Consider the following 112,228-nt stretch of genomic DNA (forward strand, 5'->3'; position numbering starts at 1 on the left):
CCACCTCCCGGGCCTGCTGCATACCGACGGATACGCCCGCGCGGTGTTCGGCGCCGTACTGCCCGAGCTGTCCCGTCTGGAGATCGAGCTGCGAGTCGCGCACCGCATGGAACGGCAACAGGTACTCGAACGCGAGAGTCCCACCGACTACGTGGGCTACGTGCACGAGGCCGCCCTGCGCATGCAGTTCGGCGGCCGGGACGTTACGCGTGAGCAGTTGCTTCACCTGTGCGAGATGTCGGAGCGCGAGCACATCGACGTACGGGTCATCCCGGTGAATCGCGGCGCGTTTCCCGGAGCCGGGCACGCGCTTCTCTATGCCCACGGAGTCGTGCCACCACTCGACACCGTGCAACTCGACTCGGCTCATGGCCCCGAGTTCATGCACGCTGAGGCACAGCTCACCAAATACCGCGCGCACTTGGACTGGATGGCCGAGGCATCGCTGTCCTCCTCCGATTCCAGAGACTTCGTGCGCGCCATCTCCCATCAACTCTAAGGATGTTCAGCATGCACGAGATCAATTGGGAAGAGCCGTACTGCGGCGAGGGGAACAACTGCTTCCGCCTCGGCACCGACGCCGAAGGCAACGCATTCATCGCGGTCCGAGGGGCGGAGGACCACTACCTCACCGACACCCGCGAAGCGCTCCGGCAACTGATCCTCGGCATCAAGGCCGGCAAGGCCGACCACCTCCTGTAGACGGAACACCGCGACGGCCCCGGGGCAGCCCCGCCCCGTCAATGCTGGAGCAGCCAGAGCACGCGGTCGTAGGCGGCCAGGTGATAGAGCACCAGGACGGCGAGGAACCAGTGGGCGGCCCGGCGCATGCCGGAGTGGCGCAGGGCCGCCCACGCCCCGCCGAACACGGCCAGCTCCAGCAGCAGGCGCAGCGGGCCGGGGGTGTCGAAGGTCGTTTCGCCCGAGCGGGCCGCGTCGCCCGCCGTGGCGAAGTCGCCCCAGGCGAACGCCACGGCCAGGGGTATCGCGATCACCGCGAGGTACCGCAGCCGACCGGGCGCCTTGCGCCAGCCCCACAGCCCGAAACAGGCCAGTGCGGAGACTTCGAGCAGGAAGCGCAGCCCCAGAAAGACTGGGTTGTAGGCCAGGGCCAGGTTCATCGTGCCCACGGTCCGTCCCTCCGTAGTCCTCGGTGCGCGGGTCGCTCCTGGGGAGCCGCGGGCGTCGGCCGGAGCGACCACGGAGAACTCCGCCCGCCCCGCCCCGCCGTCAGCGCGTGAACGCGGCCGCCCCCACCCGCCATGCCTCGTCCAGATCCGCGCCGCCCGGGAACCGCCCGTCCAGCTCCAGCGCGACCATCCCGTGCGCGAAGGCCCACACCGCACGTCCCGTGTGCTCGTCCAGCCCGAGTTCGCGGAAGAGCGGCGCGGCGGCCCGGTCCTCCAGGCCCGGCGGCAGCGACTCACGGGGCAGCGGCTTCTGCGTGGCCAGGCGGTAGAGGCCGGGGTGGTCGAGGGCGTAGCGGCGGTACGCCTCGAAGAGCGCCCCCAGCGAACCGGGCGCCGCCGCTTCCGCCGCCTCCAGCACGGCAGCGAGTTCGGCAAGCATCAGCGCCATGAGCTGCGCTTCCACCGCCGCCTTGTCCGGGAAGTGCTTGTAGAGGGAGGGGGCCTTGATCCCGACGCTGTCCGCGATGCGGCGCATTGTCAGCGCCTCCGCCCCCTCACTCTCCAGCAGGTCGCGGGCGGCGGCGACGATCTGCTGGGCACGGGGGCCGAGCCGCCCGATGGCCGGGTCAGTCACGCTGGAGTCCTTCCTTCGTCCGCAGACCGTAGCCGAGGGCGCGGTCCAGCGAGATATGGGCCGTCCAGCCGCACAGGCCCGCGAAGAGCGGCGCCCAGGAATGCGGAGTGACGACGCACACCACCATCAGTACGACCGGGACGAGGGCCCGGTGGGCGGCGTTGTAGTACGGCACCGCACGCGCGGGCAGCTGACCGGGCCGGGCGGCGTGCGCGTCGCGGACGGCGACGAGGAACGTCAGGTCCGGGGCGATGAAGAACGCCACGGCGAAGAGCCCTGCGGCCACGCCGTGGTTGACCGCCTCCAGCACCGCGAAGGCACCCCAGAAGACGGCACTCGCGGCCCACCCGAGACGGACGGCGCGCCTGATGCCCTTGCGGGCAACGGGGCGGGTACCGGCATCCATGACCGTCATCTCGTCCTCCTCGATCGCGCCTGGCTAACAGTGTTCGCCAAACGTACGGCTAACACTGTTAGCCGTCAAGGGCCTGAAACGCGGCGATGCCCACCTCCGCGTGGGAGGTGGGCATCGCTCGGGTTTCTCGGTAGCGCTCGGACTTCTCAGGAAGAGGTGCCGCGCGGGAAGGAGACCTCCACGCGCCGGTTCTTCTTCCGGCCTTCCTCGGTGCTGTTGTCGGCGATCGGGTACTGCTCGCCGTAACCGCGGATCTCGAAGCTGATGCCCGGCAGATCCTTGGCCAGTACCGCGTGCACGGCGTTGGCGCGCTGCTTGGACAGCACGTCGCCGTGGGCCGACGAACCGAGGTTGTCGGTGAAGCCGAAGACGCGCACCTTGGTGGCGTTCTGCTTCTTGACCTCGGCAGCGATGGCCGCGATACGGGAGTTGGCCGCGGAGCTCAGCTTGGCGCTGTCCTTGCCGAAGAGGACTTCGGCCTGGAGCGCGAACTTGACGTTCGCGTTGCTGTCCTCGCGACGCTCCTCGCCGCCCATGTCCTCGACGACCTGGACGATGTCGAGGACCCGCGCGGGGGCCAGCGTGGCACCGTCGACCATCTTGAGGTCGGGATCCTTGCCGTCCACCGGAACGGGCGGCGTCTCGGACGCCTCGGTGCCCGGCGGCACACTCGGACCGTCGTCCGCCAAGGCGGACGACGCCCCCATGATGGATGTCCCGGCCATCAGCACGACAGCCGCGACCGCCATGCCTGTCAGCTGAATCGGACCGCGTCGCTTACGGGTGTTTGTCATCACGACGTCACCCGGAGATCTTCAGCGACGTCGTGGCGAACGTCGGCAGGTTGAAGTCGACCTCCGTCGTCGCGGCCGGCGGTGCCGGGAACTGCATGAATACGGGTACGGACGCACCGGGTTGGACGGCGGACATGCCGGTCGTGCACAGGCAACGACCGTCGGTGTCCCGCAGGATGTAGTAGCGCTTCTTGCCGACCTTGTCGACGAGTGTCGCACCACCGACGGAGTTGAGGTTCTTGCTGGTGATGACCGGCTCGCTGCCGGCCCAGGCAGAAGGGTTGACCGGGGCCTGGCCCTGGTTCTTCAACTCCGCCTGGACCGTCACGAAACCACCCGCGTCCCTCTTCACCTGGTTCACGACGAGGAGCATGCCCTTGTCGCCCCTGGCCTCTGCGAGTTTCACATTCGGGTCCACGTTCTCCCCGGCCGCAGTGTCCTCCTGCTTCTCCCCCTTGTCCCCTTCGGAGGGCTTGGGAGACGCGTCGGAGGACGGCGCTGCGGGGTCCTTCGCCCCTCCGCCGTCATCAGCACCACAGCCGGTGACGACCAGGGCCAGGGCCGCCACCAATGAGGCGGCGGCCACTGCCCTTCGGGACTTGATGGAGCACCGAATGCTCATCGCTTCTGTTTCCTTTACTCGTCGTTCACTGTCGGCGGTCGACCAGATGCACGTCAAAGAGGATCTTGCTCACCCTCGGCCAGTCCAAGGGCCCCTCAGTGGCGATCGTGAGCATCTCGCCACCTCGGCACGTGAAGAAATACATGTCCTGGATGCCGTCGTCGGTGTAGTCGACAGACCTCCAACTGGGGCAGCGCCACTCAAGGACCGCAGTGGCGTGGCCGTCGGAGAATGTGCGGTTCATGCCGGGAACCACGGACGCGCCCACGGGCTTGAGGGTCTTGACGTCGACGGTGATCTCGTCCCGCCCGCCTCCGGACGAGATCTGGCAACCACCGATGACCTTCGCCTCATTGGCCGCGGCGAACGAGTGGGCGGCAGCGCATCCGAGAACCGGGTGATTCTGGGAGAACACGTCCACCGTGTCGACGGGCAGCGAAGCGCGGAAGGCGGCTTCGAGCATCTCGCGGGACTGCTGGGCTGCGGCCAGCGCGGCGGAGTCCGCCGCGCCCTGGGCGCCATTGCGCAAGGCGGAGGCCTTGCCGACGGTAAAGAAGGCAAACGCGAGGAAGAGCAGGCCCGCCACCATCACTACATAGATGGGGAAAGCCTGCCCTGCCTCGCCGCGAAGCTTCGCGGTCATTAGCCGGCCTTGATCTGCGAAACCAGGTCGGAGATCTTGCTCGAGATCGAGCCACCGATGCCCGAGGCCGCGATCGCACCGATGATCGCCACGACCACCAGGATGATGCCCAGGTACTCGAACGCCGTCTGACCGCGGTCCTTGTTCTCGAAGCGCTTCTGGATGGCGCTGACCGTGGTGTTGGCCCAGCCGTTGACGCGGACGGCGGTCTTCAGGGTGATGTTCGACATGGTGTTCCCCTCCGGGTTCGGCCGACCGGTAGCCGGCCGACTCGCAAGTTTCTTGGGTGTCGCCTGCGGTACCGGCTTCCTCCTGGCCGGTGCCGCTGGCGACATGAGAAACATACGGCGACGAGCCCCGCCCACCTGAGGGTCCCAGGACCCATTCCCGGGCCCAAAGCGTCAGTTGGGTCCGCGGCACCGCTCCGCGCCGCCAGGGCCCACGCCCGGCCGCCGACCCGTTCCCACTCCCGCGCCGCCGCTGCTCAGCCACGACGACCACCGGTCCCGTGTGCCCCGTTGCCCGTGATGGGCGCCGTGCCGAGCCAGCGGGCGATCGCCTCGCTGCGGCTGGTGCTGTGCAGCTTGGTGAAGATGCGGTTGATGTGGTTCTTGACCGTCTTCTCGCTGATGAAGCAGGTGGCGGCGATCTGCTGATTGCTCATGCCGGACGCGATCAACTCCATGACCTCCACCTCCCGTGAACTCAGCCCGTACTGCTGCCTGTTGGCCGAGGCATCCGTTTTCCCGGCCAGGGAAGACTGTGCCACAACTGGTTGCATCTGCGAAAGACCTTGCGGTGTACGGGCCGGTCGCGGCGCAGGTGGCACCGGTTCGGACCGGGGCGTGTGCGCCGGCGCGGAATGTTGCTGAACGGAACTCGGGGCATGGCCGTCGTAGCCCGGTATCTGGTACGGAACACCCGTGGTCAGCGCCGTTCCGAGCCCTTCGGGCAGGGGTCCCGAACCCACCCCGGGGCCTTGGCGCATATGGGCGAGGAGGGCGTTGGCGGCGGTGGCGGTGAAGTGGGCCCGGCCGTCCCTGGTGTCGCGTACGGCCTGTACCAGCTGGTCGGCGGTGAACTCGCCGTGGACGAGGTAGCCGCTCGCGCCGAGCCGGAGCGCCTCATGGACGATCTCGTTCTCACGGCTGTAGGTCAGCATCATCACGGGTGCAACCTGCACCAGGTGCGGAAGTGCCGATATGCCGTCGACGCCCGGCATGCGGACGTCGAGCAGCACGACGTCCGGACGGTGCCGGACGGCCATGTCGTAGGCCTGCCGGCCGTCCGCGGCCTCCGCGACGACCTCGATGTCCTCGCGGCCGGAGAGCAGAACGCCGAGACCGGCCCGGACCACGGGGTTGTCGTCCGCGACGACGACCCGCAGGGCGCTCGGGCCCGCCGGGGGCGTGGCCGCGGGGAAGGGAGGCAGGGACTGGGATGCCGCGGACTGCTGGGGAACGGGGAAGGACGGGGAGCTGGGCTCCGACGTGGGTGGTGTGACGTGCGAGGACGTGTGCTGGGACGCGTGGTGCGGTGCGGTCCAGTTCTGGCCCGAGGCGCGGGAGACGTCGTCCGGCATCTGCGACCTCCTCTCAGGGGTCTGTGGGTCTATGGGGGGTGAGTGCGGAATACGGACGGTTCACTGGGGTGGCTCCGCTCCGGAGGGCGCGAGCAGAGCGGCGATCGGGAGTTCCAGGCGGACCTCGGTGCCCTTGGCCGCCTGGCCCTTGCCGATACGGATGCGGGCGCCGATGGAGGCGGCGCGCTCGACCATGCCGACGAGGCCGAAGTGCCCGGCGTGCCGGAGGTCGTCGAGGGTCGTGCCCGGGGGCAGGCCGCGCCCGTCGTCGTAGACGCTGACGCGCAGCACGTCGCCCTTCACGCCGACGAGTGCGACGAGGTAGGTGGGGTGGGCGTGGCGGTGGGCGTTCTCCATGGCCTCGGAGGCGATGGTGAGCAGTTGACGGGCGACGACCTGGGGTACGGGCGGGATCGGTACGTCGTTGAGGAGGCGGAAGGTGGCGGCGAGCTCGTGGCGCTTGGTGAAGTCCTTCACCCGGGCGCGGAGTTCGCCGACGACGTCGACGCCGCCGTCCAGGCCGGACTCGCGGCGCAGGTCGGAGAGGAGTTCGCGGGACTCCGCCGCGGCACGGCGGGCGGAGCGGGCGACCAGTTCCGCCTGGTTCCTGACGGTGAGCGGGTCCATCCGGTCGGAGGAGGCCGCCAGTCCGTCGGCGGCCAGGGCCAGACCGTGCAGCGTCTTGGCCACCGAGTCGTGCATCTCCCGTGCCAGCCGGGCCCGTTCGCCCTCCACGGCCTCGCTGACGGCGAGGCGTGCCTTCGTCTCGGTGAGCGCCTGGCTGGCGGATCCGAAGCGGAGGAGGAGGTTGCGCAGGGTGACGCCGACCGCTCCGGCGATCACGCAGAATCCGGGGAGGAGGTACGCCGTCGCGTTTCCGGCCTCCAGTTTCGGGTCGGTCCCGTACACGCCGAGGACGATCGCGGTCTGGAGCGCCGCGAAGACAGCGGCGCCCCGCCAGCCGTATACCAGGCCGGCCAGCAGCGGCGTACAGACCGTGACATACGCGAGGGTGGACTCGGGACCGGCTGTAACCAGCAACAGCGCACCGAAGAAGGCGTCTATGCCGAGCAGCCAGGGGTGGCGGAGCAGGACGGGACCGAAGCGTTCCCAGTCGCGGAAGAGGACGTAGCTGCCCATGAACGTGACGAGCACGGCGGCGCCGATCAGCCAGGTGGCAAGGCCCGAGGCCGTGTGGTTGATCGCGAACGGCGTCGCCATGGCGATCATGGCGAGCCGGAAGCCGAAGACCTGGCGGCACATCGCCTGGAGCGCGTTCAGCTGGATCGCGAACGCCGGGCGCGCGCCGGGGTCGGCGATCGCCTGGCGCACCTGCGCGTTCAGTCCGGCGTGGATGCCGCCGAGCTGGAAAGACATGAGCCTGTCACCTCCCTCCGGTGGTTCTGCCACCGCCCGCCACGTTCACGTCATCCGCCGATAAGGGTGCTGAAGTCGACGTTGACCCCGTAGACGAAGCCGACCGTCAGCATCACGAGCGTGCCGGGGAGCAGGAACGTGGTGACGGCGAAGGTCGCCTTGGGGACCGCTCTGGCCGCCTTCCGGCGGGCGTTCTGGGCATCGGTGCGCCGCATGTCGTTGGCGATCTGGATCAGCGTCTCGACGATCGGTGCACCGAGCTCCTCGCCCTGCTGGAGCGTGGTGACGAACATCGCGACCTGCTCCGAGTCGTTGCGCTTGCGCAGCTGGTCGAAGGCCTCACGCCGGCTGACGCCCATGTCCATCTGGCGCAGGGTGATGCGCAGCTCGTCGGCCCAGGGGCCTTCGTACTTCTCGGCGACCCGGGCCAGCGCCTGGCGGAAGCCGAGCCCGGCGGAAACGACGACGGCGAGCACGTCGAGGAAGTCCGGAAGCGTCCGGTCGATGTGGTCACGGCGGATACGGACCGCGGACCAGAGCCCGGCCTCGACCCAGAACAGTCCGAAAGCGATCAGTACCAGAGCGAGGATGACCTGGCCGCGCATGAGCATCGTGAGTGCGCCGAGCGCGCCGAGCCCGCCGTAGACGGCGCGGCGGGCGGCGTAGCGGTCGATGGTCAGACCGCCCGGGTTACCGGCCATGTCGATCTGGCGGCGCTTCTTGTTGACGGCCTTGGGGCCCATCATCCGAAGCACCGACGGGGCCCAGCGCATACCGAGCCGGTCGATGCCGGAGCCCACCGCGCTGGTGCGGGTGGAGCCGACTTCCAGCGCGATCGCGAGGTCGCCGGGAAGCTTCGCATCGGCCCGGTACATGCGGATTCCCGCGATGGCGCCGAAGACCGCGAGGCCAATGACACCTGCCAACAACAGATTCATGTGCGCGTCGCCCTTCAGACGTCGATCTTGGAGAGGCGGCGGATCACGATGAATCCGATCGCGTACAGGCCCAGGGAGACGATCACCGCGATCTGGCCAATGAGCGCACCGGTCATGCGGTCGAGCGCGCCGGGCATGACCCCGTTCATCAGGAGCATGGCGCCGAGGCCGAAGGCCGGAACGGCGTAGGCGGTGACGGTGACCTGGGAGAGCTGGGTCTTGACCTCGCGCCGGGTCTCCTTGCGCTCCTCCAGCGTCTCGGTGAGGTTGCGCAGCGAGCTGACGACCGTACCGCCGGCCCGGTTGGACAGGACCAGGGTGGTGACGAGTACGACGAGTTCGCGGGAGGGAAGCCGGTCGGTCAGCTCGCTCATCGCGTCCTCCAGCGGCTCACCGACGGCGAGGCGCCGGGAGACCCGGGCCAGTTCCTCGCCGGCCGGGTTCTCCATCTCGTCGGCCGCCATGCCGATGGAGGTGCGCAGCGCCAGGCCCGCCTGGGTGGCGTTGGCGAGGATGCGGGCGAGTTCGGGGAGTTGGTTGATGAAGTGCTCGGTGCGCTTGGTCCGTTGCCAGTTCAGGAAGGCGTTGGTGCCCCAGAGGCCGATCAGCGCGGCGACCGGGCCGAAGAAGCTGGCGAGCATGGACGACGCGATCATCCACAGGCCCGCCATGGCGACGACGGAGTAGACGAAGAACTCGCCGGGGGTGATCTCCAGACCGGTGGCGGCCAGTTTCAGTTCGAGCTTCCGGCCCAGGCCGGTCTTGCGCAGTCTGCGGTCCAACGCCCGGAACCGGCGCCGGCGGCCGGTCTCCGGTATGTGCCCGGTGTGCGAGAGGCGGTCCACCAGGGCGTCGCGGTCGGCCTTGCCGCCGCTGTAGGCGTGCAGGCCCGCGACGCCGGTGACACCGGCGAGCAGCGTCACACCGATGGTGAGGAGGGGGAGATTGGTCATGGCTCGGTACCTAGTTGGCCTCTCGGGTGGCGAGCTGTTCGGCGGAATCGGCGACCCCGAAGGCCTGCGGGACGGGCTGGCTGGCCATGTAGAGGCGCTCGGCGATCTTGCGTGGGAGCGGGAGGTACGAGAACTCGCCGTTGATCCGTCCCTCGGCGTCCATCGGCCGGGCGTTGAACTTCGCGACGGTCACGATGCGGTAGGGGTCGCGCCCGTGCGAGTCGAGGACGGCGATCTCGGTGATCTTTCGGGAGCCGTCGGCGTGCCGGGTGAGCTGGACGATCACGTCGACGGCGCTGTTGATCTGGTCGTGCAGGGCTTCGAAGGGGATCTCGATCTCGGACATCGAGGCGAGGGTCTGCAGACGCATCAGCGCGTCCTCGGCGTTGTTGGCGTGGACGGTGGCGAGCGATCCGTCGTGACCGGTGGACATCGCCTGGAGCATGTCGAGCGACTCGCCGCCACGGACCTCACCGACGACGATGCGGTCGGGGCGCATACGCAGGGAGTTGCGGACCAGGTCACGGATGGTGATCTGGCCCTTGCCCTCGACGTTCGCCGGGCGGGACTCCAGCCGGATGACGTGGCTCTGCTGGAGCTGGAGCTCGGCGGAGTCCTCGATGGTGACGATGCGCTCGCTGTTGGGGATGAGGCCCGAGAGCGCGTTGAGGAGCGTGGTCTTCCCGGTGCCGGTGGCGCCGGAAACAATGATGTTGAGCTTGGCCTGGACGAGCCCGGACAGCAGGATCAGCATCTGGTCGTCGAGCGAGCCGACGTTGATCATTTCCTGGAGCGTGAAGGCCCGGGGGAACCGTCGGATGGTGAGCGTCGCGCCGGTCAGGGAGAGCGGCGGAATGATCACGTTGACACGTTCACCACTGGGTAGACGCGCGTCGACCATCGGGTTCGACTCGTCGACGCGGCGGTTGACCGTCGACACGATGCGCTCGATGGTCTGCATCAGCTGCTCGTGCGAGCTGAACCGCATCGGCAACTGCTCGACCCGTCCGCTGCGCTCCACGAAGATCTGGTCGGGCCCGTTCACCATGATCTCGGTGATGGACGCGTCCTCCAGGAGCGGTTCCAGGATGCCGAGCCCGAGGGCCTCGTCGACGACCCGGCGGATCAGCTGGGTGCGTTCGACGGTGGAGAGGACGGGCCCCTCGCGGCTGATGATGTGGCTGAGTACGCGCTCCAGCCTCGCCCGCCGGTCTGCGGCGGCGAGCGAGGACATCTCGGCCAGGTCGATCTCTTCGAGCAGCTTGGCGCGGTAGACGGCCACCATGTGGCTGTCCTCCCGCGCCCCGCCGTTCTTCTCGGGGGCGGTCATGCGTGCCCGCAGACTCATTGCGTAACTCCTCGTTCAGAAAGGCGGTGGTGCCCGGATCGTGCGGTGCGGGCGCCGGTCAGCCTCTCGGCATGGTGGAACTGCGCTCGGCCCAGCCCCAGTCGTCGATCCCGGGCACGACGGAGGGAATCCTCACGCGGGTGGTGTACGTGACTTCGCCGTACCCGCCGCTGCTCCTGAACCTCGAGTTCTTGTAGCTGCCCAGCCAGTCGCTCATCGCGTTGCGGCCGGCCCGCTCGGAGTCCCCGCGCGGTACGTCCTGCGTGGCGGTCCGGGCCGCCGCGCGGGCACCGGTGCCCGCCTGGTTGGCGGCGTACGCCGCGACCCCCAGCTGAATCGCGAAGAGGCCCACCAGAAGCAGCAGCGGGATGAAGCCCATGTACTCGATGGCGACCTGGCCGCGGTCGCGGCGGGACGCGGCGGCCCTGCCGCCCGGTGTGTGCGCACGGTATTTCATCGGCTGGCCTCCACCGGCGATGCGGCGTTCCCCTCGATGGTCATCGGCCAGTTGAGCACCCCGGGCACCAGGACCGGCACCTTGAGCCTCACCGTGGCCTTGTACAGCGCCCCGGAGCTTTCGCACGAGGTCCGCTTCATCGACTTCCGCCAGACCGGCGGCAGGTCCTCCTCGGCCGCGTCCCGGCACGCCTGCCCGCGGTACCAGCCCTGGGTGATCGCGCCCTTGTGCGCCGCCTGGTCCGCCGAGTTCCCCGCGAGGGAGAACGTGTAGCCGATCAGGGCGCACTGCCAGAGCGCCACCAGCAGCAGGATGATCAGCGGTGTGACGCCCAGGAACTCGATCGCGGTCTGGCCGCGGTCCCGGTCCCGGGCGCGGGTGAGGAGGTGGAGGCGGAGGCGTGTCCCGGAGCGGGCCGGGACGGGGTCACCGTGCCGTCCGCCGGGTATCTCCGTGTCTCTTGTCTGGGTGAGTGTCATTGGTCAACTTGCCCCCTGGGTCGTCGCCCGGTTCCGGGCGCCGTCGCGGTCGCGTCGGCGTCCGATCGAGCCTCGGTCGTTCTTGAACTTCGCGGTGCTCTTCGCGCTGTTCTTCTCGGCCTTCTCAGGAACCTTGACGATGCCCAGCTCGCCCGCAAGGGCCCAGAGGGCCTGTTTGACCGTGCTCTTGGAATCGAGCTCGTGCAGTCGACCCGCGTCGACCACGCTCTGTAGTTCCTTGAAGTTGGCGGGGATGGCCGTGTCGGCCGTGGTGGTGCCGGTGATCTTCTCGATGAGCTGCGGCTGGATCTCAGTGTTGCGGATGAAGCGGTTGACGACGGTGACCGTCTCCTCCGCCTTGCGGATCTGGAGCCGGTCCCACATCCGTACCACCCGCTTGGCACCGCGAACCGCGATCACGTCGGGCGTGGTGACCAGGAGCGCGCTGTCGGCCATCTCGATGGCCGCGGCGTTGGCGCCGTTGAGCTGGCTGCCGCAGTCGATGACCACGACCTCGTGGCGCGAGCGCAGGGCGCTGACGATCTGCCGGGCCGAGCGGTCGCTGACCTCCTCGGCGCTCTCGCCCTCACCGGGGGCCAGCAGCAGCGCCAGGCCGGTGCCGTGGCTGAACACGGCGTCGGCCAGCACCCGGGGCGAGATGTCGGTGATCGTCGACAGGTCGACGATCGAGCGGCGGAACTGCACGTCGAGGTACGAGCCGATGTCGCCGGACTGGAGGTCCATGTCGACCAGGGCGACGGTGCGCCCGGACGCCTGGGCCGCCAGGGCCAGTTGCACGGCGGTGACGGTGGCGCCGACCCCGCCCTTGGCGCCGCTGACGGTGATGACCGTACCGCCGGGACCGGTGAAGACCTCGGTCCCGGTGGTCAGGTGGCGGCGGACCCCGAGGGACCACTGGGCCGCGGATTGAACCCTGTTGGCCAGTTCTTCGTAACTGAGGGGGAGGGTGACGACACCGCGCGCACCCGACTCCATCGCGGACGAGAACAGACCGGGGGTGACATCGGCGGTGATCAGGACGACCCCGATGGCGGGGAAGCGGAGGGAGACCTCCCGGATCAGTTCCAGCGCCGGCACCGGCCCGATGCGCTCGTGGACCAGCACCACCTCGGGCAGGTCGTCGAGCGATTCGCCGGCGAGCCGGGCGAGGGTGTCGATGAGCTGCGTCGAATCACTGACCGGTGCGGCCGGCTCCGCTTCCGGGAGCTGGCTGAGCAGGGTGGTGACGGATCTGGCCGCGTCGACATCACCGACGGCCGGGAGGATCCTCGTGGACATTAGACCCTCACTTGTCCTTGTCGAGCGTGTAGGTGCGGTCGCCCGGACGGATGGTGCTGTCGCTGCCGGAGGCCAGCAGCGCGAGGCGCACGTGCTCCGCGAAGGACTCGGCGTAGGCGATGCGCTGGGTGTCGAGCGTGTTGAGCGCGAAGGTGATCGGGACGGCCTCGGTGCCCATGTTGGACTTGCCGTCCTGGCGGGGCTCCAGGGCGGTCAGCTTGCCGACGTCCAGGACCTTGGCGTTGGAGACGATGACCTTCGACTGGGACGCCTCGCCGTCGCGCTCGCCGGCGAAGGTGGCGTAGATGTTGACGGTGGCACCGGGGGTGATCTTGCCCGCGACACCGGTCGCGGCGTCGATCATGATCGCGATCTCCTGCTCGCCAGGCTGGAGCTCGGGGCGGCGCTGCATCATGTCGGACTGGAGCAGGGAGCCCTTGCGCAGCTGGGTGACGGCGATCTTGCCGTTCACCTCGGAGAGGTCCGTGACGGCGTTGCGGGAGAGCCAGCGCTTGGGCATCGAGACCTTCTCGAACTGCCCGGCGGACAGGGCGGTGTAGGGCGCCACGTCGGACTTGAGCTGGTAGGCCCCGACCTCGGGGCCGACCTTGGAATTGACGTCACTGATCACCGAGAGCACGCCGGCGAAGGCGCCGAAGGCGCACAGAACCGACAAAAGCAGGAGTATCACGCCACGGCGCTGACGGGAGTTCATGGGCCGGACAACCTCGTTCGATTCGGATGCATGGGGCAGCGGACGGAAGGGCGTCTACGGAGGAAAGCGGAAGCGCTAGGAGTGCGGAGGAACGAGCGCTTCATGGCTGAGGACACCGGCGGAGTTGTTTCGGTTCTCGGTCGCGGGAAGCGGGGAGGAGCAGAACCCGCAAAGATCACCGATGAGTTCCATTCCGCACCAGTGGCAGTTCTCCCGACGTACGGAGGCCACCAATTGGTACAGGACGGAGAGGTCTGGCAGATAGGCGGCGAATTCCACCAATTTCCCGGTTCCCCACCATGCCGGGGACTGGGACGGGAGGGCGGACTCCTGAATGGCCTGGACCTGCCACGCGGGTGCGAGGGTTTCCTTCACCCACTCGGACTGCGACTGGCCTTTGGCGGTCACGAGGTGGGTGCCGAATTCGGGTCCGGCCGGCGGGCCGTCCTTCGGGCCGATCTTGACCAGCCGGGGATCGGGGCTCGCGACGGCGACGAACTGGGAACCGGGCACCCAGGACTTGGCATGGGTTTTGAGGTCGACCGGGATGCGGTCGAACCTGGTGACCGAGTGGAGCAGGGCGCCCGCGTGGATGTAGTGCGTCAGCAGCCGGGCGGCGGAGGCGACCACCCCGGGGCTGAAGTCACAGATCGACAGCTGGCGCAACTGCCTGACGAGGACGGCGACGCCCAGCGGCGGGAGGTCCACCTTGACCAGGGCGATGCGGTCGCTCTCCAGGACCGAGCGCACGGAGTAGAGCCGGCGCTCGTGGGCGGGCGCGATGCTGGACGGGTAGACCGCGACGACGTAGCCGTGCTGCTCCAGCAGTACGTGCATGTCACCGATGGCCATGTCCAGCGCCTGGGCGTCCGGAGCCTGCAAGAGGGCAGCTGTCGGTGTCTGCTGATCGGTAGGAGGAAGTACCAGATCAGCACTGGTCACTGCTATTGCGGTCGGCACGCTGTTCCCCGTTTCGGCTCCGGCCGGACGCCGGTCATGGCGTCGGCCGCAATCGCTCCTGCTCCGCGGTCTGGTTCAGCACTTTATCCACGTCCTACCTGGCAGAGAACACTTTTCGAGGGGCATTCCGACAACAGCCGAGGGGCGCCCGCGTAACACCCCTGTGCTAAATCGGAGCAAATCGAAAATCGTCAAATTCTGTACGACTGCGGAGGGTTACCGCCCCGCCTTCCCGTCATCCGGTCCGGACCTTCATCGGTGCACGTCAGCGCGGATCCGGAACCGGCGGGCCGTCCCGCACGGCCTCCACCGAAGGGCCGGACGCTCACTGTCCGAGCACCCCCGCAGGATCACCCGGACACGGTTCCAGGAGGTCAACAAAACGTCAATGTACGGCTACGGGAACGTGACTTCGGGCCCGCGCCACGGGCATCGCGGGCCCTAAACGGAGCGGGCGCGGGGCGACCGCGGGGTGGCGGCGGGAGCCGTTCGCGACGGGCCACGGGAGAGGCTTCCGCCGCCAGAGGTCTTGACAACTCTATTGGTCTGGACCAGTTTTGTCGGCCAGCGGTGGCCACCGTCCCCTCGACTCCACATCCCCGTCTTCCCCCCGTCACCTGTCGTCCGTCCCGGGCGGCGCCGGTCCACCCCGCCGGCCCGCCCGGCCGCCCCGGCAGGCACCACCGACTCCCCACGGAGGCAGCAAGTGGAACGTTCTCCCCTCGGCGCCCACAGAATCCGCAGACGCCGGATCCGGCGCGGCGCCGTCACGGCCGTCCTCGCGGCCGCCACGCTGACCGCCACGGGCCTGGTCTCCAGCGCCCAGGCCGCCGACATCAACGTCGCCAAGAACGCGGGCTTCGAGTCCGGGCTCGCCAACTGGACCTGCACCAACGGCAGCGGCGCCACCGTCTCCTCCCCCGTGCACGGCGGCTCCGCAGCCCTCAAGGCGACCCCGGCCGGCCAGGACACCGCGCGCTGCTCCCAGACCGTGGCCGTGAAGCCCAACTCGACCTACGCGCTCAGCTCCTGGGTGCAGGGCGGGTACGCGTACCTCGGCGCGAGCGGCACCGGCACCACCGACGTCTCGACCTGGTCGCCCGGCTCCTCCGCCTGGACCCAGCTCAACACCAGCTTCAAGACCGGCCCCAGCACCACCTCCGTGGAGATCTACACGCACGGCTGGTACGGGCAGGCCGCCTATCTCGTCGACGACGTCTCGGTGAACGGCCCCGACGGCGGCGGCGGTTCCGACCCCGACCCGACCGTCCCGGCCGCCCCCGCCGGACTCTCGGTCGGCGCGACCACCACCAGCTCCGTCCAGCTCTCCTGGAACGCGGTCACCGGCGCGACCGGCTACACCGTCTACCGGGACGGCCAGAAGGCCACCACGGCCACCGGCAGCTCCGCGACCGTCACCGGGCTCACCGCCGACACGGCGTACCAGTTCGCGGTGACGGCGACCAACGCGGCCGGCGAGTCCGTCAAGTCCGCAGCGGTCAGCGCCCGTACGGCCAAGGAGGGCGGCGGCAACCCGAACCCCGGCACCTCCGTGCCGAAGCACGCGGTCACCGGCTACTGGCAGAACTTCAACAACGGCGCGACCGTCCAGAAGCTCAGCGACGTGCCCGCGAACTACGACATCATCGCGGTCTCCTTCGCCGACGCCACCAGCACTCCGGGCGCGGTCACCTTCAACCTGGACTCCGCCGGGCTGAACGGCTACACCGTCGACCAGTTCAAGGCCGACATCAAGGCGAAGCAGGCAGCCGGGAAGAACGTCATCATCTCGGTCGGCGGCGAGAAGGGCACCGTCTCCGTCAACAGCGACACCTCGGCGGCCAACTTCGCCAACTCCCTCTACTCGCTCATCCAGGAGTACGGCTTCAACGGCGTCGACATCGACCTGGAGAACGGCCTCAACTCCACGTACATGACGAAGGCGCTGCGCTCGCTGTCGCAGAAGGCGGGCTCCGGCCTCGTCATCACGATGGCCCCGCAGACCATCGACATGCAGTCGACCGGGGGCGAGTACTTCAAGACGGCGCTCAACATCAAGGACATCCTGACCGTCGTCAACATGCAGTACTACAACAGCGGCGCCATGCTCGGCTGCGACGGCAAGGTCTACTCCCAGGGCTCGGTGGACTTCCTCACCGCGCTCGCCTGCATCCAGCTGGAGGGCGGCCTCGCCCCGTCGCAGGTCGGACTCGGGGTGCCCGCCTCCACCAGCGCGGCGGGCGGCGGCTACGTCTCCCCCTCGGTCGTGAACGCGGCCCTGGACTGCCTGGCCTCCGGCACCAACTGCGGTTCCTTCAAGCCCTCGAAGACGTACCCCGACATCCGGGGTGCGATGACCTGGTCGACCGCCTGGGACGCCAAGTCGGGCAACGCCTGGTCCAACGCGGTGGCTCCGCACGTGCACGGCCTGCCGTAACCCACGGCCGGCAACCCCGACCAGCAGCGCCGCCGCTCCCCCGGCGGCGCTGCCGCATACGCAGGACATGTCCCGGACAGGCAACAGAGTGCCCGGACGGCCCGCCCTCCATGGCCGTCCGGGCGTGCTCGTGGCACCGTTGTGGGGCTCGACGGTGGTGTGACAGGGGGGCGGGGACATGGCCGGGGCGCGGATTCAGAGGCTGAGCGAGGACGATCCCGCGACGCTCGGGCCGTACCGTCTGATCGGACGGCTGGCGTCCGGCGGCATGGGGCGGATCTACCTGGCGCGGGCCGGTGCCCGGGGCGGCGGGCAGGGACTCGTCGCGGTGAAGACCCTGCTGGCCGAGGGAGAGGTCGGCGCGGTCGACCGGCGGCGGTTCGCCCGTGAGGTGGCGCTGGCGCAGCGGGTCGACAGCGCGTACACGGCGCGGGTGCGGGACGCCGACGCGGACGCCGAGCGGCCCTGGATGGCCATCGACTACATCGCCGCCCCCTCGCTCGCCGAACTGGCCCGGGGCTGCGGGGTGCTGCCCGCCTCGGCCGTACGGTGGATCGCCGCCGGGACCGCGCAGGCCCTGGTCACCCTGCACGGGGTGGGCATCGTGCACCGCGACGTGAAGCCGCAGAACGTGCTGCTCCCGCTGGACGGCCCCCGGGTCATCGACTTCGGCATCTCGCACGCCAGCGACCTCACCCTGACCGGGCTCACCCTCGGCACCATCGCCTTCACCTCGCCCGAGCAGGCGCGCGGCGAGGCGTCCACGGCCGCCTCCGACGTCTACTCGCTCGGCGCGACGCTCTTCCTGCTCGCCACCGGCCGTCCGCCCTACGCCGACGACGGCAACACGCTGCGGCTGCTGGCCCGCGTCCAGCGCGGCGAACTCGACCTCACCGGACTGCCCAAGGAGCTCGTCGGGACGGTCCGGCCCTGTCTGGACATCGACCCGGGCCGACGCCCCGAACCCGCCGAACTCCTCGCCCGGTTCCGCCGGGCCCAGGCCGGGATGCCCGCGACGCGGAGCGGCGCGCGCTGGCTGCCGCCCCGGTGGACGACGCTGATCGGGCAGTACGCGGACCAGGGCCGGGAGCTGGCGGACGGGCGGCGGTCCGGGCCGGCGGCCCCGACCGCCGGGCGGGACGCCTCGGAGCAGCGCACCCGGGTGGTGGAGCCGCCCCGGCCGACGCTGATCTACTCGCCGGAGCGGCAGGCCCGCGCGGACCGCGACCGGGCCCGCCGCCGCGACCGTACCCGGCGGGAGATGGCGGCCCTCCTGGAGCTGGCGGAGCGGCAGCGGGCGGAGCAGGCCGAGCGGGAGCGCGAGGAGCTCGAACGGGCCGAACACGCCGAACGGGAAAGGGCCGAGCGGGCCGAACGGGCGGAACGGGAACGGGCGGAGCGGGCCGAACGGGCCGAGCGCGAGCGGACGGAACGGGAGCGGGCCAAGCGCGAGCAGGCCGAGCGGCAGCGGGCGGAACGGGCCCGCCGCATCCAGCGCGAGCGCGTGGAACGGGAACGCAAGGAACGGGAACGGGCCGACCGGGCGCGGACAGCCGCCTCTCCCTCCACCACCCCTTCCTCCTCGTCGAGTTCCTCCTCGTCGAACTGGGGCTGGCTGGTCGCGCTGATCGTCGTCGGTCTGCTGATCTGGCAGCCCTGGGACGCCTCGAAGCCGTCCGGCGGCTCGGGCTCCTCCGGCGTCTCGGCCGGTGCCGGTTCCGTCGCGGGCACCGGTCTCGGCTCCCGTACGCACGACACCGCGACCGACGACTCCGGCGACGACGAGCCCACGCCGACTCCGACTCCCACACCGACGCCGACGCCCACGCCCACGCCCACCCCGGACTCGACCGATCTGGCCTTCGCCGCGGTGCGTGCCGGTGACTGCCTGGACGTGTACAACGACGGGCACGGCACCATGAGCGCCACCCGCCCGGTCCGGGTGGGCTGCCGGGCGGCCAACGCGTACATGCACGTCAGCCGGGTGAGCACCGCCGCCGGGGCGTCCGCTTCCTGCGACAGCGGGGCGGGCTACACCTGGTGGCGGAAGACCGGCGCGGACGGGGTGGTGCGCACGCTCTGCCTGGACCGGGTGTACCAGGTGGGCCAGTGCTTCCCGGCGAAGGTCCAGGGGACCACCAACGCCGATCTGACGGTGGTGTGGAACTGCGGCGCGTCGACCGTGCCGGTGGCCGGGCAGTCGATCCTGCGGATCACCGGCTACTACCGGGCGCCCGCGCCCGGCGCCAGCTGGACCTGCCCGTCCGGACAGGGCGAGCGGTTCTGGTACTGGCCGGTGGACCACGGCAGGAGCGTCATCTGCGCCTCGGCGGCCTGACCACGGCGCCGTGCGCGACCCGGCGTCACCCGATGTTCCGGGGCGCCCGCCCCGTACCGGAGCCGGGGTGGTCCGGCCGGACCACCCCGCCGCTGGTTCAGCCGAGGACCGCGAGGGCGTCGATCTCGATCAGCAGGCCCTTGGGGAGGCCGACGTAGACCGTCGTGCGGGCGGCCGGGGGCGCGGTGAGGTTCTGCTCGGCGAAGTAGGCGTTGTAGATCTCGTTCATCTCGGCGAAGTGGTCCACGTCCGTGAGGTAGACGCGCATCATCATCACGTCGTCCCAGCTCGCGCCGCCCTCCTCCAGGATCGCCTTGACGTTGGCGAAGGTCTGGAGGGTCTGCTCGCGCAGGGTCGGTCCGGCCGGGGTCGGGGGCTGGCCGGCCACGGCGGGCAGGAAGCCGACCTGTCCGGCGACCTGGAGGATGTTCCCCTTCCGCACCCCGTGCGAGAACTTCGCGGGGGGCGTGGTGTGGGTGCTCGGGGTGAGGGCGGTCTTCTCGGTCATCGCAGTTCAGGCCTTCTTGGGTCGGGGGGTGCCGGAGTACTCCCGGCTGATGGACTCGGCGGTGCGGCGCACCAGCGGGAGCAGGGTGAGGAGTTCCTCCGCCGTGACGACGACGTTGGGCGCCGAGACCGACATCGCGGCGACGACCCGTCCGTCGGCGCCGCGGATGGGGGCGCCGACACAGTTGATGGACTCCTCGTGGCCACCGAGGTCGGTGGCCCAGCCCTGTTCGCGGACGACGGCGAGCTCCTTGAGGAACGCACCGGCGTTCGGGGTCGAACGGGGCGTGTACATGGGGTAGTCGAGCCGCTCGGCGATGGTGCGCCGCTCGGGCTCGGGGAGGTCGGCGAGGAGCAGTTTCGCGACGGCGGCGACGGTGATCGCGACGGGCTTGCCGATCCGCGAGTACATCCTGACCGGGTAGCGGCTCTCCACCTTGTCGATGTAGAGGACCTCCTGCTCCTCGTGGACCGCGAGATGCACGGTGTGGCCGCAGCTCTCGTTGAGTTCGACGAGGTAGGGGTGGGCGATCTCCCGTACGTCGAGGTTCTCGACGGCCTCCTGGGCGAGGACGAAGAGGCGGGCGCCCAGGCGGTAGCGCTGGTCCTGCTGGCGGTGGACGAGCCCGTGCTCGTGGAGCGTACGGAGCAGGCGCAGCGCGGTGGACTTGTGGACGCCGAGCCGCTCGGCGACCTGCCCGAGGTCGGCGGGTCCCTGGGCCAGCAGGGGCAGGATGCTCAGCGCCCGGTCGACGGTCTGGCTCATGTCGTACGTACCTCCTGGTCGTCCCCCGTCCAGCCGGGGCCGAGACGAAGTCTCCCCCAGGCGGCGTCGTCCAGTGCGGCAAGGGCGTCGGCGTGCGCGCGGGCGGGGGGTTCGGTGAGGTCGCCGGGGACGGTGAGGACGGCGGCGGCCATCAGGTGGCCGTGGCGGGCGCGGTCGCGGACGGGGAGGCCGCGCAGGGTGGCGGAGAGGAACCCGGCGGCGAAGGCGTCGCCCGCGCCGACGGGGGCGACGACGTCGACGCGGAGGGCGGGGACGGCGGTGGCGGTGCCGGGGCCGGTCCCGGTGCCCGAGAAGACCGTCACGCCGTCCGCGCCGTGCTTCACGACCAGGACGGACGGCTCCGGCAGCGCGGCCCGGACCGCCTCCGCGCCGTTCACCCCCCAGGCCTCACGCGCCTCGTCCTCGCCGACGAAGACCAGGTCGGCGCGGCGGGCCAGGTCGAGGAGGACCCGGGGGGAGGCGTCGGTGCCGCGCCACAGGCCGGGGCGGTGGTTGACGTCGAAGGAGACCGCCGGGCGGCCGGGCCGGTCCTCGGTCAGGTGGTGGAGCAGGGCCAGGCAGCCGGCGGAGAGCGCGGCGGTGATCCCGGACAGGTGGAGCATCCGGGCGGTGGGCAGCGTCGTGCGGGGGACGGTGTCGGGGGACATGGCGGAGGCGGCGGAACCGGCCCGGTAGTAGGCGACCTCGTGCGTGTCGGTGGCCCGGTCGGTGGCGGTGCGGAAGTAGACGCCGGTGGGCCGGGAGGGGTCGCGGCGCACCCCGGAGGTGTCGACCCCGTACCCCGTGATCGTCTCGACGAGGTGGTCGCCGAAGCCGTCCGCCCCGACCCGGCTGACCCAGGCCGCCCGGTGCCCGGCGGCGGCCAGGGCGCAGGCCACGTTGGACTCGGCGCCGCCGATGCCGCGGTCGAAGGAGGGGACGTCGGCGAGGCGTCCGGGACGCGACGGCAGGAACGTCACCATGGACTCGCCGAGGCACACGACGTCGGTGGCGGCGGCCGTGTCGGCGGCGGTCCTGGCCGGGGTTCCGGACACGCGGGGCTCCTCGCAGGTCTGGCGGACGGGCGTCCGGGATACGGAACGGGCGCACGCGACGGACCACGGGCGTCGGCTCGGATGGTAGACAGGGACAAGCGATATACGCAATGATCGTTGCATACTATGCAACGCATGAGTGATCGAGGAGGATCCTCTTGGCCGCCCAGCACTCCCCCGGGAACGTCGACCGGTCAGCGACGGCCCTCGCCGGTGAACGCGCCGGCGGACTCGCCGCCGAAGTGGTCGACCACCGGTTCAAGGCGCTGCCGCCCGACGCGCAGGGCCTGACCGTCGGGGCCCTCGCCGCCCAGCGGCGCAACCTCCACACCGGCGGCTTCACCACCCCGGTGCTCGCCCTGTCCGCCGAGGCGGTCGAGCACAACCTCGCCCTGCTGCGCACGTACGCCGAGCGCCACGGGCTGGCCTTCGCCCCGCACGGCAAGACGTCCATGTCCCCGCAGCTCTTCGCCCGTCAGCTGGAGCACGGCGCCTGGGGCATCACCGCGGCCGTGCCGCACCAGGCGCGGGTCTACCGGGCGTTCGGCATCCGGCGGATCTTCCTCGCCAACCAGCTGGTGGACGCGGCGGCGCTGCGCTGGCTCGCCGGGGAACTGGACGCCGACCCGGAGTTCCGCTTCGTCTGCTACGTCGACTCGGTGCGCGGCGTCGAGCTGATGGACGCGGCCCTGCGGGAGGCGGGCGCCTCCCGGGCCGTGGACGTCGTCGTGGAGCTGGGCGCGGGCGAGGGCGCCCGCACCGGGGCCCGTACGGAGGCGGAGTGCGCGGCGGTGGCCGACGCGGTCGCGGCGACCGGGACGCTGCGGTTGGTGGGCGTGGCCGGTTACGAGGGCGAGGTGCCGGACGCGACCGGTGAGCGGGTGCGCGACTGGCTGCACCGGCTCGTGGCGCTCGCCGCCGACCTGGACCGCGCGGGCCGCTTCGCGCCCGGCGAGCCGATCGTGGTCAGCGCGGGCGGCAGCGCCTGGTTCGACGCGGTGGCGGACGTGTTCGCGCGGATCCCGGAGCTCTCCGCGCCGGTGCTGAAGCTGCTGCGCTCGGGGGCGTACGTCTCGCACGACGACATCCACTACCACCGCCTCACCCCGTTCAACCGGGTGCCCGAGGAGGGCTCGCTGCGGCCCGCGTTCCGGCTGTGGGCGCAGGTCGTCTCCCGCCCCACGGACGAGCAGGCCTTCCTCAACGCGGGCAAGCGGGACGCCGCGTACGACCTCGACCTCCCCGAGGCCCAGGTGGTGCGCTCCGGCCGGGACGGCGAGGTCCGCCCCGCGACGGACATCACGGTCGACCGCCTCTCCGACCAGCACATCTGGCTGCGCACCGGGCCGGACGCGCGGCTGGAGGTGGGCGACTGGGTGGGGCTCGGCCTCTCCCACCCGTGCACCGTCTTCGACAAGTGGCAGCTGATCCCGCTGGTCACCGAGGACGGCACGGTCACGGACTACGTCCGCACCTTCTTCTGATCCACCCGGCCCGTTCCCCCGAAAGGCACCACCCCATGGACCTGGTCATCCGCAACGCGTACGTCGTCGACGGCACCGGCGCCCCGGGCCGCCGCGCCGACGTGGGCGTCCGGGACGGCCGGATCGCCGAGATCCGGCCGGAGGGCGCGGCGGGCCCCCGCCCCTCCGGCCGCCGGATCCTGGACGCCGACGGGCTGGCCCTCACGCCCGGCTTCGTCGACATGCACGCGCACAGCGACCTCGCGCTGCTCCGCGACCCCGACCACAGCGCCAAGGCCGCGCAGGGCGTCACCCTCGAAGTGCTCGGCCAGGACGGCCTGTCGTACGCCCCGGTCGACGACCGGACCCTCGCCGAGGTGCGCCGCTCCATCTCCGGCTGGAACGGCGGCGCGCCCGAGGAGACGGACGTCGACTTCGACTGGCGCACCGTGGGCGAGTACCTGGACCGGCTGGACCGCGGCTTCGGCGGGCGGGGCATCGCCGTCAACGCCGCCTACCTGATCCCGCAGGGCACCGTCCGGATGTACGCGATGGGCTGGGAGGACCGCCCCGCCTCCCCCGCCGAGCTGGACCGGATGAAGGAGCTGGTCGCGCAGGGCATGAGAGAGGGCGCGGTCGGCATGTCCTCCGGCCTCACCTACACCCCCGGCATGTACGCGGACGACGCCGAACTCACCGAGCTGTGCCGGGTGGTGGCCGCGCACGGCGGCTACTACTGCCCGCACCACCGCTCGTACGGGGCGGGCGCGCTCGACGCGTACGCGGAGATGGTGCGGCTCACCCGGGCCGCGGACTGCCCCCTCCATCTCGCCCACGCCACCATGAACTTCGGCGTCAACGAGGGCCGGGCGCCCGAGCTGCTCGCCCTGCTCGACGAGGCGCTCGACGCGGGCGCCGACATCTCCCTCGACACGTACCCGTACACCCCCGGCTGCACCACCCTCTTCGCGATGCTGCCGAGCTGGGCGTGCGAGGGCGGCCCCGGGGCGGTGCTGGACCGGCTCGCCGACGACGCCGCGGCCGAGCGGATCCGCCACCATCTGGAGGAGCTGGGCTCGGACGGCTGCCACGGGGTGCCGATCGAGTGGGACACCATCGAGATCTCCGGGGTGGGCACGCCCGCCCTCGCCGACCACGTCGGCCGCACCGTGGCCGAGTCGGCCCGGCTGCGCGGCGAGACGCCCTGGACGACCGCGCGCCGGCTGCTGGTCGAGGACCGGCTCGGCCCCACGATCCTCCAGCACGTGGGCCACGAGGAGAACGTGCGCCGCATCATGCGCCACCGGGTGCACACCGGCGGCAGCGACGGCATCCTCCAGGGCGACAAGCCGCATCCCCGCGCCTACGGCACCTTCCCGCACTATCTCGGCCGGTACGTCAGGGAGTTGGGCGTCCTCTCGCTGGAGGAGTGCGTCGCCCACCTCACCTCGCGCCCGGCGAGGCGGCTGCGCCTGCCCGACCGGGGGTACGTCCGCGAGGGCTACCGCGCCGACCTCGTCCTCCTCGACCCGCTCACGGTGGCCGCGGGCGCCACCTTCGAGGCGCCGCGCACCCTTCCGACGGGCATCCCGCACGTCCTGATCGACGGCCGCTTCGTCATCGAGGACGGCCGCCGCACCCAGACCCTCGCGGGCCGGTCCGTCCGCGGCCCGGGAACGCGCGGGAGGAGCCTCTAGAACCCGCCCTGCTCCTTCGCCCAGGCCAGGTCCTCCTCGGTCGGGGCGTCGTCCTGGGTGAGGCTGCGCCGCCAGTACCCGGCGAACTCCACGGCCTTCCGGTCCATCCCGCGCTCCTCGACCAGGTGGCGGCGCAGCGCCCGTACGGTGCCCGCCTCGCCCGCCAGCCACGCGGCCCCGGCCCCCTCGGGCAGCCGGGCCGCCCGCACCGCGTCCAGCAGCGAGCCGCCCCGGTCCCGGTGCACCCACTCCACGGCCACCTCCGCCGCCGAGGGCAGCGGGCGCTCCTCCGCCGCGTCGGCGACCTCGGCCCGGACGAGCGCCCGCGCCCCGGCGGGCAGGGACTCCAGCAGGGTGCCGATCGCGGGGAGCGCCGTCTCGTCCCCGGCGAGCAGCAGCCAGTCGGCGGCGGGCAGCGGACGGGCGTACAGCGACGAGGGCCCGATCATGCCGAGCACGTCGCCCACGCGCGCCTCCCGGCCGAAGCGGGCGGCGGGCCCGTCGTCGCCGTGCAGCACGAAGTCGACCGTCATCACCCCGGCCGCCCGGTCGTGGCCGCGCACGGTGAAGCTCCGCAGCAGCGGCCGCCCGGCCTCCGGGATCGCCAGGTACGCCTCGTACCACCGCATGCCGTACGTGTCGTCGGCGGCCGGCTCCGGCAGCCGGGGCAGCGCCTGGCCGGGCCGCGGGAAGCAGAGCTTCATCTGCTGGTCGGGCCGGTCCTCCAGCAGCCCGGCCAGCGCGTCCCCGGTGAAGGCGATCCGCGCCGTGCGCGGCGTGATCCGCTCCACAACGACGACCCGTACGTACGACACGGCCAGTGCCTGTCCCATCGCGGCCCCACCTCCCCGCCGGGGACGGACCCCCGACTGATACTTTACGGCGTAAGGAATTGCTCGGGAGAAGTTACTTTACGGCGTAAGGAGTCGCAAGTGGTGGTCTTTGCCGGACAGGGCGACGCCCGGCGCTCGATGTCCCTGCTGTGGCGCGGCACGCGGTCCGGGGCGCCGGAGCGGCGCCCCGGACCCGGCCCGAGGCCCGCGCTGAGCGTCGACGCGATCGTGGCGGCCGCGATCGGACTGGCGGACGCCGAGGGGATGGCCGCGCTGTCGATGCGCGCGGTGGGCGAGCGGCTCGGCCGTACGGCGATGGCGCTCTACACGTACGTCCCCGGCAAGAGCGAACTGCTGGACCTGATGTACGACCAGGTCCACGCCGAACTGCCCGCCGGCTACCCGGACGACGGCGACTGGCGGGCCGGGCTCACCGCCTGGGCGCACGACGGCCTGGAGTTCCACCTCCGCCACCCCTGGGTGCTCCAGGTCTCCCAGGCCCGCCCGGTGCTCGGTCCGCACGAGTACGCGGGGCTGGACACCCTGGTGCGACTGCTGACCGCGACGGGGCTCGACGCGCCCCTGCTGCGGCGGCTGATCGGCACCCTGTCCCACTTCGTGCGCGGCTGCGCCGGGACGGTCGCCGAGGCGCGGCAGGCCGCGGCGGCGACGGGCGAGCCGGACGAGCGGTGGTGGTTCGCGCGCTCGGCGCTGCTGGCCGAGGTGGCGCCCGATTTCGCGGCGCGGTATCCGGATCTGGCCGCGCTGGAGGGGGCGAGCGCGCCCCGTCAGGCCGCGCCGGGCGAGGAGTCGGTGCCGTTCCTGGAGCGGGAGGCGCGGGCGACCTTCGAGGCCGGGCTCGGCGTGCTGCTCGACGGGATCACCGCGGCGGTCGACCGTACGGCGCGGGGCTGACGGACGACGCGCCGCCGCCGCGGCACCCGGGGACGGCCGGGCGCTGCGGCGGCGGACGGGGTCACCCGGTCACGGCTTGGGCAGGACGCACCCGGCACGGTTCAGGTCGAACTGGTTGCCGGGGCCGATGCACGGCACGATGCCGTACGTCTCCTGGGCGTAGTTGATGCCCTGGCGCACCGTCACGTTGCCGCTCTCGTCGACCTCGCACGGGTTGTTGTCCGTGCAGCGCTGGCCGTCCTCGTTGCCGGTGTTGTTGACGGCGACGACCTTGCCGGTCGCGTTGTCGATCACCGGGGAACCGGACGTGCCGCCGATGGTCTGGCAGGCGGAGGTGTAGCGGACCGAGTCCTTCCAGGTCCACGAGCCTTCCTTGAGCCGGTAGACGAAGCCGTCGACGTTGCAGGCGTACGTCCGCTTCCAGTAGCCGGACACGACCGTGATGGCGGTGCCCTGGACCGGGTGCGCGGTGTTGAGCTCCAGCGCCTTGATGCCGTAGGTGCTCTCGATCTGGGCGTAGGTGCTGGTGAGCTGGTAGACCGAGATGTCGGTGTCGGTCATCGTCCCGTACGCGATCTTGCTGGCGCGCAGGGTGCCGACGCCGGTGCCCGAGGCGTTCAGCAGGGTGAAGCTGCGGGTGGACGGCTGGTCGCGGACGACCTCGCCGGGCCCGGGGAACCCGGTCTCCATGCAGTGCCCGTTGGAGAGCACCAGCGCGGGGTCGCCCGGCTGGGAGTCGGGGGTGCGGACGACGGAGCCGGAACAGTTGCTCAGCGCCACGGTCCCGGCGAAGTTGACCGCCTTCGCCCTGGGCTTGGCCTTCACCGTGGCGGCGGGCGCCGTCGTGTCGCCGGCCGGAGCGGTCGCGGCGGTCGCGGGCGCGACACCCGCCCCGAGGAGCGCGACGGCGAACACCGCACCGACGAGAGGCTTCTTCATGTGGGGGTCCTCTCAAGTGACCCGGGCAGGAGCCCGACGGCCCCACCCGCGAAGTCCTGTCCAAATTGACATGCGCATGTTGGCGTACAAGAGGACCCCCCACAAGGGGCGGTTTCCAGCCGCCGGGCCCCGGAACAGCCCGGCCCCGGGACGTCCACCCGGAGGACCGGCCCGCCTCCGTCCCGGGCCGTGGGCTCCACCGGCGGGCCGCTGGAGCCGGTCCCCCTGGTCACGGGCGCCGAGGCATCCGACAGCCGGGCCGCCACCGGCTCGTGACCATCCCTCACGGGGGCCCGCCGGAGCGGTGGGAGCTCCAGACGCGCACCGCCGACGGCGACGAGGCCCTGCCGGCGCCGGCCGCCGAGTTCGGCATTCACCCGCCGTCGGACGCCCCGCCGCCCGGCCGCCCGGGTGACGGACGGGACGGGCCGTGGCGCATCTCACCCGCCCGGGCCCGTCCCGCCCGCCCTCCGGTGCATTCGAAGCCGCGACGGCGCTCCCGCCCGGCGTTCCCACGGCGCGGGGCGGCGGGCGCATGGCGATGGAAGTCGGGGCCGGACGGGGCGGGCGGGGCGGCGGGGGCGATTGCGGACGAATGCCCCGGCGCCGGGCGCGGACGGCCGTAAGCTCCCGGGCATGCAGGTCATCCAGTCCACGAAGCTCGCCAACGTCTGCTACGAGATCCGGGGTCCGGTGCTGGAGGAGGCGATGCGGCTGGAAGCGGCCGGTCACCGCATCCTCAAACTGAACACCGGCAACCCCGCCGCGTTCGGTTTCGAGTGCCCGCCCGAGATCCTGGAGGACATCCTGCGCAATGTCTCCGGGGCGCACGGCTACGGCGACGCGAAGGGGCTGCCGTCCGCGCGGCGGGCGGTGGTGCAGCACTACGAGACCAAGGGCATCGATCTCGACGTCGAGGACGTCTACCTGGGCAACGGCGTCTCCGAGCTGATCCAGATGTCGATGCAGGCGCTGCTCGACGACGGCGACGAGGTGCTCGTACCGGCCCCGGACTATCCGCTGTGGACGGCCTCGGTGTCGCTGGCCGGCGGCCGGGCGGTGCACTACCGGTGCGACGAACAGGCCGACTGGATGCCGGACCTCGCCGACATCGAGCGGCGGATCACCGACCGCACCAAGGCCCTGGTGATCATCAACCCGAACAACCCGACCGGCGCGGTGTACGACGAGGAGATGCTGCGCGGGCTCACCGAGATCGCCCGCCGCCACAACCTGGTGGTCTGCTCCGACGAGATCTACGACCGGATCCTGTACGACGGCGCGACCCACACCCCGACCGCCACGATCGCCCCCGACCTGCTGGTCCTCACCTTCAACGGGCTCTCCAAGAACTACCGGGTGGCCGGCTACCGCTCGGGCTGGCTGGCGGTCTGCGGCCCGAAGGCCCACGCCTCCTCGTACATCGAGGGGCTGACGATCCTGGCCAACATGCGGCTCTGCGCCAACATGCCCGCGCAGCACGCCGTGGCCACCGCGCTCGGCGGCCGGCAGTCGATCGACGACCTGGTGCTGCCGGGCGGGCGCATCCGGGAGCAGCGGGACACCGCGTACGAGCTGCTGACCCGGATCCCCGGTGTGACCTGCGTGAAGCCGAAGGGGGCGCTGTACCTCTTCCCGCGCCTGGACCCCAAGGTCTATCCGATCAAGGACGACCGGCAGATGGTGCTCGACCTGCTGCGGGCCGAGAAGATCATGGTCGTGCACGGCACCGGCTTCAACTGGCCGGAACCCGACCATTTCCGGGTGGTCACCCTGCCGACGAGCGAGGACCTGGCCGACGCGGTGACCCGGATCGCACATTTCCTGGACGGATACGGCCAGCCCTGAGCACCCACCCCCGCTTCGATCGCAGTCAACTTTAGACTGAATCCAATGTAGGATGGCCACACCGCACCCCGGAGGAGGCCATCCATGTACGAACCGATCCGCACCAAATCGGTCCACACACCGGTTGACCACGACGACTTCCCGGGCCGCTCCCGCGAGGAGGAGCTGGACATCCAGCTCGCCGGGCACCTGGCCGCGCTCCTCGCGGTCACCGACGAGCTGGGCCTCGGCGCGGCGGGCGACCGCATCGCCACCCAGGTCGCCCGGCTGCGCGGCGCACCCCCCGCCCGCCACGCCGGCCGGACCGGGGCCCCCGGGGCCGCGCTGCACCGCCGCGCCCACGCCCTCGCGGGCCGCGCGCTGGTGGTCGCCGCGTCGCGCGCCGACACGGCCGCGGCGATCCTCGCGGCCGAGCGCATGGACGCCCACACCGCGGCACTGGCCGCCCCCGCACCGGCCTCCCTGGCCGGCGCCCGCTGACGGCCCCGGTCCGCGTGCCGTCGAGGCGCGTGGGCCGGGCGCCCTCCACCCGTGCACCCCCGCCCCGTTTCCACCCTCGTACCGCCCCCGTTGCGTACTGGGATCAGCGCTTAACCTTCCGTCCACCCGGCCCGACCCGGAATGTGGGTTTCCGCGAGCAGGCTTCGGCTGTGAGACGCATCGTGGGCATCGTTCTGGCGGTGCTGCTGATCGGCGGGGTGGCCATAGCCGTCGCAGCGGGCCGCGACAGCAAGGACCCGGGCACGGCGACGGAGACCGTGCGGGGCGTGATCGGGTCGGAGAAGGCCGAGTTCTTCGCCGATCCCGGTGTGGTGAAGGCCCTCGCCCGACGGGGGCTCACCGTCAAGGCGGAGACCTCCGGTTCCTGGGCCATGGACCGGCTCTCCCTCAAGGGGTACGACTTCGCCTTCCCGAGCTCGAAGGCCCCGGCCGACGACCTCCAGCGCCGGTCGGCCGTCACCGGCGGGCCGCTCCGGCCCTTCTACTCCCCGCTGGTCGTCGTGGCCCACCGGGCCGCCGCCCAGGTCCTGGCCGCCAACGGCCTCGCCGTACTGCACGGGCGGACCAGCGGCAAGCTGCTGATGGGCCCCTACCTCCGGGCCGCGCGCGACGACCGGACCTGGCAGCAGCTCAAGGGGGCCGAGGGCCGCGCCGAGTTGACCGGCACGGTGTTCATCACCAGCACCGACCCGGTCTCGTCCAACTCCGGCGCCCTCTACCTCGCCGCCGCGTCCTATGTCGCCGACGGCGGCCGGGTCGCCGCCGACAACGCCGCGATCGACCGCACCGCCCCGCTCCTGAGGAAGCTGATCCGCGTCCAGGGCGCCCAGCAGACCAGCAGCGACGCCCCGTTCCGGGACTTCATCAGCGGGGTGGGCAACCCCCTGGTGCTGGTCTACGAGTCCCAGGTGGCCGCGCTGCTGATGCAGCACCAGGACGCCGGTGACCTGGTCCTCCTCTACCCCGACACCACCGTCTCCAGCGACCACACCCTCGTACCGCTCACCGCCGCCGGCCGCCGACTGGGCGAACTCCTCTCCACCGACCCGGAGTTGCGCAGGCTCGCGGTGCGGCACGGCTTCCGGCCGCAGGGCGCGGCCGCCGAGTTCACCGCGGCCACCGCCGGTCACACCGACTACATCGACCAGAAACTGACCGGGGTCCGCCAGGCGCCCGTGCCCACCGCGACGGTGCTGCGCGCGATGGCCCGGCGGACCCGCGGCTGACGCCCCACGCCTCCCGGGAGAACCCAGCCATGACCGAAGAGCCCCGGCCGACGAAGCACCACCGCGGAGGACGGCCCGGCGGGCCGCGGCGCCGGGCGCCGCGCCCGCTCGCCGCCCTGCTGTCCGCCGCCGCGCTCGCCCTGCTCGCCGCCTGCTCGGGCCCGGGCGGCGACAACTCCCCGGGCGGGTCCGGACCGAGCGGCGACGCACGGCGCCCCGGCACCCTGCGCATCCTGGCCTCCAGCGAACTCGCCGACATGAAGCCCCTGTTGGAAGAGGCGAGGAAGGCGACCGGGATCACCGTCCGGCCCACCTGGACCGGCACCCTCGACGCCGTCGAACAGCTCGGCTCCGGCACGGCGGACCGGGCGTACGACGCGGTCTGGCTCTCCTCCAACGACTATCTGCGGCTGCACCCGGACGCCGCCGCGCACCTCACCTCGGAGACCCCGCTGATGACGTCGCCGGTGGCCCTCGGGGTCCGTGCGTCGACGGTGCGACGGCTGGGCTGGCGGCCCTCGGAGGTGACCTGGTCGCAGGTGCACCGGGCGGTCGCCGAGGGCCGGCTGACGTACGGGATGACCGATCCGGCCCGCTCCAACTCCGGCTTCTCCGCGCTGGTCTCGGTCGCCTCCGGGCTCTCGGGCGCCCAGGCCGCGCTGACCGACGCCGATGTGCGCGGGGCGAGCGGGAAGCTGAAGGAGTTCTTCGCCGGGCAGCGGCTGACCTCCGGCTCCTCGGGCTGGCTGGCCACCGCGTACGCCCGGCGCGGCACGGTGGACGCGCTGATCAACTACGAGTCGGTGCTGCTCTCGCTGAACCGCGACAGCCACACCGGGCTGACCGTGATCCGCCCCCGCGACGGCGTGCTGACGGCGGACTACCCGCTCAGCGCGCTCACCTCCGCCACGCCCGGGGCCAAGGACGCGGTCCGCGCGCTGACCGCGTACCTCCGCACCCCCGGCGCGCAGCGGAAGCTGACCCGGGACACCTTCCGCCGCCCGGTCGTCCCCTCGGTGCGGCCCGCACCGCCGCTCGGGGCCGACACCCGCCGCGAACTGCCCTTCCCCGGCTCCCGGTCCGTCGCCGACGGGCTGCTGCACGCCTACGAGAACAAGCTGCGCCGCCCCTCGCGGACGGTGTACGTGCTCGACACCTCGGGCTCGATGGCCGGGGACCGGCTGGCGGCGCTGAAGGTGGCGCTGACCGGGCTGACCGGGGACTTCCGCGAGCGGGAGGAGGTCACCCTGCTGCCGTTCGGCTCGTCGGTGAAACAGGTCCGCACCCATACCGTCGACCCGGCCGACCCGCGCCGGGGCCTGGCCGCGCTGCGCGCCGACACCGCCGCGCTGAGCGCCGGGGGCGAGACGGCGATCTACTCCAGTCTGCGGTCGGCGTACGAGCGGATCGGCGCGGACACCGAGTCCGCGTTCACCTCGATCGTGCTGATGACGGACGGCGAGAACACCGTCGGCGACACCGCCCGCGACTTCACCGCCTACTACCGCGCCCTGCCCGAAGCGCGCCGGGCCACCCCGGTCTTCCCGGTCGTCTTCGGCGACTCGGACCGGGCCGAGCTGGACCGGATCGCCGCCCTGACCGGCGGACGGCTCTTCGACGCGACGAAGGAGCGGGGGCAGGGTTCGCTGGACGGCGCCTTCGAGGAGATCCGTGGGTACCAGTAGGAACGGGGCGGCCCCGGGCGGCGGCTCCCCGGGCCGGGTGCTGGCCTACCTGGAGTCGCGGAAGAACATCGCCGGGTGCGTCGGCGGGCTGGCCGGCCTCGCCCTCACCTTCACCCATCTCGCCGGGACGTACTGGCCGGCGGTGGTGGCCGGGCTGTACGCGGCGGGCGCGCTGATCGCCCCGCCCGAGCGGCCGCCCGCGCCGGGATTCCCGGATCTCCCCGACGCGTCGTCGCGGCTGGACGCGGTGCGGGATGGGTTCGGGACGCTGCGGGAGTACCTGGACGCGGTGGAGCTGCCGCCCGCCGCGTCGGGCCGGCTCACCGAGCTGATGGAACTGCTCGACGGGCTCCTCGCCCCCGGCTGGGCGTCCGGGGCCCTGACCACCGACCCGGAGGGCGTCCACGCCCTGTCCCGCACCGTGCACCAGGACATCCCGGAGGCGGTCGACACCTTCGTACGGACCCGCTGGTGGACCCGGATCGCCCCGGGCGCGGAACCGCCCGAGCACCAGCTGGAGCACCAGCTGTCCCTGCTGCACCGCGAGGCCACGGCCCTGGCGGCCGCCCTGCGCGAGACGGAGGCCCGCCGCCAGCAGTCCCACACCCGCCATCTGGAGGACCGGGGCCGCAACGGGTAGGGGGACGTGTCCCCGATGCGCCGGCGCCCGGCCTTTCGGCGGGGCGCCGGCACCTCGGGGACAGGGTCCGGCAGGGCCTCGCGCGTCAGTTGCGGACGCGCACCGTCGCCGTGGCCGTCGAGCCGGCGTGCAGCTCGTCCCCGGCGTAGCCGATCTCGTACGTCACCTGCCCGGCGGCCCGGGGCAGGTCGTTGACGGTGAAGGTGCCGTCGGCGGCGACGGCGGCCGACGTGAGGGTGCCGGTGCCCTTCCGGTCGGTGCGCACCACGGAGAGGGTGATCCCGGCGGGGAGCGCCCTGCCCTGTCCGGTGAGGGTGCCGGTGATCGTCAGGCCCTCGCTCCTGACCGCCTCCGCCGGGGCCCGCAGCGTGAGCGCGGTCGGGGCCTTGGCCACCGTGACGGCGAGGCTGACGTCCTCGGCGGGGCGGTGGGTGACGTCACCGGTGAAGGAGACGGTGTACGTGGCGTCCCCGACGAGCGACGGCACGTCGAGGACGGTGAACGAGCCGTCCGGGTCGACCTCGACGGGGGCGAGTTTCCGGTCGCCGTTCGCGTCGTGCCGCACCGCCGTCACCCTGGCCGGTTCGGCGGGGGCGGGGCCGTCCAGCTCCAGCCGGCCCCTGATCCCGACCGGTTCGCCGACGACGGGCTGCCCCGGCGTGGTGGAGAGCCCGCCGGTGAACCGGGAGTCGTACTGGGCGGCCGGGGGCTTGATGATGTGCAGCCAGTACTCGGTGGTGGTCCGGTCGGTGGTGACGGCGAACAGCCGCGAGCCGTCCGCCGACCAGCCCAGCCCGCGCGGCACGACCCGGTCCCCGTCGAGCGCGCCCTCGAAGACGAACTCCAGCGGGGCCCGGCCGGACGCCGGGTCGGCGGGCTGCACCAGCAGGTCGGGCGTGCTCCCGGTCGCCGAGGCGCCCCGGGCGATGTACGTGCCGTCGCCGCTGAACGCCACCGCCGACGCCTTGGCCCCCTCGGGCAGCGGCTGGTACGGGACGGGCGCGTCGGACAGGTCGGCCGTGTCCAGGAGCCGGGTGCCGTACGCGGCGTCGGCGACCGCGATCCGGCGCCCGTCCGGGGACTGCGCCACGTCCTTCATGTCGAGGCCGCCCTGCCCCTGGGCGTCGGCGAAGCGGCGCTCCGGGCCGCGCACGAGGGTGTCGCCGCTCGCGTCGAAGAAGGTGACGAAGGGGTTGGTCTCGGTGGTGCTGCGGGTCTGCGCCATCACCAGGCGGTCCGGGACCTCGGGGTCGCTCTCCAGTCGCAGCCGGCTCGCCGCGTTCCACCCGGTGTTGACGAGCGTGTTGCCCGTCGAGCCGTAGAGCCCGCTCCAGAAGTTGGTGCAGTCGGTTCCGTTGTACGGCGTCTCGGCGTGCCACTCCTTGCCGCCGGCGAAGGCGACGTCGCGCGGGCAGGTCGGCGCGGTCGCGGTGCCGACGATCCCGGTGCGCTCCCAGGTCTCGGTGGAGAAGGCCAGGACGGCCGAGGACTGCGAGACGTAGAGCGTCCCGCTGTCCGTGCTCAGCGCCATCCCGGACGGGACGGTGCCGACGGCGACCGATCCCGTCTTCTGGCCCTGGAAGTTGTAGATGTGGACCTGGCTGTTCGTGGCGCGGGCCTGGCCGTCCGTCACGTAGACGCGCTCGTGCACCGAGTCGACGACCATCGCCGCGTACGAGGACATCGGCAGCTTGGCCACGGTGTCGCTGGGCTCGGGACCGTCCGCGGCGTGGGCGGACGGCGGCGCGAGCGCGGTGAGTCCCGCCGTGCCGAGGGTCAGCGCGGCGAGCGTCGCCGCGATGCGTACGGAGTGCCTTTTCCTGCTCAACTGGATCCCCCACAGGCTCTGTTGCCCCGGCCGACCGAGCCGGAGCCGATGTGAAGGATCATCGAAGCGTTGTGAAGGTCCCGTGCGCAAGCCCTGGGTTGCCTTACGGCGATCCCCGGGCGTTCACCGCAAAACGCGGGAATGGCCGGAAACGGGAACGACCCCCGGAACCGTGAGGGGGTTCCGGGGGTCGTCGTACCGCGGCGGGCTGTCGGCCCCACAGGTCAGGGCGGATGTCCGGGGCCCGGCCGCGGGGGTGTGCGGGCGCGTCCCGTGCGGGGCGCGCCCGGGGAGCGTCAGCCCAGGCGCTCGACCAGCGCGTGGTACTCGTCCCACAGCTCCTTGGGCGTGTGGTCGCCGAAGGTGTCGAGGTGACCGGGGACCAGCGCAGCCTCCTCGCGCCAGACCTCCTTGTCGACGTCGAGCAGGAAGTCCAGGTCGGCCTCGGAGAGGTCCAGGCCCTCGGTGTCGAGGGAACCCTTGGCCGGCAGGACGCCGATCGGGGAGTCGACGCCCTCGGCGCGGCCGTCGAGGCGGTCGACGATCCACTTCAGGACGCGGCTGTTCTCGCCGAAGCCGGGCCACACGAACTTGCCCGCGTCGTTCTTGCGGAACCAGTTCACGTAGTAGATCTTCGGGAGCTTGGACTGGTCCTTGTCCGCGCCGACCTTGATCCAGTGGTTCATGTAGTCGCCCATGTTGTAGCCGCAGAACGGCAGCATGGCGAACGGGTCGCGGCGCAGCTCGCCGACCTTGCCCTCGGCGGCGGCGGTCTTCTCGGAGGCCACGTTGGCCCCGAGGAAGACGCCGTGCTGCCAGGTGAAGGACTCGGTGACCAGCGGGACGGCGGAGGCGCGGCGGCCGCCGAAGAGGATGGCCGAGATCGGCACGCCCTTCGGGTCCTCCCACTCCGGCGCGATGATCGGGCACTGCCCGGCCGGGACGGTGAAGCGGGCGTTGGGGTGGGCGGCGGGCGTGTCGGACGCGGGCGTCCAGTCGTTGCCCTTCCAGTCGGTGAGGTGGGCCGGAGCGGTCTCCGTCATGCCCTCCCACCAGACGTCGCCGTCGTCGGTGAGCGCGACGTTGGTGAAGACGGAGTTGCCCCACATCGTCTTCATGGCGTTGGCGTTGGTGTGCTCGCCGGTGCCGGGCGCGACGCCGAAGAAGCCGGCCTCGGGGTTGATCGCGTAGAGGCGGCCGTCCTCGCCGAAGCGCATCCAGGCGATGTCGTCGCCGATGGTCTCCACGGTCCAGCCGGGGATCGTCGGCTCCAGCATGGCGAGGTTGGTCTTGCCGCAGGCCGACGGGAACGCGGCCGCGACGTACTTCGCCTCGCCCTGCGGCGGGGTGAGCTTGAGGATGAGCATGTGCTCGGCGAGCCAGCCCTCGTCACGCGCCATGACGGAGGCGATGCGCAGCGCGTAGCACTTCTTGCCGAGCAGGGCGTTGCCGCCGTAGCCGGAGCCGTAGGACCAGATCTCGCGGTCCTCGGGGAAGTGCGAGATGTACTTGGTGGAGTTGCACGGCCACGGAACGTCCTCCTGGCCCTCCTCCAGCGGGGCGCCCAGGGTGTGGACGGCCTTGACGAAGAAGCCGTCGGTGCCGAGCTCGTCCAGCACCGCCTGCCCCATGCGCGTCATGGTGCGCATCGAGACGGCGACGTAGGCGGAGTCGGTGATCTCGACGCCGATCGCGGAGAGCGGGGAGCCGACCGGGCCCATGCAGAACGGGACGACGTACATCGTGCGACCGCGCATCGAGCCGCGGAAGACGCCCTTCTCACCGGTGAAGATCTCCCGCATCTCGGCGGGGGCCTTCCAGTGGTTCGTCGGACCGGCGTCCTCCTCCTTCTCGGAGCAGATGAACGTACGGTCCTCGACGCGGGCGACGTCGCTCGGGTCGGACGCGGCGTAGTAGGAGTTCGGGCGCTTTTCCTCGTCCAGCTTGGTGAAGGTGCCCTTGGCGACGAGCTCCCCGCACAGGCGCTCGTACTCGGCCTCGGAACCGTCGCACCAGACGACCTGGTCGGGTTCCGTTATCGCCGCGATCTCGTTCACCCAGGAGATGAGTTCCTGGTGCTCGGTGGGAAGAGTGGGGGGAGCCGCGATGTCGCGCGCCACGATCGCTCCTTGTTGAGGGTGTCTGCTTGGTAGTTGCCCCGTGGGGGCCGCGACCCGGATGCTTCTACCCCTTCGAATCCCGTTGGCGCTCATCCGGTGCCGACCGCACTCATTTGATCATCCGCCCGTTCCGCCCATATGTCCAGGGGGGCGCACACGTGAGCATCGCCACTCGTACCGGTTACCTACGGTCGCGTAGGTACGATGCGGGAATGACTGCTGCCGCTGCCGCACCCGCGCCCACCGGGCCGGAACCAGCCGAGTCCGACGCCCTCCCCGCGAAGCCGCGGATGCGCGGCTGGCTGCACGCCGGGATGTTCCCCGCCGTGATCGTCGCCGGGGTGGCGCTGATCGCGTTCACCGACAGTTCCCGGGGCCGGATCGCCTGCGGGATCTACACCCTGACCGCCTGTCTGCTCTTCGGCGTGAGCGCGCTCTACCACCGGGGCACCTGGGGTCCGCGCGGCGAGGCCGTGCTGCGCCGCCTCGACCACGCCAACATCTTCCTGATCATCGCGGGCACGTACACCCCGCTGACCCTGCTGCTGCTCCCCGAGTCCACCGGGACGCCGCTGCTCTGGGCGGTCTGGGCGGCGGCCGCGGCGGGGATCGCCTTCCGGGTGTTCTGGGTCGGCGCCCCGCGCTGGCTGTACACCCCGTGCTACCTGGCGATGGGCTGGGCGGCGGTCTTCTTCCTGCCCGACTTCATGCGCACCGGCGGGATCGCCGTCCTGGTGCTGGTGATCGTCGGCGGGCTGCTCTACAGCGCGGGCGGGGTCATCTACGGCATCAAGCGCCCCAACCCCTCGCCGCGCTGGTTCGGCTTCCACGAGGTGTTCCACTCGCTGACCCTGGCGGCCTTCGTCGTCCACTACGTCGGCATCTCGCTGGTCGCCTACAACCACCGCTGACCGTCGGCCCCGCGGGCGCGCCGATCCCCTGGGAGGGGTCGGCGCGCCCGTCGCCCGTTCCGCTCAGAGGTACTTGTTGTAGAACGGGATCAGGTGGTCGAGGGCGATCCCGACCGGCTCGGGCCGGTCGTAGAGGTCGTAGTGGGAGAAGCCCTCGGCGACGACGAGTTCCTTGTCCGTCGATGCCGCGCGACGGTAGATCTCCAGGCCGTCGCGGTAGGCGCCGAACGCACCGGGCTTGTCGCCGACGACGACGCACAGCGGCCGGGTGAGCAGGACCTCGGCACGGTGGAAGGCGTCCCAGCCGACCGAGGTGGCCTGCCGGGAGAAGACGGCCTCGGTGCGGCCGCCCGGCTTCTCGCCCCGGTCGGTGCGGTAGTAGTCGGTCGCCTCGACCACGTCGATCTCGGTCACGCCCATCTCCCGGGCGGTGCGGGGATCGGCGGGCAGGAACTGGTCGACCCGGAACTCCGCGCCGCGCGCCTCGGCCGTGCGCTGCGCGGCGATGGCGTCGAGCGCCGCGATGGGGTCGTAGCCGGTGAACGCCTCGTGCATGAGGCGCCCGAAGTTGACCCCTGTCACGCTGCCCACGGCCTTGATCCGCCGGTCGGTCATGGCGGCGTTGATGGCGTAGGCGCCGCCACCGCACACACCGACGACACCGATGCGGCCGGCGTCGACGTACGGCAGCGTCACGAGGTGGTCGATGACGTAGCTGATGTCCGACACCCGGAACGCCGGGTCCTCGACCGAGCGCGGCGTCCCCCCGCTCGCGCCCTGGAAGCTGGCGTCGAAGGCGATGACGACGAACCCCGCCTCGGCCAGCGCCGCGCCGTACACGGTGCCGGACGTCTGCTCCTTGCACGATCCGACGGGGTGGACGCTGACGATCGCGGGGTAGCTCCTGTTCTCGTCGAAGCCCGGCGGGAGGTGGATGTCGGCGGCCAGGTCCCAGGCGAGCGCCTTGACGGTGACGTTCTTGATGTTCTCGGTCATGGGGTCCGTTTCCTCACGGGTGGGGGTGCGGGTCAGGGGGTGCGGGTGAGGCGGTGCGGGTCAGGGGTGCGGCGCGGTCGGGCCCGTTCAGTCCCGGTCGGCCGATGCGCCCGCCAGGTGCTCGGCGAAGAAGGGCGCGGCCTCGGCGATCGCCCGGCCGACGTACTCGGGGACGTCGTAGAAGTCCATGTGCGTACCACCCTCGACCAGGACGAGCTTCTTCGGGCTCCGGGCGCGGCCGTGCAGCTCGGTCGACATCCACAGCGAACCGGCCTCGCTGCCCGCGACGACCAGCACCGGCTGGACGAGCAGGTCCTCCACCATGTGGAAGGCGTCGAAGGTGAAGATCCGCGACACGCTCCGGGTGAAGAGGAACCTGTTCCCGGCGTTGGGGTGCTGGGCGCGCGGGGTGAGGTAGTAGTCACCGGCCTCCACCAGGTCGCGCGGGGTGTTCTCGTCCGGCTCGGCCGGTACGTACGGCAGGTAGGCGGCTTCCGCGCCCCGCGCCGACTCGGCGGTCCGCTGCCCGGCGAGGGCGGTGAGGGTCGGTACGGCGGCGGCGTCGGAGTCGGTTCCGTACCAGCCCCGGCGGAAGCTGGTGCCGATGTTGACGGCGCTGACGGTGGTGAGGGCCTTGATCCGGTGGTCGGTCATCGCCGCGTTGACGGCGTAGCCGCCGCCCGCGCAGATGCCCAGCGCGCCGATCCGTTCCGGGTCGACGAAGCCGAGGGTCTGAAGGTGGTCGACGGCGGCCCGGACGTCCTCCACCCGGGCGTACGGGTCCTCCAGATGGCGCGGCTCGCCGCCGCTGTCGCCCTGGAACGAGGCGTCGAAGGCGAGGGCCACGAAGCCCTGTTCGGCCAGCTTGGCCGCGTACAGGCCGGCGGCCTGCTCCTTCACCCCGCCGCCGGGGTGGACGACCACGACGGCCGGGTAGGTGCCGTCCGGGTCGAAGCCGTCGGGGCGGTACAGGCTGCCCGCCATGGTGATCTGCCCGTTGGGAAAGGTGATGGCTTCCATCGTCTGCTCCTGATGCATGAGGTGGTGCGGTGTGCGGTGCGTTTCAGCGGGTGTGCGGTGTGTGTACGGGCCGGTGGGCGGGCGGACGCGGCCGTCCCGCGTCCTGGCCGGGGTCAGCCGCTGGTCGTACGGGGGCGCCCGTACTGTTCGTCGGTGACGGCCTCGTGCCAGTCGGTTTCGGGGGTGTCGTCCCAGACGCCCTCCCACATGGCGAGGTGCTCCATGAACGACCCCGGAGCGGCACCGTGCCAGTGCTCCTCGCCGGGCGGGCAGGCGACGGTCTCACCGGGGCGGGCCTCCAGGACCACACCGTCGCGGGTGCCGACGAGCGCGGTGCCGGAAACGACATGGAGGGTCTGACCGAGGACGTGGGAGTGCCAGTGCGTACGGGCCCCGGGTGAGAAACGGACCAGGTTGGCCCGCATCCGCGACGGCTCCTGACCGGCGTGGATGACGTCGAACCAGACGTCCCCGGTGAACCACTCGGCCGGAGCCTTTTTCGTGGCCGGACGTTCGACGAACTCCATGATTTCCCCTTCCGCGCTTTTGTGCAGCGGCGGTAGCCGGATTCTCGATGCCCCGAGGAATTCTCGGGGCATCAAAAACTCTCGCACGCGCCGAACACCCCATGAAGAGGAGATTTCCATCCCGGGAGAAAAGCATCCGGGGATAAAACCCTCCCTCCCACGGGACGTGTGCCGGTGCGAGACTTGGCCCATGAGCAGCAGCGCACGCCCCGACGAGCTCGGGGCCTTCCTCAAGGCGCGCCGGGCCGAGCTGAGCCCCGGCACGGTCGGCCTTCCCGACAGCGGGCGGCGGCGCGTCAGCGGGCTGCGCCGCGAGGAGGTCGCCCAGCTCGCCGCCATCAGCACCGACTACTACACCCGCTTGGAGCAGGGTCGGATGCAGGCGTCGGCACCGGTGCTCAACACGCTGGCCCGGGTCCTGCACCTGGATGACGACCAGCGCGCCTACATGTTCCAGGTCGCCGGACGGCTCTCGGACCGGCCGCCCCGGCGCACCAGCCAGAAGGTGCAGCCCCGCCTGCTCCGCCTGCTCGACGACCTGGGCACCACTCCCGCGATCGTGCTCGGCCGCCGCATGGACATCCTCGCCTGGAATTCGCTCGCGGCTGCTCTCGTCACCGATTTCGGAGAAATCCCGGATAAGCATCGGAACTACATAAGGATCGTCTTCACCGATCCCCGAATGCGTGAGCTGTACGCGGACTGGGAGGACGTCGCCCACACCTGTGTGGCCCAATTGCGGATGGAGGCCGCCCGGGATCCCGAGAACGCGCGCCTCACCGCACTGGTCGGTGAACTCTCGGTCCAGGACCCCGATTTCCGCCGCTGGTGGGCCGCCCACCACGTCGCGATCCGCGGGATCGGCACCAAGGTGCTGCGCCACCCCGTCGTCGGCGAGCTGACCCTCGACTGGGACACCCTCGCCTCCACCACCGACACCGAGCAGCAACTCGTGGTCTGGACCGCCGAACGCGGCACCCCCTCCCACGACGCGCTGCGCATCCTCTCCTCCTGGACCAACAGCACCCCCTCGGTTCCCGCCACCCCCTCCGCTCCCCCGGACAACGACCGCACATCGCTCGACTGACCCCGGACAACGGGACCGGCTGCCACACTGGCCCCATGCACAGCGGCAAGAGCGACCCGAAAGAACTGGGCGTCTTCTTGAGGGCACGCCGTACGGCACTCACCCCTCACCAGGCGGGGCTGCCCGAGACCACGACGCCGCGGCGAGTGGCGGGACTGCGCCGCGAGGAGGTCGCCCGGCTCTCCGCGATCAGCACCGACTACTACACCCGGATCGAACAGGGCCGGATGCGGGCCTCCGTCCCCGTCCTCGAAGCGATCGCCCGGTCCCTGCGCCTCACCGGCGACCAGCGCACCTACCTCTTCGAGCTCGCCGGCCAACCGACGGACGAACCGCCCGCACGACCGGGCCCGGACATCACCCCGAACACCCGCAGGCTCCTCGACCAGCTCACCGAGTCACCCGCCGTCGTCCTGTCCGACACCATGGACATCCTGGCCTGGAACCCGCTGGCCGCGACCGTTCTCCTCGACTTCGGGCAGGTCCCCGAGGAGGACCGGAACTACGTGTGGCTGCTGTTCAACGATCCCCGCCTGCGGAACCTCTACGACGACTGGACCAGCGGGGCCCACTCCTGCGTGTCCTACCTCCGCATGCACACCGCCCGCCACCCGGACGACCCCGGACTTCTGCGCCTGCTGGCACGGATGGCGCCGCACACCGACTTCCAGCGCTGGTGGCAGAACAGGGAGGTCGCCGTCCAGGGCACCGGCAACAAGGTCTTCCACCACCCCACCGCGGGCGCCCTCACCCTGGACTGGGACACCCTGAACAGCCCGACCGCCCCGGGCCAGCACATCGTCATCTGGACCGCCCCGCCCGACAGCCCCACGGCAAGGGCCCTCCGCCACCTGGCGGCGGTGGACCGGGGCGCTCCTCTCGCACACCGCGTCTAGGGCGTGGCTCGGGCGGCACCCGACCGGCGGACACCACGAGAAGAGGCGCGGCCCGGCCCTGCCGACGCCACCTCCCCCGTGCCCCGCGCTCCTACCGCCGCGCCCCGACCTTCCGGGCCAGCTCGGCCGCGTCCGTCGTCGGCGCGTCGCACACGAAGCGCCGGCAGACGTACGCCGTCGGCGCCCCGCCCACCATCGGCCGGTCCGCCAGCAACGGGAACTCCGCCCCGCCGGTCTCCCCCGCCGCGACCACCGCCCCCGGCGCCGTACCCAGCAGCGCCGTACGGTGCAGCTCACCGCCGACCGGCCCGGCGACCGCGATCTCCCGCACCCCGTCAAGCTGCGCCTCGGCGACCGCGAGCCCCCAGCCGATGAACCGGGGCACCCGGGGCCCCAGCGCCTTCACCACGCCGAGTGCCCGCTCGGCCGCGGTCCGGTGCGGTTCGGAACCGGTGTGCGCGGCGTACGAGAGCAGCGCCCCGGCCGCCGCCGTCCAGCCGGCCGGGACCGCGTTGTCGGTGGGGTCCTGGGGGCGGCGGATGAGCTGCTCGGCGTCGTCGGCGGTGTCGTACAGCTCGCCGCCCTCGCCGGTGAAGTGCACGAGCACGATGTCGAGGAGGAACCCGGCGAACTCCAGCCAGGCGCCCTCCCCGGTGACCGCGGCCAGCGCGAGGAAGCCCTCGGCGACGTCGGCGTAGTCCTCCAGCACCCCGGCGTTGCCACCCGCCCGGCCGTCCTTCGAGGTACGGGTCAGCCGTGCGGTGTCCCCCATGTGGACCCGGACCAGCAGGTCGGCCGCCTCGGTGGCGCGCTCCACCAGGTCGGGACGGTCGAAGTAGGCGCCGGTCTCGGCGAGCGCGGCGACGGCCAGCCCGTTCCAGGCGGCCACCACCTTGTCGTCCCGGCCGGGGCGCGGACGCGCCTCGCGGGCGGCCAGCAGCCGGGCCCGGACGCCGGCGACCCGCTCCGCGTCCGCCACCCCGCCCCCCGCGAGCCGGAGCACGGAGGCCCCCTCCTCGAAGGTGCCCTCCTCGGTCACCCCGAAGTACTCGGCGGCGAACGCGGCGTCCGCCTCGCCGAGCACCTCCCGCAGCTGCGCGGGCGTCCACACGTAGTACGCGCCCTCGGTGTGCCGGCCGGCCTCGTCCTCGCTGTCGGCGTCCAGCGCGGAGGCGAACCCGCCCTCGGCGGTGCGCAGTTCACTCACCATGAAGTCGGCGGTCTCCAGGGCGATCCGCCGGGCCTGCTCCGAACCGGTGGCCCGCCACAGGTGCGCGTACACCCGGCAGAGCAGCGCGTTGTCGTAGAGCATCTTCTCGAAGTGCGGCACGACCCACTCCCGGTCCACCGCGTACCGGGCGAAGCCGCCGCCGAGCTGGTCGTAGATCCCGCCCTCGGCCATCGCCCGGCAGGTGTCGGCGGCCATCTGGAGGGCGCCCTCGGCCCCGGTGCGGGCATGGTGGCGCAGCAGGAACTCGACGGTCATCGACGGCGGGAACTTGGGCGCCCCGCCGAAGCCGCCGTACTTCTCGTCGTAGTCGCGGGTCAGCCCGAGCAACGCCTGCGACAGCTCCGGCTCCCCGGGCAGCCCGTCCCCGCCGCCCACCAGTGAGCGCCCGCCCAGGTCCCGCACGATCCGCGCGGCGACCTCGGTGACCTCCTCCCGCCGCCCGCCCCAGGCGGCCGCCACCCCTTCGAGCACCTGCCGGAAGGACGGACTCCCGTGCCGCGGCTCGGGCGGGAAGTACGTACCGAAGTAGAACGGCTCCCCGTCCGCCGTCATGAACACGGACATCGGCCACCCGCCCTGCCCGGTCGCCGCCTGAACCGCCTCCATGTACACCGCATCCACATCGGGCCGCTCCTCGCGGTCCACCTTGACGCTGACGAAGTGCTCGTTCAGGTACGCGGCGGTGGCCCCGTCCTCGAAGGACTCGTGCGCCATGACGTGGCACCAGTGGCACGAGCTGTACCCCACACTCAGAAACACCGGCACATCCCGCCGCCGCGCCTCCGCGAAGGCCCCCTCCGACCACGGCCACCAGTCGACGGGATTGTCGGCATGCTGAAGCAGATAAGGCGAGGTCACACCAGCCAACCGGTTCATGCGCCCCAGCCTCTCATAGCGCCTGCCGCAACCGGCGAATCACTGACGAGCCCACCTCGCTTGGCCGAATTGCGCTTGTGCGCCATCACCTGGTGGGCGACTGCTTCCCCTTCCGAGTCGGGCGACGCGGTACCTCGGAACAGTAGGCTGGGCTCAGCAGAACCGGACCTGTCGAGGCTCCTCGAAGGAGGTACACCATGACTGCCGAGATGGTGGCGCCCGCGTGGATGCACGCGCAGATCAGCGCGGAGCAGTACGACTCCTGGTCCGAGGAGCAGTGCGCCGGCATCGAGATCGTGGACGGGATGGTCGTCGTGAGCCCGAGCGCCTCCAAGCGCCACAACCGGCTGGCCCGGATCCTGGCCAATGCCCTGGACGCAGCCGCGGGCCCCGACTGGAACGCCGACACAGACTTCGACGTCCGTCTGCAGGACGTTCCCCTCACCAACCGCCGTCCGGACGTGATCGTCTACCGGGCAGAGACCATCGACCTCACGCCCACCCGCCCCGAGCACGTACTCCTGGTCGTCGAGGTGGTGTCGCCCGGCTCGGAGACCACCGACCGGATCGTGAAGGTCGACCAGTACGCCAAGGCCGGCATCCCCTTCTACTGGCGCATCGAACAGGCCGCCACCGGCGTCCCGATCGTCTACACCTACGTCCTCGACCCCGCCAGCAGAACCTACCGGGACGGCGAGGTGCTCACCGGCACCGTGAAGACCGCCGCGCCCTTCTCCGTCACCATCGACCTCGGAACCATCTGAGGGACGAAGGATTCAACCTCGACATCGGCGCTTCGCGCCGGAGGGTGACACCATTGCTGACGGCAGCCCAGGCCGTGTTGGTCACAGCACTGATCATCCCTTGACGGATTGCCTCGGGACGCCAGTGTGCCTGATCGGGCCAGCGCCATCAGGGCGGCGACGAGGTCGCCGGAGAGGTTGTCGTACCGGCTGCGCCGGGCCAGGCCGAGGGGCGGCCGGTTCGGGATGGCGATGCTGTGCTCGGCGGCGAGGTCGCGAAGCTCCTGTTCGGTCGGGTCGGCCAAGGCGACGTCCGACGGGCACGCGTCACGTTCTCGCATCCTCCCCGGGGACAGGGGCCAGGACCGAACGCGGGGGGGCCGGGCCCGACCGGGTGGATCTCCAGGTCTCCGGCTCTGTTGATCAGGCCGCGTCGTCCGATGTACACGCGCTCGGCGACGTCACGTTTGTTGAACTCACCGTAGAAGTAGAGCGCTCCGTCCACAAACTCGGCTTCCACGCGCCGCTCGGCCAGCGCGGGGGAACGGCCTCATCCGTTGTCGCCTCATGGGCCGGTGAGAGGTCCGGTCCGTGTATCAACCGCTCAGCCCGCAATGTCCGGATCCGGCCCGTCCTCAGATGCTAGGCGGCCGAGCGCCCGGTCGATGTACGCGTCGATAATCGCGCGGTGGTCGGCCAGGCTCACGTGCCGCTCCCACCGGGTGTCGTGCGCGTAGCAGTGCAGGGTGGCGTCCGCGCCGCCCTGCGGGTGGAGCGTGAGGGCTTCGACCCAAGGCTCGCAGGAGCAGGAACCGTGGCGCTCGCCGCGGAGCTCGTCCTGGACAAGCGCGCGCTGATGCCGTCGCTCGATGGTGCGTGCAGTGTCGCAGGCGGGACAGCGCATCAGGTGAGCGATTGCTCCTGGACGGAACGCGAAGGCCAGGCCGCGCCCTTCGTGTGTGTTGCAGCTGGCACAGACTGGCCCTCGGACGAAGTCGTGGTCGTGGCAGTGGTCCCAGTAATAGGCGCGCCGCGGCTGAGCACACAGGCAGCACAGGAAGTCATCCGCGCGGGCCATCTTCTTGACCCTGGCGTAGGTGCGTCCGCGCAGATGGCCGTTGTACGGGCGGTAGCGCACAGCGGTACAGGACGGGCACAGCGTCGAGTAGCCGGTTGCCGAAGAGCCCCGCCAGTGGAACCAATTAGACCAGCTCTGGGCGTGCTCCCCGCAGCGCTCGCAGCACGCGTGCTTGTCCCACAGTTCTTGGTCCATGGCCTGCCACTCGTCGAGCAACGTGACGTACGCGCGGGGAGCTACCCACTTCTTGCCCGTCCACCGAAGGACCTTCAAGGGGAGGGTTCCCGCCAGCGACGAGGTACCGCACCTTCTATGGAGCTCCTCCGCCGTCAACCCGCAGGGCAGTCCCGTGGACGGAAGCCAGAACTCTCCGGTCTTGCACGGACGCGTCTCACACCCGCAGCCGCCTTTGTCCCGGACGGCGTTGAAGGCCGCGTACCCGATCCACCCGGCGATGGTCGAGCGCCAGTTCCGGCCGTCGCCTGTGTCACGAGAGGCGAGACCGGCGTCGACCAGATCGTCGGGGTCCCAGGGCAGCTCGCGCAGAGCCTTCGCGGCTTGGCGGACCTGCCGGTCGTCCACCTGCCACTGCCCGCCTTTCTTGTACTTGATGCCACGCAACGCGGTGGCACCGACCAGTACATGCCCATGGGCGCCGAACCAGACGGACCGCAGCGGCTCGTCGGTCAACGGGACGGGGCACGCGCCCAGTTCGTCGCGAAGGATGATCTGAGCTGTCTTCAGTGTCGTCAGCATGCGCGAATGATGGCACCGCCCACTGACAGCGATATCCCGCAAAAATCCCAAAACCCGGAGAGGTCATCCTTTCGATGGAAACGAACACGAAAGGAAGTCTGAAATATTATCCCCGGAACAGATTGGCGAAGTGCGCAGCCGTGGTCGGCCACGTCGGCCAGACGCCCCCCGCCCTCCCCCGAAGCACCTCCCCCAGGGACTCCTCCCGCCACCGCGCGAGCAGTTCGTGGAAGGCGACGGCGCCGTGCGGGTAGGCGGTGGGGCCGTTGGGGCGGCCTCTGCCTTCGCGGTTGTAGTAGCCGGGGGTGCATTCGGCGTGGAACCACTCGTGGTCGGGGGCGCCTTCGGCCAGGAGGGCGAGCCAGGCGTCCTCGGTCCCGGTGGTGGGTTCGATGAGGGCGTTGCCGGCTTCGGCGGCCGCGACGAGGGCGGCGGCGTGGCGGGCCTGTTCGTCGAGGATGTGGGTGAAGTTGACGCTGCTGGCGTTCTGGAGGGAGCCCAGCTGGATCAGGTTCGGGAAGCCGTTGCTGGTGAATCCGTGGAGGGTGCGCGGGCCCCGGCGCGCCCATCTGTCCAGTAGCTCCACGCCGTTCCGGCCGCGGACGGGGAGCCTGCCGGAGTGGACGCCGGAGGCGCCGACGTCAAACCCGGTGGCGAAGATCAGGCAGTCGAGCGCGTACCGGATGCCGCCTACCACGACGCCGTCCTCGGTGACGCGCTCGATGCCGTGGGTGTCCGCGGTGTCGACGAGGGTGACGTTGTCGCGGTTGAACGCCGGGTAGTACAGGTCGGAGAAGGTGGGGCGTTTGCAGGCGTAGCGGTACCAGGGCTTGAGCTTCCGGGCCGTCTCCGGGTCGGTGACGGTCCGGTCGACGCGGGTGCGGAGTTCGTTCATCTTGGCGGCGTCGGCGGTCTCGTAGGCGGCTTCGAACGCCTTGCGGTCGCCGTGGCGCCGGAAGCTGGGCAGGAGCTTCTCCAGCAGGCCGGCCGACGCGGTCCACCGGTCCGCCACCAGGTCCTGTTCGGCGTGCTCCCCGGAGACGATGCGCAGGTAGTTCTCCCGGCGTTCGCGGGCCCAGCCCTCGTGGTCGGCGCCGACGTCCCGGGCGGTGGTGCGGCGGTTGGCGCGGACGTCCACGGTGGAGGGGGTGCGCTGGAAGACGTAGAGGTGGGCGGCGTCCTCGGCCAGCATCGGGACGGCCTGGACGGCGGTGGCGCCGGTGCCGACGATGCCCACCCGCTTGTCGGCGAGGCCGGTCATGCCGCCCCCGGGGGTGCCGCCGGTGTAGCCGTAGTCCCACCGCGAGGTGTGGAACGTGTGCCCCGCGAACTCCTCGATCCCGGGGATCCCGGGCAGCTTCGGGTCGGTGAGGGTGCCGGTGGCGGTGATGACGTACACGGCCCGGAAGGCGTCGCCGCGGTCCGTGGCCACGATCCAGGTCTCCGAGGCTTCGTCCCAGGTCAGGCCCGTGACGGCGGTGGAGAACAGTGCGTCCGCGTAGAGGTCGGCGTGGTGCGCGATCCGTACCGCGTGGCGGCGGATCTCGTCGCCGGGGGCGTACTTCCACTCCGGCACGTAGCCGGTCTCGTCGAGCATCGGCAGGTACACGTGGGACTCGATGTCGCAGTGGACGCCCGGGTACCGGTTCCAGTACCAGGTGCCCCCGAAGTCGCCGCCCTTCTCGACGATCCGGATGGACTCCACGCCCCGGCTCCGCAGGTGCGCCCCGGCGAGGATGCCGCCGAACCCGCCGCCGATCACGGCGACGTCGACGGTGTCGTGGCGGGGCTCCCGCTCGTCCGGCCCGGTGGTGTACGGGTCGGCCGCGTAGTAGCCGAACCCGGCGTCCGCGGTGCGGTACTGGGCGGCGCCGTCGGGGCGGACGCGCCGTTCGCGTTCGAGCCGGTAGCGCCGCCTCAGCGCCGCCAGTTCGTCGGGGTCCGGCAGCTGATGCACCGTCATGCGGATTCCGTTCATGGGCTGTTGGGGGGCACGGGGCGGGTGTGGTCGGCTACGGTAGCAAGTACCGGACAACACTGTCCGGTTGCAGTTCGACGGCACGGCGGTATTCGGCCAGACGGCACACCGCCCCGTTGGCGCGTACACGCTCCGGATCAGCGGAATCCTCGCGACGAACAGGAAGTGTGATCTCCCATGCAGCAGCTTTCGGCCCGTTCCCTCGCCGTGCTCGCCGCGGTCGGCACCCTGCTCCTCACCGGGTGCGGCACGGAGAGCTTCGACCCCGGGGGCACGGCGGCCTCCGCGGCCGAGGGCAGGACCGTACGGGCGCAGAAGGTCATGCGGCTGACCCGGCCGCACGCCGGGACCGGGATGACCCTGCTGGAGGGGCCCACGTTCGACGGGAACGGTGACCTGCTCGTCGTCGACGTCACCGCCCCCGCGGGCGAACCCAAGGTCATGCGGGTGGACGTCGGGAGGAAGACCTTCCGCTCGTTCCACACCGACGACCGGGGTGCCTACACCTCGGCGCAGTTCAGCCCGTACGACGGGCGGCTCTACCTCAGCGACTTCGCGCACGGCGAGATCGTGAGCCTGGCCCCCGGCGGCGGCGACCGCCGGACCTTCTTCTCCGGCGAGGTCGAGGGAGCGCGGATGAGCCCGGACGACATCGCCTTCGACCCGGAGGGCAACCTGTACGTCAGCGATTCCCGCGGGCTGTCCGAGAACGAGGCGCACGGGCGTGTGGTGCGGATCGACCGCACGGGCCGGAACGCCACGGTCCTGGCCGGGGATCTGGCCGCCCCGAACGGTATCTCGTTCGACGCGGAGTACCGCGGGCTGTGGTTCAGCGAGCTCACCGAGGACCGGATCTCCTACCTGCGCCTCGACCAGGAGGGGAAGGTCACGTCCCGGCACACCGCGATCCGGGTGGACGGCGGGATCGCGCAGACCGACTCGATCGCCGTGGACGCGGACGGCAATCTCTACCAGGGGCTGCACGGCCGGGCCGCGATGGCCGTCTACGACCGGTACGGCAAGCGGCTGGCGACGGTCGAACTCCCGCTCGGTACCAAGGGGTTGGAGTCGGCGACGAACGTGGCCATCACTCCGGGCGGGACCCGGGCCTACCTGACCGTCAGCGGCCCGGACGGCGGGTTCCTGTACGCCTTCGACGCGCTCGCGGAGGGCACCCGGCAGTCCAACGGAGGCTGACGGAGGCCGGCACCCGGACCGGCTCAGCCCTCGAAGGGGGCCACCCGCCCCACCTCGACGCCGAGCAGCCGCCAGGCGGCCAGCGCCCGGTGCTCCCTCTCCTCGCGCGTGGGGCCGGTGACGGCGGCGGAGACCATGGCGACCGCGAGCGTCAGGTCCTGCCCGGCGCCCAGCCGATCGCCGCCGGGCAGCCGGCGCCGCAGCGCGCGCTCCACGCGCCCGGACAGCCCCACCGCGTACGCGCGGACGTCGGAGCGGCCGGCCGGCCGGTCGGTGTGCAGCAGGCCGATGAACGCCGACGACTCGATCAGGTGCCAGGTCAGCACCCCGAGGACGTCCGGGAAGGCCATGGCCCCGGTCTCGGCCGCCCGCTCGATCTGCCGGACGTTCTCCTCCAGCACCGCGGCGACCGCGGCGGCCCGGTCCGGGAAGTGCCGGTAGAGCACGCCCTGCCCGACCCCGGCCCTGCGCGCGATCGCGGACAGCGGCGCCTCCAGGCCGTGCTCCGCGAAGATCTCCCGGGCGGCGGCGACCAGCGCGGCCCGGTTGCGGACGGCGGCCCTCGGCCCGTCGTTCGCGGGCCGTCGCGCGTCCTGCCCGGTCTGCTCCGTCACCCCGGCAGCGTACCGGCCGGGGGCCGTGCTCCCCGGCGTACCCGGGCCCACCCCGTTTCCGTCTCCCCGGAGCGGTCCCTCGCCTCGGCGCCCCGTTGCGGGAAGACTGGCGACGGCAAGCAGCACAGGACGTGACCGAAGGGGGACACGTATATGCGGGACAGCCATCGGGCCGAGGTGGAAGGGCTGTTGGTGCGCGCCGTCGAGGAGGAGGTGCGGCGGTCCGGTGGCCGCGCCGATGCCGGGGCGCTGACGGCGCGCGGACGGGAGGCGCTGGACACGCTGGCGGGTGCGGCGGCGGAGGAGTACGCGGCGTACGTCGGGGCGCTGGAGGCGGACGAGGCCGGGGAGCGGCCGCTGTCGGGGCGGCTCAACTGGGCGACGCTGGGAACTCCCCTGCTCGTCACCGGGGTTTCCGCGGTCGCCGCCTTCGGCGCGGACCTCGCGTTCGGCACGACGGCGGGGCCGGCGCTCGGCGCGGGTGCGGTGGTCGCGGTCGCCGGGGCCACCGCGACCGTCGCCCGGACCACCGCCTCGCACTGGCCCGCCGCCCACCGCCGGGCCGGGGCGCTCGGACAGCCGGGCGGGGCCGAGCAGTTGCGGCTCCAGTGGCTGGCGGCGCTGGAGGTACGGGGTGTGCGCCCCTTCCTCGACCAGCAGCGCATGCTCACCGCCGCCTCGCGGACCCCGGCCAAGCAGCTGCCGCAGCAGTCGCGGGCCGCGGCGGCGCCGGGCCGCCGCACGGACCGCAGCGCGGCGGCCCGTACCCGGGCGATGCTGGAGCAGTCGTTCGGTCATCTCCCCTCGTCCGACGGGGCGTTCGCGGGGCGGCGGGCCGAGCTGGAGCAGATCGGGAGGTGGGTGCGCGAGGCCCGTGCGGCGACGGAGACCAAGCCGACCGTCGTCGTCCTGCACGGCGCGCCCGGTTCGGGGCGGACCGCGCTCGCCGTGCGGGCCGCGCACGGTCTGAAGGACCTGTTCCGGGGCGCCTGCGTGGTGGATCTGCGCGGCGACAGCGCCGGGGAGACGCCGCTGCCGACCCGGGACGCGCTGCTGCATCTGCTGAACCGGCTGGGCGCCCCCCGTGAGCAGCTGCTCTTCCGGGACGGCGGGTCCGGCCGCTCCGGCGCGGGACCGTCGTCCCGGGGCCCGGCGGAACAGCAGGTCCGGCGGCTGGGCGAGCTGTACGACCAGCATCTGGCCGGCACCCCCGTGGTGGTGGTGCTGGACGACGCCGCCGATGTGGCGCAGGTGTGCGCCCTGGTGCCCGAGCGTTCGGACAGCCTGGTGCTGGTCACCGCCCGCGAGCCGCTGGAGCTGCCCGCCGACCTGCCGGCCCGGGTGCACCGGCTGGCGGTCGGCCCGCTCGACGCGGTGGGCGCGGAGGAGCTGCTGCGCGAGGCGGCCGGGGCGCCGCAGGAGGGCCCGTACGACTCGCGGGGGACGGACGACGTCGCCGAGCTGTGCGGCGGGCTGCCGCTGGCGCTGCGGATCGCGGGCTCCTCGCTCGGTACGCGCAGCCCCGGCTCGCTCGCCACGGACCTCGCCGAGTACCAGCGGGTCCAGCCGGTGGAGCGGGCGTTGTGGCTGCGCTACACCGACCAGTCCGAGCAGGCGCGGCGGCTGCTGCGCCGGCTCGCGCTGGCCGGCCGGGCCAGTCTGGGGACGGCCGCGGCGGCGGCGCTGCTGGCCGCCGACGAGCAGGAGGCCGAGCGGCTGCTGGGCGAGCTGGCCGGGGCCGGGCTGCTGAGCCGGGTGCGGGGCTCGCGCTACCGGCTGCACGATCTGGTGCGGACCTTCGCCCTGGCCCGGCTGCGGGACGAGGAGGAGCCGGCGGAGCGCACCGCCGCGCAGGAGCGGCTGATCCGCAACTACGCGGATCTGGCCGGTGCGGTGATCCGCATGGTGGACGGCAAGATGTCGACCCGGGCCGGCCAGTTCGGCTCGCACGGCTTCAACTCGCTGGACGCGGCGCTGGGCTGGCTGGACCACGAGACGAGCTTCATCACCTCCGCGCTGCGCCACGCCGAGGGCGTCGACCAGCGGGCGGTGCTGGATCTGCTGGGCGCGCTCTGCGACTACTGCCTGCTGCGCGGCGACCTCTACCGGCTGGGCGAGATCAGTGAGCTGACCCAGGCGGTGGACAAGGGGCTGCTGGAGCGGTCGGTGCAGTGGCGTACCGGGATCGCGGCGCGCCAGCTCGGCGAGCTGGACAAGGCCCGGACGACCCTGTCGTCGGTGGTCGGCCTCTACCGGGAGGCGGAGAACGACGCGGGTACGGCGCTGGCGCTCTGCTCGCTCGGGATCACTCTGCACCACCAGGGCAATCTGACCGAGGCGGCGGCCCGGCTGCGGGAGGCGATCGAGCTCCAGTCCTCGCCGGAGCAGGCGGAGGACCGGGCGTGGTCGATGCACGCGCTGGCGGCCGTGGAGCGGGACCGGGCCCGGATCTCCGAGGCGCTGGCCCTGCTGGACGAGGCGCTGGTGCTGCACCAGGAGGGCGAGTCGCTGCACGGCGAGGCGTGGACCCGGTTCCAGCTCGGTCAGACGCTGCTGGTGATGGGCCGCCTGACCCGGGCCGAGGACGCGCTGCGCGAGGCACTGGAGCTGTACGGCCGTACCCGGGACGAGCGGGGCGAGGCGTGGGCGCTGACCCAGCTGGCCCGCGCCCGGCTGCTGGACGGCGACCCGGCCGAGGCGGTGGAGCGGCTGGAGGCGGCGCTGGCCCGGCACCGGGACAACGAGGACGCGCGCGGTGAGGCGTGGACGCTGTTCTACCTGGGCCAGGCGCTGGAGGAGGAGGGCGACACCGACGGGGCGGTCCGGCAGCTGGAGCGGGCCCGCACGATGTTCTCCCGGATGCGGGACGGGTACGGGCTGGCGTGCGCCCGCCACCACTCGGGCCGGGTCACCCGGGACCAGCGGGCCGCCCGGACCGGGAACCTCCGCAACTCCGGCTTCGCCCGCCAGCTGCTGACGGACGCCCGCGCCGACTTCCGGCGCATCGGGGTCGCCCACGGCGAGGCGTGGACGTGCCTGGAGCTGGCGTTGATCGACGCGGGCAACGACCGGGCCGGCCAGGCGCTGGAGCTGTGCGGCGAGGCGGTGGAGCTGTTCGGCTCGTACGAGGACGCGCGGGGCGCGGACTGGGCCCGATTCCTGCGGTGCACGCTGCTGCCCTACGCGTCGCCGGGCGGCAGCGAGGTGGGCACGGTGGTGGCCCAGCAGGAGCTGGCGGAGCTGCTGGGGGCCGGGCACCCGGCGCGCGACGGCAAGCTGACCGACTGCGCCGAGGCCTTCACGGTCGTGCTGGACCGGGGCGTCGACCTGGAGGACGGCTGGCAGGCGTGGCGTCTGGGCATGACTCCGTCGCACCACGCCCGGGACGTCATGGGCGTGCCGCTGCCGGCCGCGTACAGCGCCTGAGGCGCGGCGTACGGCCACCCGCCAGCAGGTGCGACGGGCGTGGCGGGGCGGCCCCGGTACCGGAAGGGTCCCGGGGCCGCCCGCCGGGTGCTACTTCCCCTTGGCCGGGCCCGCCCCCGCGGCGGCCTCGGCCGGCACCGCGTCCGGGTCCGGGGCCTCCTCGAAGTCGACCCTGCCCATGTGCCGGTTCATGGACTTCATCAGCAGCCACACGCCCACGGCGAGCGCCGCGAAGACGATGAAGCCGAGAACACCGGGGGTCACCTTGTTCTTGTCGAGCTCGGCGGCAAGCGGAACGAGATCGGTCAGTGCCTGGGTCGCGTACATATCAGGCATTGTCGCGGATGCCCGCGAAGAGGTCGCTCTCGGGGAGGGAGGTATCGACGAGGGACTTCGCCAGCTCGTACTCCTCGGTCGGCCAGACCTCCTTCTGGATGTCCATCGGCACCCGGAACCAGCCGCCGTCCGGGTCGATCTGCGTGGCGTGCGCGATCAGCGCCTTGTCGCGGATCTCGAAGAAGTCCGCGCACGGGACGTGCGTGGTCAGCGTGCGCTCGTCGCGCTCGAACTCCTTCCAGCGCTTCAGCCAGTCCCCGTACGGCGACTCCAGGCCGCGGGCCAGCAGCGCCTCGTGCAGCGCGACCGTGCGCGGCCGGTTGAAGCCCTGGTTGTAGTAGAGCTTCCGCGGCTGCCAGACGGGGCCGAACTCCGCCTCGGGGAACCGCTCGGCGTCCGCCGCACCGTCGAACGCGATCATCGTGATCTTGTGGGTCATGATGTGGTCGGGGTGCGGGTACCCCCCGTTCTCGTCGTACGTCGTGATGACCTGCGGACGGAACGTACGGATGCTGCGGACGAGGCGGGCCGCGGCCACCTGCTCGTCCTCCAGTGCGAAGCAGCCCTCGGGAAGCGGCGGCAACGGGTCACCCTCGGGCAGGCCGGAGTCGACGAAGCCGAGCCACTCCTGCTCGACGCCCAGGATCCCCCGGGCCTCGTCCATCTCCTTGCGGCGCACCTCGTGGATGTTCTCCTCGATGTACGGGTCGCCCTGGAGCTTCGGGTTGAGGATGGAGCCGCGTTCGCCTCCCGTGCAGGTCACCACCAGCACGTCCACCCCCTCGGACACATACTTCGCCATGGTGGCCGCGCCCTTGCTCGACTCGTCGTCGGGGTGGGCGTGGACGGCCATCAGTCGCAGCTGCTCGGTCAAGACTCGATCCTCAGTGATTCGGCATGTGGGCAGGCTTCTATAGTGACCGAACCGGGGGGTGGAAAATTCCTCGATCCCCGGGACGGGGATCCCCGGTACAGGAGGAGCGATCATGACCGCGGTACGCGAGACGACGGTGGAGAACCGCTACGGCCGTTCCGCGGACCAGCAGGCGGACCGCAAGCTCAGGATCGTCGGCTCGGTGCTGGGCGTCGTCCTCCTCGGCGTGGTCGGCTGGATCGGCTACGACTACGTCGCCGGCCAGGGCATCAGCGCCGAGGTGATCAAGCGCAAGGTCGTCTCGGACCAGCAGGTGGACGTCCACCTCGAAGTCCGCAAGGACAAGGACGCCAAGGGCTACTGCACGCTGCGCGCCCAGCACCGGGACGGCAGCGACGTGGCCCGCAAGGACTTCCGGTTCGACGAGCGCACCGACCGGATCGACGAGGTCCTCACCCTGCGGACGACGGCCAGGGCGACCAGCGTGGAACTGCTGGGCTGCACGGCCGACGGCGGGGCGGCACAGTGACCGGAGCACCGACGCGCACGCACCGTGACTGAACGGTCGTTTCCGTCCTGACCTGCACGGACACGGTCCGGACGCTTTACCTTCTCCCCCTTTTCCTGGGGAATTGTTAGGCTCGTGGTTTCGCCCACCCGTCGTGGCACATGCTTACGGGTAGGGCGATGCTTTGTATTCCCAGTACCGACGAGGAGCACCCTGTGACCCAGACCAGCGAAAACGTCACCTGGCTCACGCAGGAGGCGTACAACCAGCTCAAGGCCGAGCTGGAGTACCTGTCTGGTCCCGCGCGCACGGAGATCGCCGTAAAGATCGCGGCGGCCCGTGAGGAGGGCGACCTGCGCGAGAACGGCGGGTACCACGCGGCCAAGGAGGAGCAGGGCAAGATGGAGCTCCGGGTGCGCCAGCTCACCCAGCTCCTGGAGCACGCGAAGGTCGGCGAGGCGCCGGCCGACGACGGCGTGGTCGAGCCCGGCATGGTCGTGACGATCGCCTTCGACGGCGACCCGGACGACACGCTGACCTTCCTGCTGGCCTCCCGCGAGTACGCGAGCTCGGACATCGAGACGTACTCCCCGCAGTCGCCGCTCGGCACCGGCGTCAACGGCAAGCGGATGGGCGACGACGCCGAGTACGAGCTGCCGAACGGCCGGATGGCCATGGTGAAGATCCTCTCGGCGAAGCCCTACACCGGCTGATCCGGCCCCGCGCCGATCCCCGGAGCCCCCGGCCCGTACGCGTGTACGCCGGCCGGGGGCTCCCGCGTGTCCGCCCACGGGGCGGGGCCCGGCCGGTCAGTCCATCACCAGGTATCCCGCCTCGCGCAGCGCGCCGGAGACCTCCGCGCAGTGCTCGGGGCCCTTCGTCTCCAGTTGGAGCTCGACCTCGACCTCGGTGAGCCCGAGGCGGGGGTCGGTCCGTACGTGGCCGATGTCGAGCACGTTGGCGTCGACCGCCGAGAGCACGGACAGCAGCGTGGCCAGGGCGCCGGGGCGGTCGGTGAGCCGCAGCCGCAGGCTCAGGTAGCGCCCGGCCGCCACCATGCCGTGGGTGAGGACGCGCTGCATCAGCAGCGGGTCGACGTTGCCGCCGGAGAGCACCGCGACCACCGGCCCGTGGAACGCCCCCGGATCGCCCAGCAGGGCCGCGACCGGGCTCGCCCCGGCCGGCTCCACCACCAGCTTGGCCCGCTCCAGGCAGAGCAGCAGCGCGCTGGACAGCTCGTCCTCGGAAACCGTGCGCACCTCGTCGACCAGGTCCCTGACCAGCTCGAACGGTACGTCGCCGGGGCGGCCCACCTTGATCCCGTCGGCCATCGTGTGCGGCTCGTCGATCGAGACCGGGCGCCCGACGGCCAGCGAGGGCGGGTAGCAGGCCGCGCCCTCCGCCTGGACCCCGACGATCCGTACGTCGGGCCGGACCGCCTTGACCGCCACCGCGATGCCCGCCGCCAGACCGCCGCCGCCGATCCCCACGACGATGGTCCGCACCTCGGGGCACTGTTCGAGGATCTCCAGGCCGACCGTGCCCTGTCCGGCGATGATGTCCGGGTGGTCGAAGGGGTGGATGAAGACCGCGCCGGTCCGTTGCGCGTACTCCTGCGCGGCGGCCAGCGTCTCGTCGACGACATGCCCCTGGAGCCGGACCCGGGCCCCGTACTGGCGGGTGGCGGCCACCTTCGGCAGCGGCGCCCCGACCGGCATGAAGACGGTGGACTCGACGCCGAGCAGCGAGGAGGCGAGGGCGACGCCCTGCGCGTGGTTCCCGGCGCTCGCGGCGACGACCCCGGCCGCCCGCTCCACCGGGGACAGGCCCGCGATTCGCACGTAAGCGCCGCGCAGCTTGAACGAGCCGGTCCGCTGGAGGTTCTCGCACTTGAGGTGGACGGGCGCGCCGACCAGTTCGCCGAGGTGGCGGCTGTTCTCCAGGGGCGTCGTCCGGGCCACCCCGGAGAGCATCTTCTGCGCCCCCCGGACGTCGTCGAGGATCACCGGAGGGAAGTGGCCGGTCACGCGCAGGTTCATACCTCAAGTCTCGCAGCCCCGACGGCGCATTCCGGCCGCCCGGTCCCGCGTGCGGCCGCGCCCTGAACCGTTGTCCACGGGTTTGTGCAGCACTGGTACGCGTTGCCCGGTGGCCGCGTACTCTGTCCCCCACCCACCCGACACCGTACGGAGAGAGTTCCCGGCCATGCCCACTCAGGACGCCCCCGAACCCTCGGGTTCCGATCGCGTACTCGACGCCCTGCAGCACCAGGTCGCGGTCTTCGCCCGCCGTGCCGAACAGACCCGTCTCGGCGGTGTCGGACAGGTACGCAACTCCATGGACCGGGCCGCGTATCTGCTGCTCAACCGGCTGGACCGGGAGGGCCCGATGGGCGTGAAGGCGCTCGCCGCGGGCATGGGGATCGATTCCTCGACCGTGACCCGGCAGGTCGCGCCGCTCGTCGACACCGGTCTGGTCAAGCGGACCTCGCATCCGGAGGACGGCCGGGCCGTGGTGCTCCAGCTGTCGCCGCGCGGCCTGGCCCGGCTGGACGAGGTCCGCGACTCCCGGCGCGAGCTGATGACGCAGGTGACGGGCGACTGGACGGACGAGGAGCGCGACACGTTCTGCGCGCTCCTCACCCGGTTCAACGTCGCGCTGGCCACCCGGCAGGCCGCGCACCAGGCCCAGTCGGCCAACTGACACCGACGGGCCTCCGGCCGGCCCGATGGGCGGACGGAGGCACCGCGACCGTTTCCGGCTGTTGCACACCTCTTGACCCGGGCCCTCGCGGCGGGCTCGTATGTGGACTGTGCGAGAGCGCCAGACGGGCCGGGAGCGGCGCCGCGCCCAGGAGTTCGAGACCTTCGTCGGGGGCGCGGCCGGCCGCCTGCTGCACACCGCCACACTCCTGACCGCCGAACCGATGCGGCCCCCGGGCGCCAATCCCCGGGCCCAGCGGCTGCTGACGGCCGCCCTGGCGCGGACGTACGCGCGCTGGGAGCGGCTGCGCGGCGAGGATCCGTACGACCGCACCCGGCGCGAGCTGGCCGTCCGGTTCTCCCGCGAGATGTGGCGCCACCAGCGGCCGCGCGGCGGGGTGCTGGAGATGCTGACGCCGCTGGAGCGCCTGGTGCTGGTGCTGCGCCTGTACGAGGGGGTCGCGGAGGAGCAGGCCGCGGCGCTGCTCGGGGTGCCGGTGGAGCGGGTGCGGGCGCTCTGCCACCGTTCGGTGGCCACGATGCGCGGCACCCGGCCGCCCACGGCGCGGCGGGGTCTGCCCGGCCTGCCGGGGGCGGCGCGGTGAGCCGGACCGCCGACCGTGAGGAGCAGGTCCGGCGGATGCTGGACGGCCCGCATCCGCAGGTGCCCGCGGAGCTGTCCCGGCGCGCGGCGGAGCGGGGCGGCCGGCTGCTGCGGCGCCGGCTGTTCGTCCGCCGGCTGATGACGCTGGTGGTGTGCGTGGCGGTGGTCGCGTTCGCGGTCTGGGCGGCGCGGACGCATCCGTGGGAGGTGCCCCCGGCCGAGACGACCCCGCTGGACGGCTGGTGAGCGCTCCCGGGCGGGCCCCTGGGGCGTGTTTCGAAAGTGGCGTCGTCTGCCCGGAGGGCAGGCCCGGGGGTGTCCGGTGCGTGCGATCGCAAGGCGGAGGGTCGCCCCGATACTGGATGTATCGGGGCGATCCCGACAACGCGGCGAGCGTGCGTGCCGGACGCCCCCGGGCAGACGGGACTTTCGAAACACGCCCTAGCCGAGCGCCTGCGTCAGGTCGGCGAGCAGGTCGTCGGCGTTCTCGATGCCGACGGAGACGCGGACGAGGTCGGCCGGCACCTCCAGCGGGGAGCCCGCCGCCGAGGCGTGCGTCATCCGGCCCGGGTGCTCGACCAGCGACTCGACCCCGCCCAGCGACTCACCGAGGGTGAACAGCTTGGCCCGGTTGCAGACCTCGACGGCCGCCTCCTCGCCGCCCTGGACCCGGAACGAGACCATGCCGCCGAACGCCTTCATCTGCTTGGCGGCGATCTCGTGGCCCGGGTGCTCGGGCAGGCCCGGGTAGAGGACCTGGGTCACCTTGGGGTGCCGGGTCAGCAGGTCGGCGACCTTGGTGGCGTTCTCGCTGTGCCGGTCCATGCGGACGGCGAGGGTCTTGATGCCGCGCAGCACCAGCCAGGCGTCGAAGGGCCCGGCAACCGCGCCCATCGCGTTCTGGTGGTACGCCAGCTCCTCCGCCAGGTCGGCGTCGTCGGTGATCAGCGCGCCGCCGACGACGTCCGAGTGGCCGCCCATGTACTTGGTGGTGGAGTGCACCACCACGTCGGCGCCCAGCGCCAGGGGCTGCTGGAGGTAGGGGCTGGCGAAGGTGTTGTCGACGACGAGCCTGGCCCCGGCGGCGCGGGCCACCTGGGCGACCGCGGCGATGTCGGTGATGCCGAGCAGCGGGTTGGACGGGGTCTCCACCCAGATCGCCTTGGTGCGCGGGGTGACGGCCGCCCGGACCGCCGCCACGTCCGAGGTGTCGGCGACGGAGAACTCCACGCCCCACCGCGAGACGACCTTGGCGAACAGCCGGAACGTGCCGCCGTACGCGTCGTTCGGGATGACCACGTGGTCGCCCGGGGTCAGCAGCGTGCGGAGCAGGCAGTCCTCGGCGGCGAGCCCGGAGGCGAAGGCGAGCCCGCGGCGGCCGCCCTCCAGGGCCGCGAGGTTCTCCTCCAGGGCGGTACGGGTCGGGTTGGCGCTGCGGCTGTACTCGTAGCCGCCGCGCAGGCCGCCCACGCCGTCCTGCTTGTACGTCGACACCTGGTAGATCGGCGGAACGACGGCCCCGGTCAGGGGATCGGCGGTGTTGCCCGCGTGGATGGCGAGGGTTTCGAAGCTGTGCTGATCACTCATGGGGCCCGAGCGTAGTTCGTCGTGAGGGTGCTCACAGGGCTACTCGGCCGTCCGGTGACAATGGGTGCATGGAGATTCTCTGGTTCCTGATCGCCCTGTGCATGCTCGCCGCGGTCGTCGGCCCCTTCGCGCTGCGCCGCCGGGGCGGAATCCGCCAGGTCGCGCCCGGTTCGCCGGACGCCGCGGACCCGGAGGACTACGGCTTCGTCCGGCAGGAAGAGCTGGACGTCCGGCTGCCCGGCCCGGACCAGGATCTTCTCGACGTGCTCGATGTCGTGCAGCGCACCCAGGACTGGCGGGCGGCCTCGCAGCTGCTGGCCGGTACGCCGAAGGAGGGCGAGGTGCGGTGGCAGCGGGTGCAGGCGTTCGCCGGTGCGGCCTCGCTGGAGCTGGCGCAGCGGCCCGGGGTGGGCGGTGCCTGGCTGCGGACGTGGCGGGCCGAGGCACCGAAGGACGCGGGCGGCGCGGCGGTGCACGCGGAGTTCCTGGTGCAGCAGGCGTGGCGCTCGTCGACGGCGGGTACGGACGACTTCCGGATCATCCTGGAGGAGGCCCGTACGGTCTGCGGCGAGGCGGCTCTGCTGGCGCCCGGCGACCCGATCCCGTACATCGTGGAGCTCGCGGTGGGGCGCGGACTGGGCTACTCCGGCGAGGAGTTCGACCGGCTCTGGGCGAAGGTGATCGACCGTGCCCCGGCGCACATGGGCGCGCACATCGCGGCGCTGCACTACTGGTGCGAGAAGTGGCACGGCTCGCGCGAGGACGCCGACCGGTTCGCCACTGCGGCGGCCGCCCGCGCCCCGCAGGGCTCGCTGCTGGCGGCGCTGCCGCTCTTCGCGGTGTACGAGCATCTGCCCGAGGTCAATCTGGTGCAGGGCTTCTACCGGGGCGTGGTGGTGACCAAGGCGGTCGAGGGTGCGCTGTTCGCGGTGCACGCGGCCCGTCCGGACGATCCGATGCTCGCGCACGTACGCCATCTGCTGGTCCTGTTCCTGGTACGGATGGAGCGCTGGGCGGAGGCGATGAACCAGTTCGTCCGCATCGACGGTCACGTGGGCGCGCTGCCGTGGACGCAGGACGCGGACCCGGCCGCCGAGTACGCGGTCTACCGGGCGCTGGCGGTGGCCGGCTACGAGGCGAACGGCGGCAGCGCGGCGACGCTGCCCCGGTAGGCGGTGCCGGGGTCGGCCGGGCGGGCCCGGCCGGAATCCTCCGCGCCCCCGGCACGTTGTAGAGACCGCAGACCCGTCCCAGGAGGAGCCCCGCATGTTCCCGCACCGCCGCAACCCTCAGCTCCCCACCCGCGAGGAGGCCCTGAGGGGCCGCCCGGTCCCCGAGTTCACCGTCCCGTCCCGCCACACGGTCCTCGGCAACCCGCTGCTGGGCCCGTACCCCGAGGGCCTGGAGGTCGCGGACTTCGCGCTGGGCTGTTTCTGGGGCGCCGAGCGCAAGTTCTGGCAGACGGAGGGCGTCTGGACGACCCTCGCCGGCTACCAGGGCGGCTACACCGAGAACCCCGCGTACGAGGAGGTCTGCTCGGGCCTGACCGGCCACACGGAGGCGGTCCGCGTGGTCTTCGACCCGGAGGTGGTGTCGTACGCGGAGCTGCTGAAGCTGTTCTGGGAGTCCCACGACCCGACCCAGGGCTTCCGCCAGGGCAACGACGTGGGCACCCAGTACCGCTCTGCGATCCACACCCACTCCCCCGAGCAGCAGACCGCCGCGCTCGCCTCCCGCGACGCGTACCAGAAGGTCCTGACCGCCGCCGGCCACGCGACGATCACCACGGAGATCCTCCCCGCCGAGGACTGCCCCTTCTGGCCCGCCGAGCCGTACCACCAGCAGTACCTCGACAAGAACCCGGGCGGCTACTGCGGCATCGGCGGCACGGGCCTCTCCTGCCCGATCGGGGTGGCCCCCGCGGAGGGCTGATGCGGATGGCTGCTGGGGCTGGTCCGAGTCAGAGGCAACTGAATGAGAACAGCCTCATCGCTCGATAAAGCCCCAGGTCAATAAGTGTGGTCCCCGCGTGTGCGGGGGTGGTCCGGGCCAGTACACCCTCCTCTTCATGCACTCGCCGTGGTCCCCGCGATCGCGGGGGTTCGGCAGGCTGCCTGTGGCTGGGTCTCGCAGAGTTCGACCGCACCGTTCTTGAGGTCGCGAATCGGTAGCGGAGTATGGACGGGTCTCCGTGTGGTGGTGGTCAGCCTTGCCGGCGGAAGTCCAGCATGGAGAAGACCTTGTCGTAGCGGTGGTCGCCGACGGCGACGAAGTCGGGCAGGCGGCCGTACTCGGTGAAGCCCAGCGACCGGTAGAGGTCCAGGGCGCGGGTGTTGTCGCCACGGGCGTCCAGGGTGAGGACCTCGATACCTGATTCCCGGGCATCGGCGATCAAGGCAGCGGTCAGCGCCCGACCGATGCCGCGGCCGTGGGCGGCGGCGGCCACCGCGATCTTCTCCAGATCGGCGTGCGGCCGATGGGTCGGTCGGCTGTAGCGGAGCCAGTACCCCAGCCCGACGAGTCGGCGGTCGAGGTAGGCGACACGCAGCGACGCGTCCCCGGCCCGCGCCGCGGAGACGACGTGGCCGAGAAGTTCTGCCACCTCGTCCAGCGAGGGTGGCTCGACCCAGCCCAGTGCGGCACCTCCGCCGACCAGGTCCGCCAGAATCTGGTGGGCCGACTCCGCGAACCGGGCTTCCAGTTCCGGGTCGGAAGTCAGCTCCATCGCGTCGAAGATGACGGGTTCGGTGGTGGCACCGCTTGTATCTGCCGGATTCATGACCGGCAGCCTAAGGGTTTGGCCACCGTCCACCGGGCGAGGGCCGCATCCTTCGTCCGGGGGGTTTGGCGCCGCGGCGCTTCCGGGCGGCTGCCCGCAGCACCAACACTGTCGCTGTTCGTAGCCGTTCGACAGCAAAGGGCTGTGAAAAAGAAATGCGCACCACACTTCGGGGTACCAGCCGTGTCCTCGCGCTCGCTCTCGGCGCCGTGGCATCCCTGACCGTCCTGTCCGGCACCGCCTCGGCTGCCGACATCGACGCACCGTACGCCCGTGCCGCCGCGAAGGTCTCCGCCGACGCCGGTCTTCTGGGGACCAAGAACGTCCAGTCGGTGGCCCGGGGCACGGGCGTCGGCACCTACTGCGTCAAGGTCGAGTCCCGTGCCGTGAGCGACCTCTCCAACGCTGCGATCCTCGCCACCCTCAACAACTTCCGGGGCGAGATCACCGCCATCGGTGCGCCGCACGCCTACTGCGGCAACGCTGCCAACACCATCACCGTCGTCACCAGCGACAGCGCCGGCAAGGCGGCTGACCGGCCGTTCACCGTGGCCGTCCTGTAGACCGTGAGCGTGGCCGCCGCACGCGGCCGCGCTGCCCCTCCTGGTGCCCGTCTGCCCCACCCGGCCGGCGGGCACTTCTCATGGGCGCGGCATCAGTGTCGTGCCCGGTACCAGGCCACTCGTTCGGCGGTCATGGACGAGGCGATGGCATGAACGTCACCGAGGCGGGCGTCGCCGCGGCGGCGGCCGGTTCGGCCGTGGGCCCGGAACACCAGGACGGATACCCCGGACCCCGGTTGCCAGTGCAGGCTGTAGGACGGGGCGTTGGGGTTCGGAACGTCCTCCAGGTGTACGCCGCGTCTCCCCAGGAGCCGTTCCAGTCTGTCGTACCGGAGGTGGCGGTCGAAGCGGCCGTACTGTTCACGGATCGCCCGGTTGACCGTGGAGCCGCCCAGGGTCGCGAGCCGGTGTGTCTGCAGGGTGAAGTGGAGCCCCGCCCACGGGTGGTCGGGCGACTCCCTGCACCAGAAGAACTCGGCCATTCCGTAGTCCCGCCACATGCTGTGCTCGCCAACGGAGTTCTCGGCGGAGTCGGGGCCCAGGATCGCGGTGACCTGCTCGGGGCTGTCCGTCGGCCCGGCGCCGAGAACGGTTCCGGTGGTGACCACGTCCACGTAGAACGCGAGGGAGTGCGGAGTCAACTCATCTGCTCCTCTGGCTGTTTGATGGACGCCGGATGGGTACGGGCGGATGCTCATCCTGAGCCGTCTCCCGGGCCGGTGGCGAACCGGGCACCGGCCGTCGCGCCGACCGCCGAGCGACAGTTGACCGTGGATGGCAGCACCGCAAAAGCCCGACCGGCTCAGGACCCCAGTCCACACCGTGCTTGGCGCGGGCGGGCCTCGATCGCGCCGTTCCCGCCCCGGGCCTGGAGATTGGAGGGCAACTGTCACATTTTTCTCAGGGGGTGGGGTCGGGCTCGCGGCAGGGGCGGCAGAGTCCGTCGCGGAAGGCCTCGGGCCTTCCCGGTACGCCGCACTCGGTGCACTCCGGCATCACACGACGCACCGGGGCCTCCGCCGGTGCGGGCGGGGCAGGGGTCGCGGGCAGGCTCGGGGGGAGTTTGTCCCGGAGACGGCGGCGCACCAGGCCGAAGGGGGAGCCGACCGTGTCGGGAAGCCCGGCGGTCAGGACCCGGGTCAGATAATCGGCGTCCACACCCCGCGCGAACCACCCGGCCGCCAGCCCCTCCAACGCCGCACAGTCCGCCGCCGAGAGAGCCAGCCGGGAGTCCGTACGACCGAGCCGCGCCAGCGCCGCGAACGCGGGCGAGGGAGCGTCACCCCGCGGCTGCGGCTGCGGCTGCGGCTGAACCGGTACCTCCGGCTCCGCGACGCGCTGCCGCGGGACCTGCGCGGCGGGCACGGGAACGGAAGCAGAAGCAGGGGCAGGGGCAGGGGCAGGGGCAGGGGCAGGGGCAGGGGGATCGGACTGGGTAGCACGGCGGTTCTGGTCGGCGAGGAAGGTGGTCCACCACTCGTTGTCGTGGGCGACCCGCGACCAGAACGTACGCGTGACCCAGCGGACCTGCCCGTTCTCGATGCTCACGCAACGCCCCCGGCGCAGGTGACCGGCCACACTCAGGGCCCGTAACGCGCTGCCCACCGCCATCTGCCCGTACAACGGCAGCGACTTCGCAAGGGACTTGATGTCCATCGCCGCACCCTCCGCCAACGCCTCCACATAGCCCGCGACATGCCGCTCACGGACCGGCAGCGACGCGAAATCAGCTTCCTGCGGCGGGCGTTCCGTCGGAACGGAACGCTTCCCGTAACCAGGATTCGCCCTCGGCGGGAGAACGCGCGGAGCTGCGGACGCACAACGGTCGGGGATAAACTCGGCTACAGCCAAGGGATCGTCTTTCTGTTTTGGTTTGGGAGATCTTGCGGTCAGACCCCGGCCGGTGCTCTAACACCGCGTCGGGGTCGATTCGTTCGCACCGTAAGCGGGCGCGACTCTGCGCCGCAACTCGATCACGATTAGTCATACTTGCTGGCCGTGACGGGTACGGGAGGGCGGGGAGGTTTCCCCAACCCACCCAGGAAACCAACCGCTTGGAACACACCGCTCGAATCCCGAAGCCCGAATCCCGGCCCCCGGATCCCGAAGCTCAAGCCCCGGGCCCGCACCCGTCTCCGCGCCCACGAAAGAGTGAACCGCCCCCTCCCGAAGCTCGGAACTCGGAACTCGACACCCGGGACCCGGAACCCGAGCCCCGGGCAGCCGGGACGTCCCGCACCGCGCGAGCGCCCCCGATACGACCGGTCGAGTGCAGCGGGTGGCCCGGCCGATGCCCGGCGGAGGCGGCAAGGAGGCACCGAACCCCGGCATTCGTGCTGGTCAGAGCCGCTTCGGGCAGACATTTCAAAGGTCCGGGGCGACTGACACGCCCAATATGACGACATACAGTAACTATTGATATACGGAACGTAACTTCTGTTGCGGGTGGAGACGCCCACCGCGAAATTCGCGGATTCCGCCGCCCCGGCCGGTGCTCGACGCCGGGGTCGGCCCGTTCCTCTGCGCGCCCGGCATGTCCGGGCGGCCAGTCCCTTGGAGAGACGAGAGATGACGATCCGTTTCCCGCGCCCCGGAAGACTCGCCCGCGCCGCCGCCTCGGCCATCGCCGCCGTGGCCGTCGCCCTGCTGCCCGGCTCGGCGAGCGCCAACGCCGCCGCCACCTATCTGCCGCCCGGCGTGGTCAAGCTGCAGGACAGCGAGCCCTGCCCGCCCGCCACGCTCTGCCTCTACCGCGACTACAACAACCGGGGCCCGGCCTACGGCATCGGGGCGGGCCACCCCGTCGACCTGCGCGAGCTGCCCATGAGTGGCGGCGTCCACGGGTCCAGTGCGGCCAATGAGATCTCGTCGTGGGTGAACCACACCAACCACCTCGCCCTGCTCATCGACACGGACAGCGACACCATCCGCCCGCTCTTCCCCCACCAGTCACTCCAGGAGCCGCCGCAGACGAACGACACGGTCGACATCGTCGGCTGGGCGTAGCCGCCGCCAGAAGCGTCTCCTGGGCCGTGGCCGTCTCCCCTCAGCGGGTGGCGGCCACGGCCGCGACGTATGCGGCGCGCCGCACGTCCCCGTCGGCAAGGATGGGGCCATGACAAGCGAAGAGCGCGGCGTTCCGGCCGCACTGGCGGGGCGGCCCTGGTACACGGCCAATGAGGTCCTGGCGTTCCTCGTCGAGCTGGCGGCGCTGGGCGCGCTGGCCTGGTGGGGAGTGGCCGCCGGGGAGGGGGTGGCGGCCCGGGTGCTGCTGGGGGTCGGGGCTCCGGTCGTCGCCGCCGTCGTGTGGGGGCTGTTCGCCGCGCCCAGGGCCCGGTTCCGGCCGCCGTTGGCGGGGGTGCTGCTGGTCAAGGCGGTGGTGCTCGGCAGCGGGGCGTACGCGGTGCACGCCGTGGGGCACCCGGTGGCGGCGGTGTGCTTCGCCGTGGTGGTCGTCGTCAACACCGGTCTGGCGGAGGGCTTCCGGCGGCGGACCGGATACCTCGCCTGACCCGCGCGCCGCCCCGTACCCGCGACGGGGACGCCCCGGGCCCGGCCGCACGAGGTCGGCGGCCGGGCCCGGGGCGTCGGAAGGTGGCGGGTTCGGTCAGATCAGGCCCTGGGCCAGCATCGCGTCCGCGACCAGCTCGAATCCGGCGATGTTCGCGCCGACCACGTAGTTGCCGGGGCTGCCGTAGCGCTCCGCCGTGGTGTAGCAGGAGTCGTGGATGTGGCGCATGATCTGCGCGAGGCGCTCCTCCGTGTGGGCGAAGCTCCACGAGTCGCGGGAGGCGTTCTGCTGCATCTCCAGGGCGCTGGTGGCCACCCCGCCCGCGTTGGCGGCCTTGCCCGGGGCGAAGGCCACGCCCGCCTCCTGGAGGACGCGCACCGCCTCCGGGGTGGTCGGCATGTTGGCGCCCTCGGCGACCGCCTTCACCCCGTTGCGCACCAGGGCGACGGCGTCGGCCTCGTGCAGCTCGTTCTGGGTGGCGCAGGGCAGCGCCACGTCGACGGGGACGTTCCAGACGCCGGTTCCCTCGACGTACGTGGCCTGGCTGCCCCGGCGCTCCGCGTACTCGGAGATCCGGCCGCGCCCGGCCTCCTTGATCTCCTTGAGGAGGGCCAGGTCGACACCCTTCTCGTCCACGACGTAGCCGTTGGAGTCGGAGCAGGTGACCACGGTCGCGCCGAGCTGCTGGGCCTTCTCGATCGCGTAGATCGCGACGTTGCCCGAGCCCGAGACGGCGATCCGCTGGCCTTCGAGGGACTCGCCCCGGCTGCGGAGCATCTCGGCGGTGAACAGGACACAGCCGTAGCCGGTCGCCTCGGTCCGCGCCTGGGCGCCGCCCCAGCCGAGGCCCTTGCCGGTGAGGACGCCGGACTCGTAGCGGTTGGTGATCCGCTTGTACTGGCCGAACAGGTAGCCGATCTCCCGGCCGCCGACGCCGATGTCACCGGCGGGCACGTCGGTGTACTCGCCGAGGTGGCGGTGGAGCTCGGTCATGAACGACTGGCAGAAGCGCATGATCTCGGCGTCCGAACGGCCCTTGGGGTCGAAGTCCGCACCGCCCTTGCCGCCGCCGATGGGCATGCCGGTGAGCGCGTTCTTGAAGATCTGCTCGAAGCCGAGGAACTTCACGATGCCGAGGTTGACCGAGGGGTGGAAGCGCAGTCCGCCCTTGTACGGGCCGAGCGAGCTGCTGAACTCGACCCGGAAGCCGCGGTTCACGTGGATGTCGCCGGAGTCGTCCGACCACGGCACCCGGAAGATCAGCTGGCGCTCCGGCTCGCAGACGCGCTCGATGATCCGGGCGTCCACGAACTCCGGACGCTGTGCGAGGACCGGGCCGAGTGTCTCCAGGACCTCGCGGACCGCCTGGTGGAACTCCCGCTCGCCCTGGTTGCGGCGGAGGACCTCTCCGTACAGCTTCTCGATGAGGCGGCTCTCGTTGGCGTGCGGGGTCGCGGAATCAGGGGTGGCCTGCATCTGGGTCAATACCTTCCGTCGATGGGCATGGCGCGCGATGACACCCCCGTCCCGGGAGGTGTCGGCGGTCCCCCTCCCCATTGAGGGCGTCGCTCGGCATCGCACGCTCTGCGGCTCACGGAAGCGACGTACTGAACCGTTGTGGCGGAGCGATTCTCCCAGCTACCCCCCGAGTCCGTGCAAGGGCATCTCCCCTGGTGGACCGGTTCCTAACCGTGGTACTCCCCCCGGCCCCCGCCGCGCAGCATCCACAGGCCCGTGCCGGAGGCGAGGACGATCACGCCGGAGACCACGCTCAGCGCGATGTGCAGGCCGGTGTCCTCCATCAGATTGAGCGAGACGTTCCCGGCGACAGCGCCGAGAAGGACGATCCAGAGCAGGGCCTTCATGGGGTTCCTCCGTGTCGTGGTGTGGTCCTCATCGTGCTCCGTTCGGTGGGTACGCAGGAATGGAGCGGCCACCCGAGGCCGTGGTGGAGCTGGCTGTACCCCTGCCGCGTCCTAGGTTTTCCGGGTGGTGATCACCGAGGGCACCGGCACGCGCGCCGCGGCGGCCGGGGCGGCCGGAGCCGACGGGCGGTGGTGGGCGGCGGACCGGTGGCGGGTGCCGGGGATCGCGGTGCTGGTCGCCCTGCCCCTCCAGCTGCTGTGGGCGCTGGTGCTGGCGACCGGGGGCGGCGATCTGGCGGCGCAGCTCGCCTGGGCCGGATTCGCGTCGCGGCATCCGGGGTCCGCGTACAACCTCTCCTGGTACGGAGGGGCGCACCCCGCCAACTACAGCCTGCTGACCCCGCACCTGATGGCGGTCCTCGGGGTGCGGACGGTGACCGTGGCGGCGGGGGTCGGTGCGGCGTGGGCGCTGGGGCGGCTCTGTGTGCGGGGCGGGGTGCGGTGGCCGGTCGCGGTGTCGGTGCTGGGCTCGCTGACGCTCTGGTGCAACACGGCGTCCGGGCGGACCACCTTCGCGGTGGGGGTCGCGCTCGGACTGGTCGCGCTGCTGTACGTACGGCGCCGGGCCGGCCTCGCGGCGGGGTGGGCGGCGGCGGCGACGGCGGCGAGCCCGGTGGCGGGGCTGTTCCTGGTGGTGGGTGCGGCGTACGGGCTGGGCGGGCGGTGGCGGCGGGCGGCCGCGCTGGTGGTGCCGCCGTTCGTGCTGGTGGCGGTCACGACGGTGCTGTTCCCGTTCACCGGTGAGCAGCCGATGCCGGCGGGCAGGCTGTGGGTGCCGCTGGCGGCCTGTGCGGTGCTGGGGTGCGCGGGGCCGCGCGGGAGGGGGCTCGGGGTGGTCCGGCGTGCGGCGGCGGTGTACGCGGCCGGGGTCGTCCTGACCTTCCTCGTGGCCTCGCCCGTCGGGACGAACGTGGAGCGGCTGGTGGGGGTGGCCGGTCCGCCCGTGCTGCTCGCGGCGCTGGCTTCGGTACCGGTGCCGGTGCCACGCTCGCGAAGGGCAGGGGCAGGGGCGCGGGCGCGGGCTGCGGTGCTCGCCGGTGCGCTGGTGTTCGTCTCGGGGTGGCTGGCCGACCGGACCGGCGACGACCTGCGGGTGTCCACGGCGGTGCCCGCCTGGGCGGAGCACACCGACGGCGTGGTCGCGGCGCTGCACCGGCTGGGTGCCGGACGGACCCGGGTGGAGGTGGTGCCGGCCCGCGACCACCGCGAGGCCGTACTGCTGGCGCCGTACGTGAACCTGGCGCGCGGCTGGAACCGGCAGCTGGACGTGGAGCGCGGACGGCTCTTCTACGGAGACGGGCCGACCCCGGCCGCGTACCGGGCCTGGCTGGAGCGGTGGGCGGTGGGCCTGGTCGTGCTGCACGACGGCAGGCCGGACGGCCCGGCCGAGGCGGAGGCGGCGCTCGTCCGGCGCGGCGCCGGCCGGCTGGAGCAGGTGTGGCGGGGCACGGGGTGGCGGATCTACCGGGTGCGCGGGGCGGTGCCGCTGGTCTCCGCGCCGGGCACGGTGGTGCGCGGGGACGACGCCTCGCTGGTCGTACGGATGCCCGCCGCCGGTTCGGTGACGGTACGGATCGCCCCTTCGCCGTGGCTGCGGGCGGGCGGGGGCGGGTGCCTGCGCGCGGAGGGCGGGTGGACGCGGCTGACGGTGCGGCGGGGCGGGGAGTACCGGCTGGACGCGCCGTACCGGCTCCGGCCGTACGGGAGTTGCCGCCTTCCCGGGCGCGGTCCCCGGCCCACGGCACCGGAACCCTCGCCCCGGTCCGGCCGTGATCCAGTCCGGTACGCCCCGGCCCGGTCCGGCCCCGTACGACCCGGCCCGGTCCGGCCATGATCCGCCGGACGCGCCGCCTCGCTAAGGGCTGTCCCGTAATCCCTGGTGGATCAGCGTGCGGCGTCAGACGCGGTGCATCGCAAGGCGGAGGGACGCCCGAATACTGGATGTATTCGGGCGTTCCGACAACGCGGCGAGGTGCCGTGACTGTCGTCGCACGCCCGCCAGGGATTACCGGACAGCCCTTAGTCGGTGACGCCGAGATCCTGGCGCATCAGTCGGCGCAGAGCGGTGAGGTGGGTGTCGGCCGCCTTGAGGCCGAGGAGGGCCTGTTCGACGTTCTCGCCCTCCCGGGCCAGGCCCCGGTCCAGGCGTTTGACCGTGGCGTCCCCGGCGGCGAGGACCCGGTTGACCTCGCGGGAGGCCTCCAGTATCCGCTCCGGGACGATCATCTGGGCCTCGGCGTAGCGGTCGCGGTGGTCGAGGCGGGCCTCTTCGAGCTGGGTGCGCTCCTGCTCGGTGTAGACGCCGTCGCGGATGCGGTGCAGGGCGTCCTTGAGCAGGGTGTGGAACTGCCGGGACGCCCGGTTCATGGCCGTGTACTGGGCGCGCCGTTCCTCGAACCTCCCGCGTTCGTCGGCCAGTCGGGTCTCGTCGGCGCGCTGACGCGCGATCATCCGCTGGGACAGCACGGGGGCGAGGAGAGTGCCGAGCACTCCGACTACGGCGGTGATCATGGCGGTGACGGCGACAGTCATGACCGGGAGCCTAAGAGCTCTCCCGTAGTCGCGGTGGAGGGTACTTCGGCGATGATTCGGCCATGACGAATTCACGGGGTGAGGGGCGCCACCGGAACTTCACCGGAGTGCCCGGATTCGGACAGCCCGCCGGGACGCGGGTACCGCCGCGCGTGGGCGAGATGCGGCGCTACCTCGCCGTCGGCCTCGATGTCTACCTCTGCCTGATCACCACCGGGCTGCTGGCCAGACCCCACCTGGACACGGCCACGGCCGCCGAGGCGGCCGGTCTGCTGCTCGGCCCCGCGCTCGCGTTCTCCTTCCTCAACCATGTGGTGCTCACCGCGCTCGCCGGGGCCGGTGCGGGCAAGCTGCTCATGGGGATACGGGTGGTCAGGATGCCCGACGCCGGACGTCCGGGGCCCTGGACGCTGGCGCGGCGCTGGCTGTACGGGCTGAGCTGGACGCTGCTGCAACCCTGGTACGGGCTGCGCTCGTTGTTCAAGGCACCGGGAACGAGGGCAGCGGGGGCGGACGCGGGGACGGGGCCGGGCGGCGGCGCGGGCCCCGGCACGAGGGCCGGACGCAACGTACTCGGCCGCGCCGACCCCCTCGGCGTGCGGCAGGTCCGGCGCAGGGACCTCGCCACCTACCGCGCCGCCACCGCCGCGTACCGCTGACCCCGGCGCCGCGAACCCGCACCCACGCGCCCGGCACCTCCGTCAGGCCGCCGCCGCGTTCTCCGTGATGGTGACGCGGCCCTTGCGGATGGTCGCGAGGCGCGGTGCGCGCCTGGCGATGGCGCTGTCGTGGGTGACCATGACGAAGGTCAGTCCGTGCTCCTTCCACATGGTCTCCAGCACCTCCATGATCTCGTCGCGCATCGACTCGTCGAGGTTGCCGGTCGGTTCGTCGGCGAGCAGCACCTTCGGCCGCTTGACCAGGGCACGGGCGATGGCCACCCGCTGCTGCTGGCCCCCGGACATCTCGCTGGGCAGATGGCCGAGCCGCTCGCCGAGACCGACGGAGTCCAGCGCCTCGGCGGCCCGGCTCCGGCGCTCGGCGGGCCGGACGCCGAGCGGTACGAGCGCGGTCTCGACGTTCTCCTGGGCGGTGAGCGTCGGGATCAGGTTGAAGCTCTGGAAGACGAAGCCGATCGTCTGCGCCCGCACCCGGGTGAGCCTGGCCTCGCCGAGCCGGGCGAGGTCGACACCGTCGAGTTCGACGCTGCCGCTCGTGGGACGGTCCAGCCCGCCGAGCATCTGGAGCAGGGTGGACTTTCCGCCGCCGGTCGGGCCCTGGATGACCAGTCGGCCGCCGTCCTCGATGGTCAGGTCGACACCGGCGAGCGCGTCGACGGTGGCCTTGCCGCGCGTATAGCGCTTGGTGACGTCCCTGAGTGTGTACATGGGTTCAACTCCTGCTGGAATAGGGGAGGTTGTCGCGCGGTGGCGGTTACTCGACGCGGCGCAGCGCGTCGGCCGGGCGCAGCCGGGAGGCCCGCCAGCCGCCGAAGGCACCGGCGATCAGCCCGCCCGCCACGGCCAGGGCGACGGCGGTGAGGATGACGGAGAGCGAGACGGGCGCGGTCAGCGCGATGTCGAGGGTCCGGGAGGCGCCGGGCCCGCCCATCGGGCCGCCGCCCATGCCGCCGCCGAAGCCGCCCATGCGGCCACCCGTCCCGCCGCCGGACGCGCCGAGCTGTGCGGTGAGCGTGGGGCTGACCGCCGTCACCAGCCAGGCCCCGGCGAGGCCCACGGCGATCCCGATGACACCGCCCAGCAACCCGTTGACCAGGGCCTCGCCCATGACCTGGCGGGTGACCCGGCCGCTCTTCCAGCCGAGCGCCTTCAGCGTGCCGAACTCCCGCACCCGGCGGCTGACCGCCGAGGAGGTCAGCAGTCCGGCCACCAGGAACGCGGCGGCCAGGACCACGATCGAGAGCCACTTGCCGACGCCCGCCGCCAGGTCGGACGCGGTGGACAGGGAGCCCGAGACGGTGTCGGCGAGGTCCGCCGAGGTGGTGACGGTCGTGCCGGAGACGTTCTTCTGGATGGCGGACTTGACCTCGTCGATCCGCTGCGAGTCGGTGGCCTTCACGTAGACCGTGGTGACCTTGTCCTTCGCGTCGGCGAGGGTCTGCGCCCGCTTCAGCGGTATGTACAGGTCGGCGGCGGCGTCACCGCTGTCGGCGGTCGAGACGCCGATGATCGTGAACTTCGTGCCGTGGACGGTGACGGTCTTGTCGACCGCGAGCTTCTTCTCCTTGGCGTAGGAGGCGTCGACGACGGCCACCTTCGCGTCGGTCTCGGAGGTCTTGAACGTACGGCCCTTGGTGATCTTCGAGGAGGTCAGCGGGCCGAGGCCCTGCGCGGTGACGTCGGTGCCGTACACCGAGAAGGAGTTGACGTCGAAGGAGGCGCCGCCGCCCCGGACCTCGCCCTGCGGCATCCCGCCACCGCCGCCGGGGCCGCCCTGACCGCTCCGGCCGCCCTGGTCCGTGCCCTCCTGCTGCTTGAACTCGCCGCGCCGGAACTGGCCGTCGACCTTCATGACGTTGAGGCTGAGCCCGCCGACCGCGTCGGCGACCCCGTCCTGTCCGCCGATCTTCGCGACCGTGGCGGCGGGCAGCGTCTGGAAGCCCTGGACCATGACGCGGTCGCTGCTCTGGTCCGCGGCGTCGTCGCCCTTGGCGTCGAACTCGAACCTGGGCCGGCCGGTGCCGCCCGAGCCGGGGGCGGCGGCCGCCTTGGTGACCGTCATGTCGGTGCCGAGGCCGTACAGCGATTCCAGGACCTTGTCCTGGGCCCGGCCCATGCCGGTGGAGACGGAGCTGACGACGATGACCAGCGCGATGCCGAGCGCCAGCCCCGAGGCGACGACCAGCGCCGCCTTTCTGCGCCGGCGCAGCTCGCGCCGGAGGTAGGTGAAGAACATGGCGCGAGGCTAGGGAGCGCTCGTGATGGCGGGATAAGGCTGCGGTGAGAGCCGGATGAGAACCTTCACGAACGCCGGAGGCGGCGGTGTCGCGGATCCGGGGAAGGATCCGGGACACCGCCGCCTCCGTACGGGGTGCGGGCCGCGCCGGGCGGGCCGGGAGGCCGCCGGGCCCGGAGGTGAGGATCAGACCTCGGGCCCGGAGGGGAGGATCAGGCCTCGGAACCGGCCGTCCACTCCGCCCAGCTCATGTTCCAGCCGTTGAGGCCGTTGTCCGGGGTGATGGTCTTGTCCGGGGAGTTCTTGACGACGACCACGTCACCGATGAGGGAGTTGTTGTAGAACCAGGCGGCGGGCTGGTTGGCGTCGCCCGCGCCCTTCACGTCGGCGAGGCCGACACAGCCGTGGCTGGTGTTGGCGCTGCCGAAGATCGACCGCGCGCCCCAGTAGTTGCCGTGGATGAAGGTGCCCGAGGTGGACAGCCGCATGGCGTGCGGCACGTCCTTGATGTCGTACTCGCCGCCGAAGCCGACGGTGTCACCGTTCATCCGGGTCTCCTTGAACTTCTCGGAGATCACCATCTGCCCGTTGTACGTGGGGTTGTCCGGGGAGCCGGAGGAGATCGGGATGGTCTTGACCGTCTTGCCGTCCCGGGTGATGGTCATCATCTTCGTCTTGGCGTCGACGGTGGAGACCTGGTTGCGGCCGACCTTGAAGGTGACCGTCTTCTGCTGGACGCCGAAGACGCCGTTGGCGCCCTCGACGCCGTCCAGCGCGAGCTTCAGCGTGACGGTGGAACCGCCCTGCCAGTAGTTCTCGGGGCGGAGGTCGAGGCGCTGGGCGTTGAACCAGTGGCCGACGACCTGCTGGCCGCTGCTGGAGGTCACGGTGATCCCGGCCTGGACGGCCTTCTTGTTCGTGATCGCCTTGTTGAAGTTGATCGAGACCGGCATGCCGACGCCGACCGTGGAGCCGTCCTCGGGGGTGAAGTTCCCGATGAAGCTGTTGGCGGGCGAGACCGTGGTGAAGGAGGTGTTCTCGTGGGCCTCGCGGCCCTTGGCGTCCTTCGCCGTGGCGGTGATCTTGTACGTGGTCGAGCGCTCCAGCTGGACGTCCGGCTTCCAGCTCTTGCCGTCGGCGGCGAGCGTGCCCTTGACCTCGGCACCGGCGGTGGTGGTCATGGCGACCTGGGTCAGCGTGCCCTTGGCGACGGTGACCTTCGCGTCGTTGTTGATGCTCGCGTTGGTCGCGCCGTTCTTGGGCGAGATCGATATCTGGGCCTCGGACGCGTCCTGCGCCGCGGCCTTGTCGACCTCGGATGCCTGTGACTGGTTCGAGCCGTCGGCGCTGCCCCCGTCGTCGTTGCAGGCCGTGAGTACCAGAACGCCACCGAGCAGTGCGGACGCGGCCATCAGGCCCCTGCGCCGCTTGCTGTCCGTCATCACACGCTTCTCCATCGTTGCCGAATCCCCAAAAACCCCGGACGTAGCCGCCGCACCGGCGAAACCGTCATTGGCTCTAGAACCCGTGGGCAGCGTTCTCCGTTCCACATCCGCGAAGGATGTGGGGAACAACACTCATCGACGCGTCCGCGACCGCGGCGGTTCCCGACGCCGGCCGCCCATCGGCGACCGGCGGGCGGAGCGGCCCCGGCCCGCTTCGAAAGAGGGCCGGGGCCGGTTGTTCACCAGCTGTCGGCCACACCGCCCGGGGCGGCGTGGCCGACGTCGTTCTCATCCATTGTGCGGGACGCCCGCAACCCCCTCCCCGGCGTCGTCGGCCTCCTCCTCGGCGCAGTCGTCGGGGTACGGGTCCGACGCGTCGTCCTCGTCGTCGGGGTCCCAGGAGTCCAGGCCCTCCGGGTCGTCCGGGTCGTAGTCGACGGCCTCGCTGCTCCAGGAGGCCTGGGCGAGTTCGACCCCGGGCACCCCGCTGACCAGGTCGAACGGGTCGATGAGCGAGGCGAGGGCCTCCGCGTCGTCCTCCCGTACGGCGGCTTCCGCCTGCCGGCGCTCCTCGGCGGGCCCGGCGCCCTGCTCCCCGTACTCGGCGGCGATCGACTCCAGGGCCGTGCCGCCGAGAGCGGCGGAGTCCGTGATCTCCAGCACCATTTCGACGCGAAGCCGAACGAAACGCGCTGACTCAGATGTACTCATGCGCCGGAGCGTAAGCTCCCCGGACCCCCGGCTTTCCCGCGACCCGCTGCTTTCACTAGCATCGGCGCACGCGCTTAACTCACGGCTGTGACAAGGGGATCGATTCCATGGCCGCCGCCCGTCGCCCGCTCCTGACCGCCACCGCGGCGGCCGCCTTGCTGACCGCACTGTGGTTCGTGCCGTCCGCCAACGCGACGGACGAACCGGCCGGTACGGCACAGGCGCGGGGCGGGCCGGTCGTCACCGTACAGGCCCCCGAGGCGGTGCCGGGCCCGTCCGGCACCGAAGCCGAGGGCGCGGCCGGGGCGGGGGCCGGGATCGACACCACCCCGTATCTGATCGGCGGGGTGACGGCGCTGGGCATCGGCGCCGCGTTCGCCCGCTCGTCGCGGGGAGCCTCGGCAGCGCTCGGGAGCTGACGGCCGGCCGGGTTCCCCGGCCGGCGGGACGGGTCCGCCCGGCTCCCCCGGAACCGCCTGGCGGACACGGCCGGGACCGGCCGCACCGGACGGAGCCCGCCACGAGGCGCCGGGCAGCCGCGCCACCGGACGGGCGGAGCGGAATCGGCGACAACTCCCGGACCAACCGGGCTACTTCGGACGTACCCCGACCGTGCGCGGTTCCGCCGTGCGGCGGAACCGCCCCGCACCGGCCGCCGAAGCGGGGCGGCCGCACCCTTCGGGCCAAACGCCACACCGCGCGCATCTTTCGGTGGATCCGTCGGCCGGGCACACCCCGTACACCTCCTCCCCGCCCCACCGTCTGCTGTTCTCGGACCGACCAACAGATGTCGACAAGGAGTGACGGATGCGACACCATGCGCGGTCGGACCTGCCGGGAGGCGGCTCCGCCAGGGGGGCCGGAGGGGTCGGGGCCCGCGTTCGCGGGCGACGCCGGAGAGCCGTCGGCTGGGCGGTCGCCTGGGCCACCTCGCTGGCCATGACGATCGGTCAGGGCGTCGCGGTGGGCGTGCCGGACGCCCCGCCCGCCCGCGCCGCGGCCGTCTCTCCCCGGGTGAGCGGGCTGCCGACCTGGCAGTGCCCGCCCGGCGGACCGACCGGCTACACCTTCGAGACCCTGCCGGCCGAGGGAGAGCCCCCGGCCCCCGGCCCCCGGATCATGCAGATCGACCCGTCCTCCGGCGATGTGTCGGCGGCCGGTGAGACCGCGCTGGGCATGGAAGCGGTCGGCTACAACCCTCTCGACGACTACTTCTACGGGGTCCAGGCCGACGGCTCCGCCCCGCACCAGGTCTTCCGGGTCGGGGAGAACGGCGTCCTGGAGCCGACGGGCATCGACGCCCCGTTCGCCCCGGTCGCGGGCGACATCGACCCGCGGGGCCACTGGTGGATCATGGGTGACTCCGGCCGGTGGGCCGAGATCGACCTGTCCCCCGGCTCGCCCGGCTACGGCACGGTCCTCGCGTCCGGCGACGTCGGACAGCAGGCCCCCGGCGACTGGTCGTACATGGACGGCCCGGCCGGCACCGGCCTGTACGGGCTGCGCGGCGCCACCAGCGCCCCACCCGCCCACCTGGTGTTCTTCGATCCCGGCACGCACACGCTGGACGACCTCGGGCCGGTGAGCGGGAACTACCCGTCGTCCCTCTTCAACGCCACCTTCACCGACGGCACGTCCCTCTACGGCGTCTCCGACCGGACCCTCGTCCGTGTCGACCTGGGCGCGCGGAGCTCCACGTCGATCGGCGAGGTGCCGGACACCCAGCAGGACGGCGCCCAGTGCGCGCTGCCCGCGGCACCGGCGAACCTGACGCTGACCAAGCGGATCCACGGGCGCAACCACCCCGACGACCAGTTCAAGATCGGGGTCTTCGACGACACCGGCAACCTGCTCACCTCGAACACCAGCCAGGACGGCGACGACAGCGTCACCGCCCCGCCGGTCCCGGTCGAGCCGGGCCGCACGTACCACCTGTTCGACCACCTGACGAACGACTTCTTCCCGCCCTTCCCCGACCAGTACCACTCCCAGGCCCGCTGCACCGACGGCGCCGGCAACGGGCTGCCGCTCGAAGGCGGGCCCGGTGACTGGACCTTCCGCGCGGTGCGGACCGGGGAGATCCACTGCGAGATCGACAACTTCGCCGTCGGCCAGGCCTCGATGGAACTGGTGAAGGAGGTGGACCAGCAGGCCGCCGCACCCGGCGACGTGCTCCACTACACCTTCCGCGTGATCAACACCGGCACCACCGTGCTCGACCACGTCGTCGTCGACGACCCGCGCCTCGGCGCCCACTTCGACTGCGGGCCGGTCCTGCCGGGTGAGGAGCAGGAGTGCGGCGCCACCGATTACCAGGTCACCGGGCAGGACGCGGACGACGGCGCCGTCGTCAACCACGCCCATGCCACGGGCCACGCCACCAACGGCCAGGTGACCGAGTCGGACAGCTCGGCGAGCGTCTACGTGTTCCGGCCGAGCCCCGAGATCAGCATCGACAAGAGTGTCGACCCGACGACCGTGAACGCCGCCGGGGACCAGGTGACGTACCACTACCGGGTGGTCAACACCGGCTCGGCCCGGCTGCACGACGTGGCGCTCGACGAGCACGGCTTCACCGGCACCGGCCCCCTGTCCGCGCTCTCCTGCCCCTCCAGTTCCCTCGCCCCCGGCGAGGCGATGACCTGCACGGCCACCTACACCGTCACCCAGCAGGACATCGACGCGGGCGGCATCGACAACGCGGCCACGGCCATCGCCGTCGACGACTCCGGACAGGCCGTCGAGTCCCCGCCTTCTCAGGCACGTGTCGAGGCGAACCGGAATCCGGGGATCGCCGTCACCAAGACGTCGGGCGGCGGGCCGATCACCCACCCCGGCCAGGAGGTGCGGTACACGTACACCTTCACCAACACCGGCAACACCACGCTCACCCACGTGCAGGCCCAGGACGTCGAGTTCAACGGTCACGGCCAGCTGCTGCCGCTGGACTGCGGCGGGTGGGACCACACGCTCGCCCCGGGCCAGTCGGTGTCCTGCCACAACAGCTACGTCGTCGAGCCGCTGGACGTGGACCAGGGCGTCCTCGTCAACACCGCCGAGGTGACCGGGTCCGCCCCGGACGGACAGCAGGTGACCGACCGGGACAGTGACACGGTGCTCATCGACCGGGAACCCGGACTCGCGCTGCGCAAGTCCGCGGCACCCGACGCGCCCGAGGACTTCACCGTCGGCCGGGAGATCACCTACTTCTACGAGGTGGTCAACACCGGCAACACCACCGTGGACGACGTCGCGATCGACGAGACGGAGTTCACCGGCAGCGGTCCGAAGCCCGACGTGACCTGCCCCGGGGGCTCCCTCCCGGCGGGCGCGTCCCGTACCTGCACCGCGACCTACACGCTGACCCAGGCGGACATCGACCGGGGCACCGTCGCGAACACCGCGCACGCGACCGGCACCTCCGCGGGCGGAGCGGTCACCTCGAACACCGGCTCCGTCGTCCTGGAAGGGCCGCCGGCCCGGCCGGGCCTGTCGCTGCGGAAGTCGGTGAGCCCGGCCTCGGTCGACGCCGCCGGACAGCGGGTGACGTACTCCTTCCGCGTCACCAACACCGGCACCACCACCCTGCACGGGCTGCACATCGTCGAGAACGGCTTCAGCGGCACCGGCGGCTCCCCCGAGGTGTCCTGCCCGGTGACGACGCTCGCGCCGGGCGCCGGGACCACCTGCACCGCCGCCTACACGGTGACGCAGGCCGACATCGACGCCGGAAGGGTGGACAACACCGCCAGCGCCGCCGCTCTCGACCCGGGCGGACGGGACGTCGGCTCCGAGCGGAGCGACACCACGCTGACCACGACCGGCACCGCCGGGCTCCGCGTCACCAAGACGGCCGCGCCGGGCACCGTGTGGGCCGCGGGCGAGACCGTCTCGTACGCGTTCACGGTCACCAACACCGGCTCCACCACGCTGGTGGCGCCCCGCATCGTGGAGAGCGCGTTCAGCGGCAGCGGCGGAGCACCGGCCGCCTCCTGCCCCCAGGAGCCCGTCCCGCCGGGCGGCAACGTCCTGTGCACCGCGGGCTACACCGTCACCGACAAGGACATCGCGGCGGGCCGGATCACCAACACCGCGCACGCCGTGGCGACCCGCGTCGACAACGCCGAGAACGTCACGTCCGGCGACGCGGAGGCCGCGGTGGGGGTCTCGCGCGCCACGCTGGCCTTCGACAAGAGCGTCAGTCCCACCAGGGCCGCCGCCGGGGACACCGTGACCTACACGTACAAGGTCACCAACACCGGTAACGCGGCCGTGCACGACCTGCGCGTCCTCGACACCGCCTTCACCGGCACCGGAGTCCCGCCGCAGGCGTCCTGCCCCGTCACGGAACTGCCCGCGGGCGCCTCCACGACCTGCACCGGCGTCTACACGGTGACGCGGGACGACGCCGAGGCCGGGCGGGTGGACAACACCGCGCACGCCACCTCGGTCAACGGTGTCGGCGCCGTCGTCGTCTCCCCGGGGGACTCCGCCCGTCTCACCGTCGCCGGTTCCCAGCCCGAGCAGGGTTCGCTGGGCCTCGTGAAGAAGGCGAGGGTCGAGAAGAAGGACGGCGGCCACTGCTCGTCCGGCGGCAAGCACGTCGGCTGCTCCTCGCGCGGCCCGTCCGGCGGCGGTGGCGGTGGCGGCGCCACCGCCCGGCCCGGCGACATCATCCACTGGGAGCTGAAGGTCACCAACACCGGCGAAACCACCCTGCACGACGTCACGGTGGACGACCCGACCGGCGGCAAGGTCACCTGCCCGAGGACGACCCTGGCCCCCGGCGAGTCGATGACCTGCACGGTCCCGCCGCACACGGTCACCGAGCAGGACGCGAAGGCCGGCCGCGTCACCGACACGGCCGTCGCCCACGCCCGCACCCCCCACGGCACCGAGGTCGCCTCCCCGCGGGCCACGGCCACGGTCGCGGTGAAGCGCTCAGGAAAGGACGAGCACAAGAAGGCCGCCTAGGGCATGTTTCGAAAGTCCCGTCTGCCCGGGGGCGTCCGGCACGCACACTCGCCGCGTTGTCGGGATCACCCCGATACATCCAGTATCGGGGCGACCCTCCGCCTTGCGATCGCACGCACCGGACACCCCCGGGCCTGCCCTCCGGGCAGACGACGCCACTTTCGAAACACGCCCTAGCCGGAACCCGGCGCCCCGGCACCCCGGCCACGAAACGGGCCCGCGCCCGGTGCTCCTTCCCCAGGAGCGCCGGGCGCGGGCCCTCGGCCGTCACCGGCCTCCCGGTCCGCTCAGGCCAGCGGCCCGGTCACCGCCTCGACCGCCTCGACCAGCCTCCCGGACCGCACGAAGGCGTCCGCCCCGGCAAGGTCCGGCGCGAGGAAGCGGTCCGGCCCCGGGCCCTCCACACCGGCCGCCCGCAGCGCCTCGACGACGGCCCGGGACGCGGGCGCGGGCACCAGGCCCACGGCGGCGCGCAGTTCGACGGCGCGGGTCGCCGCGTAGAGCTCGACGGCCACGATCCGGGTGAGGTTGTCCACGGCGGTACGGAGCTTGCGCGCCGCCGACCAGCCCATCGACACGTGGTCCTCCTGCATCGCGGAGGACGGGATCGAGTCGGCCGAGGCGGGCACCGCGAGCCGCTTCATCTCGCTGACCAGGGCGGCCTGGGTGTACTGGGCGATCATCAGGCCCGAGTCCACCCCGGCGTCGTCGGCGAGGAACGGCGGCAGCCCGTGCGAGCGGTTCTTGTCCAGCAGCCGGTCGGTGCGGCGCTCGGCGATGGAGCCCAGGTCGGCCGCGACGATCGCCAGGAAGTCGAGTACGTACGCGACGGGCGCGCCGTGGAAGTTCCCGTTCGACTCGACCCGGCCGTCGGGCAGGACCACCGGGTTGTCGACGGCGGCGGCCAGTTCGCGGGCGGCGACGGTCGCGGCGTGGTCGAGGGTGTCCCGGCCCGCGCCGTTCACCTGCGGCGCGCACCGCACCGAGTAGGCGTCCTGGACGCGGGGCGCGTCGTCCTGATGGTGGCCGGTGAGGCCGGAACCGGCCAGCACCCGCAGCATGTTGTCGGCGCTGGCGCCCTGGCCGGGATGCGGGCGGATGGCGTGCAGCTCCGGGGCGAGCACCTTGTCCGTGCCGAGCAGCGCCTCCAGGGAGAGGGCGGCGGTGATGTCGGCGGAGGTGTAGAGGCGGCGCAGGTCGGCCAGGGCCATCACGAGCATGCCGAGCATGCCGTCGGTACCGTTGAGGAGGGCCAGGCCCTCCTTCTCGCGCAGCTCGACCGGGGTGATGCCGTGGGCGGCGAGCAGCTCGCCGGCGGGGCGCACGGTGCCGTCCGGGCCCTCCGCCTCGCCCTCGCCCATCAGCGTCAGCGCGCAGTGCGAGAGGGGGGCCAGGTCGCCGGAGCAGCCCAGCGAGCCGTACTCGTGGACGACCGGGGTGATGCCCGCGTTGAGCACGTCGGCCATGGTCAGCGCGACCTCGGGGCGTACGCCGGTGTGCCCGGAGGCGACCGTCTTCAGCCGCAGGAACATCAGCGCGCGGACCACCTCGCGCTCGACGCGCGGCCCCATGCCCGCGGCGTGCGAGCGGACGATGTTGCGCTGGAGCTGGGCCCGGAGGTCGTGGCCGATGTGCCGGCTGGCCAGCGCCCCGAAGCCGGTGGAGACGCCGTAGACCGGCTCGGGCTTGGCGGCGAGCGCGTCCACGATCTCGCGGGCGGCGGCGAGCGCGTCGAGGGCGGCGGGCGAGAGCTCGACGCGGGCGTTGCCCCGGGCCACGGCGATGACGTCCTGTGCGGTGGTACCGGACGTCCCCACCACGACTGTGTGCATATCCATATTCAGCAGCGTACGGATTGAATCCCTTCATGTCACTAGCGGTCGCCCGGTCGACCCCTTACCTGCCGGAGGGGGCGCCCGCCGACCGGAGCGGCGCGTCAGGGGCGGCTGCCGCGCAGGTGGCGGCGGTCGTGGCCGTGCTGGGGCGGGGCGTCCGCGAGCCGGATCGCCTCGTCGTCCCGCCCGGCCACCACCGGCCCCGTGGCGCGCGCCGCCTTGGCCCGGTACTGGGCCGCGTCCGCCAGCCGGAACAGCCGCCGCGCCGACACCACCGGCCCGACCGGGTCCCCGGTCGACGCGATCCCGCACGCCACCCCGTTCCCCAGCTCCAACTCGGCCGCCCGGTCGCAGAGTTCGGTGGCCACCCGGATCACCTCGTCCTCCTCGGGCCCCACCGCGAGCAGGCAGAACTCGTCCCCGCCGAGCCGCGCCGCCAGCGCCCCCGGCAGCATCGCCCCGCACCGCGACAACACCGAGCCGAAACGTTCCAGCAGCCGGTCGCCCACCGCGTGGCCATGGGTGTCGTTGACGCACTTGAGGCCGTTGAGGTCGCACACCACCAGGCTGACCACCGAGCCGTCCGCCCGGTGCCGCTCCACCGCCTCCTCCAGCCGGACGTCGACGGCGCGGCGGTTGGCCAGGCCGGTGAGCGGGTCGGTGAAGGCGAGCCTGCGCACCTCCTCCAGCCGCTCTGACTGGGCGATCCCGGCGGCGACGACCGCGGCCAGCACGGTCGCGAAGGCCGCGTCCGCCCGGTCGAACACCGGCGCCCCCAGCGGCCGCGCCACGTACAGCTCGCCCCAGGCCCGCCCGTGCAGCACGACCGGCGCGACCACGCAGCAGCCGCGCCCGCGCCGCCGCAGCGCGGCCACCCGCTCGCGCCCGTACCCGCTCCCGTACTCGCGCCCGGCGCCCGGCACCCCGCCCACCGGGCCGTCCGCGGTCTCCACCCAGGCGTCCGGCTCGCCGCCCCCGGCCCACCGCTCGTGCAGGAACTCGGTGATCTCCGGGAAGCGGTGCACCGGGTACACCTCCTCCTCGGGGAACTCCTCCTCCCCCTCGGCCCGTTCGCCCGCGTTCACCAGCACGCGCAGCCGACCGGGGCCGCGCTCCCACACCGAGAGCGCGGCGAAACTGCCGCCCAGAGCCTCGCACGCGCCCAGCGCGGCCGCCCGCCACGAACCCCGCGGGGTGTGTGCCGCCGCCATCGTCTGCGCCAGCGTCACCACGGCCCGCAGCCGTGCATCCTCACCCATCGCTACAGCTTATGTATCTTTGCGCGGATTCGGCCGACGGCGACGGCACACTCCGTGACCTTCGCGCCGGTACGGTCACGCAGCGCGACACCGAGGGGGGAGTCGCCTCACTCACCGGGCCAGTTCGGCTTCCGCTTCTCGTTGAACGCGGCGACCCCCTCGGCCCGGTCGCCGGAGAAGGCCACCGACCGCCAGGCGGCGTCCTCCACTTCGAGCCCGGCCCGCAGATCGAGGCCCTGGCCCAGCCGCAGCGCACGCTTGGCCGCCCGCAGCCCCACCGGGGAGTTGACGGCGATCCGCCCGGCCAGCTCCAGTGCGGCCGTCCGGTCCTGCCCGGCCTCCACCAGCTCGTCGACCAGCCCGAGGCCGTGCGCCTCGGCCCCCTCCAGCCGCCGGGCCGTGAAGACCAGCTCGGCGGCGCGCGCCGCGCCGACCCGCCGGGGCAGCAGCTGCGTACCGCCGCCGCCCGGGATGACCCCGACCGACACCTCGGGCAGCCCGACCACGGCGGTGCGGTCGGCGACGATCAGATCGCAGGAGAGCGCCAGCTCGAAGCCGCCGCCGAGCGCGAAGCCGTGCACGGCGGCGACGGTCGGCATCGGCAGTTCGAGCACCCCGGTGTACGCGGCCCGCGCGGTGGGGCGCTGGCGCAGCAGGTCGGCGTCGGTGAAGGAGTTCCGCTCCTTCAGGTCCGCGCCCACGCAGAAGGCCCGCTCATGGCTGGAGGTGAGGACGGTGACGCGTACGCCGGGGTCGGCGGCGAGCGCGTCGCAGGCGGCGGCGATCGAACGGGCCATGTCCGTGGACACGGCGTTCATCGCCTTCGGGCGGTCGAGCACCAGCTCGGCGACGTGCTCCTGCCCCTCGTGGACCCGTACGACGACGAACTCCCCGAACCGCTGCTCGGACGTGACGGCCATGACCTCAACCCCTCCGGTTAACGAGCGTTACCGGAGGGATCCTATGGCGCGTCCCCGACAAGTACCTCGCGGCGGGGCCCACCGGGCTCAGGAACCGGTCGTCCGCCGCGCCAGCAGCCAGGGCTCCACCACGCCGAGCCCGCGCACCGGGCGCTGCCACATCGGCTGGAGCCCGTAGCGGTACGTCGGCACGGCGGCCGGCTCGCCGCCCTCGCGGCGCTCCTTCTCGGCCACCGCGGCCTGCTCCGCCGCCGCCACCTCGGAGGCCGGGGCCTCGCCGGTGCGGGTCAGCTCCTCGGCGAAGGCGCCGTCCACCAGCACGGCGTCCTTCGGCGCTATCGACGTCAGCCGGCTCGCGAGGTTCACCGTCGTACCGAAGACGTCGCCCATCCGGGTGGTGACGGTGCCGAAGGCGATGCCCACGCGGAGGGCGGGCATCGTCTCGTCCTGGGTCATCGCCTCGATCAGGCGCAGCGCGATCTCGGCGGCGGTGCCCGCGTCGTCGGCGGCGAAGAGGACCTCGTCGCCGAGGGTCTTGATGAGGCGGCCGCCGTGCGCGGCCACCAGGTCGGCCGCGGTGGTCTCGAAGGCCTCGACCAGCTCGCCGAGCTCCTCCTCCTCCAGCCGCCGGGTCAGCCGGGTGAACCCGACGAGGTCGGCGAAGCCGACGGCCAGCCGGCGGTCGACCATCTCCTCGTCGTCGGCGGCCTGCACGACCCGCCCGGTGGCGGCGGCAAGCTGGCGCCGCCACACGTAGACCAGGAACTCCTGGAGCTCCGGCAGCAACAGCTCGACCAGCGGGTACGTGACCTCGGTCCGGGTCATTCCGGGCTCGGGCGGCTCGGTCAGCCCCTCCAGGAAGGAGTCGATCTGCCACTCCGCGAGCCGGGCGGTGGTCTGCCCGGTGGACCGGGCCACCTGGATCGCCATCGGCTCGCTGAGCAGCCCCGCCTCGACGAGGCCCGCGAGCCGCCGCAGCGCCAGCACGTCCGCCTCGGTGAGCGCCTTGGCCTGTCCGATGTCGGCGAAGCCCATGGCCCGCCAGAACCGGGAGGCCAGGTCCATCGAGACCCCGGCGGTCCGGGCCGCCTGGAACGGGGTGTAGCGACGGTCGGCGCCCAGGATCAGCTGTTCCAGCCGGATCGCGAGGGGGTCGTCGGTCGGCTCCGCCGTATGGTCGACTTCGTGATGCGGTGTCGGGTGGACCGAGGGTTCCGACGGGGGCTGTGAGCCCGCACCGGAGGTCGTGTCGTCGACGGTCACCAGCCGCCTCCTGCCCGTTCCCTGCGCACTGCCCTGCCGATCTGTCCGCCGGTGGATCGAGTCAACGATACGGCAGGTGTGCCGTGGCTCACGCCCGAGCGGCGTCCCGGAATGTTCCCGGGCGGCCCCCGGGACAGGGGGTTCCGGCCGGTGACGGGTCTCCGGGCGGGCCCGGATTCACTCCCAGGGGCGTCCCGGGAGCCCCCGGACGCCCCCGTGGGCGCCGTCTCAGACCAGGCCGCCCGCCACTCCCCGCAGGTGGACGATGTCCCCGGCCGACACGGCCTCCCGCGAGCCGTCCCCGGCGGCCACCACGAGCCGCCCGTCGCCGTCGACCGCCACGGCCTCGCCGACGAGCGTCCGGTCCCCGGGCAGCTGGGCCCGCACCGTCCGGCCGAGGGTCGCGCAGCCCGCCGCGTACGCCTCCTGGAGGCCGCTGTCCGCCGCGTCCCCGCCCGCCGCGCGCCACTGGCCGTACCAGTGCTCCAGCGAGCGCAGCACGCCGCGCAGCAGCGTCTCGCGGTCGGTGGAGACGGCCCCGGCCAGGGCCAGCGAGGCGGCGGTGGGGGCGGGCAGCTCCTCGGCGCGCAGGGAGACGTTGAGGCCCATACCGACGACGACGCCGTTCCCGGCGCGCTCGGCCAGGATGCCGCCCGCCTTGCGCTCCACCCCCTCCACCGTGACGAGCAAGTCGTTGGGCCACTTCAGCGCCGTGTCGACGCCCGCCGCCCGGGCCAGCCCGGTCGCCACCGCGACCCCGGTCAGCAGCGGCAGCCACCCCCACCGCTCGGCGGGGACGTCGGCCGGCTCCAGGTAGACGGAGCAGAACAGGCCCGAACGGGCCGGAGCCGTCCAGGTGCGATCGAGCCGTCCCCGCCCCGCCGTCTGCTCCTCGGCGACCAGCACGGCGCCCTCGCCGAGCCCCCCGGCCGCCCGGCGGGCGAGGTCGGAGTTGGTGGAGCCGGTGCTCTCCACCACGTCGAGCGCGGTCCACAGACCGCCCGGCACCAGCAGCCCGCGGCGCAGCGCGGGGACGTTGAGGGGCGGCCGGTCCAGGTCGGACCAGCGGCTGCGTGGCGTATCCGAAGGTGTCATGCAAGCCAGACTAGGTGTGGCAAACGACGCACTGCCGAACCGTATCCGCGCCGATACGCTACGGATCAGTAGGTGTTCAGCAGCTGGCCGACGGGTGTCCACCATCCGGTCAGCAGCGCAGCCGTCCCCCGTGACCAGGCAGGGAGCCGTCACCCGATGTCCGAGCCGGAAGAGACCGACATCCACACCACCGCGGGCAAGATCGCGGACCTGCGGCGCCGTATCGACGAGGCGACGCACGCGGGGTCCGCGCGCGCGGTGGAGAAGCAGCACGCCAAGGGCAAGTTGACCGCGCGGGAACGGGTCGACCTGCTGCTGGACGAGGGTTCCTTCGTGGAGCTCGACGAATTCGCCCGGCACCGCTCCACCAACTTCGGCATCGAGAAGAACCGCCCGTACGGCGACGGTGTCGTCACCGGCTACGGCACCGTCGACGGCCGCCCGGTCTGCGTCTACTCGCAGGACTTCACCATCTTCGGCGGCTCGCTCGGCGAGGTCTACGGTGAGAAAATCGTCAAGGTGATGGACTTCGCGCTGAAGACCGGCTGCCCGGTCATCGGCATCAACGACGGAGGCGGCGCACGCATCCAGGAAGGTGTCGCCGCGCTCGGCCTGTTCGCCGAGATCTTCCGCCGCAACGTCCACGCCTCCGGTGTCGTCCCTCAGATCTCGCTGATCGTCGGCCCCTGCGCGGGCGGGGCGGTCTACTCCCCCGCGATCACCGACTTCACCGTCATGGTCGACCAGACCTCGCACATGTTCATCACCGGCCCCGACGTCATCAAGACGGTCACCGGTGAGGACGTCGGCTTCGAGGAGCTGGGCGGCGCCCGCACCCACAACACCACCTCCGGGGTGGCGCACCACATGGCGGGCGACGAGAAGGACGCCATCGAGTACGTCAAGTCGCTGCTGTCGTACCTGCCTTCGAACAACCTGTCCGAGGCGCCCGCCTTCCCCGAGACGGCGGACCTCGCCACCACGGACGAGGACCGCGAGCTCGACACCCTCATCCCGGACTCGGCCAACCAGCCGTACGACATGCACACCGCCATCGAGCACGTGCTGGACGACGGCGAGTTCCTGGAGACCCAGGCCCTGTTCGCGCCGAACATCATCACCGGCTTCGGGCGCGTCGAGGGCTACCCGGTCGGCATCGTCGCCAACCAGCCCATGCAGTTCGCCGGCTGCCTGGACATCAACGCGAGCGAGAAGGCCGCCCGCTTCGTCCGCACCTGCGACGCCTTCAACGTGCCCGTGCTGACCTTCGTCGACGTCCCCGGCTTCCTGCCCGGCGTCGACCAGGAGTACGGCGGCATCATCCGGCGCGGCGCCAAGCTGATCTACGCCTACGCCGAGGCGACCGTCCCGCTGATCACGGTGATCACCCGAAAGGCGTTCGGCGGCGCGTACGACGTCATGGGCTCCAAGCACCTGGGGGCCGACATCAACCTCGCCTGGCCGACCGCGCAGATCGCCGTGATGGGCGCGCAGGGCGCGGTGAACATCCTGCACCGGCGCACCATCGCCGCCGCCGAGGATCAGGACGCCACCCGCGCCGAGCTGATCGCCGACTACGAGGACGCCCTGCTCAACCCGTACGTGGCGGCCGAGCGCGGCTACGTCGACGCGGTGATCATGCCGTCCGACACCCGCGCGCACGTCGTGAAGGGGCTGCGCCAGCTGCGTACCAAGCGGGAGTCGCTGCCTCCGAAGAAGCACGGCAACATCCCTCTCTAGAAAGGGTCCTGGCCATGATCAAGGTCGTACGGGGCAACCCGACCCCCGAGGAGCTGGCCGCCGCGCTGGCGGTGGTGCGGGCGCGGACGGCGTCGGCCGCCGAGGCCGACACCGCCGCGCCGGGCGCCGGTCCGGCGCTGCCCGGCCAGTGGTCCGACCCGGGGCGCATCGCCCGGTCCACCCGGCACCTGCCGGGGCCGCGGGCCTGGGCCCGGACGTACTGGCCCGGATAGGACGACGCGTCCGTACGCCTGAGTACCCGTACTCAGGCGTACGGGGGGCGGGGGCGGGCAGGATCGTTTCCATGCTGTGGTCCGACCCCGAGAACAAGCCCCCCAAGGAACTGCGCGACGCCCAGGACATGATGCGTCGCGCGGGGCTGCTGCTCGCGCTCGCGATGGTGATCGGCATGTTCGTGGCCGGGCTGCGCTGAGCGTCCGGCGCCCCCGCCCGGCCCTTCCGGCCCGGTGGGCTCTTCTACGATGGCGCGTATGACTGATCAGCGCCGTCTCGTGCTCGCTTCCGCCTCCCCCGCCCGTCTCGGTCTGCTGCGGCAGGCGGGTTTCGCACCCGAGGTGATCGTGAGCGGGGTGGACGAGGACGCGCTGAGCGCCGCGGACCCGGCCGCGCTGGCGCTGGTGCTCGCCGAGGCCAAGGCCGCCGCGGTGGCGGGCCGCCCGGAAGCGGCCGGCGCCCTGGTCGTCGGCTGCGACTCGGTACTCGAACTGGACGGCGAGGCGCTCGGCAAGCCGGCCGACGCCGAGGAGGCCACCGCCCGCTGGAAGTCGATGCGCGGCCGGGCCGGGGTGCTGCGCACCGGCCACTGCGTGACCGACACCGCGACCGGCCGCACCGTCTCCGCGACCGCCTCCACCACCGTCCGCTTCGGTGAACCCACCGACGCGGAGATCGCCGCCTACGTGGCCACCGGCGAGCCGCTCCACGTGGCGGGCGCCTTCACCCTGGACGGCCGCTCCGCCCCGTTCGTCGACGCCATCGAGGGCGACCACGGCAACGTCATCGGGCTTTCGCTGCCGCTGCTCCGCCGCCTCCTGGGCGAGCTGGGCATCTCCGTCACCGAGCTCTGGACCGCCTGAGCCGCGTCCCGCGAAGCCCCGGACCTGCCCCGGCCTCAGGCCGTCGCCGGGGCGTCCGTTCCAGCGGCGTCGGCAGGAGTGCCGGCGGCGGGTGCGTCGGCTGCGGGTGTGCCGGCGGCGCCGGTCCCGTAGGCCACCAGCGTCAGCACGATCAGCCCCAGCACCACCATCATGAAGGCGAACGCGCCCCAGCCGACCAGCCCGACCGTCAGCGCGCCCAGCACCCCGTGCACCACGGCGCAGAGGATCAGGAGGACCCGGGCGAACCGGCCCGGGGCCCGGTCGCGGACCCCGGCCAGCAGCAGGAACACCCCGCACAGCAGCAGATAGCAGCCGGCACCGCCGCCCATCGCCCAGGTGGACCGGGACATGACGGCGGGATCCGCCCCGGCCAGCGACATGTCCTGGTTCTCGACGACGGTCGCCAGGATGCTGTTGATCAGCACCACACCCACGGCCTCCGCGAACAGCACGAGCGCGGCCACGACCGCCACCGGTCTGCGCACCACGACGCCCACCCCTCCGTTACCTGCAGTACGTGCGACAGCGCGGACCCTACTAACGGGTAATGCTTCGTACAAGAGTTTGGCGATCGCCACTTCTGTGCAGCACCTGGCGCACCCCGCGTCCGGGCGCGCCCCGTCCGCCCCGTGCGCCACTCTCGGGCGACGGGCAAAGAATCACTCGGCCATTAGTGGAGACTCAACAAAGAAATGCGGAGAGTCGCAGGTCGCACGAACAGAGACCTGGACCACACCTTGTGGCTACTGTGCGGTCATGGATCCCGGCGTACCGTGGTGCCACAAGGGATTTTTCGACCTGAGCAAGCCTCGAATCACGCTCCGTGTGGGCAAGCTCACCAGTGGGGACGGGTCGTAGGGCCGTGTCGGTAGTCCCTAAACTCAGCTTGTTTCAAGGAGGGAGCCATCGTGCGCAAGGTGCTCATCGCCAACCGTGGCGAAATTGCTGTCCGTGTTGCTCGGGCGTGCCGGGACGCCGGGATCGGGAGCGTGGCCGTCTACGCGGACCCGGACCGGGACGCCCTGCATGTCCGTGCGGCCGACGAGGCATTCGCTCTGGGCGGTGACACCCCGGCCGCCAGCTACCTGGACATGGCCAAGGTGCTGCAGGCGGCCAAGGACTCCGGCGCGGACGCGATCCACCCGGGCTACGGCTTCCTGTCGGAGAACGCGGAATTCGCGCAGGCGGTGCTGGACGCGGGGCTGACCTGGATCGGCCCGCCGCCGCACGCCATCCGGGACCTGGGCGACAAGGTCGCGGCCCGGCACATCGCGCAGCGCGCCGGTGCCCCGCTGGTGGCCGGTACGCCGGACCCGGTGGCGGGTTCCGAGGAGGTCGTCGCCTTCGCCGAGCAGCACGGACTGCCGATCGCGATCAAGGCCGCGTTCGGCGGCGGCGGGCGCGGGCTGAAGGTCGCGCGCACGCTGGAGGAGATCCCGGAGCTGTACGACTCCGCGGTCCGCGAGGCCGTCGCGGCGTTCGGGCGGGGCGAGTGCTTCGTCGAGCGCTACCTGGACCGGCCGCGCCACGTCGAGACGCAGTGCCTGGCCGACACCCACGGCAACGTGGTCGTCGTCTCCACCCGTGACTGCTCGCTCCAGCGCCGCCACCAGAAGCTCGTCGAGGAGGCCCCGGCCCCGTTCCTGAGCGACGAGCAGAACGCGGAGCTGTACGCGGCGTCCAAGGCCATCCTCAAGGAGGCCGGCTACGTCGGCGCCGGCACGGTGGAGTTCCTGGTCGGGCAGGACGGCACGATCTCCTTCCTGGAGGTCAACACCCGCCTCCAGGTCGAGCACCCGGTCACCGAGGAGGTCTCCGGCATCGACCTGGTCCGCGAGATGTTCCGGATCGCCGACGGCGAGGCCCTGGGCTACGACGACCCGGCCCTGCGCGGGCACTCCTTCGAGTTCCGGATCAACGGCGAGGACCCGGGCCGCAACTTCCTGCCGGCCCCCGGCACCGTCACCGTCTTCGCCCCGCCGACCGGCCCCGGTGTCCGCCTCGACGCGGGCGTGGAGTCCGGTTCCGTGATCGGCCCGGCCTGGGACTCGCTCCTCGCCAAGCTGATCGTGACCGGCGCGACCCGCGAGCAGGCCCTCCAGCGTGCCGCCCGCGCCCTGGCCGAGTTCAACGTCGAGGGCATGGCCACCGCCATCCCGTTCCACCGCGCCGTCGTCGCCGACCCGGCCTTCACCAGCGACCCGTTCCAGGTCCACACCCGCTGGATCGAGACCGAGTTCGTCAACGAGATCAAGCCCTTCACCGCCACCGCCGACGCCGAGACCGACGAGGAGACCGGCCGCGAGACCGTCGTCGTCGAGGTCGGCGGCAAGCGCCTGGAGGTCTCCCTCCCCTCCTCCCTCGGCATGTCCCTGGCCCGCACCGGCCTCGCCGCGGGTGCCAAGCCCAAGCGCCGCGCCGCGCGGAAGAGCGCCGCGGCCGCCTCCGGCGACACCCTCGCCTCCCCGATGCAGGGCACGATCGTGAAGGTCGCGGTCGAGGAGGGCCAGGAGGTCCAGGAGGGCGACCTGATCGTCGTCCTGGAGGCCATGAAGATGGAGCAGCCGCTGAACGCGCACCGCTCCGGCACCGTCAAGGGCCTTGCCGCCGCAGTCGGCGGTTCGGTCTCCTCCGGCGCCGTCATCTGCGAGATCAAGGACTGACCGGGTCCCGACCCGTCCGTTCCTCCCCGGGGCCCCTGCCGGTCCGTACGACCACCGGCAGGGGCCCCGGGCTTTCCCTCTCCGTTTCCCGCGTGCGCCCGGCCCGCCGGGCCTCCCGGCCTTCACGGGCTGCCCGCCACCGGCCCGGGCGTGATGGCATCCTGGATCACAGGCGAACGATGGGAGAAGCACCCGCATGGCGACCACCGCGACATGGACACGGCCACCCCGCCCCATGCGTGCCGACGCGCGGCGGAACTACGACCGGCTGCTGGCCGAGGCCCGTGCCGCCTTCGCGGAGCACGGCACCGATGCCTCCCTGGAGGACATCGCACGCTGCGCGGAGGTGGGCATCGGCACGCTGTACCGGCACTTCCCGAACCGGCACGCGTTGATGAGCGCGGTGTTCCAGGACGCCCTGGCGTCCCTGCTCGCCCGCTCCCAGGAGCTCGTGGAGGCACCGAGGCCGTGCCACGCCCTGATGGAGTGGCTGGGCGCGATCATCACGCACGCGGGCACCTACCGGGGGCTGGCCCAGGCGCTCATGTCGGCCTCCCGGGACGAGACTTCGGCCCTGTCGCAGTGCAATGTGCCGATGCGCGCGGCGGGGGCGGCCCTGCTCGCCCGGGCGCAGGAGAACGGGGCGGTGCGGCCCGACGTGTCGATCGACGACCTGATGCGGCTGACCAACGCGATCGCGCTGGCCGCCGAGGAGTCTCCGGACGACCCCGGGCTGGCGGACCGTCTGCTCACCCTGACCGTGCAGGGGCTGAAGGGGGCGAACCCGGAGACGGGCTGCTGACCCGCCCGCCTCCGGTCGGCGGCCGCCCCGTCAGGGCGCCTCCAGGGCCTGGAGCGCCCCGACGAGCCCGGCCGCTTCGACGCACAGGGGTTCCAACTGGTCGACGAGGCCCTGCCGGACCTGGTTCTCGGGGTTCATGATGCGCTCGCCGATCCGGTCCCGGGACTGTTCGAGCTGCTCCCGGCCGGTACTGCACCAGATTGTCCATCAGGTAGTCGATGAGGTCGGCTCCCCGGACCCCCGTCGCCAGTGTGAACTGCTCCTCGATCAAGGTGACTTCGCCCTCCATCTCGTCGATCCACTCGTCCTGGAGGACCTGGAGGGAGCTGGTCCGCCCCTTCCGGCGCTGGACGCCGAGGAAGACGATGGCGGCGATGCCGGCGACGAAACCGGCGGGCGGGAAGAGCGTCCCGGCCGTGGCCAGACCGTAGAGCCATCCTCCGCCGGCCGCGACCGGGGTGACGATGCCGACCAGCGCGGCGGCCCGCTGCACCACGTCGTGGCGGGTGGCCGCCCGCCCGCCCTGCCGGGGAGGCTCCAGGAGGCTGTTCACGTCGAGCGCGAAGTCCGGAAGCCGTCCCGCGAGGTCCTTGTCGCCGAAAACCCGCTCCACCGCCTGGACCAGGTCCTTCTTGAAGCCCTCGAACTCCTCGGTCCACAGCGTCGCCGGACCGCCGGGCCCCTCGATCCAGGCGTGGAGCACCTGGGCCTTCCGCACCTGGACCTGGTTCGCCCTGGTGGGCTTGGTGAGGTCCGTGGACCGGATGACGTCGTCCAGCTCGGCGTGGAGGTGGGCGGGCAGGCGGGTGAAGGGGCGGACGGCCCGCGCGATGCGGTTGCGGAGTCTGCGCTCCAGCTCCTCGCGCATGCGCGGCACCGCGGTGTCGAGGAGCTCCATCCGCCGCTCCTCGCTCCTCAGCAGCTCCTTGAGCTCGTCGATCTCCAGGCGTTCCTCGCGCAGCCGCCGGTCGAGCGCCTGGTGGCGCGGGGCCACCAGGATCCGGGCCTCCCGCGCCACCGCGGCGATGTGGCGGACGCCGGTACCGGTACTGATCAGGTCCTCGATCGCCTGGCGCAGGGTCTCCATGCGGCTCTCGGCGCGCTGCCGCTGGGCCGCCTCCCGCGCTTCCTCCGCGTCGAGTTTGGCCGCGCGTGCTTCCAGGGCCGGGGAGACGGGCAGGAAGCCCTCGCCGATGAACCCGAGGTCCGGCTGCCCGGTCGGCAGCGTGAAGTTCTCCCGCAGATAGGTGTTGTTGCGGGTGATCGTCGCCTTCCACTCCGGGATGTCCCGGAGATCGAGATGGGATGCCGCGTCGATGGCGGTGACCACCCACACCACCCGCTTCCCCGACAGCAGGTAGTGGTCGTACAGGAAGCGGATCAGGTCGAGATCGCGCTCCGAGAAGGTGCGGCTGGCGTGGGACACGTACATGAAGCAGTCCGCGTCGGCCATCGCGGTCCGGACGATCATGTCGTGGACCGGGTTCGGGGAGCCGTAGCCGGGCAGGTCGTGGAACTTCGCCGGGAGCCGGGCGCTGTCGAGCATGATCTCCAGCTCGGCCACCTCGCGGCCGCGGTGCGGGCGGAGCCGGTCGGTCATGCTCGCGTCCTGCATCGCGTACGCGGCGACCACGGAGGGGGCCGGGGAGTTCCCGACGTCCTCCCACTCCTCGCCGGAGTCGGTGAAGCGCACCCGCAGATAGCCGGTGCCCGAGGCGTCGACGCCGGACTGGCCGTCCACCGGGACCACACTGGCGGGGCACGCGGTGGTGGGCACCGGGGACGACGGCAGCAGGCCGACGAACTTGTCCGCCGTCCGGCCGTCGGCGGTCGGCACCTCGACCAGTTCGAGCCCGCCCTGCAGGCCGCTCAGCAGGAAGCTCTTGCCGGACGAGAAGGACCCCAGCAGCGCCACGTTGATCAGGGTCGAGGCCGCACGCGTTCTCAGCCGGGTCATCGTGCGCGCGTCCTCGCGGGTCTCCTCCGGCCATGCGGCCGGCGTCTCCGGGGCGTCCGCCGCGGCGCGCAGCCACTCCACGCACCGGTCGAGAACGGTGCGCAGCTCGTCACGTACGTCGTTCAGGTCTCGTGGCACAGTCACGCCCCACGTATAGCGCAGGGCTCCGGAACGGGGCGGACGATCGGGGAATTTCCCGGGAGGGGCCCGGCCACCGTCGCGGGCGACCGGACGCGCCCGCCCTACCGGCGCCGCAGGTCCGCCACTCTGGACCGCTCCCCCTGGCCGTCGCCCAGCCCGGACGGGCCCCGCAGCTGCTGGGGGCCCTGGCCGCCGGGGCCGCTGTGCGCCGTACGGCGCTGACCGGGCAGCGGCATCTCGCGCCTCCCCGGTCGGCCGTGCGCATGGGGCTCCGCCACACCGGGGCCGCCCGCCGCACCGGCCACCGCGATCTGCACCCCCTGGTCCGCGAGGGCCTGGAGCTCGGTGGCGGCCCGGTCGTCGTGGCCGGGGGGCTCGTCCGTCACCAGGCGGGTGACGAGGTCCGTCGGCACCGTCTGGAACATGGTGTCGGAGCCGAGCTTGGTGTGGTCGGCCAGCACCACCACCTCCGCGGCGGCCTGCACCAGCGCCCGGTCCACGCTCGCGGAGAGCATGTTGGAGGTGGACAGGCCGCGCTCGGCGGTGAGCCCGCTGCCGGAGAGGAAGGCGCGCGCGACCCGGAGCCCCTGGAGGGACTGCTCGGCGCCGCTGCCCACCAGGGCGTAGTTGGACCCGCGGAGCGTGCCGCCGGTCATCACGACCTCCACCCGGTTGGCATGGGCCAGGGCCTGCGCGACCAGCAGGGAGTTGGTGACGACGGTCAGCCCGGGGATCCGCGCGAGCCGGCGGGCCAGCTCCTGCGTGGTCGTCCCCGCGCCGACGACGATGGCCTCGCCCTCCTCGACGAGTCCGGCCGCCAGATCCGCGATGGCCGTCTTCTCCGCGGTGGCGAGATGGGATTTCTGCGGGATGCCGGACTCCCGCGTGAAACCGCCCGGCAGTACCGCACCGCCATGACGGCGGTCGAGGAGTCCTTCTGCCTCCAGCGCCCGCACGTCCCGCCGTACGGTCACTTCGGAGGTCTGGACGACGCGGGCGAGCTCACGGAGCGATACCGCCCCGTTGGCGCGCACCATTTCGAGGATCAACTGACGACGTTCTGCAGCGAACACGGAACTGACAGTAACGTGACCGCCTCAGTCTTTTCAGCACTTTGCACCGAATAACGGAAGTTGTGCATGCGACAGGTCACCGAGTGGTATACGCGGCCCCGTTGTTGCTCCACACCGATCGAACACGGTCATCCGGGCACCCCCGGAACGGCCGGGAGGCCGCCGGGGAAGCCGCCCTTGAGCAGCGGCTTCCCCGGCGGCCTCCCGGCGGTCGAGCGGTGCGCCCTACGCCTCGCCCGTCTGCTTACGGGTGTGCAACTGCCGTGCCACTTCCGCGATCGAACCCGACAGGGACGGGTACACGGTGAAGGCGTTCGCGATCTGTTCCACCGTCAGATTGTTGTCGACCGCGATCGAGATGGGGTGGATGAGTTCACTCGCGCGGGGTGCCACGACGCAGCCGCCGACCACGATGCCGGTGCCGGGGCGGCAGAAGATCTTGACGAAGCCGTCCCGGATGCCCTGCATCTTGGCGCGCGGGTTGCGCAGCAGCGGGAGCTTGACCACGCGGGCGTCGATCTTCCCGGCGTCGACGTCGGCCTGGGTGTAGCCGACGGTGGCGATCTCGGGGTCGGTGAAGACGTTCGAGGAGACCGTCTTCAGGTTGAGCGGGGCCACCGCGTCGCCGAGGAAGTGGTACATCGCGATCCGGCCCTGCATGGCGGCGACCGAGGCGAGGGCGAAGATCCCGGTGACGTCACCGGCCGCGTAGACGCCGGGGGCGCTGGTGCGGGAGACCTTGTCGGTCCAGATGTGGCCGGAGTCCTTGAGTCGGACCCCGGCCTCCTCCAGGCCCATGCCCGCGCTGTTGGGGATCGCGCCGACCGCCATGAGGCAGTGCGAGCCGGTGATCACCCGGCCGTCGGCGAGGGTGACCTCGACCCGGTCGCCGACGCGCTTGGCGGCCTGGGCGCGGGAGCGGGCCATCACGTTCATGCCGCGGCGGCGGAAGACGTCCTCCAGCACGGCGGCGGCGTCCGGGTCCTCACCGGGCAGCACCCGGTCGCGGGAGGAGACCAGCGTGACGCGCGAGCCGAGCGCCTGGTAGGCGCCGGCGAACTCGGCGCCGGTGACACCCGATCCGACGACGATGAGCTCCTCGGGCAGCTCGTCGAGGTCGTAGACCTGGGTCCAGTTCAGGATGCGCTCGCCGTCCGGCAGCGCGTCCGGGATCTCCCGGGGGTGGCCGCCGGTCGCGATCAGCACGGCGTCGGCGGTGAGCCGCTCCTCCGTGCCGTCGGCGGCGGTCACGACGACCGTGCGGGAGCCGTCGGCGGCCTGGAGGCCCTCCAGCCGGCCCCGGCCGCGCATCACCCGGGCGCCGGCCCGGGTGACGGAGGCGGTGATGTCGTGGGACTGGGCGAGCGCCAGGCGCTTCACCCGCCGGTTGACCTTGCCGAGGTCGACGCCGACCACACGGGCGGCCTTCTCCATGGGCGGGGTGTCGTCGGCGACGATGATGCCCAGTTCCTCGTAGGAGGAGTCGAAGGTGGTCATCACCTCCGCCGTCGCGATCAGGGTCTTCGAGGGCACGCAGTCGGTGAGCACGGACGCGCCGCCGAGGCCGTCGCAGTCGACGACGGTCACCTCCGCGCCGAGCTGGGCGCCCACCAGCGCCGCCTCGTAGCCGCCGGGTCCGCCGCCGATGATCACGATCCGGGTCACGAAAAGTCCGCCTCGCGTGTGTCATCCCGCGGCCGTCTGCTGCCCCGGCCGGGGGTCCGGGGAGCGCCCCCGGGGAATGCAGTACGTACTTCATTGTCCCGCACGCGCCAAGGTGCTTCGCCCCGGGGCCCTCCATCCGTGCGCCGGGGCCGGTCCGGGGCAGGCAGGACAATCCCGAGGGTGGTCTTCCCGGCGGAATCGACGTTCCCCCCGTCCCCTCCCGTACCCTCGGACCCATGTCGCTCTACGCCGCGTACGCCGGCAACCTCGACGCGCGGCTGATGACGCGCCGCGCACCGCATTCCCCGCTGCGCGGCACCGGCTGGCTGAACGGCTGGCGGCTGACCTTCGGCGGGGAGCAGATGGGCTGGGAGGGCGCGCTCGCCACCGTCGTGGAGGCACCGCGCTCCCAGGTGTTCGTCGCGCTGTACGACCTGGCGGCGATGGACGAGGACTCCATGGACCGGTGGGAGGGCGTCGGCCTCGACGTCTACCGCCGGATGCGGATCCGGGTGCACACCCTGGACGGCGAGGAGCCGGCCTGGATCTACGTGCTGAACGGGTACGAGGGCGGCCTGCCGTCCGCCCGCTACCTGGGCGAGATCGCCGACGCGGCGGAGTCCGCGGGCGCCCCGCACGACTATGTGATGGAGCTGCGCAAGCGCCCCTGCTGACCGCCCGGCCCGCACTTTTGTAGGAACGCACCAGCAGTCGTGGCGATAGTCCGTACCAGGGCATCTACGCGCGTAGGGAATCACCGGCTACCCTCGTCGGCGTGAACGCATCAGTTATTCCGGACCAGATCCAGGGCGACCCGTACGCCGCCGCCGCCGACGCCGCCGCCCGCCTGCGCGAGCTGACCGGCGCCGAGACCCACGACGTCGCGCTCGTGATGGGTTCCGGCTGGGCGCCCGCGGGCGATGCGCTCGGCACCCCGGAGGCCGAGTTCCCGGTGACCGAGCTGCCCGGCTTCCCGGCCCCCGCCGTCCAGGGGCACGGCGGCACGATCCGTTCGTACCGGATCGGGGAGAAGCGCGTGCTGGTCTTCCTCGGCCGTACGCACTTCTACGAGGGCCGGGGTGTCGCCGCGGTGGCGCACGGGGTCCGTACCGCCGTGGCGGCCGGATGCCGGACGGTCGTCCTGACCAACGGCTGCGGTGGTCTGCGCGAGGGCATGCGCCCCGGTCAGCCGGTGCTGATCAGCGACCACATCAACCTGACGGCGTCCTCCCCGATCGTCGGCGCCAACTTCGTCGACCTCACCGACCTGTACTCGCCCCGGCTGCGCGCGCTGTGCCAGGAGATCGACGACACCCTCGAAGAGGGGGTCTACGTGCAGTTCACCGGCCCGCACTACGAGACGCCCGCCGAGATCAACATGGTCCGGGTGATGGGCGGCGACCTGGTCGGCATGTCCACCGTCCTGGAGGCCATCGCCGCCCGCGAGGCCGGTGCCGAGGTGCTGGGCATCTCGCTGGTCACCAACCTCGCGGCGGGGCTGAGCGGCGAGCCGCTCAACCACGAGGAGGTGCTCCAGGCGGGGCGCGACTCGGCCACCCGGATGGGCTCGCTGCTGGCCCGGGTGCTCGACCGCATCTGACGCGTACGGGGCCGCCGGCCCATCCCACCGTGTAGCACCCCGCAGGAAGGCGGACACCGTGCAGCAGGACCTCATCGCCCGGGCCAGGACGTGGCTCGCGGAGGACCCCGATCCCGAGACCCGCGAGGAGCTGGCCCGGCTCGTCGAGGCCGAGGACCTCGACGAGCTGGCCGCACGGTTCTCCGGCACCCTCCAGTTCGGCACCGCCGGGCTGCGGGGCGAGCTGGGCGCCGGGCCGATGCGGATGAACCGGTCCGTGGTGATCCGCGCCGCCGCCGGGCTCGCCGCCTACCTGAAGGCCCGGGGCCAGGGGGACGGGCTCGTCGTCGTCGGCTACGACGCGCGCTACAAGTCCGCCGACTTCGCCCGGGACACCGCCGCCGTGATGACCGGCGCGGGACTGCGGGCCGCCGTGCTCCCCCGCCCGCTGCCCACCCCGGTGCTCGCCTACGCCATCCGGCACCTGGGCGCCGTCGCGGGCGTCGAGGTGACCGCCAGCCACAACCCGCCGAGGGACAACGGCTACAAGGTCTACCTCGGCGACGGCTCGCAGATCGTCCCCCCGGCGGACGACGAGATCGCCGCGGGGATCGCGGCGGTCGGCCCGCTGGACGGCGTGGCCCGCCCCGAGGACGGCTGGGAGGTCCTGGGCGAGGAGGTGCTGGACGCCTATCTGGCCCGTACCGACGCGGTGCTCGCGGCCGGTTCGCCGCGTACCGCCCGGGTCGTGTACACCGCGATGCACGGGGTCGGTACGTCGGTGCTGACCGCCGCCTTCGCGCGGGCCGGGTTCCCCGCGCCGGTGCTCGTCGCCGAGCAGGCCGAGCCCGACCCGGCGTTCCCCACCGTGGCCTTCCCCAACCCGGAGGAGCCCGGCGCGATGGATCTCGCCTTCGCGACCGCGCGCCGTACCGGTCCCGACATCGTTATCGCCAACGACCCGGACGCCGACCGGTGCGCCGTCGCGGTGCCCGATCCGGCGACCGACGGGGGCTGGCGGATGCTCCGGGGCGACGAGGTCGGGGCGCTGCTCGCCGCGCACCTGGTGGACCGGGGGGCGACCGGGGTCCTCGCCGAGTCGATCGTCTCGTCCTCGCTGCTGGGCCGGATCGCCGAGAAGGCGGGGCTGGGGTACGAGGAGACGCTGACCGGCTTCAAGTGGATCGCCCGGGTGGACGACCTGCGGTACGGGTACGAGGAGGCGCTCGGCTACTGCGTCGACCCCGAGGGCGTCCGCGACAAGGACGGGATCACGGCCGCGCTGCTCGTCGCCGAACTGGCCTCGGTGCTCAAGGAGCGGGGCCGTACGCTGCCCGACCTGCTGGACGACCTGGCACTCACCCACGGGCTGCACGCCACCGACCAGCTGTCGGTCCGGGTGGAGGACCTGTCGGTCATCTCGGACGCCATGCGGCGGCTGCGCGAGACGCCCCCGACCGCGCTGGCGGGTCTGCCCGTCGTCTCGGCCGAGGACCTGACGCGCGGTTCGGACCGGCTGCCGCCCACCGACGGCCTGCGCTACCGGCTGGACGGTGCCCGGGTGATCGTCCGCCCGAGCGGCACCGAGCCGAAGCTCAAGTGCTATCTGGAGGTGGTGGTCCCGGTCGGCTCGGCCGGGGAGCTGCCGGCGGCCCGTACGAGGGCGGCGGAGCTGCTCGACGGCATCAAGCGCGATCTGGCGGCCGCCGCCGGGATCTGACGGACCCTTCGGGCACGCCCCCGCCCCGGACACCGGCACTGCCGGGTCCGGGGCGGGTGTCGTCGGGGCCGTGCGGACTACTTCATGCCGAGCAGCTGCTCGATCGGGTCGATGGCGAAGTAGACCAGGAAGAGCGCCGAGGTGCCCCAGAGCAGCCAGTGCACCTCGCGGGCCTTGCCCAGGCAGGCCTTGATGACCACGTAGGAGAGGAAGCCCGCGCCGATGCCGTTGCTGATGGAGTAGGTGAACGGCATGACGGCGATGGTCAGGAAGGCCGGGATCGCGACCTCGTACCGGTCCCACTCGATGTGCTTCACCTGGGTCATCATCAGGAACCCGACCGCGACGAGAGCGGGGGCCGCGGCCTGGAGCGGCACGATGGTGAGCAGCGGGGTGGCGAAGAGCGCGAGGCCGAACAGACCGCCGGTGACGAGGTTGGCGAACCCGGTGCGCGCACCCTCGCCGACGCCCGCGGCGGACTCGATGTACGCGGTGGCGGACGACGAGGAGGCGGCGCCACCGGCGACGGCGGCCGCGCCGTCGATCAGCAGGACCCGGCCGAGACCGGGGACCTGGCCACGCTCGTCGAGGAGCCGGGCCTCGGCGGTGACACCGACCACGGTGCCCATCGTGTCGAAGAAGTCGGACAGCAGCAGGGTGAAGACGAACAGCAGGACGGTCAGCACGCTGACGTGGCTGAACGCGCCGAACAGGTCGAACTTGCCCAGCAGCCCGAAGTCGGGGGCGGCGAAGGGCTTGTCGGGCAGCGACGGGGTGATCAGGCCCCAGGACTTGACGTCGGCGACGCTGTTGATGACGACGGCGGCGACGGTCATCACGAGCATGCTGATGAGGATGGCGCCCTGCACCTTGCGGACCAGGAGCACGATCGTCAGGAGCACGCCGACGCAGAAGACGAGCATCGGCCAGCCGGTGAGGGTCCCGGTGCCGATCTGAACGGGCACGGTGCTGTTCGCGGCGTCGGGGACGCGGGTGACGAACCCGGAGTCGACACAGCCGATGAAGGCGATGAACAGGCCGATGCCGACGCTGATGGCCTGCTTGAGTGGCTGCGGGATGGCGTGCATGATCGCCTCGCGCAGACCGGTCATCACCAGCACGGTGATCAGCAGGCCCTCCAGCACGATGATGCCCATCGCGTCGTCCCACCCCATCATCGGGGCGACCTGGAAGGCGGTGACGGCGTTGAGTCCCAGACCCGCGGCGAGGGCGAGCGGCAGGTTGCCGCCGACACCCATGATCACGGTCATCACGGCGGCCACCAGGGCCGTGGAGGTGACCAGTTGGACGTTGTCCAGCTGATGGCCGTACTTGTCCTCGGTGCTCCCGAGAATAATGGGATTGAGTACGAGAATGTATGCCATCGTAAAGAAGGTGGCGAACCCGCCACGTATCTCACGGCCAAAAGTAGAGCCGCGTTCACGTATACGGAAGAACCGGTCGACCGGCCCCCCGGATCCGCGTCGCGGCCCGTCGTCGAATCTGTGTCTCGGCTCTTCGACCGCGCCGGTCGCGCTGCTGTACATGACGGCTTCTCCTGAAACTGCGTTACGGAAAAAGACAGCGGCGCCGGAGTGCGTATCAACTGCGCGCGACGGCACATTCGACGCCTAAGGGATGCCCGTATGCGCTGGCAGGACACCCCGTAGGCAGCGGATCCTATGTGTCAGGGGCATGATCTCGATTGCCATGAGGTATCGATTACCTGTCCTTCTCGTACCGCTCCTGTCGGTTCCTCTGAAATCGGCGACGACCTATCAAGCCAAAACGGGATGCGGGCGACATGGGGCATGGAGTTGATCGCGGTCGACTCCTACCCTCGGGCCCGTGCACTCACCGCTTCCCTTCAACGCGCGAGCCGCCCGCATCCTGCGCGAGAAACTCGGGATGGCTCCGGGCCATGTCGCCTACGGCATGCGTGCCTCGTACGGCATGGCCTACATCACTCCCGACCACATCACCGCCTGGGAGCGCGGCACCGCACTGCCCAGCGCGAGTGAACTCACCGCGCTGGCCGGTGCGTTGTGGTGCAACCCCAACGAACTCATGGGCGCCCCGCGCACCCTGCGGGAGCACCGCATCGCCCGCGGGCTGGCCGCCGAGGACGTCGCCCGCGCCACCGGCGTCGGCCTCGACGACTACCTCCGCATGGAGGAGACGGGCCAATGGACCGGCGGCAAAAGGCAGTCCGCCGCCCTCGCCACCACCCTCGCCCTGCCCCCGCGCGACTTCATCGCCATCACCGGCCTGGAGGGCGAGCTCGCCCAACTCCTCACCGAGGCCGTCTCCACCCGCTGGCAGGCGCACATCCGGGGCATCGCCCGGCTCATCGCCGTGGACCGCCGCGACCTCCAGGACCCGCTGCGGGACATGCACCAGGAGTACCAGACGCTCATGGCGGCCACCCTCAGCCGGGCGAGCGGCACCACCGCCTCGGGCGAGGACGGCCGACGCTACCTGGAGGACATCATCGACCACTTCTGGTCCCGGATCCCGGAGAACTGAGCCCGCACGCCCCCGCCGGCCGGCCGGACAACCGGACGGGTCGGTACGGGACGGACGGGAACGCGGGAACGGACGGGACGGGCCGACCGGGACCGCCGTCGGGCTGTCGGACATCTGTCGGCGGCCTGTCGACGGGGGCTGCGACCTTGGTTCCGCCGGATGCTCCGCACGAGCACTCCGCCCCAGAACGCAAGGAGCCCGTCACCATGTCCTCCGCAGTCCGGCACCAGCCGTGGGACGTCCACCGACCGCCGTCCGCCGAAGGCAGGACCTTCCTGGTCACCGGGGGCAACGCCGGGATCGGCTACTTCACCGCGGAACAGCTCGCCGCCACCGGCGCCCTCGTCGTACTCGGCAGCCGGGACCGGGCGAAGGCCGAGGCAGCCATGGCATCGATCCGCTCACGCGTCCCCGGAGCGCGACTGCGCCGCCTCGGGCTCGACCTGGCCGACCTGCCGTCCCTGAAGGCCGCCGTGGACACCCTGGGCCTCGACCGTCTCGACGCGGTGGTCCTCAACGCGGGCGTCGCCCTGGACGACCCGCCGCGCCGGGAGACCTCGGACGGCCACGAGCTGATGTTCGGCACCAACCATCTCGGCCACTTCGCGCTGACCCGGTGGCTGGCCCCCCTGCTGTCCGCGGCGCCGGCCGGCCGCGTCGTGACGGTGGGAAGCTTCGCGGCCCGCTCCGAGCGGCTGGACCTCGACGATCCGCAGTCGACCCGGGACTACCGGCCCAAGCGCACCTACGGCCGGTCGAAGCTGGCCCAGATGTGCTTCGGCTTCGAGCTCGACCGCCGTCTGCGGGCCGCCGGGAGCACCGTGCTCAGCGTCGTGGCCCATCCGGGCGGCGCGCTGGACTCCCTCACCCCGCCCGGCGCGCCGACGGGCGCGACGACCCGCGGCGAGCGCCTGGCCGCCCTGCCCGCCGCCCTCCTGGTACAGGGCAAGGACGCCGGGGCGTGGCCCGTCGTCCGCGCCGCCCTCGACCCGGAGGTACGGGGAGGACAGCTCTGGGGGCCGCGGGTTTTCAAGCTGCGCGGCAGGCCGCGGTGCGAGCCCGTCCCCACCCACATGACCGACCCGGCCGCAGCCGCCCGCCTGTGGACGGTCAGCGCCGGGCTCACGGGCACCGATCCGGACGACGGCTTCCGGTAGGCGCGCCCCGGGGGCGGGTACGGCCGGCGCTCAGCCCGTCGCGAAGAGGACCACCAGCAGCACCGCGCCCACCACCGCCGGCACGATCACCTCGAACGCCCAGCGCACCGACACCGGCGATTCCGCCGGCCCCTCGCCCGCCGCCTTCGCGGCGCTCCCCGCTCCCGCCTTCGCCCGCTCCGCCAGCTCGCGCAGATCGGCCATGGTCTGGTCGGCCGCGGCGGTCCGGTTCTTGGTGTCGCGGACGTCGGCCGTCACGGACGTACGGTCGTACGGGTCGTCCAGCGAGCGCCGGGACTGCCGGCGCGCCGCCTTCTTGCGCTGCCGCATCGACACCGGGACCGCCCACAGCTGGTACTTCGCGCCGTCCTCGGTGAACAGCTCGCTCGAATACCCGGCCCGCAGGTCCGCGACCGCGGTCCACGGCATGGTGATCGTGCGGAACGGGTTGCGGATCCGGATCCGCTCGTCGTTGGCGGACACTACGGGCCGCAGCGTGAACGCGGTGACCAGCGGCACCGAGGTCAGGATGCCCGCGAGCGCCAGCCACGGCACCCGTCCGTGCCCCCGGATCAGCGCGTCGCCGCCGATCCAGCAGATGAGCAGGAGCAGCAGGACACCCCCCGCCATCCCGGCGGGCGAGCGGAAGGTCCGGTCGGCGTAGACCGGCTCGGCGGGCGGCGTGGGGCTCGTCATGCGCCCGATTCTGCCTGACGGCCGCCCGGGGTGCCGGAGCGGTACGGGGCCGCCGGGGGAAGAGGGGCCCCTGTACAGGCCGCTACGCGCGTAGATATGCTCATCTGGTGACCATGCCCACCACAGCTCCAGCATTCACCGACGCGACCGCGTCCGACAGTGCGCTGCGCCGCTTCCTGCACGGGCTGCCCGGCGTCGACGCCGTCGGCCTCGAAGCGCGTGCCGCGTCCCTCGGAACCCGTTCGATCAAGACCACGGCCAAGGCGTACGCCATCGACCTGGCCATCTCGATGATCGACCTCACGACGCTGGAGGGCGCGGACACCCCCGGCAAGGTCCGGGCCCTCGCCGCCAAGGCCCTCAACCCCGAGCCGCTGCGCTACACGCCGCACCGGCTCGCGGGCGACCCCGCGGGCGCCGAGCCGGACCGCCCGGCCCCGCGCACGGCCGCCCTCTGCGTCTATCCCGACATGGTGCCCACCGCCGTCGCCGCGCTGGCCGGCTCCGGGGTGAAGGTGGCGTCCGTGGCGACGGCCTTCCCCGCCGGACGCGCCGCGCTCGACGTGAAGCTGGCGGACGTCCGGGACGCGGTGGCCGCCGGGGCCGACGAGATCGACATGGTGATCGACCGGGGCGCCTTCCTCTCCGGCCGCTACCTGAAGGTCTACGAGGAGATCCTCGCCGTGAAGGCCGAGTGCGCGCGGCCCGACGGCCCCGACGCCCGGCTGAAGGTGATCTTCGAGACGGGCGAGCTGTCCACGTACGACAACATCCGCCGCGCCTCCTGGCTCGGCATGCTGGCCGGGGCCGACTTCATCAAGACGTCGACCGGCAAGGTCTCCACCAACGCCACGCCCGCGAACACCCTGCTGATGCTGGAGGCGGTGCGCGACTTCCGGGCGCAGACCGGCGTCCAGATCGGGGTGAAGCCGGCCGGCGGCATCCGCACGTCCAAGGACGCGATCAAGTTCCTGGTGCTGGTGAACGAGACCGCGGGCGAGGACTGGCTGGACAACCACTGGTTCCGGTTCGGCGCCTCCAGCCTGCTGAACGACCTGCTGATGCAGCGTCAGAAGCTCAGCACCGGCCGTTACTCCGGCCCCGATTACGTGACGGTGGACTGATCCCCATGGCATCTGCATTCGAGTACGCCCCCGCCCCCGAGTCCCGCGCGGTCGTCGACATCGCGCCCTCGTACGGCCTGTTCATCGACGGCGAGTTCACCGACGCGGCCGACGGGAAGGTCTTCAAGACCGTCTCGCCGAGCAGCGAGGAGGTGCTCTCCGAGGTCGCCCGCGCCGGTGCGGCCGATGTGGACCGGGCCGTGAAGGCGGCCCGCAAGGCATTCGAGAAGTGGTCGGCGCTGCCCGGCTCCGAGCGCGCGAAGTACCTCTTCCGGATCGCCCGGATCATCCAGGAGCGCAGCCGCGAGCTGGCCGTCCTGGAGACCCTCGACAACGGCAAGCCGATCAAGGAGACCCGCGACGCGGACCTCCCCCTGGTCGCGGCGCACTTCTTCTACTACGCGGGCTGGGCCGACAAGCTGGCGCACGCCGGTTTCGGCGCGGACCCGCGCCCGCTCGGGGTGGCCGGCCAGGTCATCCCGTGGAACTTCCCGCTGCTCATGCTGGCCTGGAAGATCGCCCCGGCGCTCGCCGCGGGCAACACGGTGGTCCTCAAGCCCGCCGAGACGACCCCGCTCTCCGCGCTGTTCTTCGCGGACATCTGCCGCCAGGCGGGTCTGCCCAGGGGCGTCGTGAACATCCTTCCCGGCTACGGGGACGCGGGCGCCGCCCTGGTCGCGCACGAGGACGTGAACAAGGTCGCGTTCACCGGCTCGACCGCGGTCGGCAAGGCCATCGCCCGCCAGGTCGCCGGTACGGACAAGCGGCTCACCCTCGAACTGGGCGGCAAGGGCGCCAACATCGTCTTCGACGACGCCCCGATCGACCAGGCCGTCGAGGGCATCGTCACCGGCATCTTCTTCAACCAGGGCCAGGTCTGCTGCGCCGGTTCCCGGCTGCTGGTCCAGGAGTCGGTCCAGGACGAGGTGCTGGACGCGCTGAAGCGGCGGCTCGCCACGCTCCGGCTCGGCGACCCGCTGGACAAGAACACCGACATCGGCGCGATCAACTCCGCGGAGCAGCTGGCCCGGATCACCGCCCTCGCCGACACCGGCGAGGCGGAGGGCGCCGAGCGCTGGACGGCCCCCTGCGAGCTGCCCGCCGCGGGGTACTGGTTCGCCCCGACGCTGTTCACCAACGTCACCCAGGCGCACACCGTCGCCCGGGACGAGATCTTCGGCCCGGTGCTGTCGGTGCTGACCTTCCGCACCCCGGACGAGGCCGTCGCCAAGGCCAACAACAGCCAGTACGGCCTCTCGGCCGGCATCTGGACGGAGAAGGGCTCCCGCATCCTCGCGGTGGCCAACAAGCTCCGGGCCGGCGTCGTCTGGGCCAACACGTTCAACAAGTTCGACCCGACCTCGCCCTTCGGCGGCTACAAGGAGTCGGGCTTCGGTCGCGAAGGCGGCCGCCACGGCCTGGAGGCGTACCTCGATGTCCGATAACCGACTGAGCGTCTTCAAGACCTACAAGCTGTACGTCGGGGGCAAGTTCCCCCGCTCCGAGAGCGGCCGGGTGTACGAGGTGAGCGACTCCAAGGGCAGGTGGCTGGCGAACGCCCCGCAGTCCTCCCGCAAGGACGCGCGCGACGCGGTCGTGGCCGCCCGCAAGGCGTTCGGCGGCTGGTCGGGCGCGACGACGTACAACCGGGGCCAGGTCCTCTACCGCGTCGCCGAGATGCTGGAGGGCCGCAAGGAGCAGTTCGTCCGGGAGGTCGCGGACGCGGAGGGCCTGTCGAAGTCCAAGGCGGCGGCCGTGGTGGACGCGGCGGTCGACCGCTGGGTCTGGTACGCCGGGTGGACCGACAAGATCGGCCAGGTGGTCGGCGGGGCGAACCCGGTCGCGGGCCCGTTCTTCAACCTGTCGACGCCGGAGCCGACCGGCGTGGTCGCGGTGCTGGCGCCGCAGAAGTCGTCGTTCCTGGGCCTGGTCTCGGTGATCGCCCCGGTGATCGCCACCGGCAACACCGCGGTGGTCGTGGCCTCGGCGGACGCCCCGCTGCCCGCGCTGTCGCTGGGCGAGGTGCTGGCCACCTCCGACGTGCCGGGCGGCGTGGTGAACGTCCTGTCCGGGCGTACGGCGGAGATCGCGGCCCCGCTCGCCTCCCACCAGGACGTCAACGCGATCGACCTGACGGGCGCGGACGAGGCGCTCGCGAAGGAGCTGGAGATCGCGGCGGCGGACAACCTGAAGCGCGTCCTGCGCGCCCGGGACGCGGGCGCCGACGGCTCCGCCGAGCCGGACTGGACGGCCGACCCGGGCACCCACCGCCTGACGGCCTTCCTGGAGACCAAGACGGTCTGGCACCCCACGGGCGCCCTGGGCGCCTCGGGCTCCTCGTACTGAGGACGTACGAAGCGGCCCGCTCCTCCCGGGGTTCACCGGGGAGGAGCGGGCCGCTTCCGGGTCCGGGAGCCGTCCCGGGACAGGGGCTACAGGCCGCCGCGCAGCCCCTCCGCCAGCGGTCCCACCAGCGGCAGGTCCTTCAGGGCCCCGCCGCTGGTCAGCGGGTCGGTGACGGCGGTCGTGGAGAGCGGCTTGAAGTCGGCGACCTGCGTCTCCAGCCCGTTGGTCAGCGGGTCGGTGCCCGTGCCGGCCAGCGGGTCGAGCCGCAGATGCGTCACCGGGGCGACGCTGTGCTTGAGCGCCACCCCGAGCGCCCCGGTGGTCGCGCCGAGGGCCGCGTCGGCGTCCTGGCCGAGGCCGGAGCCGCTGTCGGTGCCCACGGCCGGGACCGGGGCCGACGGCGCCGCCTGGGCCGCCGCACCGCCCGCGCCGAGCGCGGCGCCCACCGCCGTGACGGTCAGACCGGCCCTCAGCAGGGCGCGGCGACGGGACCGGGAGAGTGCGTGACGTGCCATGGGATTCCCACCTGTTCGAGACCACCGAGTAATCGTCTGAGCGCGTAGCGTAGTTGAAATGTGATGCTGGATACCAACAAAGGCACCGGGGGATCCCCTGCGCGGGTCAATGCCTCACACTCGTGTTCTGTGAATGCCCAACCGACCCCGACCCGCGTGGTGCTGCTCGCCGGCCCGTCCGGCTCCGGCAAGTCCTTCCTGGCCGCCCGCAGCGACCTGCCGGTGCTGCGTCTGGACGACTTCTACAAGGAGGGCGACGACCCGACGCTTCCGCTCGTCCCCGGCAGTACCGACATCGACTGGGACTCCGCGCAGTCCTGGGACGCGGACGCGGCGGTCTCCGCCATCGTCGACCTGTGCCGTACGGGACGCACGGACGTCCCGGTGTACGACATCTCCACCAGCTCCCGGACCGGCCGCGAGACCCTGCACATCGACCGCACCCCGCTCTTCGTCGCCGAGGGGATATTCGCGGCGGACATCGTCGGGCGGTGCCAGGAGCTGGGGCTGCTCGCCGACGCGCTCTGCCTGCGCGGCCGCCCGGCGACGACGTTCCGCCGCCGGCTGGTCCGGGATCTGCGCGAGGG

Annotated in this window: 104 protein-coding genes (2 of these 104 cut by a window edge); 47 read left to right on the forward strand and 57 right to left on the reverse strand. The window is 72.1% G+C overall.

The features are described 5' to 3' along the window. Positions 1-499 carry the 3' portion of a helix-turn-helix domain-containing protein gene (locus ACIQGQ_RS01130; protein ID WP_402389108.1) on the forward strand. The gene continues 353 nt to the left of window position 1, outside the view, so only the last 499 of its 852 coding nucleotides appear in the window; the start codon falls outside the window, past its left edge; it ends in the stop codon at positions 497-499. A gap of 11 nt (positions 500-510) precedes the next feature. Beyond that, positions 511-702, forward strand: a complete 192-nt coding sequence (locus ACIQGQ_RS01135; protein WP_402389111.1) for a hypothetical protein — start codon at positions 511-513, stop codon at positions 700-702. Between the two features lie 38 nt (positions 703-740). Here ACIQGQ_RS01135 and ACIQGQ_RS01140 read toward each other — a convergent pair whose 3' ends face one another. The 17 genes from ACIQGQ_RS01140 to ACIQGQ_RS01220 all read right to left on the reverse strand — a co-directional run bounded on the left by ACIQGQ_RS01140 (position 741) and on the right by ACIQGQ_RS01220 (position 14,328). Continuing rightward, positions 741-1,121 carry a YrdB family protein gene (locus ACIQGQ_RS01140; protein ID WP_402390270.1) on the reverse strand — a complete coding sequence of 127 codons (381 nt, stop codon included), beginning with the start codon at positions 1,119-1,121 and terminating at the stop codon, positions 741-743. A gap of 109 nt (positions 1,122-1,230) precedes the next feature. Next, on the reverse strand, positions 1,231-1,764 hold the full coding sequence (locus ACIQGQ_RS01145) for a TetR/AcrR family transcriptional regulator (protein WP_402389114.1): 534 nt from the start codon (positions 1,762-1,764) through the stop codon (positions 1,231-1,233). Continuing rightward, complete coding sequence (locus ACIQGQ_RS01150; RefSeq protein ID WP_402389116.1) at positions 1,757-2,179, reverse strand: DUF4260 family protein; 423 nt, start codon at positions 2,177-2,179, stop codon at positions 1,757-1,759. The genes ACIQGQ_RS01145 and ACIQGQ_RS01150 overlap by 8 nt, the downstream gene beginning before the upstream one ends. Before the next feature lie 146 nt (positions 2,180-2,325). Then, entirely contained in the window at positions 2,326-2,928 is a 603-nt protein-coding gene (locus ACIQGQ_RS01155; RefSeq protein ID WP_385214329.1) for an OmpA family protein, read from the reverse strand. A 52-nt stretch (positions 2,929-2,980) separates the two neighbouring features. Next, a complete protein-coding gene (locus ACIQGQ_RS01160) occupies positions 2,981-3,595 on the reverse strand; it encodes a hypothetical protein (protein ID WP_402389119.1) in 615 nt (204 codons plus the stop codon). Positions 3,596-3,620: 25 nt separating this feature from the next. Beyond that, positions 3,621-4,238: a pilus assembly protein TadG-related protein gene (locus ACIQGQ_RS01165; protein ID WP_402389122.1), complete on the reverse strand. Its 618-nt coding sequence runs from the start codon at positions 4,236-4,238 to the stop codon at positions 3,621-3,623. Beyond that, positions 4,238-4,468, reverse strand: coding sequence for a Flp family type IVb pilin (locus ACIQGQ_RS01170; protein WP_376683531.1), 231 nt, complete (start codon positions 4,466-4,468; stop codon positions 4,238-4,240). Before ACIQGQ_RS01170 ends, ACIQGQ_RS01165 begins: the two co-directional genes overlap by 1 nt. A 254-nt stretch (positions 4,469-4,722) precedes the next feature. Next, positions 4,723-5,820: a response regulator gene (locus tag ACIQGQ_RS01175; protein ID WP_402389124.1), complete on the reverse strand. Its 1,098-nt coding sequence runs from the start codon at positions 5,818-5,820 to the stop codon at positions 4,723-4,725. Between the two features lie 60 nt (positions 5,821-5,880). Then, positions 5,881-7,197 (reverse strand): sensor histidine kinase, encoded by a 1,317-nt coding sequence (locus ACIQGQ_RS01180; RefSeq protein WP_402389126.1) that lies wholly within the window; start codon positions 7,195-7,197, stop codon positions 5,881-5,883. 50 nt (positions 7,198-7,247) lie between these two features. Next, positions 7,248-8,135: a DUF5936 domain-containing protein gene (locus ACIQGQ_RS01185; RefSeq protein WP_402389129.1), complete on the reverse strand. Its 888-nt coding sequence runs from the start codon at positions 8,133-8,135 to the stop codon at positions 7,248-7,250. Between the two features lie 14 nt (positions 8,136-8,149). After that, positions 8,150-9,088 carry a type II secretion system F family protein gene (locus ACIQGQ_RS01190; protein ID WP_402389132.1) on the reverse strand — a complete coding sequence of 313 codons (939 nt, stop codon included), beginning with the start codon at positions 9,086-9,088 and terminating at the stop codon, positions 8,150-8,152. Between the two features lie 10 nt (positions 9,089-9,098). Beyond that, entirely contained in the window at positions 9,099-10,436 is a 1,338-nt protein-coding gene (locus ACIQGQ_RS01195) for a CpaF family protein (protein ID WP_366295380.1), read from the reverse strand. 58 nt (positions 10,437-10,494) lie between these two features. Beyond that, the gene (locus tag ACIQGQ_RS01200) at positions 10,495-10,893 is read right to left on the reverse strand and encodes a TadE family protein (protein WP_402389135.1); all 399 of its coding nucleotides are present in this window, start codon (positions 10,891-10,893) and stop codon (positions 10,495-10,497) included. Further along, positions 10,890-11,372, reverse strand: coding sequence for a TadE family protein (locus ACIQGQ_RS01205; RefSeq protein WP_402389137.1), 483 nt, complete (start codon positions 11,370-11,372; stop codon positions 10,890-10,892). The genes ACIQGQ_RS01200 and ACIQGQ_RS01205 overlap by 4 nt, the downstream gene beginning before the upstream one ends. A 3-nt stretch (positions 11,373-11,375) precedes the next feature. Further along, complete coding sequence (locus tag ACIQGQ_RS01210) at positions 11,376-12,671, reverse strand: AAA family ATPase (RefSeq protein ID WP_366295375.1); 1,296 nt, start codon at positions 12,669-12,671, stop codon at positions 11,376-11,378. A 7-nt stretch (positions 12,672-12,678) separates the two neighbouring features. After that, positions 12,679-13,386, reverse strand: coding sequence for a Flp pilus assembly protein CpaB (cpaB, locus tag ACIQGQ_RS01215; RefSeq protein WP_352273402.1), 708 nt, complete (start codon positions 13,384-13,386; stop codon positions 12,679-12,681). A gap of 75 nt (positions 13,387-13,461) precedes the next feature. Continuing rightward, positions 13,462-14,328 carry a hypothetical protein gene (locus ACIQGQ_RS01220; RefSeq protein WP_402389139.1) on the reverse strand — a complete coding sequence of 289 codons (867 nt, stop codon included), beginning with the start codon at positions 14,326-14,328 and terminating at the stop codon, positions 13,462-13,464. A gap of 724 nt (positions 14,329-15,052) precedes the next feature. On the opposite strand from ACIQGQ_RS01220, the gene ACIQGQ_RS01225 reads away from it, so the two are divergent. Both ACIQGQ_RS01225 and ACIQGQ_RS01230 read left to right on the forward strand, forming a co-directional pair. After that, a complete protein-coding gene (locus ACIQGQ_RS01225) occupies positions 15,053-16,783 on the forward strand; it encodes a chitinase (protein WP_402389142.1) in 1,731 nt (576 codons plus the stop codon). Positions 16,784-16,961: 178 nt separating this feature from the next. Further along, positions 16,962-19,121, forward strand: a complete 2,160-nt coding sequence (locus ACIQGQ_RS01230) for a serine/threonine-protein kinase (RefSeq protein ID WP_402389144.1) — start codon at positions 16,962-16,964, stop codon at positions 19,119-19,121. 97 nt (positions 19,122-19,218) lie between these two features. On the opposite strand, the gene ACIQGQ_RS01235 is transcribed toward ACIQGQ_RS01230, so the two are convergent. Genes ACIQGQ_RS01235 through ACIQGQ_RS01245 form a run of 3 tightly spaced genes read right to left on the reverse strand, consistent with a single transcriptional unit; the run spans position 19,219 to position 21,449 of the window. Further along, complete coding sequence (locus ACIQGQ_RS01235) at positions 19,219-19,629, reverse strand: RidA family protein (RefSeq protein ID WP_402389147.1); 411 nt, start codon at positions 19,627-19,629, stop codon at positions 19,219-19,221. Between the two features lie 6 nt (positions 19,630-19,635). Next, positions 19,636-20,394, reverse strand: a complete 759-nt coding sequence (locus ACIQGQ_RS01240; RefSeq protein WP_402389150.1) for an IclR family transcriptional regulator — start codon at positions 20,392-20,394, stop codon at positions 19,636-19,638. Then, positions 20,391-21,449, reverse strand: a complete 1,059-nt coding sequence (locus ACIQGQ_RS01245; RefSeq protein ID WP_402389153.1) for a sugar kinase — start codon at positions 21,447-21,449, stop codon at positions 20,391-20,393. The genes ACIQGQ_RS01240 and ACIQGQ_RS01245 overlap by 4 nt, the downstream gene beginning before the upstream one ends. 242 nt (positions 21,450-21,691) lie before the next feature. On the opposite strand from ACIQGQ_RS01245, the gene ACIQGQ_RS01250 reads away from it, so the two are divergent. Together ACIQGQ_RS01250 and ACIQGQ_RS01255 are read left to right on the forward strand one after the other, a co-directional pair. Further along, positions 21,692-22,933, forward strand: a complete 1,242-nt coding sequence (locus tag ACIQGQ_RS01250) for an alanine racemase (protein ID WP_402390273.1) — start codon at positions 21,692-21,694, stop codon at positions 22,931-22,933. 35 nt (positions 22,934-22,968) lie between these two features. Then, positions 22,969-24,609, forward strand: coding sequence for an amidohydrolase family protein (locus ACIQGQ_RS01255; protein ID WP_402389156.1), 1,641 nt, complete (start codon positions 22,969-22,971; stop codon positions 24,607-24,609). Here the strand turns inward: ACIQGQ_RS01255 and ACIQGQ_RS01260 are convergent. Further along, positions 24,606-25,442, reverse strand: a complete 837-nt coding sequence (locus ACIQGQ_RS01260) for a siderophore-interacting protein (RefSeq protein ID WP_402389159.1) — start codon at positions 25,440-25,442, stop codon at positions 24,606-24,608. The two genes, ACIQGQ_RS01255 and ACIQGQ_RS01260, sit on opposite strands and share 4 nt — an antisense overlap. Positions 25,443-25,541: 99 nt before the next feature. On the opposite strand from ACIQGQ_RS01260, the gene ACIQGQ_RS01265 reads away from it, so the two are divergent. Next, on the forward strand, positions 25,542-26,357 hold the full coding sequence (locus ACIQGQ_RS01265) for a TetR/AcrR family transcriptional regulator (protein ID WP_402389162.1): 816 nt from the start codon (positions 25,542-25,544) through the stop codon (positions 26,355-26,357). A 69-nt stretch (positions 26,358-26,426) separates the two neighbouring features. On the opposite strand, the gene ACIQGQ_RS01270 is transcribed toward ACIQGQ_RS01265, so the two are convergent. Then, complete coding sequence (locus tag ACIQGQ_RS01270; RefSeq protein WP_402389164.1) at positions 26,427-27,296, reverse strand: serine protease; 870 nt, start codon at positions 27,294-27,296, stop codon at positions 26,427-26,429. A gap of 636 nt (positions 27,297-27,932) precedes the next feature. On the opposite strand from ACIQGQ_RS01270, the gene ACIQGQ_RS01275 reads away from it, so the two are divergent. The 5 genes from ACIQGQ_RS01275 (at position 27,933) to ACIQGQ_RS01295 (ending at position 33,196) form a co-directional block, all read left to right on the forward strand. Next, positions 27,933-29,144, forward strand: a complete 1,212-nt coding sequence (locus tag ACIQGQ_RS01275) for a pyridoxal phosphate-dependent aminotransferase (RefSeq protein ID WP_402389166.1) — start codon at positions 27,933-27,935, stop codon at positions 29,142-29,144. 84 nt (positions 29,145-29,228) lie between these two features. Beyond that, complete coding sequence (locus ACIQGQ_RS01280; protein WP_402389169.1) at positions 29,229-29,624, forward strand: hypothetical protein; 396 nt, start codon at positions 29,229-29,231, stop codon at positions 29,622-29,624. A gap of 143 nt (positions 29,625-29,767) precedes the next feature. Beyond that, on the forward strand, positions 29,768-30,871 hold the full coding sequence (locus ACIQGQ_RS01285) for a hypothetical protein (RefSeq protein ID WP_402389172.1): 1,104 nt from the start codon (positions 29,768-29,770) through the stop codon (positions 30,869-30,871). A 29-nt stretch (positions 30,872-30,900) separates the two neighbouring features. Then, complete coding sequence (locus tag ACIQGQ_RS01290) at positions 30,901-32,556, forward strand: substrate-binding domain-containing protein (protein WP_402389175.1); 1,656 nt, start codon at positions 30,901-30,903, stop codon at positions 32,554-32,556. Then, positions 32,543-33,196 carry a hypothetical protein gene (locus ACIQGQ_RS01295; protein ID WP_402389177.1) on the forward strand — a complete coding sequence of 218 codons (654 nt, stop codon included), beginning with the start codon at positions 32,543-32,545 and terminating at the stop codon, positions 33,194-33,196. Before ACIQGQ_RS01290 ends, ACIQGQ_RS01295 begins: the two co-directional genes overlap by 14 nt. A gap of 85 nt (positions 33,197-33,281) precedes the next feature. On the opposite strand, the gene ACIQGQ_RS01300 is transcribed toward ACIQGQ_RS01295, so the two are convergent. After that, positions 33,282-35,024, reverse strand: coding sequence for an Ig-like domain repeat protein (locus ACIQGQ_RS01300; protein ID WP_402389179.1), 1,743 nt, complete (start codon positions 35,022-35,024; stop codon positions 33,282-33,284). Positions 35,025-35,320: 296 nt separating this feature from the next. Then, entirely contained in the window at positions 35,321-37,144 is a 1,824-nt protein-coding gene (locus ACIQGQ_RS01305) for a phosphoenolpyruvate carboxykinase (GTP) (RefSeq protein WP_402389182.1), read from the reverse strand. Positions 37,145-37,356: 212 nt separating this feature from the next. Here ACIQGQ_RS01305 and ACIQGQ_RS01310 point away from each other — a divergent pair, with 212 nt between their 5' ends. Further along, complete coding sequence (locus tag ACIQGQ_RS01310) at positions 37,357-38,055, forward strand: hemolysin III family protein (protein WP_402389185.1); 699 nt, start codon at positions 37,357-37,359, stop codon at positions 38,053-38,055. Between the two features lie 63 nt (positions 38,056-38,118). Here the strand turns inward: ACIQGQ_RS01310 and ACIQGQ_RS01315 are convergent, their stop codons facing one another. The 3 genes from ACIQGQ_RS01315 to ACIQGQ_RS01325 form a co-directional block, all read right to left on the reverse strand. Continuing rightward, complete coding sequence (locus ACIQGQ_RS01315) at positions 38,119-39,051, reverse strand: alpha/beta hydrolase (RefSeq protein ID WP_402389188.1); 933 nt, start codon at positions 39,049-39,051, stop codon at positions 38,119-38,121. 87 nt (positions 39,052-39,138) lie between these two features. After that, entirely contained in the window at positions 39,139-40,071 is a 933-nt protein-coding gene (locus tag ACIQGQ_RS01320; protein ID WP_402389191.1) for an alpha/beta hydrolase, read from the reverse strand. Between the two features lie 113 nt (positions 40,072-40,184). Continuing rightward, positions 40,185-40,598, reverse strand: a complete 414-nt coding sequence (locus tag ACIQGQ_RS01325) for a cupin domain-containing protein (RefSeq protein ID WP_402389194.1) — start codon at positions 40,596-40,598, stop codon at positions 40,185-40,187. Positions 40,599-40,788: 190 nt separating this feature from the next. Here ACIQGQ_RS01325 and ACIQGQ_RS01330 point away from each other — a divergent pair, with 190 nt between their 5' ends. Continuing rightward, positions 40,789-41,685, forward strand: a complete 897-nt coding sequence (locus tag ACIQGQ_RS01330) for a helix-turn-helix domain-containing protein (RefSeq protein ID WP_402389197.1) — start codon at positions 40,789-40,791, stop codon at positions 41,683-41,685. A gap of 35 nt (positions 41,686-41,720) precedes the next feature. Further along, positions 41,721-42,581: a helix-turn-helix domain-containing protein gene (locus ACIQGQ_RS01335; RefSeq protein ID WP_402389199.1), complete on the forward strand. Its 861-nt coding sequence runs from the start codon at positions 41,721-41,723 to the stop codon at positions 42,579-42,581. Between the two features lie 91 nt (positions 42,582-42,672). Here the strand turns inward: ACIQGQ_RS01335 and ACIQGQ_RS01340 are convergent, their stop codons facing one another. Beyond that, entirely contained in the window at positions 42,673-44,688 is a 2,016-nt protein-coding gene (locus tag ACIQGQ_RS01340; protein WP_402389202.1) for a thioredoxin domain-containing protein, read from the reverse strand. 197 nt (positions 44,689-44,885) lie between these two features. Between ACIQGQ_RS01340 and ACIQGQ_RS01345 the strand changes: the two genes are divergently transcribed. Further along, positions 44,886-45,452 carry a Uma2 family endonuclease gene (locus tag ACIQGQ_RS01345; RefSeq protein ID WP_402389205.1) on the forward strand — a complete coding sequence of 189 codons (567 nt, stop codon included), beginning with the start codon at positions 44,886-44,888 and terminating at the stop codon, positions 45,450-45,452. Positions 45,453-46,035: 583 nt separating this feature from the next. On the opposite strand, the gene ACIQGQ_RS01350 is transcribed toward ACIQGQ_RS01345, so the two are convergent. Next, positions 46,036-47,265 (reverse strand): endonuclease domain-containing protein, encoded by a 1,230-nt coding sequence (locus tag ACIQGQ_RS01350; protein WP_402389208.1) that lies wholly within the window; start codon positions 47,263-47,265, stop codon positions 46,036-46,038. A 106-nt stretch (positions 47,266-47,371) separates the two neighbouring features. Then, complete coding sequence (locus tag ACIQGQ_RS01355) at positions 47,372-49,228, reverse strand: flavin-containing monooxygenase (protein ID WP_402389211.1); 1,857 nt, start codon at positions 49,226-49,228, stop codon at positions 47,372-47,374. A gap of 192 nt (positions 49,229-49,420) precedes the next feature. On the opposite strand from ACIQGQ_RS01355, the gene ACIQGQ_RS01360 reads away from it, so the two are divergent. Next, on the forward strand, positions 49,421-50,440 hold the full coding sequence (locus ACIQGQ_RS01360) for an SMP-30/gluconolactonase/LRE family protein (protein WP_402389213.1): 1,020 nt from the start codon (positions 49,421-49,423) through the stop codon (positions 50,438-50,440). Between the two features lie 23 nt (positions 50,441-50,463). Here the strand turns inward: ACIQGQ_RS01360 and ACIQGQ_RS01365 are convergent, their stop codons facing one another. After that, complete coding sequence (locus ACIQGQ_RS01365) at positions 50,464-51,054, reverse strand: TetR/AcrR family transcriptional regulator (protein WP_402389216.1); 591 nt, start codon at positions 51,052-51,054, stop codon at positions 50,464-50,466. 153 nt (positions 51,055-51,207) lie between these two features. On the opposite strand from ACIQGQ_RS01365, the gene ACIQGQ_RS01370 reads away from it, so the two are divergent. Beyond that, positions 51,208-54,480, forward strand: a complete 3,273-nt coding sequence (locus tag ACIQGQ_RS01370; protein WP_402389219.1) for a tetratricopeptide repeat protein — start codon at positions 51,208-51,210, stop codon at positions 54,478-54,480. Between the two features lie 90 nt (positions 54,481-54,570). On the opposite strand, the gene ACIQGQ_RS01375 is transcribed toward ACIQGQ_RS01370, so the two are convergent. Together ACIQGQ_RS01375 and mca are read right to left on the reverse strand one after the other, a co-directional pair. Then, positions 54,571-54,807 (reverse strand): hypothetical protein, encoded by a 237-nt coding sequence (locus ACIQGQ_RS01375; RefSeq protein WP_352273433.1) that lies wholly within the window; start codon positions 54,805-54,807, stop codon positions 54,571-54,573. 1 nt (position 54,808) lies between these two features. Continuing rightward, on the reverse strand, positions 54,809-55,690 hold the full coding sequence (mca, locus tag ACIQGQ_RS01380; protein WP_402389222.1) for a mycothiol conjugate amidase Mca: 882 nt from the start codon (positions 55,688-55,690) through the stop codon (positions 54,809-54,811). Positions 55,691-55,802: 112 nt separating this feature from the next. Here mca and ACIQGQ_RS01385 point away from each other — a divergent pair, with 112 nt between their 5' ends. Both ACIQGQ_RS01385 and greA read left to right on the forward strand, forming a co-directional pair. Then, positions 55,803-56,219: a DUF4307 domain-containing protein gene (locus tag ACIQGQ_RS01385; RefSeq protein ID WP_402389224.1), complete on the forward strand. Its 417-nt coding sequence runs from the start codon at positions 55,803-55,805 to the stop codon at positions 56,217-56,219. 194 nt (positions 56,220-56,413) lie between these two features. Next, positions 56,414-56,911, forward strand: a complete 498-nt coding sequence (gene greA, locus ACIQGQ_RS01390) for a transcription elongation factor GreA (RefSeq protein WP_352273436.1) — start codon at positions 56,414-56,416, stop codon at positions 56,909-56,911. 96 nt (positions 56,912-57,007) lie between these two features. Here the strand turns inward: greA and ilvA are convergent, their stop codons facing one another. After that, positions 57,008-58,237 (reverse strand): threonine ammonia-lyase, encoded by a 1,230-nt coding sequence (ilvA, locus tag ACIQGQ_RS01395; protein ID WP_402389227.1) that lies wholly within the window; start codon positions 58,235-58,237, stop codon positions 57,008-57,010. Between the two features lie 166 nt (positions 58,238-58,403). Here ilvA and ACIQGQ_RS01400 point away from each other — a divergent pair, with 166 nt between their 5' ends. From ACIQGQ_RS01400 to ACIQGQ_RS01410, 3 genes are all read left to right on the forward strand, one after another. Next, positions 58,404-58,901, forward strand: a complete 498-nt coding sequence (locus ACIQGQ_RS01400) for a MarR family winged helix-turn-helix transcriptional regulator (RefSeq protein WP_402389230.1) — start codon at positions 58,404-58,406, stop codon at positions 58,899-58,901. 109 nt (positions 58,902-59,010) lie between these two features. Next, on the forward strand, positions 59,011-59,505 hold the full coding sequence (locus ACIQGQ_RS01405; protein WP_402389233.1) for a sigma factor-like helix-turn-helix DNA-binding protein: 495 nt from the start codon (positions 59,011-59,013) through the stop codon (positions 59,503-59,505). Then, positions 59,502-59,750: a hypothetical protein gene (locus ACIQGQ_RS01410; protein ID WP_402389235.1), complete on the forward strand. Its 249-nt coding sequence runs from the start codon at positions 59,502-59,504 to the stop codon at positions 59,748-59,750. The genes ACIQGQ_RS01405 and ACIQGQ_RS01410 overlap by 4 nt, the downstream gene beginning before the upstream one ends. A 195-nt stretch (positions 59,751-59,945) precedes the next feature. On the opposite strand, the gene ACIQGQ_RS01415 is transcribed toward ACIQGQ_RS01410, so the two are convergent. Further along, entirely contained in the window at positions 59,946-61,091 is a 1,146-nt protein-coding gene (locus tag ACIQGQ_RS01415) for a cystathionine gamma-synthase (RefSeq protein ID WP_352273441.1), read from the reverse strand. Positions 61,092-61,159: 68 nt separating this feature from the next. On the opposite strand from ACIQGQ_RS01415, the gene ACIQGQ_RS01420 reads away from it, so the two are divergent. Then, entirely contained in the window at positions 61,160-62,263 is a 1,104-nt protein-coding gene (locus ACIQGQ_RS01420) for a hypothetical protein (protein ID WP_402389239.1), read from the forward strand. A 94-nt stretch (positions 62,264-62,357) separates the two neighbouring features. Further along, positions 62,358-63,023: a peptide-methionine (S)-S-oxide reductase MsrA gene (msrA, locus tag ACIQGQ_RS01425; RefSeq protein WP_402389242.1), complete on the forward strand. Its 666-nt coding sequence runs from the start codon at positions 62,358-62,360 to the stop codon at positions 63,021-63,023. Positions 63,024-63,294: 271 nt separating this feature from the next. Here the strand turns inward: msrA and ACIQGQ_RS01430 are convergent, their stop codons facing one another. After that, positions 63,295-63,870, reverse strand: a complete 576-nt coding sequence (locus ACIQGQ_RS01430) for a GNAT family N-acetyltransferase (protein WP_402389245.1) — start codon at positions 63,868-63,870, stop codon at positions 63,295-63,297. Positions 63,871-64,025: 155 nt separating this feature from the next. On the opposite strand from ACIQGQ_RS01430, the gene ACIQGQ_RS01435 reads away from it, so the two are divergent. Next, positions 64,026-64,433 carry a hypothetical protein gene (locus ACIQGQ_RS01435; RefSeq protein WP_402389247.1) on the forward strand — a complete coding sequence of 136 codons (408 nt, stop codon included), beginning with the start codon at positions 64,026-64,028 and terminating at the stop codon, positions 64,431-64,433. 92 nt (positions 64,434-64,525) lie between these two features. On the opposite strand, the gene ACIQGQ_RS01440 is transcribed toward ACIQGQ_RS01435, so the two are convergent. Both ACIQGQ_RS01440 and ACIQGQ_RS01445 read right to left on the reverse strand, forming a co-directional pair. After that, the gene (locus ACIQGQ_RS01440; protein WP_402389250.1) at positions 64,526-65,074 is read right to left on the reverse strand and encodes a hypothetical protein; all 549 of its coding nucleotides are present in this window, start codon (positions 65,072-65,074) and stop codon (positions 64,526-64,528) included. A 259-nt stretch (positions 65,075-65,333) separates the two neighbouring features. Then, positions 65,334-66,089 (reverse strand): MarR family transcriptional regulator, encoded by a 756-nt coding sequence (locus ACIQGQ_RS01445; RefSeq protein WP_402389253.1) that lies wholly within the window; start codon positions 66,087-66,089, stop codon positions 65,334-65,336. A 912-nt stretch (positions 66,090-67,001) separates the two neighbouring features. Here ACIQGQ_RS01445 and ACIQGQ_RS01450 point away from each other — a divergent pair. Both ACIQGQ_RS01450 and ACIQGQ_RS01455 read left to right on the forward strand, forming a co-directional pair. Next, positions 67,002-67,439 carry a peptidase inhibitor family I36 protein gene (locus ACIQGQ_RS01450; RefSeq protein ID WP_402389255.1) on the forward strand — a complete coding sequence of 146 codons (438 nt, stop codon included), beginning with the start codon at positions 67,002-67,004 and terminating at the stop codon, positions 67,437-67,439. Positions 67,440-67,548: 109 nt separating this feature from the next. Next, on the forward strand, positions 67,549-67,944 hold the full coding sequence (locus ACIQGQ_RS01455) for a YrdB family protein (RefSeq protein WP_402389258.1): 396 nt from the start codon (positions 67,549-67,551) through the stop codon (positions 67,942-67,944). Between the two features lie 96 nt (positions 67,945-68,040). Here ACIQGQ_RS01455 and gdhA read toward each other — a convergent pair whose 3' ends face one another. Both gdhA and ACIQGQ_RS01465 read right to left on the reverse strand, forming a co-directional pair. Beyond that, positions 68,041-69,420 (reverse strand): NADP-specific glutamate dehydrogenase, encoded by a 1,380-nt coding sequence (gene gdhA, locus ACIQGQ_RS01460; protein WP_402389261.1) that lies wholly within the window; start codon positions 69,418-69,420, stop codon positions 68,041-68,043. A gap of 209 nt (positions 69,421-69,629) precedes the next feature. Further along, entirely contained in the window at positions 69,630-69,809 is a 180-nt protein-coding gene (locus tag ACIQGQ_RS01465) for a hypothetical protein (RefSeq protein WP_402389263.1), read from the reverse strand. 214 nt (positions 69,810-70,023) lie between these two features. Here ACIQGQ_RS01465 and ACIQGQ_RS01470 point away from each other — a divergent pair, with 214 nt between their 5' ends. Beyond that, on the forward strand, positions 70,024-71,703 hold the full coding sequence (locus tag ACIQGQ_RS01470) for a hypothetical protein (RefSeq protein ID WP_402390276.1): 1,680 nt from the start codon (positions 70,024-70,026) through the stop codon (positions 71,701-71,703). 185 nt (positions 71,704-71,888) lie between these two features. On the opposite strand, the gene ACIQGQ_RS01475 is transcribed toward ACIQGQ_RS01470, so the two are convergent. Beyond that, positions 71,889-72,401, reverse strand: a complete 513-nt coding sequence (locus ACIQGQ_RS01475) for a hypothetical protein (protein ID WP_402389266.1) — start codon at positions 72,399-72,401, stop codon at positions 71,889-71,891. 161 nt (positions 72,402-72,562) lie between these two features. Between ACIQGQ_RS01475 and ACIQGQ_RS01480 the strand changes: the two genes are divergently transcribed. Then, positions 72,563-73,060, forward strand: coding sequence for an RDD family protein (locus ACIQGQ_RS01480; RefSeq protein WP_402390279.1), 498 nt, complete (start codon positions 72,563-72,565; stop codon positions 73,058-73,060). Positions 73,061-73,102: 42 nt separating this feature from the next. Here the strand turns inward: ACIQGQ_RS01480 and ACIQGQ_RS01485 are convergent, their stop codons facing one another. The 4 genes from ACIQGQ_RS01485 to ACIQGQ_RS01500 all read right to left on the reverse strand — a co-directional run bounded on the left by ACIQGQ_RS01485 (position 73,103) and on the right by ACIQGQ_RS01500 (position 77,473). Further along, positions 73,103-73,789 carry an ABC transporter ATP-binding protein gene (locus tag ACIQGQ_RS01485; RefSeq protein ID WP_402389269.1) on the reverse strand — a complete coding sequence of 229 codons (687 nt, stop codon included), beginning with the start codon at positions 73,787-73,789 and terminating at the stop codon, positions 73,103-73,105. A 46-nt stretch (positions 73,790-73,835) separates the two neighbouring features. Further along, positions 73,836-75,317, reverse strand: coding sequence for an ABC transporter permease (locus tag ACIQGQ_RS01490; protein WP_402389272.1), 1,482 nt, complete (start codon positions 75,315-75,317; stop codon positions 73,836-73,838). 212 nt (positions 75,318-75,529) lie between these two features. Then, on the reverse strand, positions 75,530-76,774 hold the full coding sequence (locus tag ACIQGQ_RS01495; protein ID WP_402389274.1) for an Ig-like domain-containing protein: 1,245 nt from the start codon (positions 76,772-76,774) through the stop codon (positions 75,530-75,532). Positions 76,775-77,050: 276 nt separating this feature from the next. Continuing rightward, complete coding sequence (locus ACIQGQ_RS01500) at positions 77,051-77,473, reverse strand: hypothetical protein (protein ID WP_402389277.1); 423 nt, start codon at positions 77,471-77,473, stop codon at positions 77,051-77,053. Between the two features lie 107 nt (positions 77,474-77,580). Between ACIQGQ_RS01500 and ACIQGQ_RS01505 the strand changes: the two genes are divergently transcribed. Together ACIQGQ_RS01505 and ACIQGQ_RS01510 are read left to right on the forward strand one after the other, a co-directional pair. Beyond that, entirely contained in the window at positions 77,581-77,892 is a 312-nt protein-coding gene (locus ACIQGQ_RS01505; protein ID WP_402389279.1) for a hypothetical protein, read from the forward strand. 388 nt (positions 77,893-78,280) lie between these two features. Further along, complete coding sequence (locus ACIQGQ_RS01510; protein WP_402389280.1) at positions 78,281-82,447, forward strand: hypothetical protein; 4,167 nt, start codon at positions 78,281-78,283, stop codon at positions 82,445-82,447. Between the two features lie 287 nt (positions 82,448-82,734). Here ACIQGQ_RS01510 and hutH read toward each other — a convergent pair whose 3' ends face one another. From hutH to ACIQGQ_RS01535, 5 genes are all read right to left on the reverse strand, one after another. Further along, positions 82,735-84,285, reverse strand: a complete 1,551-nt coding sequence (hutH, locus tag ACIQGQ_RS01515) for a histidine ammonia-lyase (RefSeq protein ID WP_402389283.1) — start codon at positions 84,283-84,285, stop codon at positions 82,735-82,737. 98 nt (positions 84,286-84,383) lie between these two features. Next, positions 84,384-85,541 (reverse strand): diguanylate cyclase domain-containing protein, encoded by a 1,158-nt coding sequence (locus tag ACIQGQ_RS01520; RefSeq protein ID WP_402389286.1) that lies wholly within the window; start codon positions 85,539-85,541, stop codon positions 84,384-84,386. 107 nt (positions 85,542-85,648) lie between these two features. Further along, positions 85,649-86,461: an enoyl-CoA hydratase/isomerase family protein gene (locus tag ACIQGQ_RS01525; RefSeq protein ID WP_402389289.1), complete on the reverse strand. Its 813-nt coding sequence runs from the start codon at positions 86,459-86,461 to the stop codon at positions 85,649-85,651. A gap of 87 nt (positions 86,462-86,548) precedes the next feature. After that, positions 86,549-87,724, reverse strand: coding sequence for an adenylate/guanylate cyclase domain-containing protein (locus ACIQGQ_RS01530; protein WP_366295233.1), 1,176 nt, complete (start codon positions 87,722-87,724; stop codon positions 86,549-86,551). Positions 87,725-87,952: 228 nt separating this feature from the next. Then, the gene (locus ACIQGQ_RS01535; protein ID WP_402389293.1) at positions 87,953-88,819 is read right to left on the reverse strand and encodes a biotin--[acetyl-CoA-carboxylase] ligase; all 867 of its coding nucleotides are present in this window, start codon (positions 88,817-88,819) and stop codon (positions 87,953-87,955) included. Between the two features lie 156 nt (positions 88,820-88,975). Here ACIQGQ_RS01535 and ACIQGQ_RS01540 point away from each other — a divergent pair, with 156 nt between their 5' ends. The 4 genes from ACIQGQ_RS01540 (at position 88,976) to ACIQGQ_RS01555 (ending at position 91,656) form a co-directional block, all read left to right on the forward strand. Then, positions 88,976-90,559, forward strand: a complete 1,584-nt coding sequence (locus tag ACIQGQ_RS01540) for an acyl-CoA carboxylase subunit beta (protein WP_366295229.1) — start codon at positions 88,976-88,978, stop codon at positions 90,557-90,559. Between the two features lie 14 nt (positions 90,560-90,573). After that, positions 90,574-90,792 carry an acyl-CoA carboxylase epsilon subunit gene (locus tag ACIQGQ_RS01545; protein ID WP_402389296.1) on the forward strand — a complete coding sequence of 73 codons (219 nt, stop codon included), beginning with the start codon at positions 90,574-90,576 and terminating at the stop codon, positions 90,790-90,792. Positions 90,793-90,863: 71 nt separating this feature from the next. After that, positions 90,864-90,992 carry a morphogenic membrane protein MmpB gene (gene mmpB / locus ACIQGQ_RS01550; protein WP_352273462.1) on the forward strand — a complete coding sequence of 43 codons (129 nt, stop codon included), beginning with the start codon at positions 90,864-90,866 and terminating at the stop codon, positions 90,990-90,992. 49 nt (positions 90,993-91,041) lie between these two features. Next, positions 91,042-91,656 (forward strand): nucleoside triphosphate pyrophosphatase, encoded by a 615-nt coding sequence (locus ACIQGQ_RS01555; protein WP_402389299.1) that lies wholly within the window; start codon positions 91,042-91,044, stop codon positions 91,654-91,656. Between the two features lie 35 nt (positions 91,657-91,691). Here the strand turns inward: ACIQGQ_RS01555 and ACIQGQ_RS01560 are convergent, their stop codons facing one another. Then, positions 91,692-92,174, reverse strand: coding sequence for a hypothetical protein (locus tag ACIQGQ_RS01560; RefSeq protein WP_402389302.1), 483 nt, complete (start codon positions 92,172-92,174; stop codon positions 91,692-91,694). Positions 92,175-92,585: 411 nt separating this feature from the next. Here ACIQGQ_RS01560 and ACIQGQ_RS01565 point away from each other — a divergent pair, with 411 nt between their 5' ends. Beyond that, a complete protein-coding gene (locus tag ACIQGQ_RS01565; RefSeq protein WP_402389304.1) occupies positions 92,586-94,340 on the forward strand; it encodes an acetyl/propionyl/methylcrotonyl-CoA carboxylase subunit alpha in 1,755 nt (584 codons plus the stop codon). Between the two features lie 196 nt (positions 94,341-94,536). Continuing rightward, a complete protein-coding gene (locus tag ACIQGQ_RS01570) occupies positions 94,537-95,142 on the forward strand; it encodes a TetR/AcrR family transcriptional regulator (protein ID WP_402389307.1) in 606 nt (201 codons plus the stop codon). On the opposite strand, the gene ACIQGQ_RS01575 is transcribed toward ACIQGQ_RS01570, so the two are convergent. The 3 genes from ACIQGQ_RS01575 to ACIQGQ_RS01585 form a co-directional block, all read right to left on the reverse strand. Next, a complete protein-coding gene (locus ACIQGQ_RS01575; protein WP_402389310.1) occupies positions 95,090-97,243 on the reverse strand; it encodes a hypothetical protein in 2,154 nt (717 codons plus the stop codon). The two genes, ACIQGQ_RS01570 and ACIQGQ_RS01575, sit on opposite strands and share 53 nt — an antisense overlap. A 98-nt stretch (positions 97,244-97,341) precedes the next feature. Further along, positions 97,342-98,313: a DeoR/GlpR family DNA-binding transcription regulator gene (locus ACIQGQ_RS01580; RefSeq protein WP_402389313.1), complete on the reverse strand. Its 972-nt coding sequence runs from the start codon at positions 98,311-98,313 to the stop codon at positions 97,342-97,344. A 225-nt stretch (positions 98,314-98,538) separates the two neighbouring features. Continuing rightward, entirely contained in the window at positions 98,539-99,978 is a 1,440-nt protein-coding gene (locus tag ACIQGQ_RS01585; protein WP_402389316.1) for an NAD(P)H-quinone dehydrogenase, read from the reverse strand. Between the two features lie 236 nt (positions 99,979-100,214). On the opposite strand from ACIQGQ_RS01585, the gene ACIQGQ_RS01590 reads away from it, so the two are divergent. The 3 genes from ACIQGQ_RS01590 (at position 100,215) to ACIQGQ_RS01600 (ending at position 103,277) form a co-directional block, all read left to right on the forward strand. Then, positions 100,215-100,652, forward strand: coding sequence for a gamma-glutamylcyclotransferase (locus tag ACIQGQ_RS01590; protein WP_352273470.1), 438 nt, complete (start codon positions 100,215-100,217; stop codon positions 100,650-100,652). A 101-nt stretch (positions 100,653-100,753) separates the two neighbouring features. Beyond that, entirely contained in the window at positions 100,754-101,578 is an 825-nt protein-coding gene (locus ACIQGQ_RS01595; protein WP_352273471.1) for a purine-nucleoside phosphorylase, read from the forward strand. Positions 101,579-101,636: 58 nt separating this feature from the next. After that, positions 101,637-103,277 (forward strand): phospho-sugar mutase, encoded by a 1,641-nt coding sequence (locus ACIQGQ_RS01600; RefSeq protein ID WP_402389319.1) that lies wholly within the window; start codon positions 101,637-101,639, stop codon positions 103,275-103,277. 77 nt (positions 103,278-103,354) lie between these two features. Here ACIQGQ_RS01600 and ACIQGQ_RS01605 read toward each other — a convergent pair whose 3' ends face one another. After that, complete coding sequence (locus ACIQGQ_RS01605; protein ID WP_402389321.1) at positions 103,355-104,824, reverse strand: NCS2 family permease; 1,470 nt, start codon at positions 104,822-104,824, stop codon at positions 103,355-103,357. Between the two features lie 301 nt (positions 104,825-105,125). On the opposite strand from ACIQGQ_RS01605, the gene ACIQGQ_RS01610 reads away from it, so the two are divergent. Beyond that, complete coding sequence (locus tag ACIQGQ_RS01610) at positions 105,126-105,803, forward strand: helix-turn-helix domain-containing protein (protein ID WP_402389324.1); 678 nt, start codon at positions 105,126-105,128, stop codon at positions 105,801-105,803. 206 nt (positions 105,804-106,009) lie between these two features. Further along, positions 106,010-106,960, forward strand: coding sequence for an SDR family NAD(P)-dependent oxidoreductase (locus ACIQGQ_RS01615; RefSeq protein WP_402389326.1), 951 nt, complete (start codon positions 106,010-106,012; stop codon positions 106,958-106,960). Positions 106,961-106,990: 30 nt separating this feature from the next. Here ACIQGQ_RS01615 and ACIQGQ_RS01620 read toward each other — a convergent pair whose 3' ends face one another. Then, entirely contained in the window at positions 106,991-107,656 is a 666-nt protein-coding gene (locus ACIQGQ_RS01620) for a PH domain-containing protein (protein ID WP_402389329.1), read from the reverse strand. 113 nt (positions 107,657-107,769) lie between these two features. On the opposite strand from ACIQGQ_RS01620, the gene deoC reads away from it, so the two are divergent. The 3 genes from deoC to ACIQGQ_RS01635 are packed head-to-tail and all read left to right on the forward strand — an operon-like array spanning position 107,770 to position 111,126. Then, the gene (gene deoC / locus ACIQGQ_RS01625; protein WP_402390281.1) at positions 107,770-108,780 is read left to right on the forward strand and encodes a deoxyribose-phosphate aldolase; all 1,011 of its coding nucleotides are present in this window, start codon (positions 107,770-107,772) and stop codon (positions 108,778-108,780) included. A 5-nt stretch (positions 108,781-108,785) separates the two neighbouring features. After that, positions 108,786-110,225: an aldehyde dehydrogenase family protein gene (locus ACIQGQ_RS01630; RefSeq protein WP_402389331.1), complete on the forward strand. Its 1,440-nt coding sequence runs from the start codon at positions 108,786-108,788 to the stop codon at positions 110,223-110,225. Continuing rightward, entirely contained in the window at positions 110,215-111,126 is a 912-nt protein-coding gene (locus ACIQGQ_RS01635; RefSeq protein WP_402389333.1) for an aldehyde dehydrogenase family protein, read from the forward strand. Before ACIQGQ_RS01630 ends, ACIQGQ_RS01635 begins: the two co-directional genes overlap by 11 nt. Before the next feature lie 86 nt (positions 111,127-111,212). Here the strand turns inward: ACIQGQ_RS01635 and ACIQGQ_RS01640 are convergent, their stop codons facing one another. Further along, positions 111,213-111,641 (reverse strand): hypothetical protein, encoded by a 429-nt coding sequence (locus tag ACIQGQ_RS01640; RefSeq protein WP_402389336.1) that lies wholly within the window; start codon positions 111,639-111,641, stop codon positions 111,213-111,215. Between the two features lie 63 nt (positions 111,642-111,704). Here ACIQGQ_RS01640 and ACIQGQ_RS01645 point away from each other — a divergent pair, with 63 nt between their 5' ends. Then, positions 111,705-112,228 carry the 5' portion of a uridine kinase gene (locus tag ACIQGQ_RS01645; RefSeq protein WP_402389339.1) on the forward strand. It continues 190 nt past the right edge of the window, so only the first 524 of its 714 coding nucleotides appear in the window; it begins with the start codon at positions 111,705-111,707; its stop codon lies beyond the right edge, outside the window.

It is taken from the genome of Streptomyces sp. NPDC092952, assembly GCF_044754785.1.
GTDB lineage: Bacteria > Actinomycetota > Actinomycetes > Streptomycetales > Streptomycetaceae > Streptomyces.

Excerpts from the sequence above, each read along its gene's own strand:
- ACIQGQ_RS01430 (WP_402389245.1), bottom strand. The coding sequence starts at position 63,870 with ATGAATCCGGCAGATACAAGCGGTGCCACCACCGAACCCGTCATCTTC.
- ilvA (WP_402389227.1), bottom strand. The coding sequence starts at position 58,237 with ATGAACCTGCGCGTGACCGGCCACTTCCCTCCGGTGATCCTCGACGAC.
- ACIQGQ_RS01160 (WP_402389119.1), bottom strand. The coding sequence starts at position 3,595 with ATGAGCATTCGGTGCTCCATCAAGTCCCGAAGGGCAGTGGCCGCCGCC.
- ACIQGQ_RS01195 (WP_366295380.1), bottom strand. The coding sequence starts at position 10,436 with ATGAGTCTGCGGGCACGCATGACCGCCCCCGAGAAGAACGGCGGGGCG.
- hutH (WP_402389283.1), bottom strand. The coding sequence starts at position 84,285 with ATGGATATGCACACAGTCGTGGTGGGGACGTCCGGTACCACCGCACAG.
- ACIQGQ_RS01415 (WP_352273441.1), bottom strand. The coding sequence starts at position 61,091 with ATGAGTGATCAGCACAGCTTCGAAACCCTCGCCATCCACGCGGGCAAC.
- ACIQGQ_RS01320 (WP_402389191.1), bottom strand. The coding sequence starts at position 40,071 with ATGGAAGCCATCACCTTTCCCAACGGGCAGATCACCATGGCGGGCAGC.
- ACIQGQ_RS01190 (WP_402389132.1), bottom strand. The coding sequence starts at position 9,088 with ATGACCAATCTCCCCCTCCTCACCATCGGTGTGACGCTGCTCGCCGGT.
- ACIQGQ_RS01570 (WP_402389307.1), top strand. The coding sequence starts at position 94,537 with ATGGCGACCACCGCGACATGGACACGGCCACCCCGCCCCATGCGTGCC.
- ACIQGQ_RS01185 (WP_402389129.1), bottom strand. The coding sequence starts at position 8,135 with ATGAATCTGTTGTTGGCAGGTGTCATTGGCCTCGCGGTCTTCGGCGCC.
- ACIQGQ_RS01205 (WP_402389137.1), bottom strand. The coding sequence starts at position 11,372 with ATGACACTCACCCAGACAAGAGACACGGAGATACCCGGCGGACGGCAC.
- ACIQGQ_RS01620 (WP_402389329.1), bottom strand. The coding sequence starts at position 107,656 with ATGACGAGCCCCACGCCGCCCGCCGAGCCGGTCTACGCCGACCGGACC.
- ACIQGQ_RS01495 (WP_402389274.1), bottom strand. The coding sequence starts at position 76,774 with ATGGAGAAGCGTGTGATGACGGACAGCAAGCGGCGCAGGGGCCTGATG.
- ACIQGQ_RS01200 (WP_402389135.1), bottom strand. The coding sequence starts at position 10,893 with ATGAAATACCGTGCGCACACACCGGGCGGCAGGGCCGCCGCGTCCCGC.
- ACIQGQ_RS01465 (WP_402389263.1), bottom strand. The coding sequence starts at position 69,809 with ATGAAGGCCCTGCTCTGGATCGTCCTTCTCGGCGCTGTCGCCGGGAAC.
- ACIQGQ_RS01500 (WP_402389277.1), bottom strand. The coding sequence starts at position 77,473 with ATGAGTACATCTGAGTCAGCGCGTTTCGTTCGGCTTCGCGTCGAAATG.
- ACIQGQ_RS01400 (WP_402389230.1), top strand. The coding sequence starts at position 58,404 with ATGCCCACTCAGGACGCCCCCGAACCCTCGGGTTCCGATCGCGTACTC.
- ACIQGQ_RS01270 (WP_402389164.1), bottom strand. The coding sequence starts at position 27,296 with ATGAAGAAGCCTCTCGTCGGTGCGGTGTTCGCCGTCGCGCTCCTCGGG.
- ACIQGQ_RS01165 (WP_402389122.1), bottom strand. The coding sequence starts at position 4,238 with ATGACCGCGAAGCTTCGCGGCGAGGCAGGGCAGGCTTTCCCCATCTAT.
- ACIQGQ_RS01615 (WP_402389326.1), top strand. The coding sequence starts at position 106,010 with ATGTCCTCCGCAGTCCGGCACCAGCCGTGGGACGTCCACCGACCGCCG.
- ACIQGQ_RS01240 (WP_402389150.1), bottom strand. The coding sequence starts at position 20,394 with ATGAGCCAGACCGTCGACCGGGCGCTGAGCATCCTGCCCCTGCTGGCC.
- ACIQGQ_RS01330 (WP_402389197.1), top strand. The coding sequence starts at position 40,789 with ATGAGCAGCAGCGCACGCCCCGACGAGCTCGGGGCCTTCCTCAAGGCG.
- mmpB (WP_352273462.1), top strand. The coding sequence starts at position 90,864 with ATGCTGTGGTCCGACCCCGAGAACAAGCCCCCCAAGGAACTGCGCGAC.
- ACIQGQ_RS01480 (WP_402390279.1), top strand. The coding sequence starts at position 72,563 with ATGCGGCGCTACCTCGCCGTCGGCCTCGATGTCTACCTCTGCCTGATC.
- ACIQGQ_RS01345 (WP_402389205.1), top strand. The coding sequence starts at position 44,886 with ATGACTGCCGAGATGGTGGCGCCCGCGTGGATGCACGCGCAGATCAGC.
- ACIQGQ_RS01310 (WP_402389185.1), top strand. The coding sequence starts at position 37,357 with ATGACTGCTGCCGCTGCCGCACCCGCGCCCACCGGGCCGGAACCAGCC.
- ACIQGQ_RS01140 (WP_402390270.1), bottom strand. The coding sequence starts at position 1,121 with ATGAACCTGGCCCTGGCCTACAACCCAGTCTTTCTGGGGCTGCGCTTC.
- ACIQGQ_RS01605 (WP_402389321.1), bottom strand. The coding sequence starts at position 104,824 with ATGTACAGCAGCGCGACCGGCGCGGTCGAAGAGCCGAGACACAGATTC.
- ACIQGQ_RS01375 (WP_352273433.1), bottom strand. The coding sequence starts at position 54,807 with ATGTACGCGACCCAGGCACTGACCGATCTCGTTCCGCTTGCCGCCGAG.
- ACIQGQ_RS01340 (WP_402389202.1), bottom strand. The coding sequence starts at position 44,688 with ATGAACCGGTTGGCTGGTGTGACCTCGCCTTATCTGCTTCAGCATGCC.
- gdhA (WP_402389261.1), bottom strand. The coding sequence starts at position 69,420 with ATGCAGGCCACCCCTGATTCCGCGACCCCGCACGCCAACGAGAGCCGC.
- ACIQGQ_RS01420 (WP_402389239.1), top strand. The coding sequence starts at position 61,160 with ATGGAGATTCTCTGGTTCCTGATCGCCCTGTGCATGCTCGCCGCGGTC.
- ACIQGQ_RS01485 (WP_402389269.1), bottom strand. The coding sequence starts at position 73,789 with ATGTACACACTCAGGGACGTCACCAAGCGCTATACGCGCGGCAAGGCC.
- ACIQGQ_RS01210 (WP_366295375.1), bottom strand. The coding sequence starts at position 12,671 with ATGTCCACGAGGATCCTCCCGGCCGTCGGTGATGTCGACGCGGCCAGA.
- ACIQGQ_RS01180 (WP_402389126.1), bottom strand. The coding sequence starts at position 7,197 with ATGTCTTTCCAGCTCGGCGGCATCCACGCCGGACTGAACGCGCAGGTG.
- ACIQGQ_RS01555 (WP_402389299.1), top strand. The coding sequence starts at position 91,042 with ATGGCGCGTATGACTGATCAGCGCCGTCTCGTGCTCGCTTCCGCCTCC.
- deoC (WP_402390281.1), top strand. The coding sequence starts at position 107,770 with ATGCCCACCACAGCTCCAGCATTCACCGACGCGACCGCGTCCGACAGT.
- ACIQGQ_RS01335 (WP_402389199.1), top strand. The coding sequence starts at position 41,721 with ATGCACAGCGGCAAGAGCGACCCGAAAGAACTGGGCGTCTTCTTGAGG.
- ACIQGQ_RS01255 (WP_402389156.1), top strand. The coding sequence starts at position 22,969 with ATGGACCTGGTCATCCGCAACGCGTACGTCGTCGACGGCACCGGCGCC.
- ACIQGQ_RS01175 (WP_402389124.1), bottom strand. The coding sequence starts at position 5,820 with ATGCCGGACGACGTCTCCCGCGCCTCGGGCCAGAACTGGACCGCACCG.
- ACIQGQ_RS01385 (WP_402389224.1), top strand. The coding sequence starts at position 55,803 with ATGACCGCGGTACGCGAGACGACGGTGGAGAACCGCTACGGCCGTTCC.
- msrA (WP_402389242.1), top strand. The coding sequence starts at position 62,358 with ATGTTCCCGCACCGCCGCAACCCTCAGCTCCCCACCCGCGAGGAGGCC.
- cpaB (WP_352273402.1), bottom strand. The coding sequence starts at position 13,386 with ATGAACTCCCGTCAGCGCCGTGGCGTGATACTCCTGCTTTTGTCGGTT.
- ACIQGQ_RS01325 (WP_402389194.1), bottom strand. The coding sequence starts at position 40,598 with ATGGAGTTCGTCGAACGTCCGGCCACGAAAAAGGCTCCGGCCGAGTGG.
- ACIQGQ_RS01155 (WP_385214329.1), bottom strand. The coding sequence starts at position 2,928 with ATGGCGGTCGCGGCTGTCGTGCTGATGGCCGGGACATCCATCATGGGG.
- ACIQGQ_RS01630 (WP_402389331.1), top strand. The coding sequence starts at position 108,786 with ATGGCATCTGCATTCGAGTACGCCCCCGCCCCCGAGTCCCGCGCGGTC.
- ACIQGQ_RS01370 (WP_402389219.1), top strand. The coding sequence starts at position 51,208 with ATGCGGGACAGCCATCGGGCCGAGGTGGAAGGGCTGTTGGTGCGCGCC.
- ACIQGQ_RS01445 (WP_402389253.1), bottom strand. The coding sequence starts at position 66,089 with ATGGACATCAAGTCCCTTGCGAAGTCGCTGCCGTTGTACGGGCAGATG.
- ACIQGQ_RS01490 (WP_402389272.1), bottom strand. The coding sequence starts at position 75,317 with ATGTTCTTCACCTACCTCCGGCGCGAGCTGCGCCGGCGCAGAAAGGCG.
- ACIQGQ_RS01545 (WP_402389296.1), top strand. The coding sequence starts at position 90,574 with ATGATCAAGGTCGTACGGGGCAACCCGACCCCCGAGGAGCTGGCCGCC.
- ACIQGQ_RS01505 (WP_402389279.1), top strand. The coding sequence starts at position 77,581 with ATGGCCGCCGCCCGTCGCCCGCTCCTGACCGCCACCGCGGCGGCCGCC.
- ACIQGQ_RS01450 (WP_402389255.1), top strand. The coding sequence starts at position 67,002 with ATGACGATCCGTTTCCCGCGCCCCGGAAGACTCGCCCGCGCCGCCGCC.
- ACIQGQ_RS01360 (WP_402389213.1), top strand. The coding sequence starts at position 49,421 with ATGCAGCAGCTTTCGGCCCGTTCCCTCGCCGTGCTCGCCGCGGTCGGC.
- ACIQGQ_RS01235 (WP_402389147.1), bottom strand. The coding sequence starts at position 19,629 with ATGACCGAGAAGACCGCCCTCACCCCGAGCACCCACACCACGCCCCCC.
- ACIQGQ_RS01260 (WP_402389159.1), bottom strand. The coding sequence starts at position 25,442 with ATGGGACAGGCACTGGCCGTGTCGTACGTACGGGTCGTCGTTGTGGAG.
- ACIQGQ_RS01170 (WP_376683531.1), bottom strand. The coding sequence starts at position 4,468 with ATGTCGAACATCACCCTGAAGACCGCCGTCCGCGTCAACGGCTGGGCC.
- ACIQGQ_RS01435 (WP_402389247.1), top strand. The coding sequence starts at position 64,026 with ATGCGCACCACACTTCGGGGTACCAGCCGTGTCCTCGCGCTCGCTCTC.
- ACIQGQ_RS01475 (WP_402389266.1), bottom strand. The coding sequence starts at position 72,401 with ATGACTGTCGCCGTCACCGCCATGATCACCGCCGTAGTCGGAGTGCTC.
- ACIQGQ_RS01135 (WP_402389111.1), top strand. The coding sequence starts at position 511 with ATGCACGAGATCAATTGGGAAGAGCCGTACTGCGGCGAGGGGAACAAC.
- ACIQGQ_RS01455 (WP_402389258.1), top strand. The coding sequence starts at position 67,549 with ATGACAAGCGAAGAGCGCGGCGTTCCGGCCGCACTGGCGGGGCGGCCC.
- ACIQGQ_RS01640 (WP_402389336.1), bottom strand. The coding sequence starts at position 111,641 with ATGGCACGTCACGCACTCTCCCGGTCCCGTCGCCGCGCCCTGCTGAGG.
- ACIQGQ_RS01635 (WP_402389333.1), top strand. The coding sequence starts at position 110,215 with ATGTCCGATAACCGACTGAGCGTCTTCAAGACCTACAAGCTGTACGTC.
- ACIQGQ_RS01590 (WP_352273470.1), top strand. The coding sequence starts at position 100,215 with ATGTCGCTCTACGCCGCGTACGCCGGCAACCTCGACGCGCGGCTGATG.
- ACIQGQ_RS01350 (WP_402389208.1), bottom strand. The coding sequence starts at position 47,265 with ATGCTGACGACACTGAAGACAGCTCAGATCATCCTTCGCGACGAACTG.
- ACIQGQ_RS01525 (WP_402389289.1), bottom strand. The coding sequence starts at position 86,461 with ATGGCCGTCACGTCCGAGCAGCGGTTCGGGGAGTTCGTCGTCGTACGG.
- ACIQGQ_RS01275 (WP_402389166.1), top strand. The coding sequence starts at position 27,933 with ATGCAGGTCATCCAGTCCACGAAGCTCGCCAACGTCTGCTACGAGATC.
- ACIQGQ_RS01230 (WP_402389144.1), top strand. The coding sequence starts at position 16,962 with ATGGCCGGGGCGCGGATTCAGAGGCTGAGCGAGGACGATCCCGCGACG.
- ACIQGQ_RS01290 (WP_402389175.1), top strand. The coding sequence starts at position 30,901 with ATGACCGAAGAGCCCCGGCCGACGAAGCACCACCGCGGAGGACGGCCC.
- ACIQGQ_RS01315 (WP_402389188.1), bottom strand. The coding sequence starts at position 39,051 with ATGACCGAGAACATCAAGAACGTCACCGTCAAGGCGCTCGCCTGGGAC.
- ACIQGQ_RS01535 (WP_402389293.1), bottom strand. The coding sequence starts at position 88,819 with ATGACACCTTCGGATACGCCACGCAGCCGCTGGTCCGACCTGGACCGG.
- ACIQGQ_RS01150 (WP_402389116.1), bottom strand. The coding sequence starts at position 2,179 with ATGACGGTCATGGATGCCGGTACCCGCCCCGTTGCCCGCAAGGGCATC.
- ACIQGQ_RS01510 (WP_402389280.1), top strand. The coding sequence starts at position 78,281 with ATGCGACACCATGCGCGGTCGGACCTGCCGGGAGGCGGCTCCGCCAGG.
- ACIQGQ_RS01540 (WP_366295229.1), top strand. The coding sequence starts at position 88,976 with ATGTCCGAGCCGGAAGAGACCGACATCCACACCACCGCGGGCAAGATC.
- ACIQGQ_RS01355 (WP_402389211.1), bottom strand. The coding sequence starts at position 49,228 with ATGACGGTGCATCAGCTGCCGGACCCCGACGAACTGGCGGCGCTGAGG.
- ACIQGQ_RS01280 (WP_402389169.1), top strand. The coding sequence starts at position 29,229 with ATGTACGAACCGATCCGCACCAAATCGGTCCACACACCGGTTGACCAC.
- ACIQGQ_RS01520 (WP_402389286.1), bottom strand. The coding sequence starts at position 85,541 with ATGGGTGAGGATGCACGGCTGCGGGCCGTGGTGACGCTGGCGCAGACG.